Annotated in this window: 89 protein-coding genes and 2 tRNA genes (1 of these 91 running past the window's edge); 57 read left to right on the top strand and 34 right to left on the bottom strand. The window is 36.9% G+C overall.

The annotated features are described in order from the left end of the window. The 7 genes from CLV62_RS00455 to CLV62_RS00425 form a co-directional block, all read left to right on the top strand. A protein-coding gene (locus tag CLV62_RS00455) for an alpha/beta hydrolase family protein (RefSeq protein WP_110308818.1) crosses the window boundary here: on the top strand, window positions 1-1,344 show its 3' portion. The gene continues 1,197 nt to the left of window position 1, outside the view; only the last 1,344 of its 2,541 coding nucleotides appear in the window; its start codon lies beyond the left edge, outside the window; its stop codon occupies window positions 1,342-1,344. 162 nt (window positions 1,345-1,506) lie between these two features. After that, the gene (locus CLV62_RS00450; protein ID WP_110308817.1) at window positions 1,507-2,838 is read left to right on the top strand and encodes a serine hydrolase domain-containing protein; all 1,332 of its coding nucleotides are present in this window, start codon (window positions 1,507-1,509) and stop codon (window positions 2,836-2,838) included. 38 nt (window positions 2,839-2,876) lie between these two features. Continuing rightward, window positions 2,877-4,187, top strand: coding sequence for a M16 family metallopeptidase (locus tag CLV62_RS00445; RefSeq protein ID WP_110308816.1), 1,311 nt, complete (start codon window positions 2,877-2,879; stop codon window positions 4,185-4,187). A 130-nt stretch (window positions 4,188-4,317) separates the two neighbouring features. Beyond that, window positions 4,318-6,363 (top strand): M16 family metallopeptidase, encoded by a 2,046-nt coding sequence (locus CLV62_RS00440; RefSeq protein WP_185144238.1) that lies wholly within the window; start codon window positions 4,318-4,320, stop codon window positions 6,361-6,363. 138 nt (window positions 6,364-6,501) lie between these two features. After that, window positions 6,502-8,517: an AAA family ATPase gene (locus tag CLV62_RS00435; protein ID WP_110309240.1), complete on the top strand. Its 2,016-nt coding sequence runs from the start codon at window positions 6,502-6,504 to the stop codon at window positions 8,515-8,517. Window positions 8,518-8,571: 54 nt separating this feature from the next. Then, entirely contained in the window at window positions 8,572-8,997 is a 426-nt protein-coding gene (locus tag CLV62_RS00430) for a GNAT family N-acetyltransferase (RefSeq protein WP_110308815.1), read from the top strand. Window positions 8,998-9,100: 103 nt separating this feature from the next. Next, window positions 9,101-9,883: an NUDIX hydrolase gene (locus CLV62_RS00425; protein ID WP_110308814.1), complete on the top strand. Its 783-nt coding sequence runs from the start codon at window positions 9,101-9,103 to the stop codon at window positions 9,881-9,883. Window positions 9,884-9,945: 62 nt separating this feature from the next. On the opposite strand, the gene CLV62_RS00420 is transcribed toward CLV62_RS00425, so the two are convergent. Beyond that, window positions 9,946-11,403, bottom strand: coding sequence for a sodium:solute symporter (locus tag CLV62_RS00420; protein ID WP_110308813.1), 1,458 nt, complete (start codon window positions 11,401-11,403; stop codon window positions 9,946-9,948). A gap of 17 nt (window positions 11,404-11,420) precedes the next feature. Then, on the bottom strand, window positions 11,421-12,053 hold the full coding sequence (locus tag CLV62_RS00415) for an HAD family hydrolase (RefSeq protein WP_110308812.1): 633 nt from the start codon (window positions 12,051-12,053) through the stop codon (window positions 11,421-11,423). A 231-nt stretch (window positions 12,054-12,284) separates the two neighbouring features. Here CLV62_RS00415 and CLV62_RS00410 point away from each other — a divergent pair, with 231 nt between their 5' ends. Continuing rightward, entirely contained in the window at window positions 12,285-13,166 is an 882-nt protein-coding gene (locus CLV62_RS00410; protein WP_110308811.1) for a LuxR C-terminal-related transcriptional regulator, read from the top strand. A gap of 89 nt (window positions 13,167-13,255) precedes the next feature. Here the strand turns inward: CLV62_RS00410 and purU are convergent, their stop codons facing one another. From purU to alaS, 8 genes are all read right to left on the bottom strand, one after another. Continuing rightward, window positions 13,256-14,116, bottom strand: a complete 861-nt coding sequence (gene purU, locus CLV62_RS00405; protein WP_185144237.1) for a formyltetrahydrofolate deformylase — start codon at window positions 14,114-14,116, stop codon at window positions 13,256-13,258. An 88-nt stretch (window positions 14,117-14,204) separates the two neighbouring features. After that, window positions 14,205-16,064 carry a DNA topoisomerase IV subunit B gene (locus tag CLV62_RS00400; RefSeq protein ID WP_110308809.1) on the bottom strand — a complete coding sequence of 620 codons (1,860 nt, stop codon included), beginning with the start codon at window positions 16,062-16,064 and terminating at the stop codon, window positions 14,205-14,207. A gap of 146 nt (window positions 16,065-16,210) precedes the next feature. Beyond that, window positions 16,211-17,341, bottom strand: a complete 1,131-nt coding sequence (locus CLV62_RS00395) for a hypothetical protein (protein ID WP_110308808.1) — start codon at window positions 17,339-17,341, stop codon at window positions 16,211-16,213. Window positions 17,342-17,487: 146 nt separating this feature from the next. Then, window positions 17,488-18,267: a C40 family peptidase gene (locus tag CLV62_RS00390; protein WP_110308807.1), complete on the bottom strand. Its 780-nt coding sequence runs from the start codon at window positions 18,265-18,267 to the stop codon at window positions 17,488-17,490. Between the two features lie 106 nt (window positions 18,268-18,373). Beyond that, entirely contained in the window at window positions 18,374-18,961 is a 588-nt protein-coding gene (locus CLV62_RS00385; RefSeq protein WP_110308806.1) for a DUF1287 domain-containing protein, read from the bottom strand. Window positions 18,962-19,133: 172 nt separating this feature from the next. Then, on the bottom strand, window positions 19,134-19,970 hold the full coding sequence (locus CLV62_RS00380) for a toxin-antitoxin system YwqK family antitoxin (protein WP_110308805.1): 837 nt from the start codon (window positions 19,968-19,970) through the stop codon (window positions 19,134-19,136). Between the two features lie 19 nt (window positions 19,971-19,989). After that, entirely contained in the window at window positions 19,990-21,027 is a 1,038-nt protein-coding gene (locus tag CLV62_RS00375; RefSeq protein ID WP_110308804.1) for an acyltransferase family protein, read from the bottom strand. Between the two features lie 94 nt (window positions 21,028-21,121). After that, window positions 21,122-23,734 carry an alanine--tRNA ligase gene (alaS, locus tag CLV62_RS00370; protein WP_110308803.1) on the bottom strand — a complete coding sequence of 871 codons (2,613 nt, stop codon included), beginning with the start codon at window positions 23,732-23,734 and terminating at the stop codon, window positions 21,122-21,124. Between the two features lie 122 nt (window positions 23,735-23,856). Here alaS and CLV62_RS00365 point away from each other — a divergent pair, with 122 nt between their 5' ends. The 5 genes from CLV62_RS00365 to creD all read left to right on the top strand — a co-directional run bounded on the left by CLV62_RS00365 (window position 23,857) and on the right by creD (window position 27,922). Then, window positions 23,857-24,831 (top strand): M23 family metallopeptidase, encoded by a 975-nt coding sequence (locus CLV62_RS00365; protein ID WP_110308802.1) that lies wholly within the window; start codon window positions 23,857-23,859, stop codon window positions 24,829-24,831. Window positions 24,832-24,920: 89 nt separating this feature from the next. Further along, complete coding sequence (locus CLV62_RS00360; RefSeq protein WP_110308801.1) at window positions 24,921-25,262, top strand: MerR family transcriptional regulator; 342 nt, start codon at window positions 24,921-24,923, stop codon at window positions 25,260-25,262. Between the two features lie 378 nt (window positions 25,263-25,640). Beyond that, window positions 25,641-26,249, top strand: coding sequence for a hypothetical protein (locus CLV62_RS00355; protein WP_110308800.1), 609 nt, complete (start codon window positions 25,641-25,643; stop codon window positions 26,247-26,249). Continuing rightward, a complete protein-coding gene (locus tag CLV62_RS00350) occupies window positions 26,249-26,548 on the top strand; it encodes a winged helix-turn-helix domain-containing protein (RefSeq protein ID WP_110309239.1) in 300 nt (99 codons plus the stop codon). Before CLV62_RS00355 ends, CLV62_RS00350 begins: the two co-directional genes overlap by 1 nt. Window positions 26,549-26,599: 51 nt before the next feature. Beyond that, complete coding sequence (gene creD / locus CLV62_RS00345; RefSeq protein WP_110308799.1) at window positions 26,600-27,922, top strand: cell envelope integrity protein CreD; 1,323 nt, start codon at window positions 26,600-26,602, stop codon at window positions 27,920-27,922. Between the two features lie 77 nt (window positions 27,923-27,999). Here creD and CLV62_RS00340 read toward each other — a convergent pair whose 3' ends face one another. The 4 genes from CLV62_RS00340 to rbr form a co-directional block, all read right to left on the bottom strand. After that, a complete protein-coding gene (locus tag CLV62_RS00340; protein ID WP_110308798.1) occupies window positions 28,000-28,467 on the bottom strand; it encodes a hypothetical protein in 468 nt (155 codons plus the stop codon). A 22-nt stretch (window positions 28,468-28,489) separates the two neighbouring features. Then, entirely contained in the window at window positions 28,490-30,451 is a 1,962-nt protein-coding gene (locus CLV62_RS00335; RefSeq protein ID WP_110308797.1) for a DUF3857 domain-containing protein, read from the bottom strand. After that, window positions 30,448-32,286: a DUF3857 domain-containing protein gene (locus tag CLV62_RS00330; protein ID WP_110308796.1), complete on the bottom strand. Its 1,839-nt coding sequence runs from the start codon at window positions 32,284-32,286 to the stop codon at window positions 30,448-30,450. Before CLV62_RS00330 ends, CLV62_RS00335 begins: the two co-directional genes overlap by 4 nt. Window positions 32,287-32,538: 252 nt before the next feature. Further along, the gene (gene rbr, locus CLV62_RS00325) at window positions 32,539-33,117 is read right to left on the bottom strand and encodes a rubrerythrin (RefSeq protein ID WP_110308795.1); all 579 of its coding nucleotides are present in this window, start codon (window positions 33,115-33,117) and stop codon (window positions 32,539-32,541) included. Window positions 33,118-33,728: 611 nt separating this feature from the next. On the opposite strand from rbr, the gene CLV62_RS00320 reads away from it, so the two are divergent. Continuing rightward, a complete protein-coding gene (locus CLV62_RS00320; protein ID WP_110308794.1) occupies window positions 33,729-34,724 on the top strand; it encodes a class II fructose-bisphosphate aldolase in 996 nt (331 codons plus the stop codon). Between the two features lie 107 nt (window positions 34,725-34,831). On the opposite strand, the gene CLV62_RS00315 is transcribed toward CLV62_RS00320, so the two are convergent. The 3 genes from CLV62_RS00315 to CLV62_RS00305 form a co-directional block, all read right to left on the bottom strand. Beyond that, the gene (locus CLV62_RS00315) at window positions 34,832-35,527 is read right to left on the bottom strand and encodes a S24 family peptidase (protein ID WP_110308793.1); all 696 of its coding nucleotides are present in this window, start codon (window positions 35,525-35,527) and stop codon (window positions 34,832-34,834) included. A 743-nt stretch (window positions 35,528-36,270) separates the two neighbouring features. Continuing rightward, a complete protein-coding gene (gene hflX / locus CLV62_RS00310) occupies window positions 36,271-37,482 on the bottom strand; it encodes a GTPase HflX (protein ID WP_394337189.1) in 1,212 nt (403 codons plus the stop codon). A 259-nt stretch (window positions 37,483-37,741) separates the two neighbouring features. After that, entirely contained in the window at window positions 37,742-38,539 is a 798-nt protein-coding gene (locus tag CLV62_RS00305) for an energy transducer TonB (RefSeq protein ID WP_110308791.1), read from the bottom strand. A 78-nt stretch (window positions 38,540-38,617) separates the two neighbouring features. Here CLV62_RS00305 and CLV62_RS00300 point away from each other — a divergent pair, with 78 nt between their 5' ends. The 10 genes from CLV62_RS00300 to CLV62_RS00255 all read left to right on the top strand — a co-directional run bounded on the left by CLV62_RS00300 (window position 38,618) and on the right by CLV62_RS00255 (window position 51,429). Continuing rightward, the gene (locus CLV62_RS00300) at window positions 38,618-40,000 is read left to right on the top strand and encodes an MFS transporter (RefSeq protein ID WP_110308790.1); all 1,383 of its coding nucleotides are present in this window, start codon (window positions 38,618-38,620) and stop codon (window positions 39,998-40,000) included. 673 nt (window positions 40,001-40,673) lie between these two features. Then, window positions 40,674-43,733 carry a SusC/RagA family TonB-linked outer membrane protein gene (locus CLV62_RS00295; protein WP_110308789.1) on the top strand — a complete coding sequence of 1,020 codons (3,060 nt, stop codon included), beginning with the start codon at window positions 40,674-40,676 and terminating at the stop codon, window positions 43,731-43,733. Window positions 43,734-43,885: 152 nt separating this feature from the next. Beyond that, window positions 43,886-45,727, top strand: coding sequence for a RagB/SusD family nutrient uptake outer membrane protein (locus tag CLV62_RS00290; protein ID WP_110308788.1), 1,842 nt, complete (start codon window positions 43,886-43,888; stop codon window positions 45,725-45,727). Window positions 45,728-45,903: 176 nt separating this feature from the next. Then, window positions 45,904-46,872, top strand: coding sequence for a PhoH family protein (locus CLV62_RS00285; RefSeq protein WP_110308787.1), 969 nt, complete (start codon window positions 45,904-45,906; stop codon window positions 46,870-46,872). Window positions 46,873-46,903: 31 nt separating this feature from the next. Continuing rightward, on the top strand, window positions 46,904-47,800 hold the full coding sequence (locus tag CLV62_RS00280; protein WP_110308786.1) for a PhzF family phenazine biosynthesis protein: 897 nt from the start codon (window positions 46,904-46,906) through the stop codon (window positions 47,798-47,800). A 292-nt stretch (window positions 47,801-48,092) separates the two neighbouring features. Then, on the top strand, window positions 48,093-49,037 hold the full coding sequence (locus CLV62_RS00275; protein WP_110308785.1) for a phosphoribosylaminoimidazolesuccinocarboxamide synthase: 945 nt from the start codon (window positions 48,093-48,095) through the stop codon (window positions 49,035-49,037). Between the two features lie 360 nt (window positions 49,038-49,397). Next, entirely contained in the window at window positions 49,398-49,964 is a 567-nt protein-coding gene (locus tag CLV62_RS00270) for a zeta toxin family protein (protein WP_110308784.1), read from the top strand. After that, complete coding sequence (locus tag CLV62_RS00265; protein WP_110308783.1) at window positions 49,961-50,143, top strand: hypothetical protein; 183 nt, start codon at window positions 49,961-49,963, stop codon at window positions 50,141-50,143. Before CLV62_RS00270 ends, CLV62_RS00265 begins: the two co-directional genes overlap by 4 nt. A gap of 131 nt (window positions 50,144-50,274) precedes the next feature. Further along, a complete protein-coding gene (gene ubiE / locus CLV62_RS00260; RefSeq protein ID WP_110308782.1) occupies window positions 50,275-51,012 on the top strand; it encodes a bifunctional demethylmenaquinone methyltransferase/2-methoxy-6-polyprenyl-1,4-benzoquinol methylase UbiE in 738 nt (245 codons plus the stop codon). A 12-nt stretch (window positions 51,013-51,024) separates the two neighbouring features. Beyond that, a complete protein-coding gene (locus CLV62_RS00255) occupies window positions 51,025-51,429 on the top strand; it encodes a hypothetical protein (protein ID WP_110308781.1) in 405 nt (134 codons plus the stop codon). 72 nt (window positions 51,430-51,501) lie between these two features. Here the strand turns inward: CLV62_RS00255 and CLV62_RS00250 are convergent, their stop codons facing one another. Continuing rightward, window positions 51,502-51,981: a methylglyoxal synthase gene (locus tag CLV62_RS00250; RefSeq protein WP_110308780.1), complete on the bottom strand. Its 480-nt coding sequence runs from the start codon at window positions 51,979-51,981 to the stop codon at window positions 51,502-51,504. Between the two features lie 112 nt (window positions 51,982-52,093). Beyond that, the gene (gene pepT / locus CLV62_RS00245; protein WP_110308779.1) at window positions 52,094-53,317 is read right to left on the bottom strand and encodes a peptidase T; all 1,224 of its coding nucleotides are present in this window, start codon (window positions 53,315-53,317) and stop codon (window positions 52,094-52,096) included. Between the two features lie 295 nt (window positions 53,318-53,612). On the opposite strand from pepT, the gene CLV62_RS00240 reads away from it, so the two are divergent. After that, window positions 53,613-53,686 (top strand) — tRNA-Thr (locus CLV62_RS00240). 136 nt (window positions 53,687-53,822) lie between these two features. On the opposite strand, the gene CLV62_RS00235 is transcribed toward CLV62_RS00240, so the two are convergent. The 4 genes from CLV62_RS00235 to pyrB all read right to left on the bottom strand — a co-directional run bounded on the left by CLV62_RS00235 (window position 53,823) and on the right by pyrB (window position 57,047). Beyond that, complete coding sequence (locus CLV62_RS00235; protein ID WP_110308778.1) at window positions 53,823-54,338, bottom strand: hypothetical protein; 516 nt, start codon at window positions 54,336-54,338, stop codon at window positions 53,823-53,825. 191 nt (window positions 54,339-54,529) lie between these two features. Further along, entirely contained in the window at window positions 54,530-55,165 is a 636-nt protein-coding gene (locus tag CLV62_RS00230; protein ID WP_110308777.1) for a hypothetical protein, read from the bottom strand. A gap of 399 nt (window positions 55,166-55,564) precedes the next feature. Beyond that, window positions 55,565-56,026 (bottom strand): aspartate carbamoyltransferase regulatory subunit, encoded by a 462-nt coding sequence (pyrI, locus tag CLV62_RS00225; RefSeq protein ID WP_110308776.1) that lies wholly within the window; start codon window positions 56,024-56,026, stop codon window positions 55,565-55,567. Window positions 56,027-56,129: 103 nt separating this feature from the next. Then, complete coding sequence (gene pyrB, locus CLV62_RS00220) at window positions 56,130-57,047, bottom strand: aspartate carbamoyltransferase (protein WP_110308775.1); 918 nt, start codon at window positions 57,045-57,047, stop codon at window positions 56,130-56,132. Window positions 57,048-57,442: 395 nt separating this feature from the next. Between pyrB and tsaB the strand changes: the two genes are divergently transcribed. Together tsaB and gdhA are read left to right on the top strand one after the other, a co-directional pair. Beyond that, entirely contained in the window at window positions 57,443-58,135 is a 693-nt protein-coding gene (gene tsaB / locus CLV62_RS00215) for a tRNA (adenosine(37)-N6)-threonylcarbamoyltransferase complex dimerization subunit type 1 TsaB (RefSeq protein ID WP_110308774.1), read from the top strand. 198 nt (window positions 58,136-58,333) lie between these two features. Continuing rightward, window positions 58,334-59,671 carry an NADP-specific glutamate dehydrogenase gene (gene gdhA, locus CLV62_RS00210; RefSeq protein ID WP_110308773.1) on the top strand — a complete coding sequence of 446 codons (1,338 nt, stop codon included), beginning with the start codon at window positions 58,334-58,336 and terminating at the stop codon, window positions 59,669-59,671. A 161-nt stretch (window positions 59,672-59,832) separates the two neighbouring features. Here gdhA and CLV62_RS00205 read toward each other — a convergent pair whose 3' ends face one another. Beyond that, window positions 59,833-60,588, bottom strand: a complete 756-nt coding sequence (locus CLV62_RS00205; protein WP_110308772.1) for a GNAT family N-acetyltransferase — start codon at window positions 60,586-60,588, stop codon at window positions 59,833-59,835. Between the two features lie 990 nt (window positions 60,589-61,578). Here CLV62_RS00205 and CLV62_RS21615 point away from each other — a divergent pair. Continuing rightward, on the top strand, window positions 61,579-61,746 hold the full coding sequence (locus CLV62_RS21615) for a hypothetical protein (RefSeq protein WP_170119976.1): 168 nt from the start codon (window positions 61,579-61,581) through the stop codon (window positions 61,744-61,746). Window positions 61,747-61,883: 137 nt separating this feature from the next. On the opposite strand, the gene clpB is transcribed toward CLV62_RS21615, so the two are convergent. Together clpB and CLV62_RS00195 are read right to left on the bottom strand one after the other, a co-directional pair. Next, window positions 61,884-64,472, bottom strand: coding sequence for an ATP-dependent chaperone ClpB (gene clpB, locus CLV62_RS00200; RefSeq protein WP_110308771.1), 2,589 nt, complete (start codon window positions 64,470-64,472; stop codon window positions 61,884-61,886). Window positions 64,473-64,640: 168 nt separating this feature from the next. Further along, complete coding sequence (locus tag CLV62_RS00195) at window positions 64,641-65,336, bottom strand: GDSL-type esterase/lipase family protein (RefSeq protein ID WP_110308770.1); 696 nt, start codon at window positions 65,334-65,336, stop codon at window positions 64,641-64,643. Between the two features lie 264 nt (window positions 65,337-65,600). Here CLV62_RS00195 and CLV62_RS00190 point away from each other — a divergent pair, with 264 nt between their 5' ends. The 5 genes from CLV62_RS00190 (at window position 65,601) to CLV62_RS00170 (ending at window position 72,031) form a co-directional block, all read left to right on the top strand. Further along, complete coding sequence (locus CLV62_RS00190) at window positions 65,601-66,374, top strand: LytR/AlgR family response regulator transcription factor (protein WP_110308769.1); 774 nt, start codon at window positions 65,601-65,603, stop codon at window positions 66,372-66,374. Next, complete coding sequence (locus CLV62_RS00185; RefSeq protein ID WP_110308768.1) at window positions 66,361-67,389, top strand: sensor histidine kinase; 1,029 nt, start codon at window positions 66,361-66,363, stop codon at window positions 67,387-67,389. The genes CLV62_RS00190 and CLV62_RS00185 overlap by 14 nt, the downstream gene beginning before the upstream one ends. 354 nt (window positions 67,390-67,743) lie before the next feature. Next, a complete protein-coding gene (locus CLV62_RS00180; protein ID WP_110308767.1) occupies window positions 67,744-70,068 on the top strand; it encodes a TonB-dependent receptor in 2,325 nt (774 codons plus the stop codon). A gap of 35 nt (window positions 70,069-70,103) precedes the next feature. Continuing rightward, on the top strand, window positions 70,104-70,913 hold the full coding sequence (locus CLV62_RS00175) for a DUF4249 domain-containing protein (RefSeq protein ID WP_110308766.1): 810 nt from the start codon (window positions 70,104-70,106) through the stop codon (window positions 70,911-70,913). 215 nt (window positions 70,914-71,128) lie between these two features. Next, the gene (locus tag CLV62_RS00170; protein ID WP_110308765.1) at window positions 71,129-72,031 is read left to right on the top strand and encodes a DMT family transporter; all 903 of its coding nucleotides are present in this window, start codon (window positions 71,129-71,131) and stop codon (window positions 72,029-72,031) included. Here CLV62_RS00170 and CLV62_RS00165 read toward each other — a convergent pair. Next, a complete protein-coding gene (locus CLV62_RS00165) occupies window positions 72,025-72,642 on the bottom strand; it encodes a DUF7691 family protein (protein ID WP_110308764.1) in 618 nt (205 codons plus the stop codon). The two genes, CLV62_RS00170 and CLV62_RS00165, sit on opposite strands and share 7 nt — an antisense overlap. 318 nt (window positions 72,643-72,960) lie before the next feature. Here CLV62_RS00165 and CLV62_RS00160 point away from each other — a divergent pair, with 318 nt between their 5' ends. From CLV62_RS00160 to CLV62_RS00140, 5 genes are all read left to right on the top strand, one after another. Next, window positions 72,961-73,755: a thymidylate synthase gene (locus CLV62_RS00160; protein WP_110308763.1), complete on the top strand. Its 795-nt coding sequence runs from the start codon at window positions 72,961-72,963 to the stop codon at window positions 73,753-73,755. Between the two features lie 546 nt (window positions 73,756-74,301). Next, window positions 74,302-74,886 carry a hypothetical protein gene (locus tag CLV62_RS00155; RefSeq protein WP_110308762.1) on the top strand — a complete coding sequence of 195 codons (585 nt, stop codon included), beginning with the start codon at window positions 74,302-74,304 and terminating at the stop codon, window positions 74,884-74,886. A gap of 19 nt (window positions 74,887-74,905) precedes the next feature. After that, window positions 74,906-76,402, top strand: coding sequence for a PKD domain-containing protein (locus tag CLV62_RS00150; protein WP_110308761.1), 1,497 nt, complete (start codon window positions 74,906-74,908; stop codon window positions 76,400-76,402). 9 nt (window positions 76,403-76,411) lie between these two features. Beyond that, on the top strand, window positions 76,412-76,993 hold the full coding sequence (locus CLV62_RS00145; RefSeq protein ID WP_110308760.1) for a hypothetical protein: 582 nt from the start codon (window positions 76,412-76,414) through the stop codon (window positions 76,991-76,993). 105 nt (window positions 76,994-77,098) lie between these two features. After that, the gene (locus CLV62_RS00140; protein WP_110308759.1) at window positions 77,099-78,352 is read left to right on the top strand and encodes a PLP-dependent transferase; all 1,254 of its coding nucleotides are present in this window, start codon (window positions 77,099-77,101) and stop codon (window positions 78,350-78,352) included. Between the two features lie 86 nt (window positions 78,353-78,438). Here CLV62_RS00140 and CLV62_RS00135 read toward each other — a convergent pair whose 3' ends face one another. Continuing rightward, on the bottom strand, window positions 78,439-79,083 hold the full coding sequence (locus CLV62_RS00135) for a rhomboid family intramembrane serine protease (protein ID WP_110308758.1): 645 nt from the start codon (window positions 79,081-79,083) through the stop codon (window positions 78,439-78,441). Between the two features lie 333 nt (window positions 79,084-79,416). Here CLV62_RS00135 and CLV62_RS00130 point away from each other — a divergent pair, with 333 nt between their 5' ends. The 6 genes from CLV62_RS00130 to CLV62_RS00100 all read left to right on the top strand — a co-directional run bounded on the left by CLV62_RS00130 (window position 79,417) and on the right by CLV62_RS00100 (window position 91,151). Beyond that, window positions 79,417-79,992 (top strand): RNA polymerase sigma-70 factor, encoded by a 576-nt coding sequence (locus CLV62_RS00130; RefSeq protein ID WP_245903939.1) that lies wholly within the window; start codon window positions 79,417-79,419, stop codon window positions 79,990-79,992. Window positions 79,993-80,069: 77 nt separating this feature from the next. After that, on the top strand, window positions 80,070-81,068 hold the full coding sequence (locus CLV62_RS00125) for a FecR family protein (protein WP_110308756.1): 999 nt from the start codon (window positions 80,070-80,072) through the stop codon (window positions 81,066-81,068). A 180-nt stretch (window positions 81,069-81,248) separates the two neighbouring features. Then, complete coding sequence (locus CLV62_RS00120; protein WP_110308755.1) at window positions 81,249-84,710, top strand: TonB-dependent receptor; 3,462 nt, start codon at window positions 81,249-81,251, stop codon at window positions 84,708-84,710. 11 nt (window positions 84,711-84,721) lie between these two features. Further along, window positions 84,722-86,521 (top strand): RagB/SusD family nutrient uptake outer membrane protein, encoded by a 1,800-nt coding sequence (locus CLV62_RS00115; protein WP_110308754.1) that lies wholly within the window; start codon window positions 84,722-84,724, stop codon window positions 86,519-86,521. A 235-nt stretch (window positions 86,522-86,756) separates the two neighbouring features. Then, a complete protein-coding gene (locus CLV62_RS00110) occupies window positions 86,757-88,361 on the top strand; it encodes a LamG-like jellyroll fold domain-containing protein (protein WP_110308753.1) in 1,605 nt (534 codons plus the stop codon). Between the two features lie 303 nt (window positions 88,362-88,664). Then, window positions 88,665-91,151, top strand: a complete 2,487-nt coding sequence (locus tag CLV62_RS00100) for an outer membrane protein assembly factor BamB family protein (RefSeq protein ID WP_110308751.1) — start codon at window positions 88,665-88,667, stop codon at window positions 91,149-91,151. Between the two features lie 115 nt (window positions 91,152-91,266). Here the strand turns inward: CLV62_RS00100 and CLV62_RS00095 are convergent, their stop codons facing one another. From CLV62_RS00095 to CLV62_RS00075, 5 genes are all read right to left on the bottom strand, one after another. Next, on the bottom strand, window positions 91,267-92,733 hold the full coding sequence (locus tag CLV62_RS00095) for an IPT/TIG domain-containing protein (RefSeq protein ID WP_170119974.1): 1,467 nt from the start codon (window positions 92,731-92,733) through the stop codon (window positions 91,267-91,269). A 16-nt stretch (window positions 92,734-92,749) separates the two neighbouring features. After that, complete coding sequence (locus tag CLV62_RS00090; protein ID WP_110308749.1) at window positions 92,750-94,249, bottom strand: polysaccharide lyase 6 family protein; 1,500 nt, start codon at window positions 94,247-94,249, stop codon at window positions 92,750-92,752. A 13-nt stretch (window positions 94,250-94,262) separates the two neighbouring features. After that, on the bottom strand, window positions 94,263-96,650 hold the full coding sequence (locus CLV62_RS00085; RefSeq protein WP_110308748.1) for a chondroitinase-B domain-containing protein: 2,388 nt from the start codon (window positions 96,648-96,650) through the stop codon (window positions 94,263-94,265). A gap of 97 nt (window positions 96,651-96,747) precedes the next feature. Continuing rightward, a complete protein-coding gene (locus tag CLV62_RS00080) occupies window positions 96,748-98,256 on the bottom strand; it encodes a RagB/SusD family nutrient uptake outer membrane protein (protein ID WP_110308747.1) in 1,509 nt (502 codons plus the stop codon). A gap of 11 nt (window positions 98,257-98,267) precedes the next feature. Further along, entirely contained in the window at window positions 98,268-101,444 is a 3,177-nt protein-coding gene (locus CLV62_RS00075; RefSeq protein WP_245903937.1) for a SusC/RagA family TonB-linked outer membrane protein, read from the bottom strand. Window positions 101,445-101,923: 479 nt separating this feature from the next. Between CLV62_RS00075 and CLV62_RS00070 the strand changes: the two genes are divergently transcribed. The 11 genes from CLV62_RS00070 (at window position 101,924) to CLV62_RS00020 (ending at window position 112,962) form a co-directional block, all read left to right on the top strand. Then, window positions 101,924-102,646 carry a FadR/GntR family transcriptional regulator gene (locus CLV62_RS00070; protein WP_110308745.1) on the top strand — a complete coding sequence of 241 codons (723 nt, stop codon included), beginning with the start codon at window positions 101,924-101,926 and terminating at the stop codon, window positions 102,644-102,646. A 29-nt stretch (window positions 102,647-102,675) separates the two neighbouring features. Beyond that, window positions 102,676-104,799, top strand: coding sequence for an alginate lyase family protein (locus CLV62_RS00065; RefSeq protein ID WP_110308744.1), 2,124 nt, complete (start codon window positions 102,676-102,678; stop codon window positions 104,797-104,799). 91 nt (window positions 104,800-104,890) lie between these two features. After that, entirely contained in the window at window positions 104,891-105,241 is a 351-nt protein-coding gene (locus CLV62_RS00060; protein ID WP_110308743.1) for a cupin domain-containing protein, read from the top strand. A gap of 12 nt (window positions 105,242-105,253) precedes the next feature. Beyond that, window positions 105,254-106,723, top strand: a complete 1,470-nt coding sequence (locus CLV62_RS00055; protein ID WP_110308742.1) for an MFS transporter — start codon at window positions 105,254-105,256, stop codon at window positions 106,721-106,723. Between the two features lie 33 nt (window positions 106,724-106,756). Then, window positions 106,757-107,509, top strand: a complete 753-nt coding sequence (locus tag CLV62_RS00050; RefSeq protein ID WP_110308741.1) for an SDR family NAD(P)-dependent oxidoreductase — start codon at window positions 106,757-106,759, stop codon at window positions 107,507-107,509. Between the two features lie 363 nt (window positions 107,510-107,872). After that, a complete protein-coding gene (locus CLV62_RS00045) occupies window positions 107,873-108,766 on the top strand; it encodes an alpha/beta hydrolase (protein WP_110308740.1) in 894 nt (297 codons plus the stop codon). 352 nt (window positions 108,767-109,118) lie between these two features. Continuing rightward, window positions 109,119-109,192, top strand: a tRNA-Arg gene (locus CLV62_RS00040). Window positions 109,193-109,474: 282 nt separating this feature from the next. Then, window positions 109,475-110,713, top strand: a complete 1,239-nt coding sequence (locus CLV62_RS00035) for a site-specific integrase (RefSeq protein WP_110308739.1) — start codon at window positions 109,475-109,477, stop codon at window positions 110,711-110,713. A gap of 5 nt (window positions 110,714-110,718) precedes the next feature. Continuing rightward, window positions 110,719-111,138: a hypothetical protein gene (locus CLV62_RS00030; protein ID WP_110308738.1), complete on the top strand. Its 420-nt coding sequence runs from the start codon at window positions 110,719-110,721 to the stop codon at window positions 111,136-111,138. A 1-nt stretch (window position 111,139) separates the two neighbouring features. Beyond that, window positions 111,140-111,721 (top strand): ORF6N domain-containing protein, encoded by a 582-nt coding sequence (locus tag CLV62_RS00025; RefSeq protein WP_110308737.1) that lies wholly within the window; start codon window positions 111,140-111,142, stop codon window positions 111,719-111,721. Window positions 111,722-111,876: 155 nt separating this feature from the next. Then, a complete protein-coding gene (locus CLV62_RS00020; protein ID WP_110308736.1) occupies window positions 111,877-112,962 on the top strand; it encodes a hypothetical protein in 1,086 nt (361 codons plus the stop codon). A 177-nt stretch (window positions 112,963-113,139) separates the two neighbouring features. On the opposite strand, the gene CLV62_RS00015 is transcribed toward CLV62_RS00020, so the two are convergent. Next, complete coding sequence (locus tag CLV62_RS00015; RefSeq protein WP_110308735.1) at window positions 113,140-113,730, bottom strand: hypothetical protein; 591 nt, start codon at window positions 113,728-113,730, stop codon at window positions 113,140-113,142. A 532-nt stretch (window positions 113,731-114,262) separates the two neighbouring features. Between CLV62_RS00015 and CLV62_RS21445 the strand changes: the two genes are divergently transcribed. Together CLV62_RS21445 and CLV62_RS00005 are read left to right on the top strand one after the other, a co-directional pair. Further along, a complete protein-coding gene (locus CLV62_RS21445; protein WP_146212650.1) occupies window positions 114,263-114,802 on the top strand; it encodes a hypothetical protein in 540 nt (179 codons plus the stop codon). Window positions 114,803-114,813: 11 nt separating this feature from the next. Continuing rightward, complete coding sequence (locus CLV62_RS00005; protein ID WP_110308733.1) at window positions 114,814-115,224, top strand: PcfK-like family protein; 411 nt, start codon at window positions 114,814-114,816, stop codon at window positions 115,222-115,224. The last annotated feature ends 119 nt before the right edge of the window (window positions 115,225-115,343 follow it).

The following is a 115,343-nucleotide window of genomic DNA, read 5'->3' as shown; positions in this document are numbered from 1 at the left end:
GATGTGCAAACATTAGCCGTAGACACTTTGTGGACTAATGAAGGTTTTGCAAACTCAGCTTCTTTTTCTCCCGATGGAAAGAGTATTCTTATCGGAGGTTCGGGTGAAGCTTTTGGAGGAATTAGTCAAAATATAAAAGAAGGGCAAATTGCAAATAGCTATAATAATCTGGCTTTTATTATGGATATTGCAACACGTAAAGTAGAAGCTATCAGCCGCGATTTTACGCCAAGCATCAATAGATCGTTTTGGAATGTATCGGATGGTATGATTTATTTCTCGGTGACAGATAAAGATTATGAACGAATCTATAAATACGATCCCAAACAAAAACAATTCACACTTTTACCTTTAAGTGAGGATGTGATCAGATCTATTTCTTTTGCTGAAAGTAGTACATCTGCAACTTATTTTGGTGTAGGTCTTTCTAATTCTACCCGTGCTTATGCTTTAGATCTGAAAAATCAGAGATCAACACTTATTGCCGATCCATATAACAAGACATTAAGTCAATTAAGTTTAGGAAAAACAGAAGATTGGACTTTTACCGCTTCGGATGGTACAACTATTGATGGCAGGTATTACTTACCGCCTAACTTCGATCCGACAAAGAAATATCCAATGATTGTTTATTACTATGGAGGTACAATGCCAACACCACGAACTCTGGAATCACCTTATCCATCGCAGGTATATGCCGCTTTAGGGTATGTGGTATATGTGCTTCAACCAAGTGGAACAACAGGATATGGGCAAGAGTTTGCGGCACGTCATGTAAATGCATGGGGAAAACGAACTGCTGATGATATTATAGAGGGAACCAAAAAGTTTGTAGAAGAGCATCCGTTTGTAAATGGCAATAAAATTGGCTGTATAGGGGCTTCTTATGGAGGCTTTATGACTATGTATTTACAAACTCAAACCGATTTGTTTGCGGCTGCCATATCTCATGCTGGTATAAGTTCTATTGCCAGCTATTGGGGCGAAGGCTTTTGGGGATATACATATAGCTCGGGAGCAAGTGCACATAGTTACCCATGGAATAACCCAGAGATGTATGTAGGACAAAGTCCATTGTTTCAAGCCGATAAAGTGAAGACTCCTATTTTGTTACTGCATGGTACAGAAGATACTAATGTGCCTATTGGCGAAAGCATTCAGATGTACACAGCACTTAAAATATTAGGAAAGCCTGTTGAATTTATACAAGTAAAAGGTGAAAACCATGGTATAAGAGATTACAAAAAGCGTATTGAATGGAATAATTCGATCTATGCTTGGTTCTCTAAATGGTTGCAAGACGATTCTTCTTGGTGGGATAGTTTGTATCCAAAACAAAACTAAAAAATAAGCCTTTATTTGTGATGAAATCATTAATATTGTGTGATTATTTTTCACAAATGTCGACAAATAGGCAGGAAAAAGTATTTAGTGATATACTCCTTATTTATAACAAGCCTATTTCCGTTGTATTTACCAAAGTAATAAAAGGTCTAAAATCTTAATATGAATAATAACAAAATGAGATTGATGTTTTTTACGTTAGCCCTATTCTTGGGTGTAATTCCTGCTGTGTTTTCATTTGAGAAATCGAAAATGGACAGCCTTTTTTCTGTTATAGAGAATAATGACAAAGGGATGGGTAGTATTTCTATCTTTCACGACGGTAAGGAAGTTTATAGTAAGAGTTACGGGTATTCTAATATCGAAAATAAGATTAGTGCAAACTCTGATACTAAGTATAGGGTAGGGTCTGTGTCGAAAACGTTTACAGCCACTATAATAATGAAATTAGTGGAAGATAACAAGTTGACGCTAGATACTAAATTAAGTAAATTCTATCCTCAGATCATAAATGCCGACGATATTACAATTGAAGATTTATTACGACATAGAAGCGGCATATTTAACTTTACGAGTGCTGCCGATTATTTAGAATGGCATACGATTCCACTGTCTAAAGAGCAACTTTTGGATAAGATGGTTTCTTATGAGAACTCGTTTAAACCAAATGAAAAAGCCGAATATTCGAACTCCAATTATGTTTTGCTGACTTTTGTTGCTGAGGATGTTAGTCATAAAACATTTTCGGACTTGCTAAATGAATATATAATAAAACCATGTGGTTTGAAAAATACTTCGATTGGATCAAAAATAAACAAAACGAAGAATGAAGCTGACTCATATACCAAACTCGGAGAGTGGAGACTTGAAAAAGAGACTGATTTGAGTTTTGTGTTAGGTGCAGGAGCTTTAATTTCGACTCCTACGGATTTAAATACTTTTTACAATAAGCTTTTTGAAGGAAAAATAGTTGATCAAAAAAGTTTGGAGTTAATGAAGACTATTAAAGATGGATTTGGAATAGGATTATTTCAAGTTCCTTTTTATGATCTGAAAGGCTTTGGACATACCGGTGGGATAGATGGCTTTCAGGCAAATGTGTTCTACTTTCCAGAGCAAAAGGTTTCAATTTCTTTAACTTCTAATGCCGTAGATTTTCCATTAAATGATATACTACTCGGAGCATTAAGTATTTATTGGAATAAAGAATATAAACTTCCGGTATTTAAAAAAGCAGTTGCTCTAAAATCGGAAGATTTGGATAAATATCTGGGAGTATATTCTGCCCCGAATTTCCCTATAAAACTAACAATAAGTAAAGAAGGAAATATTCTGAAGGGACAAGGTACAGGGCAGCCTGCATTTGCGTTAGAGTGTTTTGACGTAAATAAATTCAAATTCGATCAGGCAAAACTTAAAATAGAATTTTATCCTGACGAAAATAAAATGATTTTAAAACAAGGTGGTGCAGAGTTTGATTTGAAAAGAGAATAGCTCACATTACTGAATATAAATAGTTGAAAATTGAAGGTATGAAGAAAGTTTTTATAGCATTCGGACTATTTCTTATCTCGGGAGTTGCTGTTATGGCACAACATATCGAGTTTGAGGAGTTTACTCTGGATAATGGATTACATGTTATTTTGCAGCAAGATAAATCGGCTCCCGTAGTGACTACGTCCGTAATGTATCATGTGGGTGCTAAGGATGAAAATCCCGATCGTACAGGTTTTGCTCACTTCTTTGAGCATCTGTTGTTTGAAGGTACAGAGAATATTCCTCGCGGACAGTGGGATAAAATTCTGGGTGCAAACGGTGGGCAGGGAAATGCCAATACCGATGACGATAGAACGTATTATTATGAAACTTTTCCTTCCAACAATTTACAATTGGCTTTGTGGATGGAGTCGGAACGTATGTTTCACCCTGTAATCAACCAGATAGGAGTAGATACTCAACGCGAAGTGGTGAAAGAAGAGAAACGAATGAGAATGGACAACGCACCTTATGGAGGGCTTTGGGAAGTAATCAAGAAGAATTTGTTTACAAAACATCCTTATCGTTGGGCTCCAATTGGTTCGATGGAACATTTAGATGCTGCGACCTTGGACGAGTTTAAAGCTTTCTTCAAAAAATACTATGTTCCAAACAATGCTGTATTGGTAGTAGCCGGAGATTTTGATACCAAACAAGCAAAAGAATGGATTACCGACTATTTCGGAACTATTCCAAGAGGAGCGGATGTTATTAAACAACAATTTGTAGAAGATCCTATTACTACACAAATTAATGCTACTCACGAAGACGCCAATATTCAGATTCCGATGTTGCTTAATGCATATCGCATACCTTCGATGAAGGAGCGCGATGCTCGCGTTTTAGAGATGATATCTTCGGTGTTGAGTGGTGGTAAAAGTTCGAGACTTTATAAAAGACTTGTAGATAAAGATAAACTGGCTTTGGAGGCTGGCTCATTTAATCTGGCAGAAGAAGATTACAGTGCATATATTGTATATGCGTTGCCAATGACAGGTAAAACATTGCCCGAAATTCAAGTGGTTATAGATGAAGAGGTAGCTAAATTGCGTACTGAGCTTATCTCGGAAAGGGAATATCAAAAATTGCAGAATCAGTTCGAGAATGCTTATGTGAGTCAAAATGCAACGAGCGAAGGTGTAGCACATAGCTTAGCCGAATATTATTTGTTATATGGCGATGTTAAACTTATCAACAGCGAAATTGATATTTACAGATCGATAACAAGAGAGGAAATCAGAGATGTGGCTAATAAATACTTGCAGCCAAATCAACGATTGGTACTTGATTATCTTCCTAAAAAATAAAGTTTCATTCTAGCTAAAGCCAAGCAAAGGTCTCAGACCTTTTTATTGCTTTGTCTCGGCACAACAACCGGAGGCGGTTTGCTGATAAAACATAGTATTAAATATTTAGCATTACTTAAAAGAATAAAAGATGAAAAAAATAATATATATAGTTGTTGCACTTGTAATATCTCTGTCTTTGCAAGCACAGATAGACAGATCGGTACAGCCCAAACCGGGTCCCGCACCCACGATTAATCTGGGAAAACCTCAAACCTTTACATTGCTAAACGGATTGAAAGTATTGGTGGTCGAAAATCATAAATTACCAAGAGTAACATTCTCTTTGTCGTTAGATAATCCGCCATCAGTTGAAGGTGCTATCAAAGGTGTTGACAACCTGACCAGTTCTTTGATGGGCAACGGTACATCAAAAATAAGTAAGGATGAGTATAACGAACAACTCGATTTTTATGGTGCATCCATAGGATTTAGTGTTCATAATATTGGAGGTACAACCTTGTCGAAGTATTTCCCCGAGGTGCTTACATTAGCATCTAAGGGGGCACTTGGTCCTTTATTTACGGAGGAAGAACTTGAAAGTGAAAGAGCTAAATTACTCGATAATATTAAAGTTCAGGAGAAGAGTGCAAGTGCTATTGCCGCACGAGTGCAAGATGTATTGTTGTATGGTAGAAATCATCCTAAGGGAGAGTATCTGACCGAGGAATCTATCAATAAGATAACATTGGCAGATGTGAATAAATACTATCAACAATATTTTGTACCCGAAAATGCTTATTTGGTAATAGTGGGAGATGTGCAGTTTGATGAGGTAAAGAAACTGGTTACAGAAAATTTCTCTTCTTGGAAAAAAGCCTCTGCTCCTAAGAGTGTTTATACTGAACCGGTGAATCTGACAGAAACTAAAATAGGATTTGTAGATGTTCCGAATGCTGTTCAGTCTGAAATTTCGGTTAATAATATTGTAAACCTGAAAATGACCGATCCCGATTATTTTGCTGCCCTTTTGGCTAATTATATTCTGGGAGGAGCTAGTGACGGTTATTTGTTCATGAACCTTAGAGAAGGTCATGGCTGGACTTACGGAGCTTATTCGAGTCTTTCGGGCGATAAACATACCTCTGATTTTTCTGCATCTGCTGCGGTTCGTAATGCTGTAACAGATAGTGCTTTGGTGGAAATGTTGAATGAAATCAAGAGAATACGTACAACTCTACCTACAGAGAAAGAGCTGGAACTGGCAAAGGCTAAATACGTTGGTAATTTTGTAATGAATGCGGAGAAACCAACAACTATTGCAAGTTTCGCACTTCGTGAAAGAACACAATCGTTGCCAGCCGATTTTTTTGAAAACTATATCAAGAATATTGATGCGGTTACCTTAGAGCAAGTGCAGGCTGCTGCTAAAAAGTATTTTTCGGACGATGCTGCACGTATAGTTATTGCAGGTAAAGCTTCGGATGTATTGCCTGGCTTAGAGAGATTGGGTATTCCTGTTGAGTTTTTTGATAAATACGGAAATCCGACTACCAGACCCGAAGAGAAGAAAGTAGAAGAGGGTGTTACTGTAAAAGATATATTAGCTAAGTATATAAATGCGATAGGAGGAGAAGAGGCTCTTAAGGCAATAAAAACTCTTTCGTATACATCAACAGCCAGTATACAGGGACAAGAGATAACTTTGTTGAAGAAAACGACTGCGGATGGAAAATCGCTTCAAATGATAACCGGTATGGGAATGACTTTGCTAAAAACTGTATATGATGGCAAAACAGGATTTGTAGAAGTACAGGGACAACGCAAAGATATGTCTGCCGAAGATTTGGCTGATCTAAAATATTCTGCTATTTTCCCTGAATTGTTGATGGTTCAATCTTCTACTATTGAAGTCGCAGGAATCGAAAATCTAAACGGGGCGGATGCCTATAAATTAGTTGATGGTTCTATCAGCTACTACTATGATGTAAATAGTGGATTGAAGATTGCAGAAGGTGTGAAGAAAGAAGTTGCTCCAGGTCAGGAAGTCGATCAAATCGGTTTTTATAGTGATTACAGAGAGATTTCGGGAGTGAAGATACCTTACAAATCAACCATGAATGTTGGTGTTGAAATAGAACTCAATGTTGTGGATGTGAAGGTGAATGAAGGTGTTTCTGATACCGATTTTCAATAATTCACTTCATAGAATGACAAAAAAGACTGAGGTCTTAAATACTTAAGAGTACTTAATATAATAAATAGAAGCCTTGATTCGGGATGCCGATTCAAGGCTTTTTTTGTATTTTTGTATTACAAGAAAAAGGAGAAAATTTTGACGCCATCTATAGATACATCCAATCCCGAATTTAAGAATGCATTAGACTTGATAACCCGTACCCGTCAATCTGTTTTTTTGACAGGAAAAGCAGGTACAGGAAAATCTACGTTCTTAAAACATTTGTGTGATATAACGAAGAAAAAGTATGTAGTGCTTGCCCCAACGGGTATCGCAGCCATTAATGCCAATGGATCTACGATTCATTCATTCTTCAAATTACCTTTCCGTCCGATGTTACTCGACGATCAGGATTTGAGTTTGGTGAATGGACGTATATTTGAATTCTTTAAATACAAGAAAGATCATAGAAAGCTGATTCAAGAGGTTGAGCTTATCATTATTGATGAGATTTCGATGGTACGTGCTGATATGATCGATTGTATTGATCGTATTTTACGCGTCTATTCCAATAATATGCGTACACCTTTTGGGGGTAAGCAATTGGTTTTTGTGGGCGATGTTTTTCAGTTGGAGCCTGTCGTAACAAGCGATTCTAAAGATATTCTGAGTAGGTTTTATCCTAATCCCTACTTCTTTTCGGCTAAAGTGTTTTCCGAAGCTAAATTGGTTCCTATTGAGTTTACTAAGATATATCGTCAAACCGATCGTGTCTTTATTTCTATTCTCGATAAAATAAGAACGGGAGTAGTAGGTTCAGCAGAAATGCAAACCTTGAATACAAGGTTTCAGCCCTCATTTAATCCTTCTGAGGATGAAATGTATATCACATTGGCTACACGCCGTGACAATGTTGATTACATTAACGAAAAGAAAATGGCTGAATTGGAAACTCCCGAGTTTATCAGTAATGGTACAATAGACGGAGACTTTCCCGAATCGAGTTTGCCAACTGCTAAGAACTTGCTGTTAAAGGAACATGCACAAGTAATGTTCATTCATAACGACGTTCAATGGCCACGGCGTTGGGTGAACGGGACCTTGGGAGTAGTATCCAATATCGATGAAATGGATAATGTCTATGTCTTGTTGGAAGACGGCAAAGAAGTATTAGTCGATCTCGAAACCTGGCGAAACTACAGATACAAGTATAATGAAGCAGAGAAAAAAATAGAAGAAGAAATAATAGGTACTTTTACTCAGTTGCCACTTAAAGCGGCTTGGGCTATCACTGTGCATAAAAGTCAGGGATTGACCTTTAGCCGGGTGATTGTCGATTTCAACGGGGGAGTTTTTGCAGGAGGTCAGGCTTATGTTGCTTTAAGTAGATGTACCTCATTGGAAGGTATGGTTCTGCGGAAGATGATAAGCAGATCAGATGTATTTGTTCGTCCCGAGATTATAGAATTCAGTCGCCAGTTCAATAATCAACAGTTGATCGAAAAAGCTTTGAAAGAATCTGATGCCGATTATCTGTATGGTAAGACGGTGAGTGAATTCGAAGATCGTAATTTCGAAGAGTGTATCGATACTTTCTTTAGAGCAATACGTGCCCGTTATGATATTGAAAAACCTCTATCGAAACGATTTATCCGTCGTAAACTGAATGTTATCAACGAACTCGAACAGCAAAATAAATTACTTATAAGTAAGATGCTCGAACAAAGAACAGCTTTGCATAAGTATGCCGAAGAATATTATTTGTTGGGTAACGAATGTATTGTTTCTTATAAAGATACAAGAGCTGCTTTGGCTAACTTCAATAAGGCATTGGATTTAGATCCCACATACGTAGATGCTTGGGTACGCAAAGGTGTTACTCTATACGATTTGACTGACTATTATGAAGCCGATGTCTGTTTCAATAAAGCGGTAAGTCTTAGTCCTATGTCATTTAAAGCTCTGTATAATAGAGGTAAGAATAGAATAGCTATGGAGGAATACGAATTGGCTATTACTGACTTGGATCGTGCTTCGGTGATTAAACGTGACCACGCACCTTGCCATGAATATTTGGCTCAGTGTTATTCATCAATCGGTAATGAGGAATTGTCTATTAAACATCTGATGATTGCCCGAGAAATAAAGGGTATAGATCCCGATGAAGATTAAGGTCTCAGAATTTTTTATTATTTTACGAGGTTATAATCATATTAATATGTTCTTATGGAATTAATATATCAGGAAAACTGTGAAAATATAAATTGGGAAGAAGTTCCTCAATTGCTCGAAAAAGTTGGAATGTCATTTGTTGATGTCGAAAGACATCGTATTTCGTTCGAAAATAGCTTTGCTGTAGTCTTTGTTTTTGATAAGAAAAAAATGGTTGGTATTGGACGGAGCATTTCAGATGGAGTTCGTCAGTCGGCTCTATATGATATTGCAATCGATCCTACTTACCAAGGTTGTGGAATTGGTCGTAAAGTAATTGATATATTGGTGAATGCGACTCCCGATTGTAATTTTGTTTTGTACGCTTCGCCCGGAAAAGAAGATTTTTACAGAAAGCTTGGTTTTAAGAAAATGAAGACAGGAATGATGCTTTTTGCTGATCCTAGAAGGATGGAAGATGGAGTTTTTGTTGATAAATAAGTTAATTTAATGATGAAAATATTATCTTTGTAGATATAACACAATAGAAATCTGATTTTTATTAGAATTATTTATTAATAGTAGACAAAAAACATAATTAAAAATGACAAAACGGTATCCGACAGCAGAAGTTCTTGCACAGGCTAATGATACTTTCTTGGACAGTGTTTCTGTCGACTGTGTGATTTTAGCTTTTCATCAAGGTAGTTTAAAAGTACTTCTCAATAAATTTAAGATAAGCGACAAGTGGATGTTGCCTGGTGGATTTGTTCATATCGATGAAAATGTGGATGATGCAGCAAATCGTATTTTGAAATTTAGAGTGGGTATTGCAGACCTTTATTTAAAACAATTTCATCTCTTTGGCAATTGCGATAGAACAAGAAAAGAAGAAAGCTTAAAGATGCTGGATTCTTGGGGAATAACACCCGAAAATGGGCACTGGTTTCTGAAACGCTTTGTTTCGATGGGTTATTATGCTCTTGTAGAGTATAGTAAGGCGTCGATAAGTATAGATGAATCAGTTGAAGAAGTAGGATGGTACGATTTGGATAAGTTGCCCGAACTTTATGCAGACCATGGTGCAATAGTTGAAAAAGCAATTAATACAATTCGCATACAAATTGGTATTGTACCGATTGGCTATGAATTATTGCCCGAAAAGTTTACAATGCCTGAGCTTCGTTTAATTTATGAAGCTATCTTGGGTTATGAGCTCGATAGGAGAAACTTCCAGCGTAAGATGTTATCCGTAGGTTTGATAAACAGATTGGATGAAAAACGTAAAAACGGTGCTCATAAAGCTCCTTACTTATACTCTTTCAATAGAGAAAAATATGAAGAGGCTAGTTTAGGAGGAGTGCATTTAATGCCATGGACGCATTGATTTGAGATAACTCTCTATAAAGTATTAAAGCAGATATCATTTCAAATGGTATCTGTTTTGTATTATATGGGTTTCGGTGTTGTTTTTCGTTCCGAAATGATTAATAATCCGATGACCGTTAGTAATCCGTTTAGCATCAGTATTTCGTATCCTACTTTGTACCTGAAAGAAGTAGCTAATGTTTCTTCAATGAGATAGCATATAATAGGGGCGAGAATGCATACTATGGGTGCATATTTATCCTTAATCTGCACTTTTGAAAACAAGCCCAGTCCGAATAACCCCAAGAGCGGACCGTAAGTATACGATGCTACTTTATAAATAGTATTCAGTACATTGTCTTGCCCGATGTGATGAATAAAAAGAATTACAAGAATAAATACAATACTCATGCCGATATGAACTCGTTTTCGGGTTGTATTAGCTTCTTTATCGTTCTTTTGGTTTATACCCAGAATATCTACACAAAAAGAGGTTGTAAGCGAAGCAAGAGCCGAATCGGCATTGGCAAACGAAGCTCCTATAATGCCAATCGTAAAGAAAATAAGGCAAGGTAAGCCCAGATAATTACTAACCAAATAGGGCAGTATTTCGTCCGACACGGTTGGTAATGCAATACCTTGTTGTGAGGCAAAAACCAAAAGAAGAATACCCAATGACAGAAATAGAAAATTGATAGGCGTGAATAAAAAACCGTAAGTCAGCATGTTCTTTCGTGCATCTTTCAGGTTTTTACAAGTCAGGTTCTTTTGCATATTATCCTGATCGAGCCCCGTCATAACGATGACTATAAATATTCCACTAAAAAACTGTTTGAAAAAGTTTAATGGGCTTTTCCATTCAAAATGAAATATTTTAGAATGTGGACTGTTTGATATAGTGCTGATAGCTTCTCCTAAGTCTAACTTTAATAACGACGATACTTGCCATATGATGAGTATTGCAGCTATAATAAAGCTCAGAGTTTGCAATGTATCTGTCCAGACAATTGTTTTGATTCCACTCTTTCGGGTATATATCCAGATGAAAAGTATGATGCCGCTTACGGTCATCCAAAAAGGAATATGCCAGTGATCGAATACAAGAGTCTGTAATATCAGTGCTACCAGATATAACTTTGCCGCAGAACCTATAATACGAGAAAGAATGAAAAATGAAGCTCCCGTTTTGTAGGAGTAATTTCCAAATCGTTGATCGAGATAGGTATAAATAGACGTGAGATTGAGTTTGTAATAGAGAGGCAGAAGGAGATAAGCAACAACAAGATATCCGAAAAAGAATCCGAATACCATTTGCATATACGACATATTAAATGCTCCGACCATCCCCGGAACCGAAACAAAAGTGACACCCGATACGCTTGTTCCTATCATTCCGATAGCAACGATATACCATGGTGATTTTCGGTTAGCTACAAAGAAGGCATCGTTATCTGAGCTTCCCCTGCTGATGAGAACTGATATGAGGTATAATATTCCGAAGTAGGCGGCAAATATGATTAAAATGGTTGTACCTATCATAGCCTTGTGGTAAACTATTATAAGTTCATAAAATATTCGGTTAGTTCCTTCATGCTGTCAAACTTGTGTGCATAAGAATCTGTTTTACCAAATCCCCACGATACAAATATGAAAGGAACATATGCCAAATCAGATTGTTTTCTGTCCGAATCGGTATCACCTATATACATGGGAGCTTTCAAATTATACCTGTCAATCAAAGTTTTCATATTGATATGTTTAGGCTGATGGTTAGACCCGTATTCTATATAATCGCAAAAGTATTGCTTAGTTTCAGTATATATCATAAAGTCGCGAATGCTTCCTTTCTGACAATTACTCAACATAAACAATTTATATTTTCTTGATAATTGTTCAATACCCTCCAATACATCGGGATAGATATTGCCGCCCATTTTGGGTAGTAATTCATCTGTCTTTACGATAATATTCTGATAGATTTGCTCAATAGTTTCTTCTGGCAATTCGGGGAACATCACTTTGTATATTTGCTTTGCTTCCATGCCCATATAGCCTTGTATATCTTGTTTTGTTAGGGGCTTATCTATTATTCCCATTTCTTTCAAAACTTGTGTCCAGCTATAAGCATAAGTATCTACGGCATCCCAAAGAGTACCGTCCATGTCAAAAATTAAACTATCAGGCTTCATTTATATATAATATGTGGTTATAATTCGGTTCAAAAGTACTCAACAAAAACGGATTGAACAAACTCAGTAGTCCGCAATCTTAAATTTAACGTAACGTGAGGGAGATGTCGGATTATTTCTGTAAATTTGAGGTCGTAGACCTTTTTGTTGCTTTGGTAAGTACAAAAACTAGAGTTAGCTATCTTTTTTTATGTAATATTAAATATTTGCATTTCTTATAATCAAATTATTATGGCTTTTCTGACTCCTTCTTCTATTTTATCCGAAATTGTGAGCGTTAATTATTTATTGATACCCGTTATCAATCGCTTTGGTATTAAGTTAGGATTAGGAGATAAATCGGTTAAGACTATTAGTGAGGAATACAATCAGAATATCGACTTTTTTCTGACTATTCTGAATACATACCTCAATGAAGATTATTTTCCTGAAAAGAAATTGAAGGAGTTCGAGATAGATCTTGTTACTGATTATCTGAAACGGACTGATATGTATTATATTCATGGTCAGATAACTAATATCGAAAAGCATCTAAATGCGTTGATTGCGACAAGCGATCCTAATAATAAGCAGCTCGAACTTATACGTAAACTTTTCATTCGTTTTAAAGAAGCGTTGATTCATCGTATCAACAATGGTTTGCTGGATGATGATACTTCTCAGGCTTTACTATTAGACTTGAAGAATATTCTGATAAAGCATATATCAGGTAGTTTTAATGAGAACCTTTGTTATGCTGTTGTGTTTTCTGTTGATAGTTTACTGAACGATTTGACTAAACACAATCGAATAAGAGAGAAGATATTAAAACCGATGATTGCAGAGTTGGCTGAGGCGGGTATCGATGATTGGCAAAGTTTAATAGGCAAACCTAAATCGCATCAACTATCGGATGAATCGCATACAATTTCTCCTCGCGAATTGGAGGTTTTAAAACTGATAGCTCTTGGCTTATTGAATAAGGAGATAGCTGATCGTCTTAATATCAGTTTAAACACAGTCCTTTCTCACCGTAAAAATATTACGGCGAAATTAGGTATTAAAACCGTTTCGGGACTTATTTTCTACTGTATCAGTCACGGATATATTTCTGCTGACGAAATAGAATTGTAATTGATATACAGTTTTATTGCATCATTTTATAGTAGTTCTAACGAACGTTAATCTATAACCCAGCCAAAGCAATAAAAAGGTCTGTGACCTTATGAGAATAGTATAGTTTTGTTCTTGTAAACCAATACTCTACGATTGATGTGGTATTCGATACCATGAGACAGAACAATCTTTTCTAAATCTTGCCCTTTACGTACTAAATCGGATATACTGTCGCGATGCGATATACGTGTTATATCCTGCTCTATGATAGGACCTGCATCCAATTCGGTGGTTACATAATGGCTTGTTGCTCCAATAATTTTCACACCTCTTTCGTAAGCTGCATGATAAGGTTTTGCTCCAACGAAAGCGGGTAAGAACGAATGGTGTATATTGATAATCTTATTAGGGTATTCTTTAATAAATTCGTCTGTAAGAATCTGCATATAACGTGCCAGAACGATGAAATCAACACCTTTTTCTTTGAGTAGAGCCTTTTGTTTGGCTTCCATCTCATCTTTGTTTTCTTTGGTGATTTTGATTACCTGATACTCTATTCCGAATCGTTCGGCAACCCATCTGAGATCTTCGTGATTACTTATGATTAATGGTATTTCCACATTCCATTCTCCTGCTGTATAACGTGCCAGTATATCGAATAGACAGTGTGACATTTTGGATACAAAGACAGCCATTTTAGGCGTATAATCATTGAAGTATAATCTGAATGTCATTTCAAATTTATTGGCATACATCGTTTGAAAGTATTCGCCAATTTTATCTTTCGGGATCAGGAACTTTGTTATATCCCATTCAACGCGCATAAAGAAGATATCCTCTTGCTTGTCGACATGCTGTTCGAGTTGGATAATGTTTCCTCCATTTACACAGATAAAATCGGTAACAGCAGCCACTAAACCCGGCTGATCGGGTGAATATATCAGAATAGTAGCACGAGAATCTTTCATTATTTTTTAGTTACGATGTTACCGGTCAACAGTGATCATTGAACAAATGCACAAAGCTGGTTCACTGATCACTGTTGACCGATTATTATTAATCTTCTGCCTGAACCAGATTATCTATAATAAATACTTGTCTTTCGGGAGTATTCTTACCCATGTAAAAGTTTAGCATATCTTTCACTAAATCTTCCTTCTTCATTGTCACTTTATCGAGACGTATGTCCTTTCCTATGAAGTGTTGGAATTCGTCGGGCGAAATCTCTCCAAGACCTTTGAATCGGGTAATTTCCGGATTTATACCTAGTTTATTGATGGCTGCAATGCGTTCTTCATCGCTGTAACAGTAGATAGTTTCCTTTTTGTTACGTACCCTGAACAAAGGAGTTTGCAGGATATATACGTGGTTCTTTTTCACTAAATCGGGGAAGAACTGCAAAAAGAATGTAAGTAACAGCAATCGGATGTGCATACCATCGGTATCGGCATCGGTTGCTATGATTACTTTATTATAACGAAGTCCGTCCAGCCCGTCTTCTATATTTAGGGCAGCTTGAAGCAGGTTGAACTCCTCATTCTCATATACAATTTTCTTAGTCAGTCCAAAGCTATTCAGAGGTTTACCTCTCAAACTGAATACTGCCTGAAGATTAGGGTTGCGGCTCTTGGTAATAGATCCACTAGCCGAATCCCCCTCGGTGATAAAGATAGACGATTCGTCCATGCTATCACCCTTTGTATCATTGTAATGAATACGGCAGTCACGAAGCTTTTTATTATGAAGATTGGATTTTTTTGCACGCTCACGAGCCAATTTTGTAACACCGGCTATTGCTTTACGCTCTTTCTCCGAATCGAGAATCTTCTTCAACAGCGTTTCCGATGTTTCGGAATTCTTGTGAAGATAATTATCCAGTTCTTTTTTGATGAAATCACCAATGAATTTTTGGACTGTCGGTCCTTTAGGCCCCATGTCTCTCGAACCCAATTTTGTTTTTGTTTGCGATTCAAAAACGGGTTCTTCAACCTTTATGCTGACTGCGGCAACTATTCCGCTTCGTATATCGGCATAGTCGAAATTTTTAGCGTAATACTCTTTGATAACACGCGAAACAGTTTCTCTGAAAACCGATTGATGAGTTCCACCCTGTGTGGTATGCTGCCCGTTTACAAACGAATAGTATTCCTCACCATATTGATTGGTATGGGTGATCGCAATCTCTATATCTGTATCTTTGAAATGCATGATAGGGTAGAGGGCTTCAGAAGTCATATTTTCGTTCAAAAGATCTACCAGACCATTTTTCGATAAGAATTTTTTGCCATTGTATATTATTGTCAATCCGGTATTCAGATAGACGTAGTTCTTCAATAAGCTTTCTACATACTCGTCTCTGTACAGGTATTCGCCGAATATGGTAGTATCGGGAATAAACTCTACAAGAGTACCGTTGTTTTGTGTAGTTGGTTCTATAGATGCTTCGTTGGTTACTATGGCTTTACTGAACTCAACCCAAACGGTTTGTTTTTCTCTGAAAGCTTGAATCTTAAAATAGGATGACAAAGCATTTACCGCCTTGATACCGACTCCATTTAAACCTACCGATTTTTTAAATGCTTTAGAGTCGTATTTAGCACCGGTATTCATTTTAGATGATACATCCTTCACTTTACCCAGAGGTACTCCACGACCATGGTCACGGATAAATACTTCCCCGTCTTTGATGGTTACTTCTATCGTTTTTCCGAACCCCATCATGTATTCGTCAATAGAGTTGTCGAGTACTTCCTTCAGAAGTACATATATTCCGTCGTCGGGAGAAGTTCCGTCGCCCAGTTTTCCGATATACATACCCGGACGGCGACGTATATGCTCTTGCCAATCAAGAGTTTTTATGTCGTCATCAGAATAATTTTCCTGAGGTAAATTGATCTCTAATTCTTCTTCTTCCATAGATATTCGTGTGTCAAAAATCAGCTTTCTAGCAAAGATAGTGAATTTTTAGAAAATGAATCAAGCGAACTTTATTATTAAAAAGTCCGCTTGATGTTATTTGTAATTATTTGATTGCAAATCTTGAGATAAATAGCTTTATCAGCTTATATCTTTTTCATAAAAGCTCTTCTTGTTTTATGATGTTCGGCATTAAAGCCATCCCATAGTGCTGATACCTTGTTGTTTTGTTCCAATTCGGGATTACTCTCCGCAAAATGGAATCCACTTTTATGGGCCGATGGTATAAAGTCGTTGAATATCATAGCGTTCACTCCTTTTCCCTGATATTCGGGTGCGATGCCGATGAGTAAAAGGTCGATCACTTTATTACTCTTAAACTTAAGAGCCTTAAGTAAATGATACCATCCTGTGGGGAATAATTTTCCTCCCGATTTTTGCAATGCTAATGATAAGCTGGGCATTCCGATTCCAAAAGCAACAAGTTCGTCGGTATCTTCTTTGATTATAAGCGACACAATATCCCATCTCAATAATGGAACATACATCTTTACATAATAATCGATTTGCTTCTGAGTCAACGGTACAAATCCGTAAAGTGGAGCATAAGCCTCATTCAGAAGATTGAAGAGTTTATCTACATACGGTGTGATTTGCTTTAGATTTTTAAACTTAAGAAGTTTTAGCCCATATTTATTGGCAATTATATTGGCGATGCGTTGGTGTCTTTCGGGTACGGCTTCGGGTACAGGAATATAGAATTCGTGCCAGTCCACATCTTTTTCGTATCCCATACGTTCTATCTGATCCTTGTAATAAGGATAGCTATAGGTGGTAGCCATAGTGCTGATTCTGTCATAACCGAAGACTAGCAATCCTTCGTGGTCGAGATCAGTAAAACCCATTGGTCCCTGTATGGCGTTCATACCTTTTTTGCGAGCCCATTCTTCGGCTGTTCCAAAGAGTGCATCCACTACTTCGTTGTCATCTATGAAATCGACAAAACCAAAACGTGCATGCTTTTGGTTCCATATTTCATTCGATCTGTGATTGATAATTGCAGCAATACGCCCTACAATTTTATTGTCTCTATAAGCTAGAAATAGCTGTTGTTCGCAGAAATCAAATGCAGGGTTTTTTTCAGAATCCAATGTTCCTAATTCGTCTAATACCAATGATGGTACATAGTAGGGACAGTCTTTATAGAGGTTGATAGGGAACTTGATAAATTTCTTTTTAGAAGCTTTATCGCTTATTGGCACAATTTTTACCGACATTCTTGTTTTTATTAATAATCAAGTAACACTATATATTTATTTTATAGCTGTCTCTAGCTATTATGCTTAACAAAGTAATAAAATGGTCTAAGACCTTACTACTTTTTGACTTTGTGGCAAAGATAAGATTTTTTACCGAAAGTGAGTTATACTCGTTTTATTGTTGATAGACTATGGGTGTACTTGTCTGACTCTTCGTTATAGATACCTTGTTTGTCAACTCTTTCTATTTTTACTTTACCAGAGGCATGTATAATCTTATTGTTTCCGAGATATATCCCGACATGGGTTATGCGCCCTTCTTTCTCGAAAAACAATAGGTCATTGGGTTGTGTTTCTTCTAAAGTTTCAACTTTTAGACCTTCTAAAGCCTGCATACCTGCATCACGAGGCAATGTAAATCCATTCATAGCATATACTGTCTGCACGAAGCCGGAGCAGTCTATCCCTAATATGTTTTTACCCCCCCATAAATATGGTGTGTTGAGAAAGAGCATAGCAGATTCAATGATGTTGTTCTTATTGCTTTCGGGTAGATAAGTTACAAATGTCGGGTGAATCTGAAATACTTTTCCACCAATCTCAAAGTTACTCCTCTCCGGACTATAAAGAGGAAGAAGGCTTCCTGCCGATAAGCGGTATATAGTTTTATCGGTCATACAGAATATGTCGGCAATAGGTACGCAGGTTCTAAATACCGGATGATTGATTATCTTTTTATATGTTTCTTGATCAACTTCAGTCAGTGATTTAGAGTCTGCCCATCCTTGGTAATCATCCCCAGAGTTTTTAATTTTGACAAAAGAGCCCGATTCTTCGAGTATTTCACAAGTATCACCAAATAGTAACTGGGTGACCATCTCGGACGCTTCGCTGGCTTCGGAGCGAATAGGCAAGGCTGTATTTAAATAGATAGCATATTTCATATCTGTGCTGTTTTTTTAAGTAGATGAAACTATTTAATGATGTACTTTTAAATTGTAGTAACCTATTGCTGTTATGTTTACCAACGCAACAAAAAGGTTTGAGACCTTATTTGTATCTGTAATGACCCACAATTTTCCAAGCGAATAAACAGTCTTCCATAACTTGTCCACCTCCTATATTGTGTACAATGAGATTTCGTTTTCCATCTTTTGATTTTCTGTCTACGACTATTCCTATGTGTGCCAATCCATTGTTGAGTGTCCATGATACAATATCTCCGGGTTGGTAATCTTCAGGCTTTGTTGTTATAGGTTTTGTTGTACCATTCCTCGTGAAAAATGTTTCCAGATTATAGACCCGACGGTGATCGATATTGGTATCTGTCTTTTTTAATCCCCATTTCTTCTGACTGGGGTATTTGCTGAAATTGGCTTTCATATCTTCATGCACCTTCTTCTGTAAATCGATATTCACTTTCCGATATGCTCTTATAATAACATCGGTGCATACTCCTTTATCTGCCGGAACATCACCGTTTGGATAAGGTATACTAAAATAGGCAGGGTCATACTTGACTTTCGATCCGGTTAATTCTATAGCAGCATCTGATAGCCGGTTGTAGAAATCATTTTCTTGTGCCGACACTAAAAGACAACTGTATAAAAATGTAATTGTAAGAAATAATACTTTCATTATTAATATTTTTACGACTGAGACCTATTTATTTTCCTCTCAGGTCTAATATAGTTATGGAGAATGTGACAAATATAATGTAAAAGCTTATTTTTAGCAAAAGAAAGAGTCCGTAAGAACAACTTCTATCGGACTCTTTTGTATTGCTGTGACGTTTATTATATATTATTCTCTATTCGATCTTGGTAGAGGTTTTCAGAACGCCGTTTTCATATACTTCTTCTCTGACTCTTTTTCCGGCTTTGTTTTCAAATACCCATTTTCCGTCTTTTTGATTTTTTGAGTATTGCCCTTTTACTTTAAAACTTTTTGAGTCAGCATAAACTTCTGAGTATTCACCTTCTTTTTTTCCGTCAGGAGAATAATTACTTGTTTCTATATAATCGCCGTTATTACTCGCATAATATTGTATTTGTTTACCTACCTGCTTTCCATTTACAAAATTTTTCTCCGATTTGAGAACTCCTTCCAATGTATATTGTTTAACTGCGCCGTCTTCTTTTCCATTTTTATAATTGCGTTCGGTATCGATATTGCCGTTGGTGTAATAGGTGATTTTCTTCTCCAATTCATTTGCTTTATATACTTCAGTGAGCTTTTTATCACCATCGCTATTGTAGGTTTGCCATTCTCCTTCTTTTTTCCCTTTTACAAACTTACCTTCCAGTTTAGGTGTTCCACTGGGAAATAGTTCTGCATATTCTCCATCCATATAGCCATTGTCATAGGTCACATAGACCGACAGCTTATTGTCTTTATAATATTCCCATTTTCCGATAGCATAACCTTTTGCAAATTCGGCATCAATATATTCGGTTGTAAAGCCGGTTATGATTCGGGATTTACCGTTAATGGGTGTTTTCTCTTCGTCCCGGGAATGACCGTACATCTGACCATCACCTAAATTGGTCAGTTCGATATCTGCTAGTTGAATTTGATTTTGTGCAGAAGAATTATTGCTTATCCCGAAACCAATAATAAGAAGAGCTGTGAATAATAAATGTTTCATTAGTGTTGTTTTTATTGTTTTATACGTTATACTTTTCAATCTTCAAGAACAATACAGACCGTTTTTTATCTATAGCATCTATGATAGGATTGAAGATAATCTGCCTTATTTTTTCGATAGATGCACATACTATAAATATGAGAATTGCTATTCCGATTACCGTTAATCCCATAATTAGCGGATTTGTTACAGCATTATTTATTTGTTCTATGAATCCTTTAATTAGTGAGCGGGTATCTGCCGTATCGTGTATAAGATATACACCAAAACATAAGGGTGCTATCTTATTTATTACATTGCTTTTTATTTTTATTTTTCTGAAAGTATAAAAAAAGAGAACTGCGCCAAGGATAACAAGAGGAGAGCTATATGCTATCAGTCTCCACGCAATATCCGCATAACTGTTTGCGAGAAGAATATAAATAAGCAAAAGAGTCAGAAGGTAAGTACAAATATAGAGAATCAAAGGTTTCTTAATGTCCTTAATGTATTTACTGCAAAAGCGTGCAAGAATATATATGCATAGCAGATTGAAGAAAGTGCATCCGTCTCCGGAATAGAAATTGTATTTAGTTACGGGATAACTGCAATTAAGATATAAGAGAGCAATAAGAATAAAACCTGACTGATATATATTTAGTGAATCTATTCCTTTATTGATAAAAGGTGATAATATATAAACTCCCAGAAAAGCACTTAAGAACCACCATCGTACATATGTTACAGGAAAGAAACTATGTATAAGTTCTTTGGTTGAGTAATCTTCCGTTGATATGAAAGCATGATAGATGAGATACGTAGCTACCGAATAGAATACTGCCTGTACAATAAATGAGAGTAATGTTTTTGCTTTGAATTTGATGCCATAATAGCCGGAAATGAATACAAAGCAATTTACTGCAATAATGGTGAATACATCCATAGATATAAATAATGCATTCTTGGCTAAACCACTATGTACAATGAGGTGATGTGTGATTATCATGAGCATCAGAACTATGCGCAATAGTTCGATATTCGATTCACGATTTTTAATACCAACTGGTTTCTTCTCCATATGATTCACTTTGTAAGAGTGATATTTCGATAAAATAAAACGATTCAATACTAATTTATTTTATATTGAATCGTCTTATTTTTTGAATCTTAGTCTATTTCAGCTTTTCCAGAATTTCGTCTACAGCTTTTGCTAAACCATCCGAATTTTTACCGCCTGCCGTAGCAAAGTGAGGTTGACCACCACCGCCACCTTGTATATTCTTGGCAGCCTCGCGTACAATTACCGATGCATTTAAACCATGTTCAACAAGGTCGTCAGAGAGCATAAGTGTAAGATTCGGCTTATTGTCTATGTCAGTCGCCCCAATGAATGCGGCATGCTCAGGGAACTGTCCTCTGATTTGGAATGCTATATCTTTTACTATCTCAGCAGGGAAATGTCCTCTTAATGTGAATATCTCGATGCCATTAACAATTTGTCTGCTTTTGATAATACTCTCTTTTACCTGAACAGCTTTTTCTTTCATAAATTCCTCAATGCGTTTTCTCATTTCTGTACTTTCACTAAAGAATTTCTGGAACGCCTGAGTCAGGTTAGGAGCATTGTGCATTAATGCTTTTAGCTCTGTGATAATATCTTGTTGAGCATAGAAATATTCTTCGCAAGCTTCGCCTGTAATTGCTTCTATACGTCTGATGCCTGCGGCAATAGAACTTTCGTTGATGATGCGGAACGAACCGATTCGTCCTGTCGATGAGATGTGAGTACCACCGCAAAGTTCCACAGAATCGCCAAAACGGATTACACGAACCTCTTCACCGTATTTTTCACCGAACAGAGCCATTGCTCCCATTGCTTGGGCTTCGGAGATCGGAATGTTACGGGCTTCTTTCAGAGCAATATTTTCTCTTATCTTAGAAGTTACAAAGCGTTCTACTTTGCGAATTTCTTCATCTGTCAGTTTTTGGAAATGAGAAAAGTCAAATCGAAGAATTGCCGGTGATACAAAAGATCCTTTTTGTTCTACGTGTGTACCTAATATTTCACGTAAACCTTCGTGTAAAAGGTGAGTCGCTGTGTGGTTACATTCCACAGCCGTACGTCTTTCGGTATTGATACGAGCGACAAAATGAGCCGTAACATCTTTAGGCAATTTCTTGGTGATGTGTTCTGCCAGATTGTTTTCACGTTTAGTATCAATAATCTCGATTGTTTCATCATCATCAATTAACCAGCCGGTATCGCCCACCTGTCCACCCATTTCGGAGTAAAAGGGAGTACGATCGAGCACTATCTGATAAAATTCGTTATTCTTTTGTTTGATCTGACGATAGCGAAGTATCTCTGCTTCACATTGAGTATAATCGTATCCGATAAATTCGGGTTCACCTTCACGTATAATAATCCAGTCGCCCGTTTCTACAGCCGCAGCATTACGTGCACGGTCTTTTTGTTTCTGCATTTCGGCTTTAAATCCTTCTTCATCCACACTCATATTATTTTCACGCAATATAAGTTCAGTTAAATCAAGAGGGAATCCGTATGTGTCGTATAGTGTAAAGGCATCAAGACCTTTTAAAACTGTCGAATTGTTAGCTCTGGTTTCAGCTATTTGTCTGTCTAATAGTTTTATACCTGTATCTAAAGTACGCAGGAATGATTCTTCTTCTTCCTGTATGTCTCTGATAATTAATGTCTTTTGTTGATATAGCTCAGGATAAGCTTCGCTCATCGATTCGATAAGGGTGGGGATCAGCTTATACATGAATGCTTTATGCTGATCTAGGAACGTATATCCGTAACGAACTGCTCGGCGAAGAATACGACGGATTACATATCCTGCTTTTGCATTCGATGGTAATTGTCCGTCAGCAATAGAAAAGGCAATTGTACGGATATGGTCGGCAATAACACGCATTGCTATGTCCTTTTTCACGTCTTTTCCGTAAGTGCTGTTAGTTAACTCGCCAATCGCTTTGATCAACGGTTGGAATACATCTGTGTCGTAGTTCGAAGTTTTTCCCTGAACAGCCATACAAAGACGCTCGAATCCCATTCCTGTATCTATTACCTTTGCGGGAAGTTCTTCCAGTGATTTATCAGCCTTACGGTTGAACTGCATGAAAACAAGATTCCATATCTCGATAACATCAGGGTCTATATTTACTAATGTTGCGCCGTCTACTTTTGCGCGTTCTTCATCCGAACGTATATCTATGTGTATTTCGGAACAAGGACCGCAGGGACCTGTATCTCCCATTTCCCAGAAGTTATCTTTTTTGTTTCCGTTGATGATTCTTTCTTTCGGTAGATATTGAAGCCAGAAATCGGCTGCTTCATCATCGCGGGAAAGTCCGTCTTCGGGTGCTCCCTCAAATACGGTTACATATAATCTTTCTTTGTCCAGTTTCAGAACATCTGTCAGATATTCCCATGCCCATGCAATAGCTTCTTCTTTGAAGTAATCGCCAAACGACCAGTTGCCAAGCATTTCGAACATGGTGTGGTGATAAGTATCGTGTCCTACTTCTTCCAAGTCGTTATGCTTTCCGCTTACACGTAAACATTTTTGAGAATCCGCTACTCTAGGATATTTAATAGGTGTATTGCCCAGAATGATGTCTTTAAATTGATTCATACCGGCATTGGTGAACATCAATGTGGGATCGTCTTTAATCACCATAGGAGCAGAAGAAACAATTTGATGTCCTTTAGACCTAAAAAATTCTTTGAACGAATTACGGATTTCTTTAGAAGTCATGATATTTATAACTATGTATTTTGTTTTACAGATTCTTAATAAATAATAGCTTGCAAAAATAAGCTAAAAACTTTACTTTTGTGCCCATCTCAGCGAATAAAATTGAGGTGAATTGATCTTAAAGAATGGCAAAAAAGGTATTTTACATATATAATCCACAATCGCTGACCTACGAGCGAGTGTATCCGAGCCTTGGGAAAAAAATCTTTATTATCATTCGTAATCTTTTGGGAGGTATTGTTTTAGGAGCTTTAGGTTTCTGGGCTTTAATGTATTACGTTTTGGACTCACCCAAGGAGATGGAATTAAAGAAGGAAAACCGATTGATACGCACTCAATACAATGTATTGTCAAAGCGAATGGATAATGTGTCCGAAGTGTTAAAGGATATCCAACAACGGGATGATAATATGTACAGGGCTATTTTCCATGCAGAGCCTATTGCTTCTGCTATACGTAACTCTACGGCAGGGGGAATCGGCAGGTATGATTATCTGATGGAATTGTCGAATCCCGATCTGATTGTGCAGACATCTAAAAAAATAGACTTAATTTCGAAACAACTTTATGTGCAGTCGAAATCTTTTGATGAAATACTCGATTTGTCGAGACAGCAAAAAGACCGCTTGCAACATATACCCAGTATACAGCCTGTCTCTAATAAAGATATGTCTCGTGTAGCCTCGGGTTACGGTACCCGTATCGATCCTGTATATGGTACGTTGAGATTCCATGCAGGTATGGACTTTACGGCGAAGGAAGGAACCGATATTTATGCTACGGGTGATGGGGTTGTTACGTGGGCAGAGTGGAGACAGGGTTACGGAAATTGTATCATGATAGATCATGGTTACGGTTTCGAGACATTGTATGGGCACATGAGTTCGTATGTGGCTAAGCGAGGACAGAAGGTGAAACGTGGCGAGCTTATCGGTAAGATAGGTAGTACAGGTAAATCCACAGGACCTCACTTGCACTATGAGGTACACGTAAAAGGTAAGCCCGACAATCCTGCGAAGTACTACTTTATGGACTTAACTCCTGAAGAATATGATCAGATGTTGCAGATTGCTGCTAACCACGGTCAGGTAATGGATTAATCAGTCATCAGTCAACAATTATCAGTTAACAGTTGTTTGTAACTCGTAGCTGATAACCGATAACTGATAACTGATAACTGATAACTCTTATGATAGACTTTAGTAACAGTAAGAAATTATATTTTACCATAAAAGAAGTAGCACATCATTTCGGTGTAAATGAATCGCTTCTTCGTTTCTGGGAAACAGAGTTTAAAGAGATTAAGCCTCGTAAAACTCCGGGAGGTGTACGTCAGTATACGAGAGAAGATATTGAAGCTATCGAATTGGTATATTCTTTAGTCAAAAATAAAGGTTTGACTTTGGAAGGGGCACGCCAGACGCTTAAATTGAAGAAGGATGAGGAAAGTCGCCGCATTGATTTAATTCATCGGCTGGAGGATATCAAAAAAGAGCTTAATGAGCTGAAAGAGGGATTAGATAGCATCTAGTTAAGGTTTTATGCCTTTTACAATATTAAGAAAGCAGTGGAAATCGAAATTTCTGCTGCTTTTCTTTTTTAAGGTCTAAGACCTTTTTTATTACTTGGGCAAGTACGGCAACTCGAGATCGTTGTAATGATAAAATACGGCAATAAATAGTTGGAGTTATTAAGAGCCTGTTTAAATTTCGGGGATGACATTGAATAAGCATTTGAAACAACCGTCGAGACGTATAGTTATACGCCCGTCAAACATCGCGTGAAAGGTTTTTTCCCCTACACATATTCTTTATTAATTTTTAAACAGACTCTAAAGTAAAAAAAGAACTCCTTTTTGTTGCAGAATTCAAAATAAAGAACCTACTTTGTAATTCAAAGTGAAAAATATATGGATCGCAATGTTGATGATTTAAGATATATCCGTTCTACTATGGAACGTTCTACCAAATTCCTTTCATTGAGCGGGATTTCGGGAGTGGTGGCAGGTTTAGTGGCTTTATGCGGCGCTTATCTTGCTTATCTTATAATGAGAGGGGAGCTTTCTGTGACAGGTATTGTTCTGTTCGATCTTCTTATTCTGGCAGCTATTGTTTTAGTTACTGCATGTTCGGTCGGGGTATATTTTTCGATGAGAAAGGCGAAAAAAACAGGTGCTAAGTTTTGGACACCTGTAACTTTTCAGTTAATAAAAGATGCAGGCTTACCACTTGTAACGGGAGGTTTGTTTAGCCTTATATTGGTCTATAATGGATATTTTGGGATGACTGCTGCTACTATGCTTATCTTTTATGGTATTGCACTGGTCAATGCAGGAGCAAAAACCTACGATGATATTAAGATATTAGGCTTTTGTGAGATAGTTCTCGGATTATTGGCAGGGATTTTGATCGGAAACGGATTATTATTGTGGGCAATTGGATTTGGTGTATTGCATATTGTATATGGCATAGTGATGTACATGAAGTATGATGCTAAATCAGATAAAGCTAATGGATGATGAAAGATATAATATCAGGTCTAAATAAGATATTCGACAGTCGGATACGTCTGGGTATTATGTCGGTATTGGTTGTTAATGACAGTCTCGACTTTAATACTATCAAGGAGTTGCTTGATGTGACCGACGGCAATCTGGCCAGTCATCTTAAAGCTTTGGAGAAAGAAGAAGTAATTGTTGTAAAGAAACAGTTTATAGGACGAAAGCCGAATACCTCTTATAGCGTCACCGATCAGGGGCGAAAACTATTTCAGGAACATATTGATGCACTCGAAAAACTAATTAATCCTCTATCATAATTTTTTTTAATCTTAAACTTTGAATTTCAAAGTTCTTTTAAAATAGAAAATATGGAAACAATGCAGAATTTTTTTGGAAAAAAGACTCTAACTACAAAAATTGTAATAGTAGTTGTATTGACTTTATTGATGTTGATTCCGATCGGAATGGTGAAATCTCTTATCAAAGAGCGTGAAGGTAATAAGATTGCGGAACAAACAGAGATGAGCGACAGATGGGGGGGCAGGCAATTATTAACAGGCCCTGTGTTGGTATTACCTTATAAGCAGAGTTTGGTTGAAAAGGGGACAGGAGCTAATTTTATTTATTGCCTGCCCGAAGAGTATAATGTGACAGGAGAAATTAAGCCCGAAGAACGAACCCGTGGAATACAAAAAATTCTGAGTTATCAATCTGCAATGCATTTTGACGGCAAGTTTATATTCCCCGATTACACTAAGCTGAATATAAACGAGTCTCAGATCTTGTGGGACGAAGCATATATCGTTATGGGTATATCGAATCTTCAAGGGGTAAAAAACAAGATTGTATTTAATCTGAACGGGCATCCGCAAGAGATTTTACCGAGTGTGCCGGATAACGATCTTATTAAGTCGGGAGTAATGGTTAAAATGCCTTTGTCGCCTGCCGATATGGGGAAAAGTTACAATTTCGACTTCGATTTGGTACTTAACGGTACAGATGGTTTGCATTTTCTGCCCATAGGAAAGCAAACGAACGTGCATCTTAATTCTACTTGGAAATCAGTAGCTTATACAGGCGATTATGTACCTACCGAAAAGGCAGATATAAAAGACGGAATTGATGCCCAATGGAATGTTTTCGATTACAATCGCAGCTATACTCAAATGTGGGTGGGCAAGAATGATTCTTTCGGTAGTACTAAGTTAGGTTTGGATCTTCTGCTACCTGTCGATCATTATCAGAAAACGATGCGTGCCGTAAAGTATGCCATTATGTTTATAGCTCTTACTTTTCTTGTATTCTTCATGGTTGAGCTGTTGAGTAAGAGGCGAATACACCCTGTTCAATATTTGTTGGTAAGTTTTGCTTTGGTTTTATTCTATAGTTTGTTACTGGCATTGTCGGAACATATTGGTTTCGATTGGTCGTATCTGGTGTCGGCTGTGGCTATTGTTACTCTTATTACGGCATATTCGTATTCTATATTTAAATCGAAAAAGCAGACTGTGTTTATGGGATTATTTTTAAGTGGCTTGTATATATTCTTATATGTGGTTATTCAATTAGAAGATATGGCTCTTTTATTAGGCAGTATCGGACTGTTTATAGCTTTGGCTATAGTGATGTTTGTATCACGTAAAATCGATTGGTACAAAGATGGGGAGGGTGCAGAGGCTCTTTCTGATTAATACTTGAAGTGATAATAAAAAAAGAGAGGAATTTTTCAAGTTCCTCTCTTTTCTATTTCCAATTTATCATTTGCAAGCTATTTGTCCACTTTGTGTCTGATCTTAAAAATGGCTATTGCGATTGTAGACACCAAAATACTTATTACCCAGAGCCAGTATCCTAATTCAAGTGATTTTATCGTTGCTAAACGCCCATTCTCTGCTGCTAAGATTTCATTCCATGTTGTAAATGATAGGGATAGGATTGATGCGGAGACCAAAAAATAGATACATTTCCGATTATTTGTATAGAAATAAAAAAGCCCAAACAAGTATAGTGGGTTTGCAAGCCAGATAAACCATTCGAGCAAGCCACCCCCCACAACTACAATTCCTCCCATAATTAGTAAGGAAATGGAAGAATGCGTTTTCACTCCATCATAATCATCGTAAGTGAATGCAGTTTGAGTCAATGAAGCGATAAAAACTATTAGACTTAGCAGGATAATGCAAAGTTTTGTCTTATCATTTCTACTAAAAACTATTCTCTTTCTTATAATGATCATTTTTTACTGTATGTTATAATTTTTATTCTTTTGCCAATACAATCATATCTGTAAACTGTTTGATTATTTCTGCATACGAATATTTGAGGCGTACATAATCTTTCGCATCATAAAGATTCGTATTAAAGAAATATCCGGCAGTGACTTCTATTTTATTATCTACCTTTTTAGCTGAGTAGTTGATCGACATCAATCGGCTGTCGTGTTTCAGTTCTTTAGGCAGGTATTCTACTTTATATCCCTCGGGTATTTCTATTTCGGACTTATAATCGACATTACGCAGGTAGATCAAGTCGATAGGAAGTGTGCGGCTTTCCTGCTTAAACATATTGTCTGAAACCGACAAATTACAGAAGGGGTGTATAAATAGTTTATCCGATGCTTTTTCGAATCCTGTATTTGACTGAAAAGAGAAACTGAAAGGCTTATCCATCTCCTTGTAATTAGTTATAGTCAGACTATCTGAGATATTTACATTGTTGTTTTTCTTAAAGTAGTTCACTAGGTTATCATCTTTGCCATCGTATATATTGCGAAATTGGTATGCATCCTGTCCCGAAAGTGTATATTGTATATTCACATCCAGTGTCTGTAGTTCAGGCATAACGTTAATTTTGAACGCTTTACTTGTACGGGAAATTTCTTTCTGAGTAGTAACAATCCATTCTTCTGTTTTAGGCTTAACCACTAATGCTTCGACATTGGTGCAGCGGATGGGCAATTCATCGAAATAACGCAAGGGTTCAGTTGCATCTATAAAATAGGTTTTTCCATCTATTTCGACCTGAGCAATTACATAATTGAGAAACTGTTGAAACGGATGGCTTTTACTTACTGCTCCATGATTCCGTGTACTTAAAACAAGTGGGTTAACGGTTATATTTGCCGCTTTAAGAAGACCGATAAGGTATAAATTGATGTTTGCCGCATTACCGCTTTTCGATTTTAAGAAGCCGGATAAGTTATCTGCTGCAAATTTACTGTTTACTTCATCCCATTTGAACATGGTCTTTACATATTGGGAAATCTCAATTGCCTGATCGAGTTGCGATTTATTGGCAAGGTCGAGCGTAGGGAGAAGTTTTTTACCTTCCTTCTCGCTGTTTTTTATATATTTTCCAAAATCGTCTCTTTTCAAAAAGTCATCACATAGGGCAGGCCATGTCGATATATAGTTTTGATTACCTCCTTGGGCAAAATAAATTTTAGAAATCTGGAAATTTATGCTGACCATATAATCTTCTTCGGCACTGATAAATTCTTCGTCTCTAAAAGCCGGAAGGTTTTTCATGCCAAATGTGTAGATTTTTTCTTGATATAGCAGTGAACCAAACCGTATATCGTGATTTTTTGTTACTGAATCGAATTCGTCAAACTTTTTTGTACCCCTTACAATGTAGGTGTATTCATAGTAAGGAATTGCTTTATAAATAAGCTGACTATGTATGACGGGTATTTTTTGCTGAAAATCCCATTTACGCATGTGAAAGAAAAACGGGGTGACAATATGATATTTAAACTCTATGACCGAGCCTTCCCTTACATCAGGAAGGGCGATTTTTTTTACCGATACATCATCGTTGATCTTTTCTTCGAATATTTTTTTTGGATCGAGGAAGCTTTTTGTCGGTTTTCCATTGTCCAGATTATATATTGTTGCTTCTATATCTATTACAGATTCTCCGTTTCGGTTATCCGTATAAAAAGGAATTTCTATTTTAGCATACTCCGTTCCGGCGGCTTTCAATACTTTTATTTTGGTTTTCTTCTCCATATGAAGAAGGAAACCACGATTATCATCTCCTTGAAAATAATTAGTGCCGATGTCGTATATTACTACGGCTTCTGCTTCGGGGTCGGCGGCATATTCAGTCATCGAAATTTCGTACTGGGTAACCTTGCCGTATTCTTCCGAATAGTTCTCCTGAGCATTGCCGATTAGTGGAGCTAGAGCCACAAGAACACATAGGATTATTGTTTTCATAGTACTTCTATATAATAATTTTTTATTTCGAGATTTCTGAGTTGCTGGATAAACTCATGGAATTTACCGTATTCGGCTAAAGGGTAGTTACCGGCTTTTATCAGTATTGATTTATAAACTGAAAATTGATTGTCTTTTGCCTCGAACTGTAAAAGATAATGTCCGTAGGGAGTTATTATCTGTACATTTGGCGGAGTTTTATTTATGGTAGCATTCGGAATCTCATAAACAAGACTATCTTCATAATACTGAGGAAGGTCTATTTGTACATCCTGAATCCTTTTATCCGCATTTTCGTAATAAGGTATTTTTAGAGAATAGGGAGTTATGGAAATATTATTCCCGAATTTTTTATAAAGACTGTGCATCTTGCATTCGACCTGCAATTGTATTTTGGCACTGTCGCGCGATGCTTTTATGAAGTTGAAATTGATTAAATCAAACGATCCTTCGAGTATATTATTGCGTATGTATTTATCGACTGTATTTTTGTTGATATTTGTAGATATATAATTAGCTGCTTCATATTCTACTCCCCGTTGGGTTATTAAAATCTCAGTTCTTGCCGAATTATCGGTATTTAACCGCGTTATTATATTGCGATTGCATAGCACATCTTTCGGACTTTGTGCCGGAGTTGTAATAAGCCGGCTATTTTTCTCGGATATGAGTAATGCTTTTCTGTTTTGAATAGATGCATGAATGTATCCGAATGGCAGATTATTACTGGTGCATTCTAAAAACGTAGTATCATTACCGAATGGAATGGTAAGTATGACATGGTTGAAAGCCTGAGAGGCAAAGTCGGGGTCAATATCTTCTACACGGTCATCCGCATTGATGAGGGTATAATAAGATTTTATTCCCGCGTATTTTAGTATTGCCTGCATGTAATTAGTCAGAGCCTTGCAATCTCCATACCGATTGATTGCTACATATTCTGCCGAGTGCGTTTGCAATCCGCCTACATTCAATTTTACATTGATGTAGCGATTGTAATCCTGTAAATAACGGTATAGTATTTTCGCTTTTTCCCGGTCGTTTTTTACTCCGTTGAGGAGTTCGTCTATCTTTTTTGTTTCGGATTCGGGTAAAATATCCTTACCTGCATTTAAACGGTATACCCAGTTTCCGAAGGTTTGCCAATTCTCTAAACTCCCGCTTACTCCATATGTGAAGTGGAGAGGTATGATTTCCAATAAAGGAGCCTTGCTATTGTTGATGGATGCATTGACTTCTCCTTTCAACGGATCGTAGCTAAATTGCCATATATAGCGTATTGTTTTAGCCGTTGTTTCTATTTTAGGGTTATTAATGTTTTTTTGTTTGTATTTAATGGGCTGATCTTCGGTTGTTTCAACTATAATTGTCGAATTTCTTATTTTTCGACTTTTGTTTCTGTAGTCATACGATGCTATCTGAAAGAACTTATTAAAGGTCATTTTATAGGAGTATACAATTTTGTAGGGATATTGATTGTGTTTGAGTTCGAATTCCTTCACGAAATCGTCTTCATAAAGCGATATATTGGAAATAAAACTCCGGTCTAAAATTTCTTTGCCTTTGAGTTTTCTGATAATATTACCCGACATATCCTCAATCCATGCATCGCCAATGGAAAGTTTGTCGCCTTTAGAGTAAGGTATCAGGATTTCTGCATGATCGTCTCCATCACGATTGTTTATCTGGATGGTGAGGGTGTCGCTGACTGTTAATTTACCATCTTTCACTTGCCTGTGAGATACCGAATTAATGATTTCGCTCGAAGGAGTTTCATCAGCGAGAGCTGTATGTATGAATAGTATTAGTAAGGATAAGGTCAAAATTAACCGCATATGAGCTAATATTAAGTAATGTCGCAATAAAAAGGTCTTAGACCTTGAATTCTGTTTGCAAATATAGTTTTTATAACAATATTGTAATTGATTCTAAAAAGAAAAAGTTTGCACTACTTCTATAAGTGCAAACTTTTATGTTTCTTTATAAGGCTACTTAAATTAAGTAATCCAACTATTTATTGCTACATTTCGTAGCCATAACTACCTTTAATTATTATACCAGCCAAAGCTATAGAGAGGTCTGCGACCTTAGAAGTTCCACTTAAGCGGTTCGAAATATGCTTGCGGATGCAAACAGGCAGGACATTGTTTAGGAGCAGTTTTGCTCTTAATCACAAAACCGCAATTGATACATTGCCATTCGATAGGCTCTTCACGCATAAACACTTCTCCGCTTTCTACTCTTGTCAGAAGAGCTTTGTAACGGTCTTCGTGCATGTTTTCAACCTTGGCGATCATGCGATACATTACAGCTATTTGTTTGAAACCTTCGGCTTCTGCTATATCTGCAAATTTAGGGTATTCTGATGCCCACTCGTCATGTTCTCCGGCAGCAGCTTCTATCAGGTTTTCGGCAGTAGTACCGATCTTTCCTGCCGGATAAGAGGCAGTGATCTCTACCATTCCGCCTTCAAGGTAGTTGAACATACGTTCGGCATGTTCTTTTTCTTGTTCGGCTGTTTCCATGAAGATAGCTGCAATTTGTTCGAATCCCTCATTTTTAGCCGCTTTTGCGAACATGGTGTAACGCATTCTGGCTTGAGACTCACCTGCAAACGAGGTTAAAAGACATTTCTCAGTTTCTGTACCTTTGATACTTTTTTCCATGATTTTGATAGTTTAATTTATTTAGTTGATCTGTTGTATCTCTTATTTAAGGTGTACAGTTGGTATTATGATATTATTAATTATCATAAACATTCTTGGATCTTTCTAGTTGATACTTACAAATTTACCAATTTAGGATGGAACAAAAAAGCGCACTTTTTTATATTGGAAAGCTTGTTTTCTATATGGAAAAATAAGTCCTACTAATTCAGGTGATTAGCAGAATTCAATTATATGTATTTTATAGCTAATTTATAACTATTCTAAGTTGAGATGTGAGAACTTAGTTTTTATACCTGTGGATATAATGAATCAGGTTAACTTGTTTATGATCAAAGGACTCTGCTCGGCAATCGTAGTGCTGTTGAACTTTGCCTTCGATTTTATGTTATAATGATAGATTGATGCAAAGATGAAGATTGTTATATAAAACCCCAATACCATTAATGTGGTATATTATCAGGTTCCGAAAAGAGTATTAAATATAGGTTAAGCAGGTATCTAAATCTCAATTTTTGATTCGTGTAAAGCTAGTTTATTCATATTTATTTTTTACTTTTGTATTAAAGAATAAATATTCTATCAATAATTATTATAATAAAATTAAAACAATGGTAAGTTACAAAGAATTAGGTCTTGTTAACACAAGAGACATGTTCGCAAAAGCAGTAAAAGGCGGATATGCAATTCCTGCGTTCAATGTTAATAATATGGAGCAGTTGCAGGCTATCGTTCAGGCTGCAGCTGAAACAAAATCGCCAGTTATCGTTCAGGCGTCTAAAGGTGCACGTCAGTACGCTAATCCTATTTTATTGCGTTACATGCTTCAAGGAGCTGTTGAGTACGCAAAAAGTTTAGGTTGGGAAAAACCTCAAATCGTACTTCACCTTGACCATGGTGATACTTTCGAAACTTGTAAAGACTGTATCGATTCAGGTTTCTCTTCAGTAATGATCGATGGTTCACACCTTCCATATGACGAAAACGTTGCTCTTACTAAAAGAGTAGTAGAATACGCTCACCAATTTGACGTAACTGTTGAAGGTGAACTTGGTATATTAGCAGGTGTTGAAGATGATGTTGTTGCAGAACACCATACATATACAAAACCAGAAGAAGTTGTTGACTTTGTTTCTAAAACAGGTTGCGATTCTTTAGCTATTTCAATTGGTACTTCTCACGGAGCTAACAAATTTACTCCGGCACAATGTACTAAAGACGCTAATGGTGTATTAATTCCACCTCCCTTACGTTTTGATGTACTTGAAGCTTGTGAAAAAGAACTTCCAGGTTTCCCTATCGTATTACACGGTGCATCTTCGGTTCCACAAGATCAAGTTGCTCTTATCAACAAATACGGTGGTGCATTGAAAGATACTATCGGTATTCCGGAAGAACAATTGCGTAAAGCGGCTGCTTCTGCTGTATGTAAAATCAATATCGACTCAGATAGCCGTCTTGCTTTGACTGCTGCTGTTCGTGAAGTTTTTGCTACTAAACCAGAAGAATTTGATCCACGTAAATATCTTGGACCAGCTCGTGATAATATGAAGAAATTGTACAAACACAAAATCGAAGCTGTACTAGGTAGTGCAGGTAAAGCATAATTGTAGAAGTACATTTAAAATAGAGAAAGGGTTTCAAATTTATTTGAAACCCTTTCGTTTTTTAGGTACGGTCTTAATTGGAGTGTTTGTTTGTCGTTATCTTATTCTTAAACGAGACAGTTGTAGCGTATACAGACTTTAACGAGTCCCATTCTATTTATATTCTTTTTCAGGATATCCTGAGGCGGATATATAGGGTTGTGACTGCAAAGGCTTATATAATCGTCTCCCAAGTCTGATTTATGTATGTATTTTAGAGTCAGATAATTTTCGTCCTCTTGTCTTGATATGTCCATCACATACATTTCGCCCCAATATATGTTATTTACATCCGAAACCCTTTTGTAGCAGACAATGTCACCCGTTCTTAATATGGGATACATTGTATCTGTATGAATATATAAGGCTGCATCACAATTGGGCATGTGAGGTATTAATAATACAGATTCTGCATCTTTCGGTCCATTATATACAGGATGGCTCGAATTGGTTACAGCATCTAAAGTATATACAGGAACAGGTGGATATTCGTTATAGCTTTGCGACTCGAAGCTGCTAATAGTTTCTTTGCCATGTACAAGCCCTTTCTTTAACATATTCCCTTTTCCGGTTATTAACCATACCAAATCTATCTCCGGATAAGTTTGGATTATTTTTTCAAGTAATATGTCTGAAACACTAGCACTTAGCTTGTCTTTATCAAGGAATCCCCGTTTTATAGAGGTTTCATTAAGAAATATAGCTTTGCTTATTCCTTTGTAGTCAATAAATTGAAGGACTCTGTCTTTAGTTGTTAAATGCATACGGGAGTTTTCATTTTATTTGTTGTGATATTAACACCTCTGCAAAACTAGTGAAAAATATTTTAACTAAGAAATGTGTACTGCATATTATGTTAACAGTTATTATCGCTGTTTTTACACTTATTTTAGTATTTGTTATCATTTGAACTCTTGTATTCGAAATTAATCTATTATTGTGTTTCTTTTACCTTTAGTAATTACTAATAAGTTAGTGATTTGTGTTATGTTCATGTATCTGTATATTAAGTGTTTGTTTGTTGTTTTGTGGAATGCTTGGCTTATTGTGTCATTATATCTACTAAAAATGTTGTATTATAATTCAAAAAAGCATATTTTTGCAAATAAGGGGTAGTAAATTATAGTAATAAAATATTTTTTTTGAGGTTTTATAGTTCTGAAACCTTCTGAAAAGATTGCTTTTTTGACTATGATTAGTGTAATAGTCTCTTTTTAATCACTAAAAAGTGGTTTCTATGGATATGATATATGTAATACTTGAAGAATACAATTAAAATAAATACAGCATTTAGTATTAAATAAGGTGGTTGTGTGGTAAATAATTCTATCGTCGTTGTTTTGTTTAAGTTTTAATATTATTTACCAGGGCATAACTATGTACGCAGTGGGGTGTAGCGATTACACTCTGCTGCTTCTTTCTTTTAGGATGAAGTATTGGTATTATAAAAAAACAGGTAGCTATTTTTTGAAATGACTACCTGTTTGATTCTGTTTAGTGAACAGAATTATTCCATATCCTCTTCATCGTACTTCTGAAATAAGAAGTCGTTGTAAGGATAACGTTCTATATGAATTTCTTTGATCCGGTCATATAACATTTGCTTCAATTCATCGACATTTGTTTTATTGGTTGCCGATATAAATATGCAATTGTTGTTTAATTTAGCCATCCACGTTTTGCGCAGTTCTTCCAGGGATATATTTTCTCGGGTAGAGGGCATCAGATCATCTTCATCCTTTTTTACATAAGTGAAGGCATCAATTTTGTTGAATACAAGAATAGTAGCTTTTTCCTCTTTGTCTATTTCGAGCAGAGTCTTTTCTACAATTTCTATTTGTTCTTCAAAATTAGGATGCGATATATCCACTACATGTACCAGAAGATCAGCTTCGCGAACTTCATCCAAAGTTGATTTGAACGATTCTACCAAGTGAGTTGGCAGCTTGCGGATAAATCCGACCGTATCCGATAACAAGAAAGGTAGGTTATCAATAATTACTTTACGAACTGTTGTATCTAATGTGGCGAACAGTTTGTTTTCTGCAAAAACTTCCGATTTGCTAAGCATGGTCATCATAGTAGATTTACCGACGTTGGTATAACCTACGAGAGCCACACGTACCATCTTTCCCCTGTTTTTACGTTGAACTATCATTTGTTTGTCTATGGATTTCAATTGCTCCTTCAAATCGGCAATCTTGTCCTGAACAATACGGCGGTCACTTTCCAACTGGGTTTCACCCACACCACGCATCATAGCTCCACCGCCTCGTTGTCTGTCTAAGTGAGACCACATACGAGTCAGACGGGGTAGGAGATATTGGTATTGTGCCAGTTCTACCTGAGTTTTAGCATAAGCTGTTTGTGCACGCATCGCAAAAATATCGAGGATAAGGCTGGTTCTGTCCAGAATCTTAACTTGTAATTCCTGCTCGATGTTGCGAATTTGTTTTGCTGAAAGTTCGTCATCGAAAATTACCAATCCGATTTCGTTATCTTCCATATATTGCTTAATTTCTTGTAGTTTACCTGTTCCTACAAAAGTTACAGCATTTGCATGTTCCAGTTTTTGTGTAAATTTCTTCACAGGTTCGGCTCCTGCGGTCTCAGCCAAAAACGCCAGTTCGTCCAAGTATTCGTTTACTTGTTCTTCGGTTTGTTGTTGTGTGATAAGACCTACAAGAATCGCCTTTTGATTCTTTACACTTAATATCATTGAATCGATCATCTATCTTACTTAATTTACGTGGTTAATTGACTGTTTTTATGGTGGATATTTTCATATCTAAAGCTGTGTAGCAACAAGATTCGCATCTCATACTTGTGTAACCTCTTGGGTGGATTACTTCTACTAAATTGGAAAATTAAACTTCATTGTCAATTATTATTAGTGAATACAGTCTGCAAAGGTAGTAAAAAGATAATATACCTTGAACTATTATTTGATAACTATGCTGTTAGTTACTTTCATTTTTTCAGATCAAGCTAAATTTTATAGGTAATATATAGCTTACGTTGACAGGTCTTCCCCTTGATTTCCCGGGTAGCCATCTAGGCATCTTTTCTATTAGTCTTATGGCTTCTTTGTCACAAGAGGAAAACAGGCTCCTGTAAATTTGGGGATTAATAATATCTCCTGTTTTACTGACTGTAAAACCGACTATGACTCTGCCTTGTATGCCCATTTCTAATGCTAAGGAAGGGTATCTGAGATTTTTTTCGAGAAACTTATACAGTTCATTATTTCCTCCCGGAAATTGAGGGAGTATGTCCCCACCCGGATGAGGGTCTGCATGTACGTCATCAAAATTACATTCTATAATTGACTCTATGGGTATTTCTGCACAAAGTATTGGCTCGGTTTCGCTCTTTATATCAATGACAGGAGGTATATACTGATAATTACCATTTTCGTAAAGAATACCATTTTTGTCATCTCCTGTAACTTTGATGATCTTATTGTCCGGGGTTACTGTAGGGGGTATAAATATCCATTTCTCAGGTTTCATTTTAGGTGGAGCAGGTAACATGATTTCTACAATATCAACATCGTATATAGGTGGGCAACCTCCGTCAGGCGGGTTATTTATGATATTACTATCAATCAAAGAGAAAAGACTGATTATAGCCATGAATACTATTGTAAGACCAAATGCTATACTGTGATCTCTGGACGAAGATTTCCGCATTTTATAGGCTCCATAGGTTTTATTGCGATTCTTGAAAACAAAATCACACCATTCACGAGAGTTTATATTGATATTTTTGCTCATATTTGTACTCTTTTCGGATTAAGGCTTTCTGCTATATAGATGGCAAATCGAATGTAAATTCCATAAGAGATACCTATTATGACTTCACAAAATATACAATCGAAGACGAATATTAATGCGATATTATTAGTTATTTGCCTTTCTTCATCATTAGTTCCTTTTATGGGATCGGCTTTAAATTTAGCACTGCCTTATATTAATGATGATTTCTCGATCAAAGCTTCCCTTTCGGGCTGGATTCCGACAAGCTATATGCTTTCGACCGCTATCTTTCAGATTCCCTGTGCAAAATTGGCGGATATGATCGGGCGGCGGACAGTATTTATATGGGGGCTTATCCTGTTTATTCTTTTTTCTGTACTGAGTGGATTGGCTTTTTCGGTAGAAAGCCTGATTATATATCGCTTTTTGTCGGGAATTGGGAGTGCTATGATATTTGGTACAAGTGCAGCAATTCTGATGTCGGCGATTCCATTGGAAAAGCGGGGACAAGCTTTGGGGATTAATGCAGCTACTGTTTATTTTTCTCTGGCGGCAGGCCCCTTTCTTGGAGGTATATTGACTCAATATTGGGGTTGGCAGAGTATTTTTTATGTGTCGTCGTTTATAGCCTTTCTTGTATTAATCGGAGCTTTTTTTGCGATTAAAGAGGATTGGAAAGAGGATAAAAAGCAGAAATTCGATACCATGGGTTCCATATTGTATGCATTGGGATTATCTGCTGTTATATATGGTTTTGCCAGTTTGCCTCATGCATCGGGATTTATATTACTTGTTGTCGGAATATTGATTATGCTGTTTTTTGCGGCATATGAGAAAAAACAAATCAATCCCGTATTTAATATCAGAGTGTTTTTAGAAAATAAAGTTTTCAAATATTCATCCATATCAGCATTGATAAACTATTCGGCAACCTTTGCGATCTCTTTTATGTTGAGCCTTTACCTTCAATATGTAAGGGGATTATCACCGCAAGATGCCGGACTTATCCTTATTGTACAATCTCTAATGATGGCTGTGTTTTCATACACATCGGGTAAATTATCAGATAAAATGTCTCCTTCATTTTTGGCGACATTGGGTATGTTTGTCATTTCTGTAGGGTTGATAGGCTTGTGTTTTATTGGAGAGACAACCAGTTTCTATTTTATTATAGGGCTTCTGGTTTTAATCGGTTTTGGGTTTGGTATTTTCTCTTCTCCTAATATGAATATCTTAATGAGTTCGGTCGATAAGCAGTATTATGGATTTGCTTCTGCTACGTCGGGTACAATGCGGTTAGTGGGACAATCTCTGAGTATGGGAATTGCCATGATGGCTATTTCGGTACAAATTGGAAATATAAAGTTTTCTTCTGATGTGCATACCGAATTAATGTATAGTATGCGGATCACTTTCATAATTTGCTCGGTATTATGTCTGTTTGGAGTTTATGCCTCGTCTGTTGCAAAGGCTAAATAATTAGAGGTAAATTAACAGGCTCTAAATATAGTGCCCTGTTACTTCGATCAAATTCCTAATGATTAATCTCAATATGTATAATTGAAAAGATCGGGGATGGTATATATTTGTAGCAATAATCCAAATATTCTTTTGTGACTGATATTGGAATCATAAAAAGAATAGTCTTATTAACCCGAACCTTAGATCTGATTTTTCATGCTAAACTTATCTCAACAAATATTCACTTCTTCGCTGATTTTTATCCCTGAAAATTTGGTGGATACCTCTATTTTATGAGAGAGAGCTATAAAATAAGAAAAAATCATGTAATATCCTTATATCTTTATAATATAGAGGAAGGAATTACTATAAATGGTATAAGGAAGAAACGCCTGTCTGAGAAATATTCTCTGGCAGGCGTTTCTGTGTCTAAGAACCGGCAGGGAATATGTTGAATATAAGCTCGTATAGTTATAAATAATCGTAATTAAAAAATGTGACTTAACATGTATTGAAATACTATTTTGCTAAAACGTTTAACTTTAATTTTTATTTTATCAAAACAGACTCTTGGTAAATGAGAGTATTTAATGATATACTTTCTAATCGTAACAGGTTATTGTTTTTGTGTTCCAAAGTAATAAATAGGTCAGTCGGTGACCTTAATTCTTAACTGTAAATTTTTAATATCATGAAAAGATGTGTGAAAAAGTCTAAGAAACTTTTCTGTTTAAAGTTTTTACTTCTCTTTGTATTCTTCTCTTTTATCGGGAATACGGTTTATGCACAGAGTGGCATAACTGTTTCGGGAACAGTGAAGGACGATACGGGAGGGTTGCCCGGTGTAAGTGTTACCGTGAAAGGCGCTACAGCCGGAGTGTTTACGGATATAGACGGCAGTTATACTGTTGCTGTACCTGATAGCAAGGCTATACTTGTTTTCTCATTTATCGGTTATGAGACTCAGAATATTCAGGTCGGAAGTACTCGTAAGTTAGATGTTGTAATGGTCTCTGACGAAAAATTGTTGGATGAAGTGGTTGTTATCGGTTATGGAACGGTAAAGAAAAGAGATCTTACAGGGTCTGTAGCGTCCGTAAAGAATGAGGATATAACCATCTCTCCAACCAATAATGTGATGGAAGCTCTGCAAGGTCGGATTGCAGGGATGGATATTCTGAAAACAACAGGTCAGGTAGGAGGAAATGTGCAGGTCTTACTGCGTGGAAACCGTTCTATCTATGGTAATAATACACCCTTATTTATTATAGATGGTGTTATTGGAAGCTACGAACAGGTAAACCCTATGGATATTGAAAGCTTTGATGTGCTGAAAGATGCTTCGTCGACAGCAATCTTTGGTTCGGCAGGAGCAAACGGGGTAGTAATGATTACTACCAAAAGAGGTAAAGAAGGAAAAGTAGCTGTAAACTTTGACGGATTTATCGGCTTTAGCGGAGATGCAAAATTCCATCATGGCATGAAGGGCGATGAATGGACTAATTATCAAAGGGAAGCCTATAAATATTTAAACGGCCAGTATCCTACAGATATGTCTTCTGTCTTGACCGATGCCACTAAACTGGCTGCTTATAACGATAATAAATGGATCGACTGGGTAGACGAAGCTTCGGGCAATTCGGTAGTAAATCAGAAGTATAACGTGTCGGTGTCGGCAGGTAGTGCTAAAACTAAGGTTTTTACTTCCTTATCGTATGACAGTCAGGAAGGTCTGCTGAAAAATGAAAACCTGAACAGATATGCTATGCGGTTAAATATTGATCAGGAAATTGCTAAATGGGCTAAAATCGGGGTAACCTCTAATATGGTTTACACCAATCGGAACAATGGCGTAAAGAATACTTTTACGAAAGCTATTTCGGCTTTTCCATTGGGGGATGCCTATGAGGAAAACGGTGATATCAATTATGAATATGCTAAGGATGAGTATTCGCCTCTGGGAGATTTTATCCCAAACCAGTTTGCGGATAATACACGCAACACTTATATTAATGCCAATGCGTACCTTGATATTACACCTGTAAAAGAGTTGAATTTCAGAACGGTCATAAACGGTACATTGGATAATTCCCGCAGGGGGCAATTCTGGGGTGCCAGGGCAAATGCGCTGCGTCCTTCTTATGCCGGTTCTCCACATGCCGAAATTACCAATAGCTACCGTTACAGATATATGTGGGATAATATAATTACTTACAATAAAACATTCCTTACCGATCATAATGTAACGGCAACCGTATTGTCTTCGTGGCTTAAAAATGAGGATGAAAGCAATAAAGCGGCAGCCAGCGGACAGTTCCTTGATTCATGGAGCTTTTACAGGCTCTTGGCAGGTACTTCGGCTCGGGTTGAATCTGATTATAGTCAGAATATGAAGATGTCTTATGCCATGCGTCTTAATTATTCTTACAAGGGACGTTATTTAGTGACATTTTCTAATCGCTGGGATGGTGTTTCGTGGTTCTCACAAGAGAATAAATGGGATAGTTTTCCCGCAGGGGCTTTAGCATGGCGTATTTCGGATGAGGCTTTTATGAGCGGTGCGAAAACGTGGCTGGATAATCTCAAACTAAGAGTAGCATATGGTGTAACGGGTAATGACGGAGGTATTGGAGCCTACAGTTCGGCAACGAATGCGTATGCATATTCTTCGGCAGGTATCAGTCTTGATGGTAAAATAGTACCTTTTACTCAATATTCGGGAATCTACGGTAACTCAAACTTAGGCTGGGAAAAATCGTATAACTGGAACATCGGATTGGATTTTGCTATTTTGAAAAATAGAATTGACGGATCTATAGATTGGTTCAGTACACGTACCAAAAATTTGCTGTTTAAACGAACAATGCCTATTACCAGTGGAAGTACGGGATGGGGTGCACCTCTAGCGAGTTGGGAAAATATTGCCGAGACAAGTAATGAGGGTATAGAAGTGACTCTTAATACCCGAAATATTCAAACCCGTGATTTTGTATGGAATTCGACCGTAACTTTTACATGGAGTAAAGAAAAAATAGAATCTCTACCAAGCGGAGACCTCATAAGTGAAAACCTGTTTATCGGACAACCCATAAAAGCTGTTTACGGCTACAAGTATACAGGCATCTGGGGTACAAGCACCTCAGCCGAAGAACTGGCTAAATACGGTGTAAAACCGGGGTGGGTAAAAATAGAAACTGTACCACAGACAACTACCGTTAACGGTGAAGAGGTAAATGATGAAGGTGTGCATAAATACAGTGAAAAAGACAGGCAAGTATTAGGGCATTCGAATCCCGATTTTATCGTAGGACTGAACAATACTTTCAGATATAAGAGTTTTGATTTTAGTATTTTTGCAACCGCCCGTTACGGACAAACTATAACCAGTGATTTGTTGGGGTGGTATTCGGCAAAAACAGGCAGTTCGAATAACCAGATTTCGGGAGCTGATTACTGGACTGAAAACAATCAGAATGCCTATTATCCCGTGGCAGGAAGTGGCAGCGAGCAAACAGTGATGCCTGCTCTTAAATACAGGGACGGTTCGTTTATCAAAGTCAAAAATATTACAGTCGGATATACCTTGCCCAAGCTGTTCAATATCGAAAGGTGTCGTTTCTATGCAACTGCATATAATACCTTTTTATATGTAAAAGACAAGCAATTAAGGGGAACAGATCCCGAAACTAACGGATCTGACTCATTTCCTCTCTACAAACAATTTGTATTTGGAGTGAATATATCATTTTAAAGTCTCAGACTTTTTATGAAAATAGTTGACTGGTTAATAAGTGTACAAGTAAACAAATGTACAACGTTTGTAAACTTGTTTACTCACAACTGGTAAGCTTGCATCAATCAATATTTAATGTTACTTAAGTAACTTGTAAAAGATAAATTATTATGAAAAAAATATTTGATATAAAAACCTTGCTCTCGCTATTCCTGTTATCCAATCTGTTTTTGTCGTCCTGTTCGTTGGATGAGGAAAATCCGGGGGGATTTACGATGGAAAAAACAGCGGAATCTATTGAAGGATATGAAACGCTGATTAACCAGTGCTATTTTTCGATGCAGCGTTATTTTTACGGTACGGATAATTGGGTGACACTGATGGAAGGCGGTACTGATTTATGGACTTATCAAGCCAATAAATCGACATCTTACACCCAATGGTTTTGGTATTTTGCGGGAGCATCACCCAATACAACCTATACTAATAGTTGGTGGAATGGTACTTATGACGGAATAGGATCATGTAATATTGCTATTGCGTATGCAAATAAACCTCCTTACAAGACCGAAGAAATACGCAATGCTGTTGTTGCGGAAGCTTATTTTCTTCGTGCAGTATATTATTTTAATGCCGTAGAGCAATTTGGCAGTGTAACAGCAATTACAGAACCGGCAAAGGGGATCGATTTTCATCCCGAAAGAACCGACCCTTTAACCATTTATAAAGAAATCATTATACCCGATCTTGAATTTGCTTTTAAATGGTTACCTGTTGGAGACCATTCAACCACTTCCCGACCTACCAAAAAAGCAGCACTGGGTTTTCTGGCTAAGGCTTGCTTACAAACGGTGGAATATGACGCAACTAAAGGATATGCTGCCGATGCTTTAAAATATGCCCAAATGTTGATAGACGACGCAGAATCGGGGGGAGGTCAGTACAATGCCTACCTGTATCCGTCGTATGAAGATGTATTTAAGGAAGCAAATAATTGGACAAACAAAGAGGCTTTGTGGAAACACAGATGGTATGCGGGAGCAGACGGTCATGGCTCGAGTAATGGTAATTACAGGTTGAACCGTAACAATGAATATTTTTATTGTAAGGTTACTAATTTCGGAGCGATGGTAGACGATCAGGAAACCCGTTTGAAGTGGGGAGGAAACCAATCGGGAATATTCATGCCTACGCAACATCTGTTGAGCCTATATGTACAGGAAGATGGAACGCTTGATCCCCGATTCCACAACTCTTTTCAAACGGAATGGAAGACCAATCAAAAATATAGCTGGGATCAGGGATCGGTCAATAAATACGATAAAGAAGCTTCTGTATTGGGTAATTCTCTCGCCTTAGGTAGTCTGGCTATCAAATTTGTTATGCCTCAGGATGCAGACTATACTTCGGAAGTTGCCACAAAACACAAAGTGCCTTACTTATTAGTCGATTATAAGGATATGTATAATGATGCGAATAAGAATATCAATATGACGTATTCTTATAAAAATCCATCGGCAGGTTATACTGCTAACGGAACGTCTGAAAACTTATTTAATTATTTTTATCCGTCTCTTACCAAGCATAACAGCAGTAACTATTTTGTAGCCAATGCTTCACAAAGACGTAATGGTAATCTCAATGCTGTTTTCATTATACGTATGGCTGAGGTATATCTTATCGCTGCCGAAGCAGATCTTTATGCATCGGGTGGAGCCAATGCCGCTAAATATATTAATAAGATCCGTTCTCGTGCAGGAGCAAAGCTGTTGATAGCAACACCAACTATCCGTACGATACTGGATGAGCGTGCTCGTGAACTTTGCGGCGAAGACAGCCGTTTCTACGATTTGAAACGTACGGGTATGCTAAAGGATGATAGTTACCTGAAAAGTACTCATCCCGATGTAGCGAAGTTTTTCCATACAGAGTATGCACTACGTCCTATCTCGACTACATTTACTTCTACACTCGAAGGGGGCGGAGGTTATTATCAGAATCCGGGATATTAAGGTCGCAGATCTTTTTACTCCTTTGGCGAGTAGAACAGCTTAAATAAAAAGAGCCTTTATTAGTAAAGGCTCTTTTTATGCATATGTATGTCTTGATCTAAAGCGAAATAATAGTTTGGATAAATTGCGATATAAAAAGAAAGAATTGTATTTTTGTCAAATTGAATAAAAATTAGATGATAGAACAAATAATTGTACTCGATAATGCAGATGCTGCCGTTTTTTTCGGCACCAACAATAGTAATCTGCAATTACTAAAAACACTCTTTCCCAAACTGCGAATAATCGCCCGCGGTAATATAATCAAAGTGATTGGTAATGCTGAAGAAATCCCCTTCTTTGAGGAGAAGATGAGGGAACTCGAATTGTTTTGTGTAGACCACAATATGCTTACCGAAGAAAATATTATTGATGTTATCAAGGGAAAGTCGCCACAGGTTGCCAAGCAGGACAATCTGATTATATTCGGGATGAATGGTAAACCTATTTATTCACGTAATGAGAATCAACAGAAACTGGTAAACGGTTTTCTGAAAAACGATCTGGTATTTGCTCTCGGGCCGGCAGGTTCGGGTAAAACCTATGTGGCTATTGCGCTTGCCGTAAAAGCCCTCAAAAACAAAGAAGTAAAACGTATAATATTGAGCCGTCCTGCTGTAGAAGCCGGTGAAAAGCTAGGCTTTCTTCCCGGAGATATGAAGGATAAGATCGATCCTTATTTACAACCTCTTTATGATGCTCTGGAAGATATGATAACTCCTGCTAAATTGAAGGAGTATATCGAAAATAAAGTTATCCAGATAGCACCTCTGGCATTTATGCGTGGACGCACTTTGAGCGATGCAGTAATTATTCTGGATGAGGCTCAAAATACAAGTATACATCAGATCAAGATGTTTCTTACCCGTTTGGGGATGAATGCGAAAATGATAATAACGGGTGATGTCACTCAGATCGATTTACCTCCATCGCAATTGTCGGGGCTGAAACATGCCTTACGAGTGTTAGATGGAGTGAAAGGTGTAGCAAAAATAGAATTCACGAAAGAAGACATTGTTCGTCACAAACTGGTTCAGTTGATTGTAGATGCTTATGAAAAAGAAGACGAGAGACGCCGAAAAGAGTTCCCGGAGTCTAAGGAGTAATTGAAGTTGTAAACTTCTTATACCTGTAACAATGAAAGAATTTAAGTTTAAGAAAATAGATGCCTTTGCGACAGTAAACTCAATGGGTAATCCTGCGGGATATATTTCACTTGATTCTTTCTCGGATATTACCGATAAGGAGATGCTGCAAATAGCCAAAGAGTTGAAAGGCTTTGTAAATGAAGTCGGCTATATTGTGAAAACTTCTGCCGATGAATTTGAATTGAAATATTATTCTGCGGAACGTGAAGTCGATTTTTGTGGTCATGCCACTATTGCTATCATGTACGACCTTTTGAAGAATGACATTGATTTACAACAGTTCGATTCACTTAAAATAAAGACAAATAGGGGAGTGCTAACTGTTGAAAACAAGATAAAGGAACAGGATGCAGTCTTTATTCAAGCTCCTGAGCCTTTTGAAAAAGCACTGTTACCAGATAGTAAAGACATCGCTAAGAATTTAAAGATAGAGATTAATGAAATTGATCCGGACTTTTCTGTTTCAATAATTAATGCAGGATTAACGACATTATTAGTACCTATAAAGACACAGGTATCTATTCTCAATATTTTTCCCGATATAGACGAATTGAAAGAGTTTTGTATTAAATCGGAGATTGATATTATTGAGGTGTTTACGAAAGATGTTTCTAATAAATCAAATAATTTTAGGACGAGGGTTTTTGCTCCCACATTCGGGTATCTCGAAGATCCTGCGACAGGTTCGGGCAATTCCGCTTTTGGTAACTACCTTTTGGGGTGTAAACTGTGGGAGACCGAAACTATTATTATTGAACAGAATAGTTTTAAAGATCAGTATAATATTGTAAAGCTTCAGAAACAAACTGATGGGAAAGGCGATATAAGAGTTTTTTTCGGAGGTGGTGCAGTAACGAGAATGGAAGGGAAATATATAATTCAATAAAAACAAAGGCTGAGTAATTTAATTATTCAGCCTTTATTTTTATGTTTTTTTTGAATTGTGATAATTTTTTTCAGTCAGCAGTTCTATTTAAAAATAGGGTAATAAAGAGTGTTACTTTATTACTAAACAGAGATAATTACTATAGAAGTAAAAAAGAAAGGAAACAAAGCTTACATTTATTTGTTGATAGAAGTAGAAAATTTTCTACTCTCTTTTCGAAAAAGGTCAGAAAGTAAGATTTTGTTGGTAAATTTGTCGAACCCAATTTATAAAAATAAAATATATCCAGATAATGAAGAATACTTTAGTTACTACTGATTATCATTTTTCAGATCAAACAAATGTTTATCACGGTAAAGTACGTGATGTGTATTCAATAGGAAAAGATACATTGGTCATGATTGCTACCGATCGTATTTCGGCATTTGATGTTGTATTACCACAAGGTATACCATACAAAGGGCAGGTTTTGAATCAAATAGCAGCCAAGTTTTTGGATGCAACCGCAGACATAGTTCCTAATTGGAAGCAGGCAACACCCGATCCTATGGTAACAGTAGGTTTGCGTTGCGAAACTTATAAGGTGGAAATGGTGATTCGTGGTTATCTTACAGGAAGCGCATGGCGTGAATATAAGAGTGGAGCCCGTACACTTTGCGGTTTACCTTTGCCCGATGGCATGAAGGAGGATCAAAAATTCACAACACCGATCATTACTCCGACAACTAAAGCGGATGAGGGGCATGACGAAAATATTTCGAAAGAAGAGATAATTGCTCAAGGATTGGTTTCGAGAGAAGAATACGAGCAACTTGAAAAATATACTTTTGCTCTTTTCCAAAGAGGTACAGAGATGGCTGCTCAAAAAGGACTGATCCTTGTAGATACCAAATACGAATTCGGAAAAAAAGACGGTAAAATTTATCTGATTGATGAAATACATACACCCGATTCGTCTCGTTATTTTTATGCGGATACTTATCAGGATTTGTTTGCAAAAGGTCAAGAACAACGTCAGTTGTCTAAAGAGTTTGTTCGTAAATGGCTAATGGAGAACGGATTTCAAGGGAAAGAAGGACAGCAAATTCCCGAAATGACTGAAGAATATTGCAACTCGGTCTCAGAAAGATATATCGAGCTATATGAAAAGATCGTTGGCGAGCCTTTTGTAAAAGCTGATATTGCCGATGTTGAAGGTCGTATAGAGAAAAATATAACTGCTTATTTGAAAAAATAAGGTCTCAGACCTTTTTATTATTATTTAATCGGAGGGTTTCTGAAATAAGTCGTCTGTCGGATATAAGCCAATCGTTTTTGGAAATATCCTGACAGACGTTTTCTATTAGATATCTGGTATATTTTTTGTAGTATCTCAAAGTAGAGCTTATCAGTTGCGTCCATTTTATTAAAGCGGTAAAAAGGTTTCAAACCTTATTTGGTATTTGGCAGTAAATTGTTACCTTTATTTAAAAGCAATTGAATACTGCTTAAGTACTGCTAAATATTTATTGCTATATTTTCAATTATGATTAATTTTGGTGGATAAACTGCTGAAAGAAAAATAGGGTCTGTGACCTTAACAAGAAAACTTTGATTTATGCCAAATCTCTATATCATATCCGGTTGTAATGGTGCCGGAAAAACTACGGCTTCATATACTATGTTACCCGAGATGCTCGAGTGTAAAGAATTTATCAATGCCGATGAGATTGCAAAGGGGCTTTCACCCTTTCAACCCGAGAAAGCATCCATCGAAGCAGGGCGTATAATGATACGCAGAATGGAGGAGATGTTGAGGCTGCAACAGGATTTTGCGATAGAAACGACGCTCGCAACCAAATCGTATGTATCATTTATTAAAAAAGCACAAAAAGTAGGTTATTTCGTAACATTGTTGTATTTTTGGCTCAGTTCTCCTGAATTAGCTATTAAAAGAGTCGAAGACCGAGTTAAAGCCGGAGGGCATCATGTGCCTCAGGATGTAGTTCGTCGGAGATACAGGGCGGGAGCGCAAAATCTGTTTACTTTATATACTCCAATCGCTGATTATTGGTTGGTAGTAAACAATTCGGAAAATCCGTTTTGTCTGGTGGCTGAAGGTAAAAGATCAGACATGATAGAGAAACATAATGAAGATATTTTAAACAAAATAAAAAATATATGACTCGTAACGAATTGGCTTTGAGAAGCAAATTATTGGTTGGTCTTAGTCTTTCTTATACTCGTTTAATTGAAAAAAAACAAATTGAAGATGGTAATCTCATCTTTTCTAAAAACGGAAAAATCGTTAAAGTCAGAGCTCGAAAATTGAGCAACGAAGCTGAATCAGCAGGCATCATTTAAGTATTCTAGGCAATTTATTGCTGAACTTTGATTTACAAGGGATAGGGTTTGCTCTATCTTTTAATATAATGGGCGAATGAGATTCGTCTTCATATCCAAAGCAAAAAAGGTCGGTGACCTTAAACTTACACATGACATATCAGGCAGAAAAAGTAGTTCCTTATGAGAGTTCCGAAAATAAAGGAGCTCAGGTCGAACGTATGTTTGATTCTATTGCAGAAAACTACGATACACTGAATCATACGTTATCTATGGGTATAGACCGTGGATGGCGAAAGAAAGGTCTTTTGACTCTAAAAGATCTCAAACCCCAATCTATTTTAGATATTGCCACAGGTACAGGCGATTTAGCGATAGAAGCATATAGGTTGCTTGGATCGGAAAAAATCACAGGTATAGATATCTCCGAAGGGATGATGGAGGTTGGTCGCCAGAAGGTGGCTAAACTAGGCTTATCAGACAAAATTACTTTCGAGAAGCAAGATTGCATGTCATTAGATATTGCAGATAATTCATATGATGCGGCAATTGTTGCATTTGGAATACGCAATTTCGAAGATCTGGATAAGGGGTTGAAAGAAATACATCGAATTTTAAAACCGGGAGGAAGATTAATGATACTCGAGTTGTCGAGTCCCGAACACTTCCCGATGAAACAAGCCTACTGGCTATATTCCCGATTGTTTATTCCGACTGTCGGTCGGTTTATCTCAAAAGACAAAACTGCATATTCATATCTACCCAAATCTATTGAAGCCTTTGTTCAAGGTAAAGAGATGGTGGGAGTACTTAGTAAAAACGGTTTCCGTAATGCAAAGTGCAAAACTTATACATTGGGAGTCTGTTCCATGTATTTGGGTGAAAAATAAAAAATATTTATAATGAAACTTACTACACTATTGAAAGTTAGTACCGGATTATCTCTAATCGCATTGTCTTTTGTGCAATGTACATCCGGTAGCGATAAAATTCATGAACAATTGAAAACTGAGGTTGATGCTTTGAATAAGCAATTTCCCCAGATGGTTAATACTACAATCCGTATAGATAGTACTGTACTGCTGAAAAATAATGATTTGCAGCACTATTATACTTATACCGATACAGCAGCTTTTGATACACTTCAGTTTGAAGATGAAATCGTAGCTTCGGTGAAGGAAATGACAAAGAACGATCCTGGAATGGAAGATATTCGCGGATATGGAATTACAACCGAATATATTTACAGAGGTCTGGATGGTAATACGATATATCGTTTCAAAATAACTCCGGAAGATTATAAATAAACTACATAGGGATTATATGAAAAAGAGAGACAGTAAGCTGTCTCTCTTTTTTTATACTAAATAAAAAGGTCTTCAACCTTTTAGTTTGCCATATATCTCGTCAAATTTTTCACGATCGAAACGTTCATAGCGAGGTTTGGTGGGTGTATAGTCTTCATTGTCCCAAAGAGTACTGGTGATCATCAGGTCGGCACTGTAACGATTACAGGCGATCGGTACGTTATGTACGCGACACTGGCGCAACAGCATCATAATGTCTGCTTCGTGAGGTTGAGGATTCAAGTCATCGATAAGGAAAACGGCCATGTTGATTTCCTGACGTACTACCATTGCCGCTATTTCGGCATCGCCCCCCAGAGGCCCCGAGTTCATACAGGTTATTTCGGCATCGATACCTTTTTCGCTGAAAGCCTGTCGGATAAGATGCCCTGTTGTTCCTGTACATACCAAGTGGTGGCTTGATAGGAAATCTGAATTATAGTAACACCAGTCTACCATATCGGCTTTGCGATGGTCGTGTGCAACTAGAGCTATAGTCAATCGTTTTCTCATATTTTTTTGTTTTAAAGCAATAATGCTTTAAGGTCGCAGACCTTTTTGTTGTTTTGGTAAATATACAGAATAATAATTTGTCATTTTAAGAAAAAGCAGTAATAAAGAGGTCTTAACCCTTAGCTACTAATTCGGCAATCTTTACGATTACTTGTACCGCTTTTTCTAAAGAGGGGATAGGTATGTATTCGTAGCGTCCATGAAAATTTAATCCTCCTGCGAATATGTTAGGGCAGGGTAGTCCCATAAATGAAAGTCTGGCGCCATCTGTGCCTCCTCTGATAGGTTTTACAAGAGGTGTTATACCCAGTTCCTGCATTGCATTGAAAGCGTAGTTTACAATCTGTATCACAGGTTCTACTTTCTCGCGCATGTTATAGTACTGATCTTTTATCTCAAGTGAAATAGTACTGCTTGGGTATAGCTTTTGAAGGTATTCAACAGCATCTGTCATTATTTTCTTTCTGTTTTCAAACAATGCTTTGTCATGGTCGCGAATAATGAATGATACCGAGGCAGAATCAACCGAACCAGACATTCCCATCAGGTGAAAGAAACCTTCGTAATGAGAAGTGTGTTCCGGTCTTTCATTTGCAGGAATAAGCGATACCAGTTTATTGGCTACAATAAGTGCATTAACCATCTTGTTTTTAGCTGATCCGGGATGTACACTGCGTCCTTGTATGTTTATTTTTACGCCGGTTGCATTGAAGTTTTCGTATTCAAGTTCGCCCAACTCTCCACCATCCATCGTGTAAGCCCATTCGGCTCCGAATTTTTCTACGTCAAAGTCATCAGCTCCTGCTCCTATTTCTTCGTCAGGGGTAAAGCAGATGCGTATTTTTCCATGTTTAATTTCGGGATGGTCTTTCAGGTATTTCATTGCCGTTATAATTTCAGCGATACCTGCTTTATCATCAGCACCTAATAAAGTAGTTCCATCGGTTACGATAATATCCTGATCCGTAAATTTCAACAGTTCGGGGAAGTCGTTTGGCGAAAGCACGATATTAAGATCTTTGTTGAGAATAATATCTTTGCCGTCGTACGATTTTACAATACGTGGATTGACATTCTTTCCTGTTAGATCGGGACTTGTATCCATATGTGCAACAAAACCGATAGTCGGTATTTTTTTATCCGAATTAGCAGGTAAGGTTGCCATCAAATATCCATTACCGTCTAATGATATATCTTCGAGTCCTATTTCTATCAGTTCTTTTTTCAGCTCCTCGGCTAGTACTAATTGTCCCGGAGTACTGGGAGTGGTAAGAGTTTCTGTATTTGATTCGGTGTCAAATTTCACATATTTGATAAATCTGTCGACTACATTCATCGTTTTTGTTCGAGTTTTAAATTAAATTGAAAAAAAAATACCGGCTTCGAAAAAGCTTTTTTAGAATTATAACTAATTGCTTTTAAAAACATTATTCCATCGGCTGGTTCTTATCAACAAAGATACTAAAATGAAATCAAAGGAAAAAGTGCACTAGACATTTTGGAATGTAAAAAAAATATCTACCTTTGTGCCCGGGTAAGCCCTATACGGTCAGCTCCTGATTAATCCCCCAGGGTTTGATCGCAGCAAGGGTAGTCGGTTGAGCGGCGCGATATAGTAAGTTTACCCACCTGCCTCTTTAGCTCAGTTGGCCAGAGCACGTGATTTGTAATCTCGGGGTCGTTGGTTCGAATCCGACAAGAGGCTCAAAAGAAAAGGAACTAGCATTGTTGTTAGTTCCTTTTTCTATCTTGTACGAGTGTATAGTATTTCTTATAGTACGCAGGCAGGGCGGAGCCCAACCTCTACAAATAAATGCTGCATTAATTATTATTGGCTACTATCAATTTACTTTTCCTATTTTAGTCAGCAACTCATTCAGTTCAGCAACTTTGTTTGTTCCGATCAGTAATTTTTTCCCATTTTTAAATACAAGCTGTAAACCCTTGTTTCCGGATACATTCAATGCTCCCAATCGTAATCCCCAACCACCATATTCAGAAATGGGGTTATATTGTCTCACAAATGATTTTGAAATTTGTTCCCATTCGTGTTTTTTATAAGTTAGATTAAATGGGAAAAATTTCACATAAATTCCGTCTTCGGTTATCTTTGTATCGAGTCGTAAATAAGCAAATAGACAGATTATTAGTGATGTTATAATAAAAGTAACTATCGAGACAGACAATAGTCCCGTATCGCTCATAGGGTTATTTCCAAACTGTTCACCTTTTACTATTTGCTTAAAAATTCCGTAAAGGAATAAACTGTTACACTTGAAGAAGACAGCTAGTAATAAAATCCACAGCCACCATTGTCTAAATTTTTGCGTTTCTGAGAATAAAATTTTTGTATTCATATTTTCCACCTTATTTTCTTCTCGATTTATAATATTTCATCAAATAGAATGACGATGCGGAGAGTATAATAAATGTGCAGGCTCTTGCGTAGTGGTTGGTATCTTGCATATCCCTGAATATGAGTGTCATATTTATGAAAATACAAACTGTAGATACTATAAATAATCCTACACAGAGTTTATACATAAATTTATTTTTTAAGTTCTACTATAATACAATCGTTTTCTATATCGATTTTGCTGTTGGGATATACGCTGAGTATGTATGCCGAAAGTCCGTTGATAGTAGGGTAATCTCTTTCTCCTATAAAATAGCGGGCATCATCGATAAGCAATACATGTTCGATATTTGAAGATAAAATAGCTTTTACTTCATCGGTTATCGGACAGTCTTTATCTCCTCTGGCTGTTTTTCCTCCCGAATAATGTCCATCGAGCCAGAATAAAGTTTTTTCAGGTAAATCCTTTATTAAAGTTGACATCAACTTTCCGCTATCTCCATGAATGAATTCTATGTGTGAGCTATTGCGAAAGCGAAGTTTTGCCGCTTCCTGCAGATGTTTACTCAATTCGATGGTGTAGATTTTTTCGAAATTATGTTGTTGAGCCCATACCATGTCACCCAGATAAGTACCTGATTCTACGAGTGTGGATATTTCATGTTTCTTTCGGTAGCGTGTAACTAATTCTTGCTTTACCGCATGAGGTGCAGGTACAGGTTTCCCTTTTCTAATCCATTTCGAGATTTGAGATTTATTCTTACTCGAATGATATATCCGTTGAAGAAATACAGGTAATATATTAAATAATCTTTTGGATGCTGGCATTTTTATATAAATAAAATTACACTCAAATACGTTGATACAAGAAGTTTCAACAAATATATATTAAGTGAATCAAAATAAATTAATTCTTTCTTAAAGTATACTGAAGAATATCACTTTTTTGTATACAGGCTATTAATCTTTATAAGATTAAGAATTTAATCTCGGATTGTCATTTAATAGGTCCGTGTCTTAGTCTGTTCTGAGTTCTTATTAATACAAAGATAAATATTTTCTCTTTGTATGGAAGAGAAAAAGTCTTTAAAATCTTAAACGTTATCGTGCGAATTCTTTATTTTCAGTTAATATTATTACATTTTATAATTACAATTGTTTTATTATATTCGCCAAAGTAACAAACAGGACTGAGGTACTAGATTGTGTCTTTTTATTTTTATGATTTTATTTTAGGATAATATCTTCTTTCTGGATCTTTATGTCGCAGTAATGACAGTTTAATACAACCTTGTTGTTATCGAGAACCTCAAATCGGGTCAACATCGGTTCGTTGTTGGTTATACATTTAGGATTGTTGCATTTTACGATGCCTACAATAGTCTGTGGGAGGCTGATTTTCTTTTTTTCTACTACCTGATAATCTTTGATGATATTGAGTATAACGTTGGGTGCAATCAGGGCAATACGGTTAATTTCTTCTTCTTCAAAAAATTTGTCGGAAATCTTGATAATACCTTTAGTTCCCATTTTCTTACTTTCCAGATTATTCCCTATTGTAACAGGGTTTTTCAGATCACCCAGATCGAGAAGGGATAACACTTTGAATACTTGATTGGAAGGTATATGATCGATAGCTGTTCCATTGCAAAGTGCGGCTACCTGAAGTTCTTTTCTTATTTCGCTCATGATTCTCAATTTCTGCTTTAATGAAAGTACTTAATAATATCTTTTAGATTTATAACAAGATACAGTTTTTATACTTGCTAAAATAGTAAGAAGGTCTGTGATCTTATTGAATATCGATTCCTAAACTGTCGCAAATAATTGCCTGACGGGCAAAGACACCATTACGCGCTTGCTCAAAATAATAGGCTTTAGGACTGTCGTCTACATCCTGCTGAATCTCGTTTACACGAGGTAGCGGATGTAATATTCTGAGGTTCTCCCGTGTTTTCTCTAACATATTCTTACGAAGGATATATACGTTCTTGACCTTTTCGTATTCCATCAGATCGGTAAAGCGTTCGCGTTGTACGCGAGTCATATATAAGATATCCGATTCGTTAAGTATGTCTTCCGAGAAATCAGCTGACTCTTCGTATTTGATATGATGTTCGTCGCAAAAGCGTTTGTAGGCATCGGGAAGCCTTAATTCTTCGGGTGCAACAAATCTGAATGTCGGATTAAAGTGAGACATACCTATTATTAACGAATGCACTGTTCGCCCGTACTTAAGATCGCCTACTATGGTAATTGTACGGTTTTCGAGTGTACCCTGCGTTTTGTAAATAGAATACATATCGAGCATGGTTTGAGTGGGGTGCTGATTAGCTCCGTCACCTGCATTGATGATAGGTACGCTAGAAAGTTCCGAAGCATACCGGGCAGCACCTTCCAGATGATGGCGCATAATGATTAGATCGGCATAGTTATTTACCATTGCTATGGTATCTTTCAGTGTTTCACCTTTAGTTGAACTGGTAGTCGAAACATCGGAGAACCCGATAATACGTCCACCCAGCCTATGAACAGCAGTTTCGAAGCTTAAACGGGTGCGGGTCGATGGCTCAAAAAATAGTGTAGCACATACTTTTCCTTCCAGAAGGCGACGATTGGGATTCTCGTCGAATTTTTCTGCTAATTGAAGTATTCTGATTATATCGCTTTTCGTATAATCGGTAATCGAAACCAAACTTTTATTTTCCATATGCAGCCGAATTTATAAATTAAGGTCTCAGACCTTTCTATTGCTTTTGTAAGTGTAAATAAACACTTACTGTTTTTACATCAAAAAAAACCTCGAAAAATAAAATTTCCGAGGGTATATTATATGAATAAAAAATGAAAACTCAATCTAAAGAATGATTTTTGTAAATGCATTACATATAGGTATAGATGATCACTTCTCATTGCTATTTTTTTCTGGTAACAAATATATCAATTTTTGGTCTATGATCTTTTGTTTTGGTGAATTTTTTTTCATTCAAGTTGATATGGGGTAATTGAGACTATTTAACGGTGCATTTTCGTTTTTGATCTGATCATACTTTTATTATATAGGAAAATCTTAACTTTGTGTCTTTAAAAAAAGCAGAAAGATATATGTCATGTATTTTAAATATAGAAACAGCCACGCCTGTATGTTCGGTAGTTGTTTCAGATAATGGGAAGATTATATTTGAACGAGAAAATACCGTAGGGCCTTCTCATGCGAGTTTGCTAGGGGTATTTGTTGCTGATGCTATGGTGGAAGTGAGAGCTTCGGGGCTAACATTAGATGCAGTGTCGGTTAGTTGTGGTCCCGGATCGTATACCGGTTTAAGAATTGGGATTTCGGAGGCAAAGGGTCTTTGTTATGGTCTGGGTATTCCTATGATAGCTATTAAAACACCTCTTATATTAGCTCAAAAGGTTATTGAGACAGAAGAGGTAGATGCTGATGTCCTTTTATGTCCGATGATAGATGCGCGCCGTATGGAAGTATATGCCGCTTTATATGACAAGCAGTTGAATGTAGTGAGAGATATTGCTGCGGATATTGTCGAAGGTGATTCTTATAAAGAGTATTTATCAAAATCGAAAGTTCTGTTTTTGGGTAATGGAGCTGATAAATGCGATGATTGCATAACAGATAGTAATGCTCGTTTTCTGAAAGGTGTATATCCTTCGGCAAAATATATGGTTCAATTGTCAGAGGATGCGTATGCTGCTAAGCAATTTGTTGATGTTGCTTATTTCGAACCTTTTTATCTGAAGGATTTTGTAGCCACCACTCCTAAAAAGAATATTTTTTAAGGTCTCGAACCCTTTTGTTTTTCTAAAACTGGTTGAAAAATCAATAGAATAAAACTTTTTTTGTTTGTAGCAGAAGCGGTATTGCTTCTGCTATATTTTTTTCTTGAAATGAGTGATTTTTTGCATTGTTATAATGATACTTTATTCTCTTTATTAGTATATTTGGAATGAAAAAATGACTTAAAAAATTAGTCTGATATGGATATTAACAACATTTTGTCATCCTTGGAAGCCAAGCACCCGGGAGAAGTAGAGTATATTCAAGCCGTAAGAGAAGTATTAATCTCAATAAAAGATGTTTATGAACAACATCCTCAATTTGAAAAAGCTCAGATCATAGAAAGGCTTGTAGAGCCCGATCGTGTTCTTATGTTTAAGGTACCTTGGGTTGACGATAAAGGAGCTATCCATGTAAATATCGGTTATCGGGTACAATTTAATAATGCTATAGGTCCATATAAAGGTGGTTTGAGGTTTCACCCTTCTGTAAACCTGTCAATTATGAAATTTCTGGGTTTCGAGCAAACTTTTAAGAATGCTCTGACTACTTTGCCAATGGGTGGAGCCAAGGGAGGTTCAGACTTCAATTGTAAAGGAAAATCTGATGGAGAGGTGATGCGTTTTTGCCAATCCTTTATGTTGGAATTGTGGCGTAATATAGGACCCAATACGGATGTACCTGCCGGAGATATAGGGGTTGGTGCACGCGAAATAGGATATCTATATGGTATGTATAAGAAGTTGGCTCGTGAGAATACAGGAGCTTTCACAGGAAAAGGTATGGAGTATGGAGGTTCGCTTGTTCGTCCTGAAGCTACCGGATTTGGAGGACTTTATTTTGTAAAAGAAATGCTTGCAGCTAAAGGACTTACTCTTGCGGGAAAAACTGTTGCAATATCAGGGTTTGGTAACGTAGCTTGGGGGGCAGCACTAAAAGCTACCGAATTGGGGGCTAAGGTGGTTACTATTTCGGGTCCCGATGGGTATATTCACGATCCGGAAGGTCTTTCGTCCAGAAAGATAGATTATATGCTCGAATTGCGCTATACGGGTGAGGATATTGTTGCACCTTATGCAAAAGCTTTTCCGGAAGCTAAATTTTATGAAGGAAAGCGTCCATGGGAACAGAAAGTGGATATCGCTCTTGCTTGTGCCACTCAAAATGAGTTGGGAGAAGAGGATGCAAAATTACTTCTGTCGAATGGTGTTCAGTGTGTGGCCGAAATTTCTAATATGGGATGTACCGAAGAGGCTATTAAATTATTTATAGAGAACAAAATTCTTTTTGCACCGGGTAAGGCGGTTAATGCAGGAGGAGTTGCAACTTCTGGTTTGGAAATGACTCAGAATGCAATGCATTATCAATGGACTGCGGAGGAGGTAGATCAAAAGCTTCATCAGATTATGTATAGCATCCACGAGCAATGTGTAAAACATGGAGCTGAAAGCGATGGTTATATCAACTATGTGAAAGGTGCAAATATCGCCGGATTTATGAAGGTTGCAAGAGCTACTATTAGTCAGGGGATTATTTAATTAGATTTCGTAATACCGGATAAATAGTAAGGTGGTCTTTATGTCTGTTATGATATTTTGAATCAGGCTATTTTGGTTATACTCATAAGAATAATAGCAAGGTCTACAACCTTAACTAAAGATCCCTGTTCATATTTAGGACAGGGATCTTTTTGTATTTATTATAATTTAGTAATCAGTTGCTTCAACTTCGTTGGGGTAAGTATTTCTTGGGTGTGGAATTTTCCATCTATAAATACGCTGTATGTTGTTGCGGGACAAAAATGATTTTGAGCCTCTTCTCGTGATTTTATTTGATGTGTACGAACAGGAACATCAGAAGATAATATTATGGGCTTTAAAAGTTCTATATAAGGAACAGTGAAGGGGCATTGGGCTGTGTAGAATATATCAATACCTTTTATCTCTTCAGGAAAGCCTCTCTTCGCAGAATCGGCAAACTTCGGTAATTCTGCTCTATTGTCAAAGCGTTTAGCAATCAGCTCAAAGTAGGGTGGAGCGGAGTCAACTGTTTCATATCCAGATTTTAAATAGAATGATTTGTCTGATAAAAAAGGTTTTTTCTTATTTGCCGTTAAGATGACGATTCCTTTCATTCCAGAGCTTTTTGCTTCATTTTCGCATTCTTTCAGCAATTCCGAGCCATAACCTTTTCCTTTGTAGCTACCCGATACCCAATGACAGTTTATAAGCATATATCCTTTTGCTTCGATCGGTAACCATCCCATTTCAACGGGAATATATTCAATAAATACCTTGCCTCGGGCATCCAATTTCTTGAATTTTAGTCCTTCGTTTATCCTGTTTTTGAGCCATTCCTTTTTTTCGGCTATTCCAATGGCACTCGTTTTACTGTCTAAGGCACAGCAGATATGTTCTTCTATAAGATTTTCGTGATTGAGTGTTATGATGTTCATATATGAGAGTTGATTGGAAATGAGGTAAATATAGCTATATTTTTGTATTCTTACATATTTTACCGTTGTCTTTTTTGAAAATTATAAGGTTATTTTATTTCTAATTGCTTCTTTATTTATCTTCTTTTTTTATTTATCTTCTATTTACGATTTCATCGATAGTTTTTCTGTAGATATAATTATCTATATATCTATATTAATTCTTATAATGAGTATGTTAACTTATATCTGTTCGATATCTTAAATATATGTGATTTAAGGGTGCCTTAATTGTTAATATTATCGATGAAATCAATGTTTTTGGCTTATGTATCTATGTTTTTTAGATGTTTGATTGTTAGTATCTGTATTGATATAATATATTCTATAACTTTTAGGGGAAACATATAATGTTAATATATGTTTACTACACTGTTTTCCCTTATCTTATCTTTTATTTGAGTAAAATATCTTCTACGATGGAAAGGCTCTCTCTTGTTGTTTTATAATTTGTTTGGATTTATAGTTGAAATAATTGTTATATTGATGTTTTTCAATGTGTTAAATATTCTATCTGTTTGTTTGGGTTTTGTTTTCTAATTTATGAATAATGAGTGAATTATCTTCTTTATTTGCCCTTTTTATCGGAGAATATTCTATTTTGTTTTATCTGGATAGTTTTTCTTTAAATATATACTTTTTATATTTTATGTTATATTAATATAGGTAAGTATAGTATTTCGTGTTAATTTAGATATTATGGTATTATATATAACTAATTATATAAAGTTTAAATTTTTGATATATAGTTGTTTGTGTCTTATGTTTATTGTGTATTCTAAATTTAATCATCTCGTATTAGTAGATATTAACTATTATGAGTGAAAGCTTAGAATATATAGAATTAGATGATGACTTTGTCGCTATAAAATGAACTATAATTAGTTTGGGTTTGTTTATAACAAATAAATAGGAAGTGATGATCTGTCACCTCTAAAAAAATAATATGTTATGTCTGAAAATAAGGATATTTCCATAGAGAAGCAAACGTTGGAGGAATTAAAGAAATTGAAGAGGGAAAATAGACGCCGTAGAGGAATGTTGCTTATTGCTGCATTGCAAATCAGTTCATTAATAGCTTTTTATTATTTGGGGCGTTCTTCTCATCAAAAGGAGTAAAAATTCAGGTCAATTCAGTGTTCTTTCAAGTGTAACAACTATAATTTGTTGTATCTATCTTGATACTGGTAAATAAAAATAAACTCCGCCTTTCTGAAAATAAGAGAAGCGGAGTTTTTAATGTGCAGAGTTTTGCCTTAGTTTCGGAACTCTAATTCACCATCTTTTATATCTACAGTGATAGGGGTTGACTTATCTACCGACTGAGCTAATAATCGCTTAGACAGAGTATCAAGTACCTGACGTTGTATTACACGCTTCACAGGACGGGCTCCAAATTCAGGATCATATCCTTTGTGAGCGATCCATGATATAGCTTCGTCCGAAAATTCGAGTCTAACACCATTTCCTTTGAGGAGTTTGACAAGACCTTCCAATTGAATCTTGACTACTTTTTCGATGTCCTTTTCGCTTAAAGGTTCAAACATAATTATCTCATCGATACGATTCAAGAACTCCGGACGAATGTTGGATTTCAACATGCTTAAGACTTCTTTTTTAGTTGTTTCTACAACTTCATCGTGATTTTCGGGAGTAATTGTTGCAAAATTTTCCCTGATTAGTCCTGATCCCATATTTGAGGTCATGATGATAATTGTGTTCTTGAAATTAACTACTCGTCCTTTATTGTCGGTCAAACGTCCGTCATCCAATACTTGTAGCAAGATGTTGAATACATCCGGATGAGCTTTTTCTATCTCATCAAACAGCACTACGGAATATGGCTTACGCCGAATCGCTTCGGTTAATTGTCCACCTTCATCATATCCTACGTATCCGGGAGGTGCTCCGATCAGACGGGTAGCACTGAATTTTTCCTGATACTCGCTCATGTCGATACGAGTCATCATATTCTCATCATCGAATAGAAACTCAGCCAATGCTTTTGCCAACTCGGTTTTCCCAACTCCTGTTGTACCCAAAAAGATAAATGATCCTATGGGACGTTTAGGGTCTTGCAAGCCTGCACGACTGCGTCTTATGGCATTCGAGATTCCTATAATAGCTTCGTTCTGACCAACTACCCGTTCGTGTAATTCATCTTCCAGATTTAGTAGTTTCTCGCGTTCGCTTTGTAGCATCTTGTTGACAGGTATGCCAGTCCAGCGCGACACCACATCGGCTATGTCAAAAGCATCTACTTCTTCTTTTACCATTGCAGTGCTTCCTTGCATACTGTGTAATTGAGACTGCAGTTTGTCTATTTCACTTTCGAGGTCCTTTATTTTACCATATCGTAATTCGGCTACTTTTCCGTAATCGCCTTCGCGTTCGGCTTTGTCTGCTTGAAACTTAGCGTCTTCAATCTCTATTTTATTGTGCTGAATTTTATTAATGACATCTTTTTCGGATTGCCATTTGGCTCTTAAATTTTTTTCTTCTTCTTTCAGAAGACTGATTTCTTTGCTAAGTTGAGCCTCTTTATCTTTGTCGTTTTCACGCTTGATAGCCTCACGCTCAATTTCTAATTGTTTGATACGGCGGCTCTTTTCGTCTAGTTCTTCAGGAACGGAATCAACTTCCATCCGAAGTTTAGCAGCGGCTTCATCCATCAAGTCGATAGCTTTATCCGGTAAAAAACGGTCGGTTATATAGCGGCTCGAAAGCTGAACTGCCGAAATAATAGCTTCGTCTTTGATACGTACCTGATGATGGTTTTCGTACTTCTCTTTCAATCCTCTAAGGATAGAAATGGTATCTAATTCGCTGGGTTCGTCTACCATTACTATCTGAAACCTGCGTTCTAGAGCCTTGTCTTTTTCGAAATATTTTTGATATTCGTCTAAAGTTGTCGCACCGATGGAGCGTAATTCGCCACGAGCTAAAGCTGGTTTTAATATGTTAGCAGCATCCATTGCCCCTTCACCTTTACCTGCTCCTACAAGAGTGTGTATTTCGTCGATGAAAAGGATGATTTCGCCTTCGGCTTTGGTTACTTCGTTTACTACGGATTTGAGACGTTCTTCAAATTCTCCTTTATATTTAGCTCCTGCTATTAAAGCACCCATATCCAAAGAATAGATTTGTTTGCTTTTTAAGTTTTCGGGTACATCTCCACGAATAATCCGATAGGCTAATCCTTCGGCTATGGCTGTTTTTCCTGTACCGGGTTCACCTATGAGGATAGGATTATTCTTGGTGCGGCGGCTTAATATCTGCAATACACGACGGATTTCTTCGTCACGACCAATCACAGGATCGAGTTTGCCGTCTCTGGCTCTTTGAGTCAGATTGATTGCAAATTTCTCAAGTGACTGATAGGTGTCTTCTGCCGATTGGCTGTCTACTTTGCTGCCTTTTCTCAATTCAATAATAGCTTGTTGCAATCCGTTTTCGGTAATGCCTGCATCTTTCATTATTTGAGAAGCGGTACTTTTTTCAGCAAGTATACCGAGTAAAATATGCTCTATGGATACATACTGATCGTCCATTTTTTTGGCTAGATCAGATGCTTTTTGTAGTGCAGCATTACTTTCTCTGCTCAAATAGGGTTCGCCTCCCATCACTTTTGGATAGGATTCTATTTGCCTTTCGAGAAGAGTAGTTAGGTTCTGAGGATTTACTCCTTGTTTCTGAAAGAGAAAATTCACAATATTATCGCCTGTTAAAATAGCTGATAATAATACGTGGCTGGTTTCCACTGCTTGTTGATTTCTCTCTCTTACGATCTCAATTGCTTTTTGTAAAGTTTCTTGAGATTTAATAGTAAAGTTATTGAAATTCATATATTATATCTCCTTTCTTTATTTCGTTTGTATTCTATTTTAGTAGTCATTCTGCAAATTATTTGCCATAGCTTGTTTTGTGTCAAAATGTCAGTAGGAGGGGTTTCGAAATGAAAAAGCATAACCTGATAAGGCTATGCTTGAACTATATTTTGCATTGTTACTGTCTTATTGTTGTAATGCTTTCTCAATAGCTTCTTTAGCCAAAGGTTCCATAATGCGGTATCCTTTTATTTTTGGATGAACCCCGTCGTCTCCATATTTTATATCCAAACCATTGTCTTTGTCTTTAAGTGCCGAGTGATAATCGATATACGGGATGTTGTTTGCATCAGCATAATTTATTATTCTGACATTGAGATCTATAACTTTATTAGCTACATCGGGAATATCAGGACTCCATCGATACTGCTTAGTCGGTAAAAGTAATCCCAGAACGACCTTTATATTATTAGCTTGTGCCAATTGAACCATCGAAATTATGTTTCCCAAAGTAATTTCAGGATTATATGTATCTGCACCTTCGGCAATATCATTTGTGCCTGCATTTATAACAACCAGACGGGGTTTTAGTTTAATAACATCTTCTCTCATTCTGAGCAGAATCTGTGCACTTGTTTGTCCACTTATGCCTCGTCCTATATAATTATTATTGATGAAAAAATCGCGGTCTAAGCCTACCCAGTTTTCAGTAATAGAATTTCCTATAAAAACTGCGTCAATTTGCTTTGTTGATCCCATAAGTTCTTTGTTGTTGGCTTGATAACGATTTATATTTGCCCAATCTTTATTTTGTGCAGAAGCTGTTATTGTGGTGAAGAATAAGATAGAATATAAAAGTGCCTTTTGTATTATTGATTTCATCTTTATTTTTTTTACTGATAAAGGTAGAAAAAATATGGTTATAAGATTTCGACTTATGAGGAGAAAAAGAGGTATTTGATCTTTTAAGCATACTGTGTTGTTGATGTTGCAAAATTAACTTTAGCCTTGAATTTTTTTAAGATTAGTATAGATATTCTAAAATTGATCTTCAAAATATTAAAGTTTATCTGAAATCGGATGGTTATTTTGAGATAATATCTATAATGTCATACCTTTGAGTCTAAATTGTATATTTATTTTGATATGATTCAGTCCCAACAACATATAAAATACCTGATAGTAGAAGATGAGCGATTGGCATATGAGGAGCTAAAGCGAATGATAAGTAAATTGCGCCCCGAATACATATTTTCGGAGCGAACGGAGACTGTTGAACAAACAATCTCTTTTCTCCGAAATAATAAGGTAGATCTTATTATGTTGGATATAAGGTTGGCGGATGGTGACTGCTTCGAAATATTCAACCATGTCTCAGTGTCTACACCTGTTATTTTTACGACTGCTTATGATGAGCATGCTGTGCAAGCTTTTAAATTGAATAGTATTGATTATTTATTGAAGCCCATTGAAGAGAATGACCTGAGAGATGCTCTAATAAAATATGAGCAGTTTTACCAATCAAAACAAACTTCTTTTGATTATAGACAGTTGGGGGAAGTGATAACTCAAAAGGTAAAAAGCCGTTTTCTTATTCAAAAGGGAGATTCTTATTTCTATATTGAAGCAAAGGATATTGCGTTTTTTTATAGTGAAGATAAGGCTGTTTTTCTGCATTCGTTTGATAACAAACGGTATATTATTGATTATACATTGGATGAATTGGAAAAGCTTCTGGGAAAATCGATTTTCTTTCGGGCTTCACGTAATTGCATCACTAATATAAAAGCAATACGCGATATATCAAAATATTTTAATAGCCGTCTCAAACTTTCCTTTCAGCCCGAATGTCCTCACGAGATTCTGGTTAGTAGAATACGGGTTGCAGACTTTTTGAAGTGGGTTGATGGAATCGTATAATAAAAGCAAATTGGTTATGGTAAATAGTCGAAAAGGCAATATTATAATTTTCATCATCATTATTGCTTTTTTTGAATTTTTGTTTGAGTGGGTCTACTATGTTATGACCGGTCTGGATGAGGAGAGCTTTTATAAAGGGCTTATTTCGGACTTGCCTTTTGTGATAATTATGGGGTTTGTAAGCTTATTGATTGTTCATACTTCTAATAAATATTTTAAATACAAAGACAATATATACATACGTGTTAGTTTCGAACTATTTGTATCTCTTGTATTTGCTTGTACATATTCTTTTCTGCTTAACTATGTATTTGGTAACTTGTTTTTTGAAGAGGCTGTCTATCCGGAACTACCATCCCTTATTATATTAGTATTGGGTAATTCCTTTATTATTTTGATACTTGAGTTGTTTTTCTATAATCAACGTCAATTGGAATCTCAAAAACACATTGCTGTGATAGAGAAGGAAAAAATAGAGTATTTGTACTCTACCTTAAAAACTCAGGTGCATCCGCATTTTTTATTTAATAGTCTGAATGTTTTATCCTCGCTGATATTTGAAGATCCTCAAAGAGCAAATATATACACTAAGAAGTTATCGAATGTGTACAGATACTTATTGTCTACCAATACTCAGAAAAGCGTATTGGTGAAGGACGAGATATCATTTGTAGAGTCTTATCTTTATTTGCTGTTGATAAGATTTGAAGATGCTCTGCAAATAAATATAGCGGGAAACCGCGAGATACAAAAGCAGGTAATTCCTGTCAGCATTCAGTTATTGATCGAGAATGCAATAAAGCACAATGTTGTATCTGTCGATAGACCTCTTCTTGTGGAGATAAGTATAACTTCAGATTATATCGAAGTAACAAATAATATACAACCGCGTCTTAATGTAGAAGAGAGCGGGCATGGATTAAGCAATCTGCAAAAGCAATATACGCTATATGATAAAGAAATAGAGGTTTCGAAAACAAGAAGTCGGTTTATTGTGAGAATTCCATATCTATAAAACAACATAGAATTTTTGCAGTTTGTCCTGTTAATAATGTAGTTCGTCGATAATCTCTTTAAAGTAAGGTTTATTTGTTATTCTTTTGTAGAAGAAACAGAAAGGAAATTTCTTAATCTGAACTTTATCTAAAAGTTAATAAAGTAAGCTTTTTTGATGTATTCCTTTTGCTATGTTATGGTTATATATTATTTCTTGCAAGAGTAAAAGGGTAACACATTGATCATATCAATTATATTTATGAACTAAATGGGAGAGTTTAACGTAATTTAGCTGTTAAAAGTTATGCTTTTAATATCTTTGCGACTCCAAAAGAATTTTGACGAGAAACGATATCTAATTTTATATACTAATATGAGCAAGTTTTTTAGGCTAAGTTTTGGGTTTATCCTATTCTTTTTATTGCCACTTTCGGCAATTGCACAAAACTATACTGTACGAGGTAAGATTGTAGACGAAAAGACAAATGAGGTTCTCGCGGGAGTGCCTGTCGGAGTACTTGAAAAAACGGCAACAGGCGTTTTTACTAACAATAACGGTGAGTATAAAATTACTTTACCCAAAGGAAACTATTCTTTAATTGTCAGGTATGTTGGGTATGAAGATAAAAAAGTGAAGATTTCTTTAACTAAAGATATTGTAGAGAATATATCGCTTGAATCTTCCTCTATCGATTTGAATGAAGTAGTAGTTTCATCAAGAAGAGCTGATGAGAATATTGCGAGTGTACAAACAGGCGTAGAAAAGATGAGTATTCAGGAAATAAATAAATTACCTGTACTATTTGGAGAACGCGATTTAGTAAAAGCAATCCAATTGATGCCGGGTGTTAAATCGGCAGGAGAAGGGGGGACAGGTTTCTATGTTCGTGGAGGTAGTTCCGACCAGAATCTTGTATTGCTTGACAACGTAGGTGTGTATAATGCCTCTCACTTGATGGGTTTCTTCTCGGCATTTAACTCAGATATGGTAAGGGATGTTACTTTATATAAAGGAGCTTTACCTTCTCAATACGGAGAGCGTTTGTCTTCGATTCTGGATGTTCAGATGCGTGACGGGGATAATCAAGACTATCATGTGAACGGAGGACTGGGGCTTATTTCTTCTAAACTGAATGTGGAAGGTCCTATAAAGAAAGGAAAATCGAGCTTTATCGTAGGTGCGAGACGCACATATGCCGATGTAATAGCTCGTGCGTTCGGGTCGGAAGATATTAAGAATACAACTTTGTATTTTTATGACTTGAATATGAAATTGAATTTTCAGCTTTCGGATAAAGATCGTTTGACTTTCACAGCATATACCGGTCAGGATAAATTGGGCATAGCCGATGTGGTAGATACCGATTGGGGTAATACCGTTGGAACTCTTAAGTGGAACAGAACGATGAGTAATAAGTGGAATTCATCTACGGCTCTAATCTACAACAGGTATTCATATAATATAGCTGTGGATATGAATCAGGATATACATATAGCGTCTATAATAAATGATTATGCTTTGAAACAGGAGTTTACTTATTTGCAAAGTGCGGCTTCTACATGGAAACTGGGGGTACACTCTACATACCATGATATTGCTCCCGGAAAATTAGATATACCGTTGGATAAAGGTGTTTCCAGACGTTTACAAAACAGATATTCCTGGGAAAACGGTGTCTTTGCTTCAAACACATTGAAGGCTACCGATCGTCTCGAAATAATGTATGGATTGAGGGTGTCGGCATTCTCGGTTTTAGGTGCAGGCGATTTTTATAATCTCAATGAAAACCATGAAGTTATCGATACGGTATCTTATAAATCGGGTGAGTTTGTAAAAACATACCTTAATTTGGAGCCACGCTTTTCTACGGCTTACAGGTTGAACAATGTATCGTCAATAAAGGCAGCCTATGCAAGAACTACTCAAAGTATGCACTTGTTGTCGAATTCAACATTTGCAACGCCTTACGACCGTTGGGTATCCACCTCTAACAATATAAAACCTCAGATTGCCGATCAGTTTACATTAGGGTATTTCCGTAATTTCGCCAACAATCTTTTCGAATTTAGTGCAGAGGTATATTATAAGGATATGAGAAATCAAATCGATTTTAAGGACAATGCACTGACATACGGTAATGATGATGTGGAAACCGAACTTTTATTCGGTAAGGGTAGGGCATACGGTATTGAATTTCTCTTCAAAAAACGAGTTGGAAGGTTGAGCGGATGGGTTGGTTATACCTTGTCGAAATCCGAAAAGAAGATTGATGGTATCAATAATAATGAATGGTATGATGCTGTTCAGGACAGAACACACGAAATTTCGATGGTGGCAATGTATAATTTGAATGATAAATGGACGCTTTCGGGTGCCTGGATATATTACACCGGAAATGCAGTCACATATCCCAGTGGAAAATATCAGGTAGATGGCAAAGAAATAGTATATTATGCCGAAAGAAACGGCTACAGAGCTCCTGATTATCATCGTCTCGATTTAGGTGCAACTTGTGTATTGAAAAAAACAAAGAAATTCTATTCGGAACTGGCATTTAGCTTGTACAATGCCTATGGTCGTGAGAATACTTATTTTATTGAGTTCCGAACGAATGACGACGATCCTTCGAAATCATCGGCGTACCAATATTCATTATTCCGTTTTGTTCCATCTATTTCGTGGAATTTCCGATTCTAAGCGTATCATTTTATAAATTAAAGTTCAAATAAAATATGAATATCAATATCAATAAACATATAACAACAATTGCAGCAATAATATCGCTTTTCGTATTCACGTCGTGTGAAAAAGAAATAGATGTTGATCTTAAATCCGCTGAGCCCAAATTGGTGATCGAAGGGCTTGTAACAGCCGATTCGCTTGCCAAGGTAAAACTTACGATGTCGAAAAACTTTATTAGTGATAATACGTTCGATCCGGTTTTAGGAGCCCTTGTTTCTGTTTCGGATAATACAGGAAATTCTGAAATTTTACAGATGTCTGATGATGGTATGTACAGGTCTAAAAATCTGAAAGGAGTTCCCGGACGGACTTACAACCTGAAAGTTACTGTAGAGGGGCAAGAGTATACAGCATCATCTGCGATGTCTCCACACACAGTGAAGATCGATTCTATTACCATGTATCCTATTCCTTTATTTAAATACGCGTTTCCGATGATTCACTTTCAAGATCCTAAAGGATCGAAGAATTATTACAGAGAGCTGTTGTATATAAACGGCAAACGTAAGAAACTCGATGAGGATGCAACAGATACAGACGATCGCGAAGGGTTTTATATGAGCCGTATAGTTCCTGCTTATAAAGAAAACGGCAGTACTGAAGACCCGATCAAGAAAGGTGATACTATTACAATAGAGCACCAGCTTTTGGATAAAGGAGCTTATACCTTCTTCGAAACTTTAGGAAGAATAAGTTCTTCGTTGACCAATCCTACAAGTAATATTAAAGGTGGAGCCTTAGGATATTTCAGTGCATATACTTACGATCGTCAAACAATAATTGCCGATTGGACTGAATAAGGTTAATACTTCAACTTATACAGACAGCCCCCTCAATTTTTTATTGTAGGGGGTTGTTTTTTTGATCAAAGTGTTATAACTTTGCACCTTAGATAAGGTTTTTTGCGCTGTATCCCAACATTAGGGAAGAGAATCGGGGATATATGCAAACTTTTTGTAAATTTTTGTTTTTACATGCCCTAATAGTTTAATGTAAAATTTAAATTATTTGAGTAATGAAGAAAAGTAGAATTTACTTAGGTCTTTTAGTGCTAGGTACAGCTTTTTGGGGAATCTCGTTCCCTCTTGTTAAGGAAGGCATCTCTATCGTCCATCCATTTTCATTTTTAATGTATCGTTTCCTGCTTGCAGCACTGGTGTTGTCAATCTTGTTTTCTAAGCAATTGAAACAGATAAATTGGCAAACAATCAAATATGGTGTATGGGTAGGTATACCCCTACTTTTGGCTATTTTATTACAAACAATTGGTTTGCAATATACATCGTCGGCTAATGCTTCTTTTATTTCGGGTATGGACGTATTGTTGATACCTATTCTTAAGTTTTGTGTATTTCGTAAAGCTATTAAACCCAAAACATGGCTTGCTTGTACAATGGCTTTGGCGGGTTTGTATGTAATTGCGATGGCTTCTGCCGGTAGTAGTTTCAATAGAGGTGATATGTATGCTGTGGGTGGTGCAATAGCCTTCGCAGCCTATGTGTTGATGGTTGGAAAATACAATAACAAGGTAGAAACTATATCGTTGGTTATTGTGCAATTATATACTTGTACAATAGTTTATGCGGTATTGGCTTTTGCTACTGTCGATTTCAGCCACATGGTATTGCCTATGGATTGGAATGTATGGAAAGCAGTTCTATTTACCGGAATTTTCGCAACAGCTTATATGTATGGAATACAAAATGTTTCTCAAAAATATATAGAAGAAGAAAAGGTGGCGCTTACTTATCTATGTGAACCCGTTTTCGCAACGCTGGCAGCCTATGTATTGATTAGCGAACCTATTACCATACGCACCATTATAGGAGGAGGTCTTATTCTGTTATCAATGTTTATTTCAGAATATAGATTTAAATATATTCCTTTTTTAAGGACTGTGGATAAGGTGCATCAATGACAAAATGAGATGAGACTAAGGTTATTTTCATTACAGAAATCAATGTTTTCTTTGAATCCCTTGATGCTGTTATAGACAAAGGCTTTAGTCTCATCTTTTTCTTTTTGGGTTTGCCATAACAAATCTATTTGGCTATTGGTTAGTATGACGTTTTGCAATTCGTCAGATAGTAAAGATATTTGTAGAGGAGAGATTGCTCCGGCTAATGGAAAGGTCGCAACATCGGGTAACCCTAAATCGGGAAAATTATTTAATAATACTTCAGCAACAGTAGTTTCGATGCCAAAGTCAGACCTAAGGTAACTATCTATCATTTCGGTTTCGTTATCCAGTTCTATATCCTGATTATATGGTAGCTGTTGTCCCAGAAAAGCGAAAATAGAAATCAGAGCATACCAGTAGGCATGTGCAGAATGTTTCTTATAAGGCTCCCCATGTATTATTTGTCTAAGAGCTTCTTTGGTTGATACCTGATTCTCCAAGTCTTGACTTGCATAATTTTTAAACACATCATTATCTTGAATTTGATCGAATAATAATGAATCGTGTGAATCAAAGACTTTTTTTACCTGCTCAATATCGGCGGCGAACGAAAATATACAGTATTCCATATTATAATTAAAGTTTGGCGTTAAAAAAGTATTCGATTTTTAGCTAAGGGATGCAATATATGAAATATATTATTGACAATGATTTAAAAATATGCTATTTTTGAACATATTTATAAAGCATGTTTTGTAGTTTTTGACTCATTTTCGGCTATTATAAATGTCATAATGAAAGTTTGTTTTACCTTTGTAATGCGACAATGAATATGGTTGAAATTAAATGAAAGTATTTGACGGATTACTTTAGAATTATCCAAAGTTTTTAGTTTTATACTTTCTTATAAATCAATGAGTCTCATACCTTAATTAATTAACGAAACGATGAAGCAATATATAGATTTAGTACAACGCGTTCTGAGCGAAGGAGTGCAAAAAGAAGATAGAACCGGCACTGGTACTATCAGCGTATTTGGGCATCAAAGCCGTTATAATATGGCAGATGGTTTTCCGATGCTTACCACCAAAAAATTACACCTGAAATCTATCGTTTACGAATTACTGTGGTTTTTGGCAGGTGATACCAATGCCAAATATTTACAGGATAATGGAGTACGTATCTGGAACGAATGGGCAGACGAGAACGGCGATTTGGGGCATATCTACGGATTTCAATGGCGTTCGTGGCCAGATTATAACGGAGGACATATCGACCAGATTACCGAAGTTGTGAACACAATTAAGAATAATCCTGATTCGCGTCGTATAATAGTAAGTGCTTGGAATGTAGCTGATATTCCTAACATGAATTTACCGCCTTGCCATGCATTTTTTCAGTTCTATGTAGCAGATGGTAAACTGAGCTTGCAATTGTATCAGCGTAGTGCCGATATTTTCTTGGGAGTACCTTTCAATATTGCCTCTTATGCTTTGTTGCTAAAAATGATGGCTCAGGTTACTGGACTTGAAGCGGGAGATTTTGTGCATACTTTAGGAGATGCTCATATTTATACAAATCACATCGATCAGTTGAAAATGCAAATGGAACGCGAATTGCGTACTTTACCTCAAATGATTATCAACCCTGATGTAAAAAGTATATTCGATTTTAAATTCGAAGACTTCAAACTAGAAGGGTATGATCCCCATCCGCATATTAAAGGTGAGGTTGCTATATAATAATATAAAGAGACAAATTTGAGGTGATCCGATTTGTCTCTTAACAAATTTGTAGTATATTTGCCATTGTGCAATAACTATTTACGTTCGGAATGACTAATTATTTAACAAACATATCAGTGATTAATAATCTAAATTTTAACTATTTAGGTTTGCCTATGTGCGTTGAAATATTAGAGAGAGAGAGAGAGAGAGAGAGAGAGAGAGAGAGAGAGAGAGAGAGTAGAAGATAACCTCCATACCTATTCACAAAACATTTCTTTTATCATTTTAGGCAGATTTTTCTGTCTTTTGTTGTTGTCAGCTCCAAGCACAAGCCAATTTCCTAAAATACAATATTTTCCCCATAAATACAACAATCATAGATTAGCCGGTCTGGATTGTAGTACAAGCATTTTGTTTTTTTTGTTGTCGTTCAAAAGCTTTACTGCAAAATATCCTGACCTATGGCATAGCTATGTGCAGCAGTGGTGTGTAGTGATTACACGCTACTGCTTTTCTTATTCTTATACTGAAAATTTACTAACTAATTTATCACATACAACAATGAAAAGAATAATTCTATTACTTATCGTAATCGGTTTTTTCAGTCCCATCTATTCACAGGTAGGTATTAACACTAAAGTGCCACATGCAAGTGCTGCCCTTGATATTATGAGCCCTGCCAATAATCAAGGAGTATTATTACCTCGTATGGGTACTGCGGCTAAGGAAGCTATTCCCAATCCGGCATCAGGATTAATCGTTTACGATACCGACAAGCAATGTTTGTCGCAAAACGTAGGAACAGAAGCCAGTCCTATCTGGATTTGCTTGGCTCAGAATCAGACAAGATTTTTTTATATGCCTTCAGTAGCCATCAGCGCAAAAACGTTAGGGGTTGTGGCTACTCCTTTGGATTTGTACAATGAGTATAAAAAGCAATTTGCCACGCCCATGGTAAAGAATACCAGCGCACCTGCTAATATCCCTTATTTCCCTGTAGCTACCGATTTACATTATTATATAACTTATTACGATGCCAATGTTCTTAAAATAAATAATGTAAGTAATGACGGGAAGGTTACTTACGAAATCATTAAAGTAGCCGACTACAACTCGTTTCTCAATGTTGTATTTGTCGTAAAATAAGTGCATTAAATATACTACAATGAAAAAAATAATATTCATACTATTACTTGTATTTACTCAACACGCTTACTGCCAAAAAGAAGCGTACCATTGGTATTTTGGAACTAACACAGGGCTTGACTTTTCTAATACACATACAGAATCAACCTCATTAGGAAATGTTTTAGGAGTACCAAGTACAGTGCAGGGTCCTATAAGTACTTTCGAAGGTTGCTTTTCTATATCAGACAAGGATGGTAATTTTTTGTTTGCGTCTGATGGTATTACGGTATATAATAAGAACTTGGTTACTATGCAGAATGGAACAGGGCTTTTAGGGCATCCATCCTCTACTAATTCGGGTATTGTGATTCCTGTGCCCGATAACCCTTCTTTATATTATATTATTACGGCTCCCGACCGAAATAATACAGCTCCGGGACTTTGTTATTCAACAGTAAATATGTCTGCAAATGGAGGGTTGGGAGCAGTGGTATTAAAAAATGTATCCCTTACCTTCGGAAGTTCAGGGTACCCAATCACTCATGCTTATGAAAACCTAACAGCAGTGGGGCATGCCAATGGAAAAGATTATTGGGTAGTAAGTCGTGTAAGAAGTAAAATATTTGCGTGGCTGATAACTTCTGCCGGAATTAATGTTACTCCCGTGATTTCAGAAATAGGTATGGATTTGGGGATTCCTACAATTGCTCCCAGCAGTATTGGTGTAGGTACTACTAAAATATCACCAGATGGCAAACGTATTATTCATGCGGATTACAGATTCGATTCAAACCATTATCTGACAATAGGGAATTTTGACACTTCTACGGGTAAGGCTTCGAGTTTTCAGTTTATTTCTACTTATCTTGAGAACCTATACAGTCTCGAATTTTCGCCTACAGCAAACTATCTTTATTTTACTGCAATCGAGAGAGGAGATAGAGGACTGTATATGAAGCCTATTAATAATATATCAGCCCCATTTACAAGGATTTTGCCGAATGCAAATATCGATAATGTGCAGCTTGGTCCGGATAATAGGATATATGCTATTGGAAATCAACAATCTTCTTTATGGATTATTTTGGATCCGGATAATGGAGGTACTCAAATAGCCGAAGTTCCTAATAAATTTATCTCTCCTCGTTTGCCTCGCTTGGGATTGCCTCCGTTTATTACTTCTTTCTTTAACATTAAACCGATAAAAGGAAAAGAAATAGTCTGTGTTGGTAACAGTGCGGAATATTCGGTCGAGATTCCCTCAATTGGTAGTGGCACTCAGCAAATAGCGTACTTAGAATGGAACTTTGGCGATGGTACTCCCGTCGTAAAAGATTACAATATGAGTAGTTCTATCACCACTTATAAACAAAGCCATACTTATAATATTGAAGGAGTGTACACCATCAGGGTAACTCCCTATCTGGTTAATGGACTAGCCGAAAGCAGTAAAATAACTACTATCACAAATACTGTAGCCGAATGTAAAGTGGTTACGAATAGAATGATCCGATCAGATCTTCTTCCAAACTAAAATAGAATAATGATGAATAAAATAATATTACTTACACTAACTCTTTTGATTTCCAATCTGGCATATTGTCAGATAGGAGTTAATACTGAAAATCCTCATACCAGTGCTATTCTAGAAGTTAGTAGTACCAATAGAGGAGTACTTTTGCCACGACTAACAACTCTAGATAAGGAAGCCATGCCGTCACCTTCAAATGGGCTTTTGGTATATGATACCGATAAGCAATGTATATCTCAAAACATAGGAACGGAAACCAATCCTCAATGGATGTGTTTGACCCAGAATGCAACACGTTTCTTTTATATGCCATCCATTAATATTCCTACTCCCAATTTAGGTGCAGTAGCAACACCTCTGGACTTGTATGCCGAATACAAGAAACAGTTTAATACGCCCTCAGGAAAGAACGCTACTGCCCCTAGTGTAATCCCTCACTATACTACTGCCAATCAGTTGCATTACTATATCACCTACTATGATACCAGTGTCTTGAAAATAAACAATATTACGGACGATGGAAAGATGACTTATTCGATCGTAAAAAAAGCAGATTATGATACGTATATGAATGTGGTTTTTGTAGTGAAATAATAGAAAATATTTTATTATTCAGCTAGATTTATTTTATGAAAAAGGGACAGCTTATTTGTAAATACACTACCTTTGATTATAGAAATCATATAGAGTATTGTTATTATGGAATTAGAAGATTGTCAAAGCGAGAAATTTGCTACTCGTATTATAGGTGCTAAATTTAAAAAGGAAGATGCACATGGAGCTATAAGTATGCCTATCTATCGGAATGCCGCATTTGAATATCCTTCTTCGGAAGCTATTGCGAATGCTTTTCAGAATAAAACCGATAGCCACACTTATTCTCGAATATCCAACCCTACAGTCGAAAATCTGGAGTTGAGAATGAAAATTGCTTCAGGGGCCGAAAGTGTGATGGCTGTTAGTTCGGGTATGGCTTCAATCTCCAATACATTTATGGCATTGGCTTATGCAGGTAGTAATATTGTAACATCGCCTCACTTATTTGGCAATACTTTTTCTTTGTTTCAATTTACTCTGGCTGAATTTGGCGTAGAAGTTCGTTTCGTGAATACTGATAATCTGTCGGAAATAGAAGCTGCAATTGACGAAAATACATGTGCTTTCTTTTGCGAATTGATTACTAATCCTCATATGGAAATAGCTGATTTACCTAAGATAGCAGCTATAACTAAAGCCAAGGGTGTTCCTTTAATTGTAGATACTACTATCGTCCCTTGGTGCGGATTCTCTGCAAAGAAACATGGTGTGGATATAGAGATTGTTTCTACCACTAAATATATATCGGGTGGTGCAACCAGTGTAGGTGGAGCTATCCTCGATTATGGAACATTCGATTGGTCGAAGAGTAAGAAGTTGGCAAAAGCAGTATCTAACAATACATCTATGTCGGCTTTTATGTATAAGATCAAACGCGAGATTGCCCGTAATATAGGTGCTTGTATGGATTCTGAGACAGCCTCATTACAGGCCTTAGGTATGGAGTCATTAGAACTTCGTTTCGAACGTATGTCTCAATCGGCTTATTATTTAGCTTTGTATCTTTCTGAAAACAGTAAAGTGAAAAGGGTAGGATATACCAAATTAGAAAGTTCTCCATATAAGAAGATTTCGGATCAGTTATTCCCCTCTAATCCGGGAGCGATGTTGACATTTAATTTGGCAACGAAACAAGACTGTTATCGCTTTATGGATAGATTAAAAGTGATCCACAGAGCTACAAACTTATTTGATAATAAAACTTTAATAATACATCCAGAATCAACAATCTATGGAACATTCACACCCGAAATGAAACAAGTGATGGGTATTGAAGATAATCTATTACGTTTGTCTGTAGGTATTGAAGATGTCGAAGATTTGAAAAAAGATATTCTACAAGCATTAGCTTTTTGAAGTGTACTAATTTGCACTTTTGACTATAAAATAAAAACCCGATCATACTTAAGGATGATCGGGTTTTTATATAAGTACCATTTATTTTATTTTTCCTTATAAACGAAATATCCTAAAGCGATAATAGGCAATGATATTAAAGCTATAAAATAACCATGTATTAATAGAACTTGGGGTAAAAATAATATTAATAGAAGTAATCCTACAATTGCTCCGCCTAAGTGTGCTGCATGGCCTATATTACCGATTGATCTTTTCATTCCATATACCGAATATGCTAAATACAATATTCCGAATACCCATCCCGGCATAGGTATGAAAAAAAATCCCATCATACGTTCGGGATCTGTTGCAATAGAGGCAAATAATACCCCGCAAACTCCACCGGAGGCTCCTATGGCAGTGTATATGGAGTCTCGTCTATACATCCACAGAGATAATGTATTTCCTCCTATAATAGCAGCCAGATAAAGTACAAGAAACTTGACCGGTCCTATATAAGCTACCAATACAGGTGCAAAAAAATACAACGTCAGCATATTGAATAGCAAGTGCATAAGATCAGCATGAAGGAAAGCGGCAGTTAGCATCCTGTCATATTGCTTCATTTCGAGAATTGCATAAGTACTGAACTTATAACGATCGAAAAATTGTCTGTTATTAAAACCTATATAGCTTGTTATTGCCGTAATAATTATAATCGCAAAAATTACAAGAGTACCTAAATCCATTTGAATCTTTTTTAGTTCGATGCAAAAATAGCATATTATTTGTATTGATAAAGCATACCTAAGTAACAGTAGGTATTTAATGTAATATTATTTATTGATAACCGCTATTTATGCTTATGCTTGCCAAAGCAATAAATAGGTCTGAGACCCTGATTTATTAAACATATGATTTTATTGTTTAACTTTTTTTATTTCTTGAAGTATCTACCGATTATTTTATGTATTTTGGCATTTGATTCAAAAATCAAATATTATACTCTTACTGAGGGATTAGTCTGCTTGACGCAGATAAGTTCTTGCTTAATTACTGATGTTGTTGTATTATAGATTATTATGATGGAAGAGCATATTGAAGAGTCAGCCAAAGATCGGGTTGAAGACTTATTTAGGAATAATTATAAATCTCTAAAAATATATGCATTACGTTTTGTCAGAGATCTTGATGTTGTTGAAGATCTTGTTCAGGATACCTTCGTTGAGTTGTGGAACAGACGGGATTATATTGAGTTGGATGGAACTGTAAAAGCTTATTTGTATAAAACCTTATACAACAAATGCTTAAATCATTTAAATAGCAAGGCTACTACAAGTCAAAGTTCAATTGAAAATGATACCTTTTTATCTCATACTGATGGAGCCGATAGTCAGGATGAGGTATTGCATGTTAAAGAACTTCAGGAAATAATACGAGTGCATATAGAAACTTTACCACCGCAGTGCAAAAGAATTTTTTTATTAAGCCGAAACAAAGATTTAAAGAATCGAGAAATTGCCGAACTTCTGGGGATTTCCGTTAAAAGTGTTGAAAAACAGATAACTAAAGCCCTTTTTGAACTAAGAACGCATTTGTATAAAAGCGGCTTTCTTCTCTTTATTATTATCCTCTTTATTTTAAAAATATCATATTGAATAATTTTTTTATTATTCGAGGGGGGGTATTTTATTTCCAATTTGTATTATAAATATACCATTAAGATCACAAGTTCATGTTGAAGCACGAAGAGCTAATAGTAAAATATTTAGATAAATCCTGTACCCGGGAAGAAGAGGAAGAATTGTTAGCTTGGTTGGAAGTATCGGAGGAAAATAAGGAGTTATTTTCAAGCTTATCAAGTCTCTGGCTTATGAGTAAAGCAGAGTTGGAAGATGATTTGGAAACCGAATTGGCACTGGCTAGATTCAGAGAAAGAATAGGTACAGAAAAGTCCTCGATTAGAGAGGTACAAAAAGTAAAATTACCTCTTCTTTACAAAATATTACAAGTGGCAGCCATATTTCTGATTCTCTTTAATGTAGTATATTTTTTATATAAAGATGATAAGGAAAATGAGATCCGAATAATAAACCGTTTACTGACAGCGGATAGTAAAGGTAAATTTATACTGCCCGATAGTACTGTAGTCTGGTTGAATGCTCACAGTGTTTTGGAGTATCCGGAACATTTTGCAGAAGACAAGCGCGAGGTACACCTAAAGGGAGAGGCATATTTTGAAGTGAAAAAGGATTCTGCTGCACCTTTTTGGGTAAATGCAGATGATATAAAAGTGAGAGTGTTAGGAACAAGTTTCCTTGTACAGAATTACGATAAAAACGATTACGTAGAAACTATACTAACCGAAGGAGCCGTAAATATAACAAGCTCGCATTTTAAAGAAATGGCCATTGTGCCTAATGAGCGGGTCTTATATTTAAAAAAAGGAGATTCACTGAAGTGTGAAATCGTAAACACTAATTATTACACTAGCTGGATAAATGAAAAACTTGTATTCGATAATTTATCCTTAGCTAACATTATTATTAATTTGAATAAATGGTATGGAGTAGATATAGAATGCTCTAAAGATATTGCAGAATCTACAAACATGTCGTTTACTGTATGTCGCGAATCATTGGATGAAATATTGGAAGCTATGGAAGAAATAGCCCCGATAAGATATAAACATGAAGGATATAAAGTTTACATAACAAAGAAAGGAGGAAAATAAAACAAATTTATTAATTTTTAAACCACTCTTTAATTTTAACCTACAATCTAAGACTAAGTGAGATATCCGAATAAAAATAGGTGAACGCTCGCAACGCTCACCTATTCGGATGATTTAAATTATTTAGGCACAATGATTAAGTGCCGTATTTTAGTAACCAACTTAAATCAATACAAATCTATGAATAAAATAGATTCAAAGAAGAACGTATGCTCTCCAATAACTCAAAAAAAGTTAAAAAACACAAGAGCATTTTATCTGATTTTCATATTATTGGTGATTCAGTCTTTCACAAGTGCTTTTGCCCAACAAGGCACAGTGTCCATCAATAAGAAACAGATAAGTGTGAAACAAGCCCTCAAAGAGATAGAAGCTCAAAGTAAATACACCTTATTTTACAATGATGCTGATGTTGATAGTGGAAAGAAAATCGATGTAAAAATCGAAGATAAGGATATTAACACTGCTTTATCTCAAATCCTACCCGGATTTACTTTTAAACTAAATAATACAAAAATAATACTTATCCCCCAAGGAAAAACAGAAGAGGATATAATTTCTAAGTCTCCCCAACAATCTAAAATGGTTGCAGGTACTATTTCTGATGCGTCCGGCGATCCGCTCATAGGAGTTTCGGTGAAGCTGAAAGGAAGTTCTACTATTGGTACTGTTACCGATATAGATGGTCATTTTTCATTAAATGTCCCTGATAAGGGAGAACTAGTTGTTTCGTATATCGGATACAAAGAAATTACAGTGCCGGTAGCCGGTAAAACCAATTTAAATATATCATTAGCCGAAAATACAGAGCTTTTGGATGAAGTTGTGGTTGTCGGGTACGGTATTCAGAAAAAAGCCAACCTTTCGGGTGCAGTAGAAGGAATCTCTAAAAAAGTACTGGAAGACCGTCCTCTTGTAAATATAGGACAAGGGTTGCAAGGTGCTGTGGGAAACCTTAATATTACGATGCCTAGCGGACAGGCTAACAGCACTCCCAAGTTTAATATTCGTGGAGCTACCGCTTTGGAAAGTGCGAATGAAAGAAGCCCTCTGATAGTGATAGATGGTATCGTATCTTCCATTCAGGAATTAAATAATATGAATTCTGCGGATATTGAGAATATATCGGTGCTGAAAGATGCGGCATCCGCAGCGATCTACGGTTCGCGGGCTGCATTTGGAGTTATATTGGTAACAACCAAGAATGGCGAAAGCGAAAAAGTGAAGGTAAATTATAACAACAATTTTACATTTAACAGACTAACTAACAGACCCGATGTTGTTACAGATCCTGCTACTGTGGTGGATATGAGAAATATTTTTTCATACCCTTGGTATAATCTGTACGACGAAAATTCAATTGCATATGCAAAAAAACGTTCTGCAGATCCATCAATTTCTCCTTATTTCGTGAATACTAACGGACAATGGGAGTATTTCGGTAATACAAACTGGTATGACGAAGCTTATAAAGATGCCGGATTTGCAACTAATCATGGTATAGATATATCGGGAGCTACAAAATTGGTGTCTTATTTTTTCTCCGGTAATTACTTCCTGCAAAACGGTATGTTGAAACAGGATAATGATAAATTTAACAGATATAATTTAAGAAGTAAGCTGAACTTTCATGTAAATGATCGTTGGACTATAGGTAATAATACCAGTTATTCTACGGCCGATTATGATGCACCCAGTTATTTGGGGAGTGATTATTACTGGAATATTTCCCGTAAGAACACATTGGATATACCAACCAATCCCGATGGTACGTGGACTAGTACCGGAGCTGATTTATTGGGACGTATGAGAGATGGAGGACGTAGAAATACGCTTAACTCGATATTTACTACCCAGTTTTCTACTAAATATGAGTTAGTAAAGGATGTGTGGACGGTAAACGGCAGTTTCGCCCTGAATAGAAGCGAATACAGCGAACAATATGCTTATCTGCCTATTGGATATCGCGAAGGTCCTGATATGCAAATGAAATACCACAATACAACATCTTCTGCCGGTGAAAGATCGGATCATACCGACAATCTGGTGTTTGATGTTTTCACAAATTTCAATAAAACATTTAATAAGAAGCATTTTGTGAATGTGGTAGGAGGTTTTAATCAGGAAGAGTATAAATACCGAAGATTTAACGGAGAAGTAAAAGATTTAATATCCGATAACCTGCCAAGCATTAACTTAGGAACAGGCGATCAGCGGGTAAGTTCAAGTAGTAGCGAATATGCTTTACGCGGATTGTTCTACAGAGTTAATTATATATTCGATAATAAATATATAATAGAAACCAATGGTCGTTATGATGGTACATCGCGTTTCCCTAAAGATGATCGCTTTGCTTTTAATCCTTCCGTGTCAGCAGCTTGGGTAGCTTCTCAGGAAAGTTTTATGAACTTTATATCTCCTGTTGTTAGTAGCCTTAAGTTCCGTGCGTCTTATGGAAGTTTGGGTAATCAGGATGTTTCCAACTATCCTTATATCCCGATTATGTCGAAAGGACAAACTACTTTGTTACTTGATGGTAAACAACCTGTATATGTGAAGGTTCCTAATCTGGTATCCTCGTCTCTGACATGGGAAACTGTACAGACTTTGAACTTTGGTGTAGACGTAAATTTCTTGAATAACAGATTAACTACGGTTTTCGATATATATCGGAGAGATGTTAAAGATATGCTTGCTGCGGGAAAAAAACTACCCAACGTATTGGGGGTTTCAACTCAACCTTTAGAGAATGCAGTGGATATGCGGACTAATGGATGGGAGTTGACAATCAAATGGAAAGATCAGTTTCAGGTGAAAGGAAAACCTTTCGTATACAATATGAATTTCGTATTGTCTGATAACGAAACTACAGTTACTAAGTTTGACAATCCTACGGGAAGTCTTGATAAATTTTATGTAGGACAAAAGCTTGGTGAGATATGGGGTATGAAAACTCTGGGTTATTTCCAATCGGAAGAGGAAATAAAGAACCATGCCGATCAGACTACGGTATCAGCTTATCCGGGAACGCATTCTATAGAACCGGGAGATTTAAAATTCTGGGATAAGAATGGAGATGAAAAAGTGGACTGGGGAGATTGGACTCTCAGTAATCCGGGCGATTATTATAGGATTGGAAATACAACTCCTCGCTACAACTTTAGCTTTTTAGGTAGTGCCGATTGGAATAATATCGATTTTAGTTTCTTCTTGCAAGGTGTAGGTAAGAGAGATTATTATCCGGGTGGTAGCGACTTGTTATTCTGGGGAGTGTATTCACAACCCTGGACTAATGTGAGTAAGCAGAATCTGGATTATTGGACTCCTGAAAATACAAATGCTTATTTTCCCAGAAGGAAATCTTATGTTGCTGAAGGTGGTAGGGAGTTAGCTGCTCCGCAAACTAAATATCTTCAAAGTGCGGCATATATGAGGCTCAAAAATATAACGATAGGATATACATTGCCGCAATATTGGGTGAAGAAAGCAGGTCTCAGTCGTGTACGAGTATTTTTCTCCGGTGAGAATCTGGCTGAACTGAGTGGCTTGGATAGTCATTACAAGGCAGACCCCGAAGGTCTTAATGGACAAATGTATCCATTCCAAAGATCGTACTCTTTTGGTCTTAATGTTTCATTCTAAAATCTACAACTATGAACCTTAAAAATAAAATAGTAATAATAGCATCATTGCTTATAGGAATATTTTTTGTCTCATGTAATGATGAATTTATGGAGCGTTACCCGGAATCCGAAATCAGTCCCAAGAACTTCTTTAAGAATCCTCAGGATCTCAATACATATCTGAATGGTTTATATGGTGATATTATAACTTCTTCGTATGGTGATCAGGTGAGTGATAACGAAAATTCGAATGAGGACGAGAGTATGTACAAGATGATGAGGGGTGATGTGAAACCCCAAACCGAAGGTACGTGGAACTGGGAGAAACTGAGGAAAATAAATTTCCTGATCGAAAATCATGTGACAGCCGTAGGCGATCAAACAGAAATTAATCATTATGTTGGCATTGCCCGTCTATTCAGAGCTTATCATTACTATGGCAAAGTTCGGACTTTTTCGGATGTGCCTTGGTATTCAAAAACACTTCAGACCGGTGATACGGAAGAATTATATAAAACACAAGACAGCAGAGCTGTAGTGGTGGATAAGATTCTCGAAGATTTGGCATTTGCTGTGGAAAATATTCAATCTGTCGGAAATTTTTCTTCTAAAACACGTGTAACGAAGTGGGCAGCATTGGCATTGCAGGCTCGCATAGCATTGGAGGAGGGTACTTACAGAAAGTATCATGCGGAATTGGAATTGACAGACCATAAGCGTTTTCTTGAATTAGCACGTGATGCCGCAAAGAAAATTTTTATTGAAAACAATCAATTTTCGTTGTACAAGGCTAAAGGTACATTAGAGCCTTATCAGGCATTGTTTGTAAGCCTCGATTTATCAACCAATCCTGAGATTATATGGTATGAACAATATAAACAAGATTTAAACAGCTTTCATAATGTTCAGGTAATGTATAACAATTATTATGGCTTAACAAGAGACTTGATGGAGGATTATCTGGTAATAAATGGCAATACAACCAAAACATTTCAGCAAGTACCCGGCTATGATAAAATGAGTGTAAACGATATATTTACCAACCGTGATCCCAGACTGGGTTATACCTTCATGAAACCGGGACATATTCGTGCCGGTGTTACGATACCCACCAAAGCAAAATTTGGTATAGGTGGTTATGTACAGGTAAAATATGATCCGTTGACATACGATCAAATATCGTGGAACAAGTCTTATACCGCTCTGCCGCTAATCAGATTGGCTGAAGTATTGCTTGTTTATGCAGAAGCTCGTGCAGAATTGGGTGAACTGACTCAAAGCGATTTAGATATTACAATCAATCTGCTGCGTGATAGAGTAGGGATGCCCCATATGATACTATCGAATGTATTGTCTGCTATTGATCCTGTTCAGGCGAACCGTTATCCGAATGTATCAGGAACTCAAAGAGGAGCTATTCTTGAAGTAAGACGCGAACGAAGAATAGAATTGGCTTGCGAAGGATTCAGAGCTAATGATATCTATCGCTGGAAAGTGGGTACACTGATGGCTAAAGAATCGGAAGGAATCTATATCAGCGGATTGGGATATCATGATATTACAGGCGATGGTTTACCTGATATTGCAGTCGTTAAGACACAGGCAGATGCCGATAAGATACCGGAAGATGATAAGCAAAAATACAAATTGACTATTTATATCTTGGATGGCAATACTTTCTATTTATCGGAAGGAGATCACGGTTATGTGAAAATTACAGCTCATAAGAATAGATTTACATTCCAAGAGCCTAAATATTATTACAAACCGATAAGCGATCAGGATATTCTGATAAACAGTAATCTGGTTCAAAACAAATATTGGAAGTAATGTCCAAGACCTTTTTACTGCTTTGGCAAGTACAATAACCGAAAATTATTATAGTCATAAAGTGTAGCAATAAATATTTCCCATTACTTAATATTGCTACATTGAACAGAGGGTAATTGAAAAAATGGGGAGAATTGTCCTATATTTGGATAATTGAATGTAAAATTAGACTAGAAGAATCGGGCGAAACTTCTAGTCTAATTTGATAAATGCGATAACCATAAAATATAATAATATGAAAAAAAGATGCATAACCATGCTGATTGTTTCATTTCTCGTCGGATTGACATCTGCCCAAGAGTCGTTTATTTATAAATCATTTGATAACGGATCGGTCGACTTCTCTAAAGTGAAAGAGAATCTGAATGAAGCGGAAGATTCCCGAATGGCTTTTGTGCCCACATTTAGCAAAGGTCTCAAAGGATTGTGTTTAGATCTTACGAGTGATGTCGCCGTTCGTTTACCTGTTGCGTTGGATGCAAATGAGACCTTGCCATATGATAAGAGTTTCGCCATGGTGCTATGGGTAAAGACGAAGAAGAATGCCCGTCAGGGAACACCCATAATGAGTAATAAGAAAGTCGAAGATAAAAACAAAGCAGGATGGATGCTGGGCACTAATGACAGAGGTGCTTGGTTTTTCAATATAAGCGATGGTAAATCGACCTATAACTATGCCCCTACGGCTGATCGTCAGCCCATAAATGATGGAAACTGGCATCAGATTGCAATAAGTGTAGATTTGGATAAGAAAGAGGTTTGGTTTTATTATGATGGTAAGAATGTTGGTATTTACAATGTTGAAGGACTTTCGACTGCACGCAGTGAACTGGCAACAATAATCGGAGGGTCGGACGAATATAACGATTGGTCGTCACGCAGGGAATGGACAGCTTTCAATGGTATGATAGATGAGGTGAAAATGTACAATGGCACTCTTACATCATCTACGGTCAAATCTTTATACAGTGAATTTGTATCAACTAAAGAAAAGGATGTAAAAGTTATTTCTCCTAATGAATTAAAAGTTCAGGTGTGGAATATCTGGCATGGAGGGCATCGTTTTGGTGAACATGTTGGATTGGAACGTGTGATAAATGTATTGAAGAAAGAGAATGCAGATGTGATAGGTCTTATCGAAACATATGGTTCGGGAGAAGTAATAGCCGATTCTCTAGGGTATTATTTCTATTTAATCAGTTCTAACCTGAGTATTATGAGTAAATACCCGATAGATGAAACTATAAAAGTGTACAAGAGTTTCAATTCGGGAGGTGCTGTTCTTAATCTAGGGAATGGTAATAAAATGGCATTTTTTGATATCTGGCTCGACTATCTGCCTAATATGTGTGATTTGATTGATGATAAAGTGAATCTTACTGATTTTATGAAAGAAGAGCACAATAGAAGAGGCAAAGAAATAAAAGCAATATTAAAACAGATAGAACCCTATACGCTAAATGCAGATAATGTGCCTGTATTTATGGTAGGTGATTTCAATAGCGGCTCTCACCTCGATTGGAACGATGCAACTAAAGTTATTCACAAGGGCAGAATTATAAAGTGGCCTGCTTCTCTAGAAATGGAAAACGCAAAATATAAGGATAGTTACAGAGAAATCAATTTGAATCCGTTAACCGATCCCGGTTTTACATGGTCTCCGCTCATAAGTAATTCGTCTGTAAAACCTACCTGTATACGTGATCGAATAGATTATATCTACTATAAAGGGAAAAATATACAGCCTTATTGGAGTAAAACTCTCGATCATCATCCGCCTTTCTGGCCTTCGGATCATGGTAGCGTTATTACTTATTTCTATTTAAATCAGAATAAATAAGGTTGCAGTTTAAATCTTGGCTTGTTTATGCCCGTCAGGCTACCGACCTTGGCGGTTGCACGGGGAACCCGATGTGAGAAGAAAGCGTAAAAAACAAAAAGGGGTCAAAGTCAAATGTGTTTTTTTGTTTTCGCTTTCGAGCACGTATCGGGTCGTGCAAAGAGGCATAGTCTTGATCTTTTGTTTCGTTTTGCATCAAGGCAAAATGAAAGACAAACCCGAGAGGGTGCGTCAGTAAAAAAAGGTCACCTTTATAGACAATTCCAATATAGAAATGTATTAATCAAAGAAATAAATACTTAAATGAAAAAACTAATTTTAATCTTCATCTCTACAGTCTTACCATTGGTCAGCACTTTTGCTGTGCATACAGGAAGAGTGTATGTAGATGCCAATAAAAACGGGGTTTACGACAAAGGTGAGAAACTGCTTAAAAATGTAATGGTTTCAGATGGTTTAAATGTGGTTGTAACAGCCGTAGACGGCACATTCGAATTACCGGGACATGCAAAAGAACGCTTCGTCTTTATAACTACACCTTCGGGATACAAAACGGATAATGCTCATTATAGGGCTATCTCGGACAAAAACAAAAGTTACGATTTCGGATTAGATGTATTAACCGGAAAAATAGATGCCGATGGCAGCCATAATTTTGTTCACATAGCAGATACCGAGATACACAATTCGGTGGATATGGAACGTTGGGCAAACAATATACGTGATTATGTGGCAGATGAAAAAACAGCATTTATAATGCATACGGGAGATATCTGTTATGAAAATGGTCTGAAAGCACATATCGGTTTAATGAATACGAGCAATATGAATTGTCCCGTGTTTTATAGTATCGGTAATCACGATTTAGTGAAAGGTAAATATGGAGAAGAATTATTCGAAAGTATCTACGGACCTGTCTATTTTTCGTTCGAAGCAGGCAATGTACACTATGTAGTAACTCCTATGGCAGGAGGAGACTATAAGCCCGGATATACCAAAGAAGATGTATACCGTTGGTTGAAAAACGATCTGGCTCATGTTAACAAGAATACCCCTGTAATTGTATTTAATCACGATTTGTTATCGTATGATGACAAGTTTATTTTCGGAATAAATGATACGGAGTATGTCGATTTGAATGAGCATAACCTCAAGGCTTGGTTATATGGGCACTGGCATATCAATTTTGTTCGTAGACAAGGCAATGTTTTGGCTATCTCTACCGCTAATCTGGATAAAGGTGGTATAGATCATTCTACATCGGCATATCGGATAGTATCGGTAGATAAAAAGGGTGATGTGAAAACTCAGTTACGTTATACATATATAAATAATTCTATTCAGATAGCATCTATCGGAAATGAAAGGGCTTCTATAAATGCAAATGGGAAAGTGCCTGTTTCCGTAAATACATACAGTGCCGTATCGCCGGCTCGAAGTGTATCTTATACTTGTACAATAGACGATAAAAAACAAGCGGGTGATGTTGCTCTTACTCAGAATACAGACTGGAATTGGTCGGGCGAATTACAATTGCCTTCATCGGCTAAGAACAGGCGTGTATTTGTTGAGGCAAAAGTTATATTTAATAACGGAGAGATTGCTAAAACTTCGGAATCGTTTATTTATCAACCTGATGGGAAGCATTCAGTTAAAACAAATCAGGATTGGCTGACATTATTAAATAATTCGTCTCGTATGGGTATTTCTGCAGATACATTGAGCTTACCTCTTAATTTGAACTGGATAACTAATATTAAAGCTAATTTATTCTTTTCGTCACCAATAGTTTATAATAATACTGTATATGTAGGTTCAGTGGATGAGAAACTAAGCGGTGAGGGTGGGGTATATGCTCTTGATGCTGTGACAGGAAAATTGTTATGGAAATACAATACACGCAACTCTGTGAAAAATTCGATTGCTTGCGGCAATGGGACTATCTACGCACAAGATGCGGAAGGGTATTTGTACGCAATTGATGCTGAAAGTGGTAAACTAAGCTGGGAGAAAAAACTCGGAATAAATGGTTTGCCTGCTCTGGTAGATGGTCTTACTGTCGACAATGGAACTGTGTTTGCAGGTACAGGGAAAGGTTTTGCGGCCTATAATGCCGAAAACGGAAACGAAATCTGGAAAAACAACGGATGGGGGCAGGGCGAAGGTACTACATCGACTCCGACTCTGGGAAGCGATGTGGTGGTGTCGGGCTCGCAATGGAGGGGTTTGTACGGTAATGATGCTAAGACAGGGAAACTGCTTTGGCAGCATACAAGCTATGGTTTATCGAGCAGAGGGGCTTCACCCGCCATTCATGGTGGTTTATTTTACATCATATCCGGCGAATCGTTGTTTATCATGGATGTGAAAACGGGTGCTATAGTGAGCCGTAAAGAACTGAAAGTAAGTGTAGATGTTACATCTACCCCTTTAGTAACCGATAAATTAATTGTTTTTGGTTCTGTGGATAATGGTCTGATTGCTTTGGATCGGGAAACATTAGAACAGAAATGGAATGTACCCACACTTCCTGCACTTATTTATACTGCTCCTTATACACGTTTTCCGGTAACGACAATAGAAACCAGCCCTGTGCTGGCAGGCAGTACTATTTTCTTCGGGGCTTCGGATGGTATTCTTTATGGAGTAAACGTAAATACAGGAAAGGTAGAATGGAAACATGCTACGGGAGCACCTGTATTCAGCACTGTAGCTATATCGGGCAATACTTTATTCGTAACAGATTTTGGTGGTAATGTGTACGGTTTTTCATCCGTGGATAAGTTTTGATTTTGAAAAACTAAAATTTCTGTTCGATAAATTCGTATAGTATCATAAAGAAAGGCAGACCTTTAAAAGTCTGCCTTTCTTTATGAATTTTTAGTGAATACTAAGATCTTAAACCTTACTTCTGGAAGTAACAATTAAATGTCACTGATGATGTTTTATCTGTCTTGGGATCTTTTGATGTTATTTTCACAACTTCTAAGAATCCCGTGCCGATAATGGGGGCAGTTGTATTTGTCAGATTGGTAGTATTATAATGTTGAAATAAAATTATATCTCCTACTGAATACATATTGTTTGGATCACCCGGCACTCCATTATGGCGGAAGCTGCTTGTTCCGGCTTTTATAACTCCGGCTTCCTCAAGCTCGGCTTGTGATATAGAAGTAAGAGTTTTGTTTTTTACTTTTTCTATAAAAATATTGTCTGCACTATTAGTTGGATCCATACGTCGGAACTTCACATTTAATGTTCCTACGGTATCGGAAGGAAGTGCTACATTTTCGCATTTGAAGTTTTTTATCTGATTGATTCCGTTACGAGGGTTATTAAATGCTAAGCTCGTGCTTGTTATAGTCAGGTAGAAATAAACATTCTTTGCATTGCCCGAATAGTTACACGGATTATAGATTTTACCACTCATGGCATTAAAGAAATTGTCGGTCGTAGTTACATCATTGGCAAAAAGGGTAACATCAGGCCAATAGTTGATCTGTGGTACGATAACCTGAAAATCAGAAGTTACAATCAATTCACGATCTACATAATAGATTAACTTAAGTACTGCCTTACTTGTCGCAGTATAACCCGATGGAACTATTACGCTGATTGATTTATCTTCTTTTAGTGATATAGTGGCTTCTTTCTTATCAAACATAACCTTATCTACCAGACTAAGATTAGTTCCTTTGATGATAATAGTTTCTCCGACTTCTGCACTTTTATCGTAAGATTCAACAGTGGGTTGAGGCTTATCAAGAGAGAATGGTTTTCCTGTAGTCCCTGTTTTCTTAACTCCGCTTTCGGTATTGTAAGACAAGAAAACATCCACATTATTTTCTTCGAAGTACGGAACTTTTACAATCAGTTCGGTAGTAGTTTGAGTTATAATCTCTGCTTTTGTGGTTTCGAAATATACCTCTATTACAGCATCCATGTCAGTACCTTCTATAAGAACATTGTCGTTTGCTTTTCCTTCGGAAGGAAATGTAGACATATTTATTACGGGAGCTACATAAGTTACGGTGAATACATCGCTGCTTTCGAAAGCGCCATATACTCCGGATACTTTCAATTTACCTGTTTTGGATGTCGAAGTAACCGTGGCAACTGCTTCTCTGGAATTAATCAGATATTTTACGGTAGCCATTCCACCTCCGATATAGATAGTGTCTAGTTTTAGCAGATTTTCGCCTGTTATTTTAATTTCCGTTCCTACTTTACCCGATTTTGGACTAAAATCGGTGATATTAGGTGCACTTGTATTGGTGGCATCTTCCACCAGATTTTCGTTGCAACTCGTGCATGCTAACAAAAAGAAGCTTAATATATAAACCGCTTTAAAAAAGATGTTTGTATTTTTCATGTTTATTGCTTTTATATTACTTTTTATACCAAACAGGACCTGAATTACTTCTTGCAGCCTGTGTTTTAGTTGATCGGGAGCCATTCATGTCGAAGGCTCCGATTGAGGTGAGTTCTATACGTTTTCGATCCTCAATATCAGTAGAGATATAAGAGATCACAGGCGTCTTTATATCAGTGAGAACTAATGGATATCCATTGGTAGTTGATTCTTGTTGAATGCTTCCTTCTATGAATCCCGTACCTTTCTCAAAACCGTTCTTTCCTTTTAAAAGATTATTTTCGAAAGTGATACCGTCTATATTATCATATGCCTCAATCAGATTGGATTCATTGGGACTATAAACGATGTTGTGTGCTATTTTTACATTCACAGGTAATAAATCCTGATGCTCTCTTACTCCAAAAGATAACAGCCACGGCGTATCACAATCTACCCATGTATTGAAACAGATCTCTATGTCTTTTACCTGATGATAGCCGTTGATGGGAGAATCGACCAAGCCTTTCATGATATTCAATGGGGCACGGTGTGTCTCACCCCTGCATCCGTAGAAATAATTGTTGAATATCTTGTGTCCCTGATTTATGACACGTACTCCTCCTGTATTTTCTTTACGGTTACCGATAAAGTAATTGCCCGAGATTTCGTTTCTGTTGCCATGACGTAAAACAACACTGCCTTCGCATTCAAAGAAAGTATTATCTATAATACGATTCTCACAGGATTTGATGGATATAAGTTCGCTTTCGCCGTTACAATATTCGAAATAGTTGGATTCAACGATAGTTCCCGATATTTCCATCGAATAATCACTGGTTCCGATACGGATGGTTTCGGCTCCGTTTACATCGAGATTAGGGCGACCTGCAAAGTAATTGTTCGAGATGTGGTGATAGTTTTTGTTATGTCCGTCACCATTAGGCCACACAATGAGAGTTACTCCCAAGTTGGTTTTCGTTCCGAAGTAACAATGTTCTACTTTGTTGTTACGCCCCCATAAATTAACCCACGCATCCTTATCGGTAGATAAAGGTCTGTTGTAGTTGTCAATCACGCAATTCTTCAAGATCGAGTTATTAGCTGTAAGAGACGATCCTTTACGGAACTCGATAAGCTGCTCCGTAGCAGAGTGTCCGTTCGTGAAAATCAATCCGTCTATGATGAGGTAATTCCCATGTATTTGGAGATTAGATAATCCTTCGATTGTTGTTTTTCCATACTCTTCCACTGTGAGAACTATCGGTTTGTCTGCTGTTCCTTCACCGTAAAAAATGATCTTGCTATCTTTCCATACACCTTTAGCTAAAGTAATGGTGTCGCCTGCTGTGAGCAATTTTACTTTGCTGTTATATTCGGCAATGTTGGAAACGATATAATTTTTAGCAGTAAAAGCGGGCACAGGGGAGGGAGAAGGTATTTCCCCTTCCGTTGTGCTGCCTTGACAACCTAAAAAAATTGCGAAACAAATAACAATTGATGTCAACCCATCTAACCATTTATTCGATTGTTTCATATTGGAATAAATTTTAATGCTTCAGTCCGATATTGGTACTATCAGAAGCTTTATTTATAAGAGGCGATTTAGGTTCGGGCACATAAGTACCCGTTTTGAATTTAGGGTCAGTATAGATCATTCCCGCTCCTTCTGTGGCTTCGTTTGTCAGGCTTGTTTTTCCGGCATTATAGATATTACTAAAACTTATCTTGTTGTGTCTGCCTGCTAAACGTACAGGATATTTAACCTTCGGAGAATTGAAAAATACGCTGTTCGTGATGTTTATAGTTACCAATCCTGTTTGTTTGATTATAGTTTGACCGTCATTGTTATTGACATTATCGAATACACAGTGATTGATTGTCAGATGTCCGCCAAGTGTAGATTCGTCATTGCCTCCACGTAAGAAATCTATAGCCCATTGTTGAATGTTTTTGAATACTACGTTCTCGAAAGTCATAAATTCGGCGCTGTAGAATCCTTGTGCTTCCTTTTCGTCATTTAAGGCAAACCCACGGTATGAATCTCTGAATATTGAATTTGTAACCGTCAATGTATCGGCAAAAGAACCTTTATAGGCTTTATAGATAGCTCCCCCTTCTTCATTTTTGAAGTTGGCAAACTCACAATTGTCGATATACATATTATAGGACGAAGCTATACCTTCTTTTATGGTAGCAATGGCATATTTTACCGATCCGTTGCTTAGGTTTCCGTCTAAGGTGATACCGTTCAGATTTAAATTGAGGTTGCTGCCAACTTCCAATACCGACAAGGCATTATTCGCAGGGTCGACTTGTAAAACAGGCTTGCTTTTTGCATCCTTTGCAGCTCTGATCGTTAATGTATGAGGTATTGCTATTTTCTTGGAGTTGAAGTATACGCCTTCTTTTAATTCGATAATATCTCCCTGTTTTGAAGTCTTGACAGCTTCCAGAAGTGCATCTTTTTCGGGTTTCACCGATATAATTTTACCATTGGGAGTGGGTGCAGGTGCCGGGGTATACCACGATGGACCACAGTTTTTAGAGGATGCAATCTCGATAGTTGCTTTGCCTTTATTTTCTATAGCCCCGATGGCTTTCTCGTTTCCACGAGACCGTCCGTCTATATCTGTTGTGACGAAGGGTACATTGTCGTTTGTTTTTAAATTGCTCGAAATCTGAGGAAGCTCATTAGCGCTTTTACTTTTTTCGACTGATCCTTGAACAAAGCCTGTTCCTTTTTCCACGCCTTTACTTCCAATAAGCAGATTATCTGCAAATTGTATTCCGGTAGTTTTATCGAATGCTTTAATCAGTTCGGTTTCTTCGGGGCAATAGACAATGTTATGAGCAATTTTTGTAGTCAGCGGAATAGCTGTTCTTTCTTCGTCACTACCCACACATAGCTGCCAGGGTAATTCGCAATCTACCCATGTATTGAAATATATTTCAACATTTTTTACCTGATGGTAACGGTTTTGTACCGAATTGGGTACTCCGTTCATAATAACTAACGGACCTCTGAAATCTTTTCCCTTCAAAGCATGAAAGTAATTATTGAATACCTTATGTCCTTCGTTAATGACGCGAACTCCACCTGTACTTGGTTTGTGATTTCCCAGAAAATAATTGCCCGAGACTTCATTTCTATTACCATGACGCAGCACTACACTACCTTCGCATTCGAAGAAAGTATTATTGATAATACGGTTTTCACACGATTTTACGGATAATACTTCTACCTCTCCATTACAATGTTCAAAGTAATTACCCTCGACGATTGTATTTGAGTTTTCCATCGAATAATGGCTTGTGCCTATCCGCATAGTCTCTCCTCCATTAGAACCCAGACGAGGACGAGCCGCAAAGTAATTGCGGTAAATACGATGATAATTCTGACTGTGTCCTTCGCCGTTGGGCCAGACTATTAAGGTTGTCCCTAAATTGGTTTTACCTCCAAGATAGCAGTTTACGACCTGATTGTTTTGTCCCCAAAGACTTATCCATGTATCTTGTTCGAGCCTGTTGGGTTGATTATAACGATCGATTACACAATTGCGCACGATGGAGTTATTGGCTGTTTTAGCAGTTCCTTTTCTAAATTCGATAACATCTCCATTGGGAGTATACCCATTCACGAATACAAGTCCGTCCACTATAAGGTAATTTCCGTATAGTTTTAACGAAGATAATCCTTCCAGAGTAGTTTTTCCGGATTCTTCTACCCGGAGCGTGATCGGTTGTTCTTTTGTTCCCTCTCCAAAGAATACAAGCTCTGCATCTTTCCATATTCCTTTAGCCAGAATAATGCAGTCGCCGGGTTGAAGAGTCTTAACCGTAGAATTGAATTCGGCGGTAGTTGCAACCTTGTAATCTTTTGCCGTTAATGGCAATATCAAGCAAGATAACAATAGTGTATATATAAATTTTCTCATGTTTTTTCAGTTAAGGTCTAAGCCTGTTTGTTGCTCTTGCAGGTATAATTTGTAAGTTGTTATACCTGCAAAATGCAACGATAAATATTCTGCAGGATTAATATCCGGGATTTTGACTTGCATTAGTAGCAACAGATATTACGCTAAACGGAATAGGTAACAGCAATTGCCAAGAGTGTAGTTTTCTATCCGGTAAATACGACTCGTTCGACGGATTGGTATAATAAGCAATAATTGCTCCTGAATTGGCATTTCTGAACTCTTCGGTTTCGAAATGATTCTCCATCACCGAAACTAATTTATTGGTTCTTTGAAGATCAAAGAAGCGTTGGTTTTCAAGAGCAAATTCCACGCGTCTTTCTTTCTCCATTGCATTTCTGAACGATAGTTTGTTTGGGATTTCAGTCGTTGTTAATGAAGGTAATCCTGCACGGTTTCTGATTTGATTAAGATAAGGAAGTCCGGCAGAAGGTCCCGTTAATTCATTCTCAACTTCTCCTAACATCAAAAGAACATCGGCAAAACGAAGGATAGGCCAATCGTTTTCTGCATCGTACTTGGTTGCAACCTGCGACAGGTATTTTTTAGGGTAAGCAATATATACCGTACTTCCCACATTATCCCATGTCGCAGCCAATGTTACATCCTTTCTTGAATCGTTTGCTTCGTACGAGTTTAGTAAACTTTCGGTCGGGCAGTTATTTCCATCGCCGCCTGCTGTAATTACAAAGTCGAAACTATTGGCAGGAGCAAAGGAGCTGGCAAATGGCGAACCTAATCCTAAACCGCCGGCTTTATACCTTACCGTAAAAAGTATTTCCTTATTCATTTCATTTGAAATGCTGAATATATCTTTATACGAGGGTAGGAGCCCGTATCCTTTATTATTGTCCTTCACCTCAGCCAATAACACTTTAGCTTCATCAAAACGGCTGAGGGTTAAATATACTTTGGCAAGTAATGCTTTGGCTCCCCAAATATCAACACGCCCTTTTTGAAGGTCGGGATAACCTGCCGGTAGTTTGCTTACAGCCGTTTTTAAATCGTTTTCGATCAAAGCATATATATCTTCAACAGAACTTCTTTCACTTTTATTGGCTTCATCGATAGTGATTCTCTCTGTAACCTTAAACAGAGGGCCATACAGTCGCACTAAATTAAAGTAGTGATAAGCTCGGATAAAAAGGGCTTCTCCTTCAAACTGATCTTTTGTTGTAGCATCGGAAACTACATCAAGATATTTAAGCACCGTATTGCAGTTGGCAATATTGTGATAAACAGATTCCCAATACTCTTTATTGAGAGGATGGGTGGTTTCTACACGGAACATATCCATTGCATAGACGTTTTTACTGGTAACAGCCGTTGAATTATTGGCATAGCTGCGTGTATTGTCCGAACGTAATTCGGTCAGATACCATTCATTTTTAAGAGTTATCTGCATACCGTTGTAACAGGCTGTTACAGATTGATTTATATCTTCCGTATTTTTATAGAAATCGCCTGCACCGATTTCATCAATAGGATTTGTATCCAGAATATCGTTACAGCTGCCTGTTGCGAAAACAAGGCAGAATATGAATATATATTTCAGAATATTTTTCATGAGTTTGGATTTTAAAAATTAATATCGATACCGAAACTGAATGTTCTTTGCAGCGGGAATGCTCCTCGTTGATAACCCGAAATCAGTGGGCTGTCATATGGGCTCGATGTTAAGCGTGCTTCGGGATTTATTCCTTTATAGTCTCCCGTAAACCAATATCCCAGATTTTGGATAGATGTGAATACTCTCATTCTCGATAACATTGCTTTTTTGACAAACTTCTTCGGTAATGTATACCCGATAGTGATATCTCTCAAAGCAATATATGAACCGTCCTGAATAGCGTGGTCGGTAAGGAAATGGTCTATTCCATTGTTGAAGTAAGGTGTTTTACCGTCTCCGGGATTGTCTGCATTTACCCAGCGGTTAGTAACATAATTTCGGTTCCACTTGCGGGTTTCGTTGTAGTATTCGTCTCCGTTCCATACATCGACCCCCTGTGCACCTTGTACCAAAAACGAAAGGTCTATGTCTTTATACTTTAAGTTGTTGTTTATACCCCATGAGAAGTCGGGAAATGGATTTCCCAGAGGAACCATATCATTGTCGTCGATAACATTGTCTCCATTGGTGTTTTGGACTCTTAGTCCTCCCGGTGCATCGGTAAGGTGATGTGGATTACTGTCTATCTCCTCCTGACTTTTCCAAACTCCGATAGTTTTAAAGCCATAGAACTGAATGGTTGGGCCTCCTATACGTGAAATATACATTTCATTTCTTTCTCCTTGAAAAATAAGTTGAGGCGAACCTCCCAAATCTAAAAGCTTGTTATCGTTTTTCGAGAAGTTCAACGAAGTATTCCATGTGAAATCTTTATTCTGAACATTAAATGTTGTCATTTCAATTTCGATACCTTTGTTTCTTAGTTTTCCTTCGTTACTCCATCCTCTCAGATATCCCGAGATGGAATTTATATTCTTTGCGAACAATAAGCTTTTAGTTGTCGAATAATATAAATCGAGGTTAAGTCCTATTCTGCTATTGAATACCGATAAGTCCAATCCCGCATTATATTCGTTGGTTTGTTCCCATCTCAGTTTCGAATTACCCAAAATGAGCGAATTATTTGCTAAACCTGCACCTACAGTTCCATTGCCGGTACCCCAAATATAATTAGCCGATTGTAATTTGTCGGTATTGGCGTAATTTGGGATTGAGTTTGTTCCGGTAACACCGTAGCTGGTTCTCACTTTCAATTGATTAAGCCATGCGAAGTCGGGATTGTTTTTGATAAAGGCTTCTTCGGAAGGTCTCCAACCCAAAGAAATGGACGGGAACCATCCCCATTGGTTGTCTTTACCGAATTTCGAACTTCCATCCGTACGTATACTTGCCGACATCAGATAGCGGTCTTCATATGCGTATGTAAAACGGCTGAAATAAGAAACTAACGCATGTTCCTGCCTCCATGTTCCGGTATATTGATTTATTCCCGAGCTTGTTGTCTCGGATTGAACGATAGAGCCGGCTGCATTCAACGTTTGGATTCGGTCGGTAGAAAAGTTTATACCCAATATTCCGGCTTGCTTTTGGGTTGTTTTTTGTGCCGATGCTCCCAGTAATATGTTGATATCGTGCGATTTGTTTATTTTGGTTGCATAAGTCAATGTATTCTCCGTGATAAGGTCTATCAGAAGATTATTCTGATACAATCCTCTATTTGTCTCACCATCTTTGCGGGAAGCCTTGTTTCTGTATATATCAATATCATTGTATACGATATCAAACCCGTTGGATGTTTTAAAGTCCAGCCCCTTCATCAGATTAATGTTTAAGTATGCAGACGATTGCAGGCGGTAATCTTTCTGGAAGCTGCTTTCGTTGTCGAGAATCATTCTCGGATTGTGGTTTGCCGTATTAAAGGGTGAAGCTTTTATGGTACGCTCTTCTCCCGTTATCGGATCGGTAACTGTATAATTTTTATTATTGAAATGAGCTCCGTTGGCATAGCTTCCTTCTTCGTACCCTGTAAGGGCTGCTGTTTGAGCAGTATGTTTTACAGGCATCCATGAGGGGGTACGGTAGAAATCGATAAAATTAGTAGTAGGTCGTTGTCTGTTTGCATATGTAGGAGCGATATTCACTCCCAAGACAACTCTTTTCGAAAGATTAGCATCCACTTTAACCCTTATGTTCGTTTTTTCGTATTCGTTTTTGATCATTATGCCCTGATCTTTGATATGCGATCCCGATATATAATATTTAACGTCTTTGCTACCTCCTGATATCCCCAACTGTATGTTGTAAATATTAGCCGATCTAAGCCCTTCGTCTTGCCAATCGGTATTGTTTTCGATTGCTAAAAAAGCTAATTCTGCATCGGGTAGTTGCTTCGAACCTTTGAGCCGTTCTTCATTGGTACGCATATCCACATACTCTTTAGAGGTCATTATGGGATGTACTTTATAGGCACTTTTTGTTCCCCATAAAGTTCTTAAAGTGTACTTCGGTTTATTTATCGTACCTTGTTTAGTGGTGATCATAATAACTCCGTTTGCAGCACGTGATCCGTAAATAGCGGCCGAAGCGGCATCTTTAAGTACTTCGATACTTTCAACGTCATTCATATTAACAACTCCCAACCCTTCGGCAACAGGAAACCCGTCCACAATAATCAAAGGTTCTGCCCCCGCACTGATCGATCCCATGCCTCTTACCTTTACTTTGGGGGCTTCGCCTACTTCGGATGTTACATTCTGTATTTGTACTCCGGCGATTCTTCCCTGTAAAGCCTGATCGACGCGGGACGCGGGAATGTCTTCGAGTCCATCGGTTTTCACTTTGGTTATCGAACCCGTCAGGTGTGATTTTCTTTGTATACCATACCCAACCACAACTACTTCATCAAGCTGTTGTAAGTCTTCGGATAAGGTTACATCTATTTTTCGGTTATTTTCTACAGGGATTTCTCTGGAGACAAATCCTGTATAGGAGAATCTTAGTATAGATTTAGGGTTATCTATTTCAATCGTATAATTTCCGTCAAGATCGGTAATTGTTCCTTTAGATGTGCCCAATACATGAATGGCAACACCTATAAGAGGATCTTTATTGGAATCGATAACGGTTCCAGAGATACTCCCTTTCGAAGATTGTGCTGCAATATTCTGTGCACTAAGGCATAATAAACCTAATGTCAGCAGCATGAAGATCTTTGGGATAAGTAAAAAAGACCAGGTATTTTTCATGGTAATAATTTTAATGAAACGTCTAACTTTTAAACAGAATAATTTTTAGGTCAATATTGGTCTACCAATTTATAGCACTGCAAATAAGCGAATATTTTATAAACCCACAAGCGTTTTATTTAAAAAAAAGACAGTGGTATGATGTATGTATTTGATTGTAAGTGTATTAATGTGTTTATGTTATAAAGCATGTATCTAATTGGTGCGTGATGTTGTTACTTATCAAATATAATTATATAATTTTGGAAAACCAATCTGGTAATCCAATTTATAGCTTTTGGATTTTTCATATGGAGTAAAATGTGTATTAACAGGTAACAAATAAGTATTTATGACTGAAATTAGTTAATTTTGAATCGGAATTTTTAAGATTCTATTATTGAAAATATAATTTCTGTAAAAGAATTGGTCTTCCAAAAAAATATTTTGATTACCTAATACACATCAATTTTAATGTGTAGAATAATTTGAAACAAGCTATGGAAATAGAAAAAGTAGAAACAGATTCTGACAAAGACAAACCGGTAGACTTAATAATTGAGCAATTGAAAAGCTGGCTGAATACAGGTCAATTAAAGCCAGGGGACAGATTGCTTTCGGAACGAAAATTGGCAGAACAGTTTGGCGCAAGCAGATCGCATGTTAGAGAAGCTATTAAGAAATTAGAATTCTACGGGATTTTTAAAACACTGCCACAAAGTGGAACTTTTGTAGCTGCTCTGGATATTTCGGCTTTGGAGGGTCTTATATCTGATGCCTTGCATATCGAAACATACGATTTCTATTCGTTAGCCGAAACCAGATTATTGCTGGAAGTGAGCGCAATAAGATTATGTTGCGAGAGACGTACTGAGGAAGATTTGAAACTGATAGAAATGCGGTTAAGACTGTGTGATGCGAAAATCAGAGCAGGGGAGCCTGCCGTAGAAGAGGATCTTAATTTTCACAGACAGATAGCTACTGCATCTAAAAATCAGGTTTTAAAATCGATGATGTTGATTATAACCCCCGATTTGATGACTAATTACCGGAAGTTTTGGATTTGTGACAATAGCCGCAGACAAAACAGTTCGATAACAGCACTGGAGCACGAATTGATGTTTGAGTACATACGAAAACAGGATGCTGATGCTGCGGAGATAATAATGAGGCAACACTTGGCAGGGGTTATGGAGTTTGCGAGCCAACAGAAAGTTGAGTAGCTAAAATAGAACCTTAAAGAAAGAATACTGTGAAATTTAAATTGGTATATAGTAGTTTGATTGTATTTGCTTTACTTCTCATTTCTATGGGAGTGAGAAGTAAAGATCATCCTTGCCTGCTGCTTACTAAAAACGGTGTGCAGGATATCCGCAAAGGTATCGAAGGTAAATCGTTGTTCAACAAAACGCTGACGAAAACAAAGCTGGAGATGGATGCGGTTTTAGCACAACCTGTTGTTGTGCCCATGCCCAAAGATGCAGGAGGCGGATACACGCACGAGCGGCACAAAAAGAACTATGAAGAGATGCAGCAAATGGGTATTCTTTACCAATTGTATCAGGATGATAAATATGCGGCATTTGTGAAAAATATGTTGATGGAGTATGCTAAAATGTATCCTGCATTGCCATTACATCCCGTTCAGATGTCGAACTACCGAGGGAAACTTTTCTGGCAGGGGCTTAATGAATGTGTGTGGTTGGTGCATGTATCTCAGGCATACGATTGTATTTATGATTATCTGTCGCCCAAAGACAGGGAATATTTAGAGAAAAACCTTTTTTATCCGATGGTGAAATTTTTCTCCGAAGATAACAAAGCCACTTTCAATAAAATCCATAATCACGGTACTTGGGCGGTAGCCGCCGTAGGTATGATCGGTTATGTGATGAATGACAACGATCTGGTCGAAAAATCATTGTATGGATTATCTAAAGACGGAAAAGGCGGATTTATGCGTCAATTGGATGAGCTTTTTTCTCCTGACGGATATTTTACTGAAGGGCCTTATTATCAGCGTTATTCGATGCAACCATTTATAGTGTATGCACAGGCTATTCAAAACAATGATCCGCAACGAAAGATATTCGAACATCGGGATCATATTTTAGAAAAAGCGGTTGGTACATTATTGCAAATGGCAGATTCTAACGGAGCATTCTTTCTATTGAATGATGCCCTATACAAAACATGGAGAAATACCGAATTGGTTTATGGCACAGATATTATTTACAATATCACAAAAGATAAAACATTACTGAGTATAGCTGCAGACCAGAACAGGGTAATACTTACCGAGGCAGGTTTAGCAGTAGCCAACGATCTGTTGAAAGGAGAAGCTAAACCATTTCAGCAAAAAACAATTCTTATCCGAGACGGTGCCGATGGTTCACAAGGTGGACTCGGTGTATTGCGAATGGAGGATGGCGATAATCAGACTTGTGTATTGATGAAAGCTACTTCGCAGGGCATGGGACACGGACATTTCGATAAGCTGACTATTTCATTATATGACAATGGAAATGAAATACTGAAAGATTATGGTGCGGCTCGTTATGTAAATATAGAAGCCAAAAACGGAGGTCATTATCTGCCCGAAAACGATGCTTGGGCAAAACAAACTATTGCACACAATACGTTGACAGTAAATGAAACTTCTCACTATGACGGTAAGCTGAAAGTGGCTGAAAAATATGCACCCACGATAACAGGATTTGTTGACAAAGAAAATTACAAGGAGGTTTCAGCTACGGAAGAGAATGCTTATGAGGGGGTAAAGATGGAGCGTAATTTGATTATGGTGAAACCCGAAGGTGCAAAAAATCCTTTGATTGTTGATGTTTTCAAAGTAAAATCAATGACCGAACATCAATACGATCTTTCCTATTATTTTGCAGGACAATTGATGTCAACCGATTACGAGTATGATGCATTTACTACTTCTAGAGAGCCGTTAGGAACAAAAGAGGGATACCAATATCTATGGAAAGAAGCTTTGGGGAAAAGTAAGAAAAGTTCTGCAAGTATGACCTTTCTTAACGATTCACGGTTTTATACAATAACAACTTCAACGAATCCCGAAACATCGTTATTTCTAAACCGAATCGGAGCTAACGACCCTAGTTTCAACTTAAGAAATGAGCCTTCGTTTATGCTCAGAGATAGATCGAAAGACAGAACCTTTCTGACGATAATTGAGCCCCATGGCAATTTTAATGCAGATGCTGAAAAAACAAGCAGTTCGGCTTCTTATATAAAAGATATCCGTTTTACTGATGTTGATAAAACCCAAATCGAAATTCAGAAAATAAACGGTGATATAATTAAAGTAGATACAAGAAATAAAACTTGTGTAATAAAAAAACAGCAATAGATAGTCCACTCCACCTGTGGGTAGCCGGAGGGATTGCCCATATCAAATAAACAAATGAGGTCTAAGACCTTTAATCCTAAATATTAAAGATATGAAAAAGATAAAAAGTGCGCCGTTCTTTATTGGAACGGAAGAGAAAGTGTATGTCGCAGGAGAAGGTATAACCCGTCAATTTGTGGGTTATGACGATACGATAATGATGGTGAAAGTAATGTTCGAAAAAGGAGCTATCGGCTATCAGCACGAACATTTTCATGCACAAACAACTTATGTGGTTTCGGGTAAATTCGAAATGACAATCGGCACCGAGACAAAGGTATTGCAAGCCGGAGACGGATTCTATACCGAGCCTGATATTATACACGGATGCGTGTGTTTGGAAGCAGGTATTCTTATTGATGTATTCAGCCCTGTAAGAGAAGATTTTATAGCAACCATCTAACACCTCAATCTTATGAAATTAAAAGGATTGCGATGGTGGATTATCGGTCTGATTATGTTGATAACGATTATCAATTATCTTGATCGTGGTACGCTCAATTATATGTGGGTTGCTAATATTGAATATCATTTGGTAGATCAGGCTTCTGATGCTTTGGATGATAATACAGCCCGGTATCTTTCCGAACAAAACGCGTATAAGCTTGTAGCCAAAAATGGAAATGAGATTATACAAAATGCGGAGAATGTTGCATTCAAGAACGATGGGAAGATAGTTGTAAACAGAGAAGGTATTGCATACGATCTGGGTATGGTAGACGTAAATTCGTCACCCGAAGAATCGACAAAACAAGCCAAAGAGATACTGGGTACTATCACTATTTTCTTTATGATTGCTTATGGTATAAGCCAGCTGTTTTCAGGAAAATTGTATGATAAAATCGGAACAAGAAAAGGGTTTGCTATCTCGGTTCTCCTTTGGGGGACGGCTGATGCTCTTACATCGCTTGCCCAAGGGAAAATATCGTTGACGGCTTTCCGTATGATGCTTGGATTGGGTGAAGCTGGTCCATGGCCGGGTACAACCAAGAGTAATGCCGAATGGTTTCCGCAGAAAGAACGTGCTTTTGCTCAGGGATTATTTGGTGCGGCAGCCTCTATAGGATCTATTCTTGCACCTATCGTCATACTGATGCTATACATTTCTTTAGGCTGGAAAACTACATTCATTGTAGTTGGGGGACTGGGTATTCTATGGCTTATCCCTTGGCTTATCATCAACAAGAAAGGACCTAAAGAACATCCTTGGATTACAGAAGAGGAAAGGGAATATATATTAAGCGGACAACCCGAAGCCAATATGAAACCTGCCGACGATAAAGGTAAATCGTGGGGAGAATTATTAGCTAATAAGAAAAACTACTCGGTGATTTTAGGACGATTCTTTCTCGATCCTATCTGGTGGATGTTTGTCACATTCCTGCCTATGTATCTGGTAGATCAGTTCGGGCTGAATATCAAAGAACTTGCCTTTTCGGCTTGGATACCCTATGTAGGTGCTATGGTTGGCAGTTTATCGGGCGGTTGGTTCTCAGGATTTCTTATCAGAAGAGGAAAAACGGTTAATTATTCCCGAAAGATAGCTATGCTTATCGGAGGAGTAATAATAGTGCCTTCTGTTATTGCTTCGGTGATGGCTACAAATGCAGTGGTGGCAGTCGTATTGATGGCTTTGGTTTTGGGAGGCTTCCAATTCACAATGACTAATATTCAAACAATCCCGAGCGATTTACATTCGGGTAAATCAGTAGGATCATTAGCAGGCTTAGGTGGGGCATCTGCCGTATTGGGTACGATTCTGGCAATTCTATTTTCGGGACAGATCGAAAGCTGGCCGCTATTATTCGGTTTATTGGCTGCATTAGTGCCTCTTTCTTTACTCTCTATTTTTCTGACTATCGGAAAAATTGAACAAATAAAATAAACATTTTTTTAATCATAAAAAAAAATTAAAGCAATGAAATTAAAAGGAAAAGTAGCTGTTGTTACAGGTGGTGCAAGAGATTTAGGACGTGAAATCTCTTTGAAATTGGCTAAAGAAGGAGCAAAAGTGGTGGTAAACTACTTCGATAAAATAGAAGAAGCCGAAGAAACTAAATCTCTTATCGAAACAGTTGGTGGAGAGTGTATCATTGTACAAGGTGATATGACAAAAGCTACTGACGTGAAAAAATTGTTTGATGCAGGTAAGGAAGCTTTTGGCAGCAAACTCGATATTCTGGTGAATGTGGTAGGCGGTTTAGTGGGACGTAAGCAAATTACGGAACAGGACGAAGCTTGGTATGACTTCCTGATGGACGTAAACATGCGTAGCTGTTGGTTGTGTACCCGTGAGGCGGTTCCTTATATTACAGAAGGCGGTTCTATTATTAACTTCTCGTCTTTGGCGGCTCGCGATGGCGGAGGTCCCGGTGCTTCTATGTATGCTACGGCAAAAGCTGCGGTTATGACATTTACCCGCTCTATGGCAAAGGAACTTGGTCCAAAAGGTATTCGTGTGAATGCGTTGGCTCCGGGAACTATTGCAACTTCTTTCCATGACAGATTCAATACTCCCGAAAACAGAGAGAAAATGAAAAGCGTATATCCTCTTCGCCGCGAAGGTGATGCAGGCGATGTTGCCGATCTTGTTGCATTCCTTGCAGCGGATGATTCGGATTATATTACAGGAACGAACATCGACATCAACGGTGGTATATTCTTCTCGTAACTAATATTTTAATTCCACCAATGCCATATAGGGTTGGTGGAATTATTTTTTGCAGAGAGTGCAAGAATACTACATAGATAAAACGGTGTATAATTTATCTATACTTCGGAAGTAACAACCTCATTGAATAAAGCAGAAAATAAGAACAGTCTGAAAGGTGTTACTTTTGTCACTTTTGTTACTTTTTATGAGGTTAGTTATTGATAATGAGTTCTCTGAAAAGTGACACTTGTACCAAGTAAAGAGTGTATTTTGTTACCTTATTTGTATACTTTGTAACATTTGTATCCATATTGTATACTAATTCTGCTTATCAGGCAAACTAGCCAAAAACAGGTCTGTAAATTTTAAAACCTTATAGTTATGAAAAATTTATTTCTATTATTAACTTTCGTCTGTTTTACATTCTCTCTTTCTGCTCAGAAAGTCAAATATATCGATACCCAATACGGTGTATCGATGCCCGAAAATTATACCGCAAAAACAGATGTAGTATATAAAACAGTAGAAGGGTGGGAGGGTAAGATGGATTTGTACCTGCCTCCTAACCTCGGAAAACCGACTCCTGTTATAATCAATATTCATGGTGGAGGATGGAATCACGGAAGCAAAGACCAACAAACAGGTTTTACCTCATTCTTCAAAAAGGGAATGGCTGTGGCAAACATAGGTTACCGTTTGGTGGATGTAGCTCCTGCTCCTGCCGCTATTGAAGATGTAAGATCGGTGTTAATCTATTTGATAAAGAATGCAAAAATATTAAATATAGATACCGATAAGATAGTAATAATGGGCGGATCAGCCGGAGGACATTTAGCTCTTTGTGGAGGTTATATTGCTGATAATCCGATTTTTGATACAGACAGGGGTAATTTGAAAAACATTAAAGTAGCAGCTGTTATCAATAAATATGGTATTGCTGATATGGTTCCGTTTTCAACAGGAGATAAAGCTTATAAATCAGCAGTAAGATGGTTAGGTGATGAATCCGGAAATATTGAGTTTATGAAGTCGGTTTCGCCCGTTACTTATATCAACAAAAAAACTCCTCCAACTTTTATTGTTCATGGCGATGCCGATCCTATTGTTCCTTATTCTCAGTCTGTAGAGTTGTATAATGTATTGAAAAAGAATGGTGTGAAAATCGAGTTTATGACTGTTAAAGATGGAGGGCACGGCAAATTCAAGGATGAGGATAAATCGAAATTAAGTAAGGCTATTATTGATTTTCTAATTGCCCAGAATATAATTGATTAAGAAAATAACAAGCCTTTTAAATAGCGACGATTAGACAACAGGTAAATAATATGATCTGAAAGTATGGTCAGCTATTTATGTCTGATCAAACAGATGTATATTATTTAATCATCAGAAATAAAGCCAGATGTTAAAATTTTGTATTTCAATCTTAATATTCTATGCCTATATTGAGAAGAAAGAATATTTCTAAAATTTATAATTATGATTTATTTTAATCTAATTAATTTATCTATACCATACTATAGAGTTCGTGAAATTATTTCTTTGTTTAATATCAATATTTTTTCGTTTTATATTTTCTTTTTTAATAAAAATACCTATCTTTGCACTCGCTAAACCGAAAAGGTGAGGTCCGGTAGCTCAGCTGGATAGAGCATCAGCCTTCTAAGCTGAGGGTCCTAGGTTCGAATCCTAGCCGGATCACTGAAAGATCAGAAACTAAGCGACTTATTTCTGACAAAACAAGACAAAACTCTCTAAGATAGATTCTTAGGGAGTTTTTTTATTCTCTCCCTCAGACATAATCAGTCATTTAAATGCCGATATCAGACAGTCATTCGTTACGGATTCGTTACGGATTTCGCCAAAGACAAAAACCGTAACGATTAAGATTGTAAGCTTCTCATTTGTCGATTATTGGCAGTCGTTTGTCTCCCTGACTTCTAACAATTAATTCTAGTTTTGAACACTAAAAAATGATGTGTTATGAATGTTATGAAGTCAACTTTTCGTGTATTGTTTTACCTCAGAAAAAATGAAGTGAACAAATCCGGTAATTCTTCGATCATGGTCAGAATTACAGTAAATGGAGAAAAAGTACAATTCAGCTCCAAGTTGCAAATCAAACCCGAGTTTTGGGATACCAAGAACGGGAAAGCACTCGGACGGAGTGTTGAAGCAATGAACACTAACCGTTTGTTGGATGCTATCAGTGTAAAAGCAAATGAGTTGTACCACAAGCACCTGAGCGAATACGGTTACGTCCTACCCGAGAAAATAAAGAATATTATTTTAGGAATCGATACCGACCGTAGGAAAATGCTCCTAGAGCATTTTGGTGAATACAATGAGTTCTATGTATTAAAAATAGGTAAAGACACCTCATTGATTACCGCCAACCGCTATAAACTGACGAAACTTCGTTTGCAGGAATTCCTAAAGACAGAGTATAATCTTTCGGATATTCCCGTATTTGAGTTGACTCCCATTTTTGTGGAGAAGTTTTTCCTATTCCTTAGAAATACCCACAGTTGCAGCAACAATACGGCTCTGAAATTTATTCAGCGGTTCAGGGCAGTCTTTTACTACATTAAGGACACCGGAGCAGATATTAAGATAAACCCTTTTGGCAGTTTTAGATTCCGTACGACTAAGGTTGTTCGTGAGGTACTTTCCCAAGAAGAGATTGATGTGATATACAGAAAAGAGTTCCTGACGGAAAGACTAACCTTGGTAAGGGATATGTTTATTTTTATGTGCTATAGCGGGTTGTCGTACATAGATGTAGCACGACTGACAGAAGATTCTGTAAAAACGGCTTTTGACGGACACAAATGGATAATGATTCAACGGCAAAAGACCAGTGTACCATCAAATATCCGTCTGTTGGAAATACCGAGGGAGATTATGGAGAAGTATAGAGGGCAACAAACCAATGGTAAATTATTTCCTATCTGCTCCAATCAAAAGATGAATGAATACCTGAAGGAAATCGCAACTATCTGTGGTATAGATAAATGCGTGACCTGCCATATTGCAAGACATACTTTCGGAACGACGGTTACGCTCGCCAACGGTGTACCTATTGAAACAGTATCGAAAATGCTCGGACATACCGATATAAAAACCACGCAGATATATGCCAAGATAGTTGACCAAAAGCTAAGTTCAGACATGGATAGTTTAGCTAAGACCTACAAAAGAAAAAAATACACTAATAAATAAGCCTTATGGAAACAGGATATATCAAATTTTCAAATGTAGAAACTGATAAGCCCATCATCGAGGTAAAACTCGTTGATGGTACAGTTTGGATGACAGTAAACGAAATAGCGGAATTGTTCGGGGTTTATACCCCGACAATCTACAAACATCTAAGAGGGATGTTCAAGGATAATTTACTGCGGGAAAGAGAAGTAACCAAAGAATACACATATTCAGCTTTAAATGGTGGCGAGTACATACGGGTATATTATAACCTAGAGGTAATTATCTTTTTATCATTTCGTATTCAATCGATTTATATCAAAGTTTTTCGGGAATGGGTACTCAATGCCTTTTGCGAATATAGCCGGAGAAAGAAAGAGCATGAAGTTATTGTGATATTCAATACTAAAATGGACGAGTATTCACTTAAAACGTTGAATTGATATGGAACTGCAAGTAATACAGAATAAGATATTCGAAGTTCGGGGCTTACGAGTTATGGTTGATTTTCATTTGGCTGAACTCTATGATGTAAAGACAAAGGTATTGAAGCAAGCCGTAAAACGTAATGTATTGCGTTTTCCATCCGATTTCATGTTCGAATTAACTGATAATGAATGGAGTGAACTGGTCACAAATTGTGACCGGTTACCCAAAACTCTGAAACATAGCTCTGTCAACCCGATGGTTTTTACCGAATCTGGTGTAGCCATGTTGTCGAGTGTGCTTAGAAGTGAAATTGCCATTGAAGTAAACATCTCTATTATGAGAGCTTTTGTTGCTACACGTAAGTATTTAGCTGATTATTCCTCTATTTCCAAAGAAATAGAGAACTTATGGAAACATCTCAGGACTCTGGAGACATATAGCGAGGAAAATCTAAAGGCAATAAATGATTTGAGTGAAGATAATCAAAATGCCTTTGATGAAATATACATTGCTCTTTCGGAATTGGCAAACAAGCAAAATAAAATAGAAAGCAAACCTCGAAAGCGTGTCGGATATGTACAAGATGATATAGAATAATGGACTTAATATTTTTTGCAACCTACCGTTAATTTTCTATTGCCTTTCTATAAATCACTTATATTAATCCTATATATCAAGTTCAGTTGTTAAGTAATACTTGACAACTGAACTTTTTTATTTTATTTTATCGCATAATATTAAAATATAAAAGCATGGAACAGACTAAATTCAGGAGAGAAGAGCTATACAACTTGGTATGGAAAGAAACTGCATCCAAACTATCGATCAGATTCAATATTACAACAATTGATTTAAAGCGAATTTGTGAAAAATTGGCTATTCCTCAACCTAAAAATGATTATTGGACAAAAATTAAATTTGGCAAACAAGTGATACAGACTCCTCTGCCCGATTTTTCAGGGAAAATAATTGAAGTTGACTTTAACAATCTAGAATCATTTAATGATGAAGATATTTCTACTAGAGCCAAAATTAGGCAAAAAGAAAAGGAAGTATTAAAGGATAAAAGAATAAATCTGAAAGTACCACAAACAGTAAAAAACCCTATCCCTTCTATTCAGAAGTTCAAACAACCTGAATATAGGATATCTTCCTTTGGTGATTTTTTAGCAATAAGAACTTCCAAACCATTAGAGTCAAGAGCTCTGAGTATAATGGATACTTTTATTAAAGCTGTAGAAATAAGAGGACATAAGGTAATGCATAAAAATGGAGAAACATACTTTTATTATGAAAGTAACACAAGATACTGGTGTACCATAAGTTTAATTGAAAAATCCGATCAACAAATATCTAATGATGCTTCTTGGACCAGGCATAATTTAGTATATAATGGGAAATTAAGCTTTAGATATGGGATGTTTTCTGTATATAAAGAATGGATTGATTCAACAGAGACTCTTATTGAAGAAAGATTGGGACATATAATTGCTTTTCTAGAGGTTAAAGGGGAGAATGATAAATTAGAACGCATGGCCCAAGATGCAAAACAGGCTATAGCCGATCAAGAAAGGTTAGTCGAAAAAGAATATGAAGCCAGAAAAAAAGAAGAATTGAAGAAATTTAAAGAGTTATTTTCTTTAGCAGATCGATTACATAAAACTAAGATACTTCGATCATATATAGACGAGTATCTGGTTAATATAGAAAAACATAATCTATGGACTAAAGAAAGCTTGGAGTGGGTTGCTTGGGCTAAAAGTAAAATAGACTGGTATGATCCATTCATTGAAGCAGAAGATGATGTGTTGAAAAATATCGATAGGTCAATTTTTTAATCATATATGAAAATAGTTATTCATTTCAGACACACATGGATTGTTGAGCCTGCCTAATGCGGATATGATTATTCATGGAGACAATATTTCTAATTTGGCATAAAAATGAAATTGAGGGTTTTATTCAATGGTTTTCTATTCTTAGTCGACCTCACTGAACGCATAGCTATAGTTCTATTATTTTCCCTTGATTTTATTTAAATGTTTTATCAGGCGATCAAAATACATTTCAAAGGATTCTCCCGGTTCCATAGGAAAAGTTTGGAGAGATAATACGAAATTATCTAACAATTTGTCGTATTCTTTGAATTGATATTTCATCAAACTCTCATCACCTGTTTCCCAATAATGACTTTCATCTCTAACTTTAAAATCTTGCAAATAATTTTCATCTAGATATTTGAGAAGATGAATTACCAATTGGTGGACTATAACTCCAGCATATTGAGTCTTTGTAGAAACTATGAAAACGGATGCTTTTTCTGACTCATTTTTAGAGTCCTTGAAGAAGTATACTCGGGAGGGACAAACTATTTGCCCATTGGATAGAAAAGTCAATGATATGCTTTCACTTTCAGGAGGAGTGAAAGTGATACCATATATAGCCTCGTAAGAAATATTCTCATCAAAAGTATCATTAGGAAATTTACTCTCATGGATACGATATTTCCAACCATAAATATTAGAAATGTCTTTAACCTCCTCAATCAGTGAATATAATGATTCAGGTGTCTTGATTCGACCACTATAATGTATTGTTAATCCCATAATGATATCTTCAAATAATTATCAATTTTACGTTTTATGAAACCAAACTTATAGAAATGCTCCTTTTCTTGCATTAAAAACTTTACTTAATTTAATATACAATTATAGTTATTGTTTTCAGTTATAGAATTTCTCGCTATTCTGTACCATGCCTATGGTTTTGACAATACGATCGGCTTTGGTCTGTTCTGTTTTCATATCCTAAGAAGTTGAACCCTTTTTACTATTCAGGTTTATCTGTATCCAAACAGATGAACACTCTACAAATCTAATACATATCATCCATTTAGCAAAACTTCATTTCTTCATCTAGTCCCTATTATTGTAATAAGAATCCTGCGACCCTCTTTTTCGTTTGTTCTGTAATTTACAGCGGAAATATACACTATTACTGAATATTCCTGCTGCATCACACAACTATCCTCTTCAAAGACAGTCTCGGATTTTGAACCAAGCGTACCTCGTGTACCCTTGATTTAAAAAACTCATCTCCTTCTTATTGATATGGTCTAAACCATATATTTTGAAATGATTGATTATTGCATTTCTTTTTCATTTCTCCTATAATCATTCCTCAATTCTTCCTTTATCCAAAGTCGGTCATTTGTCCATAGAGCAAAGGTATGATGGTGTTTTTGTCATAGATATTCCGCTTCGCATTTTTCGTGAAAATCTTCCTCTTTCCCTTTGGGCGAGCGTATTTATCTCAAAAAAATATCCCTGTCAAAAATCACAATACCTCTTGTTGCTCTATGAAACAAAAATGACCGACCTGTCGGATGCCGCAGAAGAAAAAAAAGTCATGATTATGAGAAACGAAAAAGAAAGAATGAAACAAAATGACGCTCCTGCCGGAATTAACATAAAATTGTGTCTGAGAGTGGCTCTATTAGCGTTGTGTGCGTGGTTTTTCTACAAAATCGGTGCATCGGCAATCTGTGTAATTGGAGTGTATATACTTCTTCGCAGTGTGCTTAAAATCATTCGCCTGTCAGTCAGCATATTCTTTTCAATACTCTCAGTCATGGTACTGATGACAATTCTCTCCCTGATTCTGGTATTAATCTTTTAAAACTTCCAACTATGAAATCAACCGATCATTTCAAGAATACTATAAAAGCCTATTTAGAAGAACGAGTAGCAAGCGATACACAATTTGAATGGGTATATACAAAAGAGAACAAGAACATCGAAGATTGCATCACCTATATTTTGAATGCTGTTCAAAAAAGCGGTTGCAACGGTTTCACAGACGAAGAAATATATTCGTTGGCAGTGCATTATTACGATGAAGATAATATCGAAGTGGGCAAACCTGTAAATTGTGGCGTTGTGGTTAATCACACAGTAGTTTTGACCGAAGAAGAAAAAGAAGAAGTACGTAAAGAAGCTATCCAAAAAGCACATAACGAAGCCTATAACCGAGCGATGCAACCCAAGAAGAAAGCCAAACGAGTAGAAATAAATAACCAACCAAGTCTATTTGACTTTTAAAATGGCAGCAATATGAAACCAAAGAATAAATTCCAACAACAAATCGTAGAGGCAAGCAAAACCTTACCATCTATTACTAAAGAGCAAATACAATGGGGCTATGATAATGCCATCAGCTA

The sequence above is a fragment of the Indolivaga alginatilytica genome (assembly GCF_003201355.1).
Lineage (GTDB): Bacteria > Bacteroidota > Bacteroidia > Bacteroidales > Dysgonomonadaceae > Dysgonomonas_A > Dysgonomonas_A alginatilytica.
Note: the sequence above shows the minus strand (reverse complement) of the source record. Positions and strands in the feature narration are given on the sequence as shown.

Bases quoted from the DNA above. Each gene is read 5' to 3' on its own strand.
- CLV62_RS00450 (WP_110308817.1), top strand. From the start codon at position 1,507: ATGAATAATAACAAAATGAGATTGATGTTTTTTACGTTAGCCCTATTC.
- CLV62_RS00445 (WP_110308816.1), top strand. From the start codon at position 2,877: ATGAAGAAAGTTTTTATAGCATTCGGACTATTTCTTATCTCGGGAGTT.
- CLV62_RS00440 (WP_185144238.1), top strand. From the start codon at position 4,318: ATGAAAAAAATAATATATATAGTTGTTGCACTTGTAATATCTCTGTCT.
- CLV62_RS00430 (WP_110308815.1), top strand. From the start codon at position 8,572: ATGGAATTAATATATCAGGAAAACTGTGAAAATATAAATTGGGAAGAA.
- CLV62_RS00425 (WP_110308814.1), top strand. From the start codon at position 9,101: ATGACAAAACGGTATCCGACAGCAGAAGTTCTTGCACAGGCTAATGAT.
- CLV62_RS00420 (WP_110308813.1), bottom strand. From the start codon at position 11,403: ATGATAGGTACAACCATTTTAATCATATTTGCCGCCTACTTCGGAATA.
- CLV62_RS00415 (WP_110308812.1), bottom strand. From the start codon at position 12,053: ATGAAGCCTGATAGTTTAATTTTTGACATGGACGGTACTCTTTGGGAT.
- CLV62_RS00410 (WP_110308811.1), top strand. From the start codon at position 12,285: ATGGCTTTTCTGACTCCTTCTTCTATTTTATCCGAAATTGTGAGCGTT.
- purU (WP_185144237.1), bottom strand. From the start codon at position 14,116: ATGAAAGATTCTCGTGCTACTATTCTGATATATTCACCCGATCAGCCG.
- CLV62_RS00400 (WP_110308809.1), bottom strand. From the start codon at position 16,064: ATGGAAGAAGAAGAATTAGAGATCAATTTACCTCAGGAAAATTATTCT.
- CLV62_RS00395 (WP_110308808.1), bottom strand. From the start codon at position 17,341: ATGTCGGTAAAAATTGTGCCAATAAGCGATAAAGCTTCTAAAAAGAAA.
- CLV62_RS00390 (WP_110308807.1), bottom strand. From the start codon at position 18,267: ATGAAATATGCTATCTATTTAAATACAGCCTTGCCTATTCGCTCCGAA.
- CLV62_RS00385 (WP_110308806.1), bottom strand. From the start codon at position 18,961: ATGAAAGTATTATTTCTTACAATTACATTTTTATACAGTTGTCTTTTA.
- CLV62_RS00380 (WP_110308805.1), bottom strand. From the start codon at position 19,970: ATGAAACATTTATTATTCACAGCTCTTCTTATTATTGGTTTCGGGATA.
- CLV62_RS00375 (WP_110308804.1), bottom strand. From the start codon at position 21,027: ATGGAGAAGAAACCAGTTGGTATTAAAAATCGTGAATCGAATATCGAA.
- CLV62_RS00365 (WP_110308802.1), top strand. From the start codon at position 23,857: ATGGCAAAAAAGGTATTTTACATATATAATCCACAATCGCTGACCTAC.
- CLV62_RS00360 (WP_110308801.1), top strand. From the start codon at position 24,921: ATGATAGACTTTAGTAACAGTAAGAAATTATATTTTACCATAAAAGAA.
- CLV62_RS00355 (WP_110308800.1), top strand. From the start codon at position 25,641: ATGGATCGCAATGTTGATGATTTAAGATATATCCGTTCTACTATGGAA.
- CLV62_RS00350 (WP_110309239.1), top strand. From the start codon at position 26,249: ATGAAAGATATAATATCAGGTCTAAATAAGATATTCGACAGTCGGATA.
- creD (WP_110308799.1), top strand. From the start codon at position 26,600: ATGGAAACAATGCAGAATTTTTTTGGAAAAAAGACTCTAACTACAAAA.
- CLV62_RS00340 (WP_110308798.1), bottom strand. From the start codon at position 28,467: ATGATCATTATAAGAAAGAGAATAGTTTTTAGTAGAAATGATAAGACA.
- CLV62_RS00335 (WP_110308797.1), bottom strand. From the start codon at position 30,451: ATGAAAACAATAATCCTATGTGTTCTTGTGGCTCTAGCTCCACTAATC.
- CLV62_RS00330 (WP_110308796.1), bottom strand. From the start codon at position 32,286: ATGCGGTTAATTTTGACCTTATCCTTACTAATACTATTCATACATACA.
- rbr (WP_110308795.1), bottom strand. From the start codon at position 33,117: ATGGAAAAAAGTATCAAAGGTACAGAAACTGAGAAATGTCTTTTAACC.
- CLV62_RS00320 (WP_110308794.1), top strand. From the start codon at position 33,729: ATGGTAAGTTACAAAGAATTAGGTCTTGTTAACACAAGAGACATGTTC.
- CLV62_RS00315 (WP_110308793.1), bottom strand. From the start codon at position 35,527: ATGCATTTAACAACTAAAGACAGAGTCCTTCAATTTATTGACTACAAA.
- hflX (WP_394337189.1), bottom strand. From the start codon at position 37,482: ATGATATTAAGTGTAAAGAATCAAAAGGCGATTCTTGTAGGTCTTATC.
- CLV62_RS00305 (WP_110308791.1), bottom strand. From the start codon at position 38,539: ATGAGCAAAAATATCAATATAAACTCTCGTGAATGGTGTGATTTTGTT.
- CLV62_RS00300 (WP_110308790.1), top strand. From the start codon at position 38,618: ATGACTTCACAAAATATACAATCGAAGACGAATATTAATGCGATATTA.
- CLV62_RS00295 (WP_110308789.1), top strand. From the start codon at position 40,674: ATGAAAAGATGTGTGAAAAAGTCTAAGAAACTTTTCTGTTTAAAGTTT.
- CLV62_RS00290 (WP_110308788.1), top strand. From the start codon at position 43,886: ATGAAAAAAATATTTGATATAAAAACCTTGCTCTCGCTATTCCTGTTA.
- CLV62_RS00285 (WP_110308787.1), top strand. From the start codon at position 45,904: ATGATAGAACAAATAATTGTACTCGATAATGCAGATGCTGCCGTTTTT.
- CLV62_RS00280 (WP_110308786.1), top strand. From the start codon at position 46,904: ATGAAAGAATTTAAGTTTAAGAAAATAGATGCCTTTGCGACAGTAAAC.
- CLV62_RS00275 (WP_110308785.1), top strand. From the start codon at position 48,093: ATGAAGAATACTTTAGTTACTACTGATTATCATTTTTCAGATCAAACA.
- CLV62_RS00270 (WP_110308784.1), top strand. From the start codon at position 49,398: ATGCCAAATCTCTATATCATATCCGGTTGTAATGGTGCCGGAAAAACT.
- CLV62_RS00265 (WP_110308783.1), top strand. From the start codon at position 49,961: ATGACTCGTAACGAATTGGCTTTGAGAAGCAAATTATTGGTTGGTCTT.
- ubiE (WP_110308782.1), top strand. From the start codon at position 50,275: ATGACATATCAGGCAGAAAAAGTAGTTCCTTATGAGAGTTCCGAAAAT.
- CLV62_RS00255 (WP_110308781.1), top strand. From the start codon at position 51,025: ATGAAACTTACTACACTATTGAAAGTTAGTACCGGATTATCTCTAATC.
- CLV62_RS00250 (WP_110308780.1), bottom strand. From the start codon at position 51,981: ATGAGAAAACGATTGACTATAGCTCTAGTTGCACACGACCATCGCAAA.
- pepT (WP_110308779.1), bottom strand. From the start codon at position 53,317: ATGAATGTAGTCGACAGATTTATCAAATATGTGAAATTTGACACCGAA.
- CLV62_RS00235 (WP_110308778.1), bottom strand. From the start codon at position 54,338: ATGAATACAAAAATTTTATTCTCAGAAACGCAAAAATTTAGACAATGG.
- CLV62_RS00230 (WP_110308777.1), bottom strand. From the start codon at position 55,165: ATGCCAGCATCCAAAAGATTATTTAATATATTACCTGTATTTCTTCAA.
- pyrI (WP_110308776.1), bottom strand. From the start codon at position 56,026: ATGAGCGAAATAAGAAAAGAACTTCAGGTAGCCGCACTTTGCAATGGA.
- pyrB (WP_110308775.1), bottom strand. From the start codon at position 57,047: ATGGAAAATAAAAGTTTGGTTTCGATTACCGATTATACGAAAAGCGAT.
- tsaB (WP_110308774.1), top strand. From the start codon at position 57,443: ATGTCATGTATTTTAAATATAGAAACAGCCACGCCTGTATGTTCGGTA.
- gdhA (WP_110308773.1), top strand. From the start codon at position 58,334: ATGGATATTAACAACATTTTGTCATCCTTGGAAGCCAAGCACCCGGGA.
- CLV62_RS00205 (WP_110308772.1), bottom strand. From the start codon at position 60,588: ATGAACATCATAACACTCAATCACGAAAATCTTATAGAAGAACATATC.
- CLV62_RS21615 (WP_170119976.1), top strand. From the start codon at position 61,579: ATGTCTGAAAATAAGGATATTTCCATAGAGAAGCAAACGTTGGAGGAA.
- clpB (WP_110308771.1), bottom strand. From the start codon at position 64,472: ATGAATTTCAATAACTTTACTATTAAATCTCAAGAAACTTTACAAAAA.
- CLV62_RS00195 (WP_110308770.1), bottom strand. From the start codon at position 65,336: ATGAAATCAATAATACAAAAGGCACTTTTATATTCTATCTTATTCTTC.
- CLV62_RS00190 (WP_110308769.1), top strand. From the start codon at position 65,601: ATGATTCAGTCCCAACAACATATAAAATACCTGATAGTAGAAGATGAG.
- CLV62_RS00185 (WP_110308768.1), top strand. From the start codon at position 66,361: ATGGAATCGTATAATAAAAGCAAATTGGTTATGGTAAATAGTCGAAAA.
- CLV62_RS00180 (WP_110308767.1), top strand. From the start codon at position 67,744: ATGAGCAAGTTTTTTAGGCTAAGTTTTGGGTTTATCCTATTCTTTTTA.
- CLV62_RS00175 (WP_110308766.1), top strand. From the start codon at position 70,104: ATGAATATCAATATCAATAAACATATAACAACAATTGCAGCAATAATA.
- CLV62_RS00170 (WP_110308765.1), top strand. From the start codon at position 71,129: ATGAAGAAAAGTAGAATTTACTTAGGTCTTTTAGTGCTAGGTACAGCT.
- CLV62_RS00165 (WP_110308764.1), bottom strand. From the start codon at position 72,642: ATGGAATACTGTATATTTTCGTTCGCCGCCGATATTGAGCAGGTAAAA.
- CLV62_RS00160 (WP_110308763.1), top strand. From the start codon at position 72,961: ATGAAGCAATATATAGATTTAGTACAACGCGTTCTGAGCGAAGGAGTG.
- CLV62_RS00155 (WP_110308762.1), top strand. From the start codon at position 74,302: ATGAAAAGAATAATTCTATTACTTATCGTAATCGGTTTTTTCAGTCCC.
- CLV62_RS00150 (WP_110308761.1), top strand. From the start codon at position 74,906: ATGAAAAAAATAATATTCATACTATTACTTGTATTTACTCAACACGCT.
- CLV62_RS00145 (WP_110308760.1), top strand. From the start codon at position 76,412: ATGATGAATAAAATAATATTACTTACACTAACTCTTTTGATTTCCAAT.
- CLV62_RS00140 (WP_110308759.1), top strand. From the start codon at position 77,099: ATGGAATTAGAAGATTGTCAAAGCGAGAAATTTGCTACTCGTATTATA.
- CLV62_RS00135 (WP_110308758.1), bottom strand. From the start codon at position 79,083: ATGGATTTAGGTACTCTTGTAATTTTTGCGATTATAATTATTACGGCA.
- CLV62_RS00130 (WP_245903939.1), top strand. From the start codon at position 79,417: ATGATGGAAGAGCATATTGAAGAGTCAGCCAAAGATCGGGTTGAAGAC.
- CLV62_RS00125 (WP_110308756.1), top strand. From the start codon at position 80,070: ATGTTGAAGCACGAAGAGCTAATAGTAAAATATTTAGATAAATCCTGT.
- CLV62_RS00120 (WP_110308755.1), top strand. From the start codon at position 81,249: ATGAATAAAATAGATTCAAAGAAGAACGTATGCTCTCCAATAACTCAA.
- CLV62_RS00115 (WP_110308754.1), top strand. From the start codon at position 84,722: ATGAACCTTAAAAATAAAATAGTAATAATAGCATCATTGCTTATAGGA.
- CLV62_RS00110 (WP_110308753.1), top strand. From the start codon at position 86,757: ATGAAAAAAAGATGCATAACCATGCTGATTGTTTCATTTCTCGTCGGA.
- CLV62_RS00100 (WP_110308751.1), top strand. From the start codon at position 88,665: ATGAAAAAACTAATTTTAATCTTCATCTCTACAGTCTTACCATTGGTC.
- CLV62_RS00095 (WP_170119974.1), bottom strand. From the start codon at position 92,733: ATGAAAAATACAAACATCTTTTTTAAAGCGGTTTATATATTAAGCTTC.
- CLV62_RS00090 (WP_110308749.1), bottom strand. From the start codon at position 94,249: ATGAAACAATCGAATAAATGGTTAGATGGGTTGACATCAATTGTTATT.
- CLV62_RS00085 (WP_110308748.1), bottom strand. From the start codon at position 96,650: ATGAGAAAATTTATATATACACTATTGTTATCTTGCTTGATATTGCCA.
- CLV62_RS00080 (WP_110308747.1), bottom strand. From the start codon at position 98,256: ATGAAAAATATTCTGAAATATATATTCATATTCTGCCTTGTTTTCGCA.
- CLV62_RS00075 (WP_245903937.1), bottom strand. From the start codon at position 101,444: ATGAAAAATACCTGGTCTTTTTTACTTATCCCAAAGATCTTCATGCTG.
- CLV62_RS00070 (WP_110308745.1), top strand. From the start codon at position 101,924: ATGGAAATAGAAAAAGTAGAAACAGATTCTGACAAAGACAAACCGGTA.
- CLV62_RS00060 (WP_110308743.1), top strand. From the start codon at position 104,891: ATGAAAAAGATAAAAAGTGCGCCGTTCTTTATTGGAACGGAAGAGAAA.
- CLV62_RS00055 (WP_110308742.1), top strand. From the start codon at position 105,254: ATGAAATTAAAAGGATTGCGATGGTGGATTATCGGTCTGATTATGTTG.
- CLV62_RS00050 (WP_110308741.1), top strand. From the start codon at position 106,757: ATGAAATTAAAAGGAAAAGTAGCTGTTGTTACAGGTGGTGCAAGAGAT.
- CLV62_RS00045 (WP_110308740.1), top strand. From the start codon at position 107,873: ATGAAAAATTTATTTCTATTATTAACTTTCGTCTGTTTTACATTCTCT.
- CLV62_RS00035 (WP_110308739.1), top strand. From the start codon at position 109,475: ATGAATGTTATGAAGTCAACTTTTCGTGTATTGTTTTACCTCAGAAAA.
- CLV62_RS00030 (WP_110308738.1), top strand. From the start codon at position 110,719: ATGGAAACAGGATATATCAAATTTTCAAATGTAGAAACTGATAAGCCC.
- CLV62_RS00025 (WP_110308737.1), top strand. From the start codon at position 111,140: ATGGAACTGCAAGTAATACAGAATAAGATATTCGAAGTTCGGGGCTTA.
- CLV62_RS00020 (WP_110308736.1), top strand. From the start codon at position 111,877: ATGGAACAGACTAAATTCAGGAGAGAAGAGCTATACAACTTGGTATGG.
- CLV62_RS00015 (WP_110308735.1), bottom strand. From the start codon at position 113,730: ATGGGATTAACAATACATTATAGTGGTCGAATCAAGACACCTGAATCA.
- CLV62_RS00005 (WP_110308733.1), top strand. From the start codon at position 114,814: ATGAAATCAACCGATCATTTCAAGAATACTATAAAAGCCTATTTAGAA.